95 protein-coding genes and 1 tRNA gene (1 of these 96 cut by a window edge) are annotated in these 115,343 nt (G+C 68.3%); 37 read left to right on the top strand and 59 right to left on the bottom strand.

The annotated features are described in order from the left end of the window. Window positions 1-60: 60 nt before the first annotated feature. Window positions 61-1,581 (bottom strand): NAD(P)H-hydrate dehydratase, encoded by a 1,521-nt coding sequence (locus tag HH212_RS22155; RefSeq protein ID WP_170204478.1) that lies wholly within the window; start codon window positions 1,579-1,581, stop codon window positions 61-63. Between the two features lie 62 nt (window positions 1,582-1,643). Between HH212_RS22155 and HH212_RS22150 the strand changes: the two genes are divergently transcribed. Beyond that, window positions 1,644-5,306, top strand: a complete 3,663-nt coding sequence (locus HH212_RS22150; RefSeq protein ID WP_170204477.1) for a hydantoinase B/oxoprolinase family protein — start codon at window positions 1,644-1,646, stop codon at window positions 5,304-5,306. A 251-nt stretch (window positions 5,307-5,557) separates the two neighbouring features. Here HH212_RS22150 and HH212_RS22145 read toward each other — a convergent pair whose 3' ends face one another. Next, entirely contained in the window at window positions 5,558-7,297 is a 1,740-nt protein-coding gene (locus HH212_RS22145) for a response regulator (RefSeq protein WP_170204476.1), read from the bottom strand. A gap of 188 nt (window positions 7,298-7,485) precedes the next feature. Here HH212_RS22145 and purL point away from each other — a divergent pair, with 188 nt between their 5' ends. After that, window positions 7,486-11,559 carry a phosphoribosylformylglycinamidine synthase gene (gene purL, locus HH212_RS22140; protein ID WP_170204475.1) on the top strand — a complete coding sequence of 1,358 codons (4,074 nt, stop codon included), beginning with the start codon at window positions 7,486-7,488 and terminating at the stop codon, window positions 11,557-11,559. 310 nt (window positions 11,560-11,869) lie between these two features. Here the strand turns inward: purL and HH212_RS22135 are convergent, their stop codons facing one another. The 8 genes from HH212_RS22135 to HH212_RS22100 all read right to left on the bottom strand — a co-directional run bounded on the left by HH212_RS22135 (window position 11,870) and on the right by HH212_RS22100 (window position 19,596). Then, window positions 11,870-12,769: a dioxygenase family protein gene (locus HH212_RS22135; protein WP_170204474.1), complete on the bottom strand. Its 900-nt coding sequence runs from the start codon at window positions 12,767-12,769 to the stop codon at window positions 11,870-11,872. A 595-nt stretch (window positions 12,770-13,364) separates the two neighbouring features. After that, window positions 13,365-14,534 carry a GDSL-type esterase/lipase family protein gene (locus HH212_RS22130; protein WP_229217407.1) on the bottom strand — a complete coding sequence of 390 codons (1,170 nt, stop codon included), beginning with the start codon at window positions 14,532-14,534 and terminating at the stop codon, window positions 13,365-13,367. Between the two features lie 283 nt (window positions 14,535-14,817). After that, on the bottom strand, window positions 14,818-15,600 hold the full coding sequence (locus HH212_RS22125; protein WP_170204473.1) for a peptidylprolyl isomerase: 783 nt from the start codon (window positions 15,598-15,600) through the stop codon (window positions 14,818-14,820). Between the two features lie 99 nt (window positions 15,601-15,699). Continuing rightward, window positions 15,700-16,479 (bottom strand): peptidylprolyl isomerase, encoded by a 780-nt coding sequence (locus HH212_RS22120; RefSeq protein ID WP_170204472.1) that lies wholly within the window; start codon window positions 16,477-16,479, stop codon window positions 15,700-15,702. 104 nt (window positions 16,480-16,583) lie between these two features. Next, complete coding sequence (locus tag HH212_RS22115; protein ID WP_170204471.1) at window positions 16,584-16,886, bottom strand: BolA family protein; 303 nt, start codon at window positions 16,884-16,886, stop codon at window positions 16,584-16,586. Next, window positions 16,883-17,512 (bottom strand): septation protein A, encoded by a 630-nt coding sequence (locus HH212_RS22110; RefSeq protein WP_170204470.1) that lies wholly within the window; start codon window positions 17,510-17,512, stop codon window positions 16,883-16,885. The genes HH212_RS22115 and HH212_RS22110 overlap by 4 nt, the downstream gene beginning before the upstream one ends. A gap of 36 nt (window positions 17,513-17,548) precedes the next feature. Continuing rightward, the gene (gene msrB, locus HH212_RS22105; RefSeq protein ID WP_170204469.1) at window positions 17,549-17,944 is read right to left on the bottom strand and encodes a peptide-methionine (R)-S-oxide reductase MsrB; all 396 of its coding nucleotides are present in this window, start codon (window positions 17,942-17,944) and stop codon (window positions 17,549-17,551) included. A 71-nt stretch (window positions 17,945-18,015) separates the two neighbouring features. After that, window positions 18,016-19,596: a protein adenylyltransferase SelO gene (locus HH212_RS22100; protein ID WP_170204468.1), complete on the bottom strand. Its 1,581-nt coding sequence runs from the start codon at window positions 19,594-19,596 to the stop codon at window positions 18,016-18,018. A gap of 70 nt (window positions 19,597-19,666) precedes the next feature. On the opposite strand from HH212_RS22100, the gene HH212_RS22095 reads away from it, so the two are divergent. Further along, entirely contained in the window at window positions 19,667-20,029 is a 363-nt protein-coding gene (locus tag HH212_RS22095) for a translation initiation factor Sui1 (RefSeq protein ID WP_170205616.1), read from the top strand. Window positions 20,030-20,080: 51 nt separating this feature from the next. On the opposite strand, the gene HH212_RS22090 is transcribed toward HH212_RS22095, so the two are convergent. The 4 genes from HH212_RS22090 to HH212_RS22075 are packed head-to-tail and all read right to left on the bottom strand — an operon-like array spanning window position 20,081 to window position 25,281. After that, window positions 20,081-21,316: an ABC transporter permease gene (locus tag HH212_RS22090; protein ID WP_170204467.1), complete on the bottom strand. Its 1,236-nt coding sequence runs from the start codon at window positions 21,314-21,316 to the stop codon at window positions 20,081-20,083. Further along, window positions 21,313-22,545, bottom strand: coding sequence for an efflux RND transporter periplasmic adaptor subunit (locus HH212_RS22085; protein ID WP_229217406.1), 1,233 nt, complete (start codon window positions 22,543-22,545; stop codon window positions 21,313-21,315). Before HH212_RS22085 ends, HH212_RS22090 begins: the two co-directional genes overlap by 4 nt. Window positions 22,546-22,564: 19 nt before the next feature. Then, window positions 22,565-24,613 carry an HlyD family secretion protein gene (locus HH212_RS22080; RefSeq protein WP_170204466.1) on the bottom strand — a complete coding sequence of 683 codons (2,049 nt, stop codon included), beginning with the start codon at window positions 24,611-24,613 and terminating at the stop codon, window positions 22,565-22,567. After that, window positions 24,610-25,281: an ABC transporter ATP-binding protein gene (locus HH212_RS22075; protein WP_170204465.1), complete on the bottom strand. Its 672-nt coding sequence runs from the start codon at window positions 25,279-25,281 to the stop codon at window positions 24,610-24,612. Before HH212_RS22075 ends, HH212_RS22080 begins: the two co-directional genes overlap by 4 nt. Before the next feature lie 157 nt (window positions 25,282-25,438). Between HH212_RS22075 and HH212_RS22070 the strand changes: the two genes are divergently transcribed. From HH212_RS22070 to HH212_RS22060, 3 genes are all read left to right on the top strand, one after another. Then, window positions 25,439-25,936 (top strand): hypothetical protein, encoded by a 498-nt coding sequence (locus tag HH212_RS22070; protein ID WP_170204464.1) that lies wholly within the window; start codon window positions 25,439-25,441, stop codon window positions 25,934-25,936. A gap of 51 nt (window positions 25,937-25,987) precedes the next feature. Continuing rightward, window positions 25,988-28,087 (top strand): 3-hydroxyacyl-CoA dehydrogenase NAD-binding domain-containing protein, encoded by a 2,100-nt coding sequence (locus HH212_RS22065; protein WP_170204463.1) that lies wholly within the window; start codon window positions 25,988-25,990, stop codon window positions 28,085-28,087. Between the two features lie 99 nt (window positions 28,088-28,186). Then, window positions 28,187-29,401 carry an MFS transporter gene (locus HH212_RS22060; protein WP_170204462.1) on the top strand — a complete coding sequence of 405 codons (1,215 nt, stop codon included), beginning with the start codon at window positions 28,187-28,189 and terminating at the stop codon, window positions 29,399-29,401. Between the two features lie 34 nt (window positions 29,402-29,435). Here the strand turns inward: HH212_RS22060 and HH212_RS22055 are convergent, their stop codons facing one another. The 3 genes from HH212_RS22055 to HH212_RS22045 all read right to left on the bottom strand — a co-directional run bounded on the left by HH212_RS22055 (window position 29,436) and on the right by HH212_RS22045 (window position 32,712). Beyond that, entirely contained in the window at window positions 29,436-31,133 is a 1,698-nt protein-coding gene (locus HH212_RS22055) for an MFS transporter (protein WP_170204461.1), read from the bottom strand. Between the two features lie 200 nt (window positions 31,134-31,333). Next, entirely contained in the window at window positions 31,334-31,534 is a 201-nt protein-coding gene (locus tag HH212_RS22050; RefSeq protein ID WP_170204460.1) for a hypothetical protein, read from the bottom strand. A gap of 68 nt (window positions 31,535-31,602) precedes the next feature. Further along, window positions 31,603-32,712, bottom strand: coding sequence for a tyrosine-type recombinase/integrase (locus tag HH212_RS22045; RefSeq protein ID WP_170204459.1), 1,110 nt, complete (start codon window positions 32,710-32,712; stop codon window positions 31,603-31,605). Window positions 32,713-33,013: 301 nt separating this feature from the next. Between HH212_RS22045 and HH212_RS22040 the strand changes: the two genes are divergently transcribed. From HH212_RS22040 to HH212_RS22025, 4 genes are all read left to right on the top strand, one after another. Next, the gene (locus HH212_RS22040; protein WP_170204458.1) at window positions 33,014-33,316 is read left to right on the top strand and encodes a Dabb family protein; all 303 of its coding nucleotides are present in this window, start codon (window positions 33,014-33,016) and stop codon (window positions 33,314-33,316) included. A gap of 21 nt (window positions 33,317-33,337) precedes the next feature. Further along, a complete protein-coding gene (locus HH212_RS22035) occupies window positions 33,338-34,144 on the top strand; it encodes an SDR family NAD(P)-dependent oxidoreductase (RefSeq protein ID WP_170204457.1) in 807 nt (268 codons plus the stop codon). Next, window positions 34,141-34,554, top strand: coding sequence for a secondary thiamine-phosphate synthase enzyme YjbQ (locus HH212_RS22030; protein ID WP_170204456.1), 414 nt, complete (start codon window positions 34,141-34,143; stop codon window positions 34,552-34,554). Before HH212_RS22035 ends, HH212_RS22030 begins: the two co-directional genes overlap by 4 nt. Before the next feature lie 176 nt (window positions 34,555-34,730). Next, a complete protein-coding gene (locus tag HH212_RS22025) occupies window positions 34,731-37,001 on the top strand; it encodes a TonB-dependent receptor plug domain-containing protein (RefSeq protein ID WP_170204455.1) in 2,271 nt (756 codons plus the stop codon). Between the two features lie 32 nt (window positions 37,002-37,033). On the opposite strand, the gene HH212_RS22020 is transcribed toward HH212_RS22025, so the two are convergent. From HH212_RS22020 to ygfZ, 4 genes are all read right to left on the bottom strand, one after another. Then, complete coding sequence (locus HH212_RS22020; protein ID WP_170204454.1) at window positions 37,034-39,424, bottom strand: sensor domain-containing protein; 2,391 nt, start codon at window positions 39,422-39,424, stop codon at window positions 37,034-37,036. Between the two features lie 603 nt (window positions 39,425-40,027). Next, window positions 40,028-40,789 carry an NRDE family protein gene (locus tag HH212_RS22015; RefSeq protein WP_170204453.1) on the bottom strand — a complete coding sequence of 254 codons (762 nt, stop codon included), beginning with the start codon at window positions 40,787-40,789 and terminating at the stop codon, window positions 40,028-40,030. Further along, entirely contained in the window at window positions 40,780-41,121 is a 342-nt protein-coding gene (locus HH212_RS22010) for a DUF4936 family protein (RefSeq protein ID WP_308633222.1), read from the bottom strand. The genes HH212_RS22015 and HH212_RS22010 overlap by 10 nt, the downstream gene beginning before the upstream one ends. Then, the gene (ygfZ, locus tag HH212_RS22005; protein WP_170204452.1) at window positions 41,122-42,195 is read right to left on the bottom strand and encodes a CAF17-like 4Fe-4S cluster assembly/insertion protein YgfZ; all 1,074 of its coding nucleotides are present in this window, start codon (window positions 42,193-42,195) and stop codon (window positions 41,122-41,124) included. Between the two features lie 215 nt (window positions 42,196-42,410). On the opposite strand from ygfZ, the gene mltG reads away from it, so the two are divergent. From mltG to lpxO, 11 genes are all read left to right on the top strand, one after another. Beyond that, window positions 42,411-43,415 (top strand): endolytic transglycosylase MltG, encoded by a 1,005-nt coding sequence (gene mltG / locus HH212_RS22000; protein ID WP_170204451.1) that lies wholly within the window; start codon window positions 42,411-42,413, stop codon window positions 43,413-43,415. Continuing rightward, the gene (gene tmk / locus HH212_RS21995; protein ID WP_170204450.1) at window positions 43,412-44,077 is read left to right on the top strand and encodes a dTMP kinase; all 666 of its coding nucleotides are present in this window, start codon (window positions 43,412-43,414) and stop codon (window positions 44,075-44,077) included. Before mltG ends, tmk begins: the two co-directional genes overlap by 4 nt. Then, window positions 44,074-45,120: a DNA polymerase III subunit delta' gene (locus tag HH212_RS21990; protein ID WP_170204449.1), complete on the top strand. Its 1,047-nt coding sequence runs from the start codon at window positions 44,074-44,076 to the stop codon at window positions 45,118-45,120. The genes tmk and HH212_RS21990 overlap by 4 nt, the downstream gene beginning before the upstream one ends. 30 nt (window positions 45,121-45,150) lie before the next feature. Then, on the top strand, window positions 45,151-45,528 hold the full coding sequence (locus tag HH212_RS21985; RefSeq protein WP_170204448.1) for a PilZ domain-containing protein: 378 nt from the start codon (window positions 45,151-45,153) through the stop codon (window positions 45,526-45,528). A gap of 64 nt (window positions 45,529-45,592) precedes the next feature. Then, window positions 45,593-46,111 carry a GNAT family N-acetyltransferase gene (locus HH212_RS21980; protein WP_170204447.1) on the top strand — a complete coding sequence of 173 codons (519 nt, stop codon included), beginning with the start codon at window positions 45,593-45,595 and terminating at the stop codon, window positions 46,109-46,111. A 57-nt stretch (window positions 46,112-46,168) separates the two neighbouring features. Further along, a complete protein-coding gene (locus tag HH212_RS21975; RefSeq protein ID WP_170204446.1) occupies window positions 46,169-46,951 on the top strand; it encodes a TatD family hydrolase in 783 nt (260 codons plus the stop codon). 30 nt (window positions 46,952-46,981) lie between these two features. After that, window positions 46,982-47,653, top strand: coding sequence for an ankyrin repeat domain-containing protein (locus HH212_RS21970; protein WP_229217405.1), 672 nt, complete (start codon window positions 46,982-46,984; stop codon window positions 47,651-47,653). Window positions 47,654-47,884: 231 nt separating this feature from the next. After that, window positions 47,885-48,826, top strand: a complete 942-nt coding sequence (locus HH212_RS21965; RefSeq protein ID WP_170204445.1) for a class I SAM-dependent methyltransferase — start codon at window positions 47,885-47,887, stop codon at window positions 48,824-48,826. A 164-nt stretch (window positions 48,827-48,990) separates the two neighbouring features. Next, entirely contained in the window at window positions 48,991-49,191 is a 201-nt protein-coding gene (locus tag HH212_RS21960; RefSeq protein WP_170204444.1) for a hypothetical protein, read from the top strand. A gap of 155 nt (window positions 49,192-49,346) precedes the next feature. Then, window positions 49,347-49,580: a DUF6139 family protein gene (locus HH212_RS21955; protein WP_170204443.1), complete on the top strand. Its 234-nt coding sequence runs from the start codon at window positions 49,347-49,349 to the stop codon at window positions 49,578-49,580. Between the two features lie 172 nt (window positions 49,581-49,752). Then, complete coding sequence (gene lpxO, locus HH212_RS21950; protein ID WP_170204442.1) at window positions 49,753-50,652, top strand: lipid A hydroxylase LpxO; 900 nt, start codon at window positions 49,753-49,755, stop codon at window positions 50,650-50,652. A gap of 159 nt (window positions 50,653-50,811) precedes the next feature. On the opposite strand, the gene HH212_RS21945 is transcribed toward lpxO, so the two are convergent. From HH212_RS21945 to HH212_RS21905, 9 genes are all read right to left on the bottom strand, one after another. Continuing rightward, complete coding sequence (locus tag HH212_RS21945; RefSeq protein WP_229217404.1) at window positions 50,812-52,224, bottom strand: acetate kinase; 1,413 nt, start codon at window positions 52,222-52,224, stop codon at window positions 50,812-50,814. A 22-nt stretch (window positions 52,225-52,246) separates the two neighbouring features. After that, window positions 52,247-52,762: a hypothetical protein gene (locus tag HH212_RS21940; protein WP_170204441.1), complete on the bottom strand. Its 516-nt coding sequence runs from the start codon at window positions 52,760-52,762 to the stop codon at window positions 52,247-52,249. 11 nt (window positions 52,763-52,773) lie between these two features. After that, a complete protein-coding gene (locus HH212_RS21935) occupies window positions 52,774-53,451 on the bottom strand; it encodes a C39 family peptidase (RefSeq protein ID WP_170204440.1) in 678 nt (225 codons plus the stop codon). Next, window positions 53,448-53,822 (bottom strand): hypothetical protein, encoded by a 375-nt coding sequence (locus HH212_RS21930; protein ID WP_169433517.1) that lies wholly within the window; start codon window positions 53,820-53,822, stop codon window positions 53,448-53,450. The genes HH212_RS21935 and HH212_RS21930 overlap by 4 nt, the downstream gene beginning before the upstream one ends. 114 nt (window positions 53,823-53,936) lie before the next feature. Beyond that, complete coding sequence (locus HH212_RS21925) at window positions 53,937-56,360, bottom strand: hypothetical protein (protein WP_170204439.1); 2,424 nt, start codon at window positions 56,358-56,360, stop codon at window positions 53,937-53,939. 543 nt (window positions 56,361-56,903) lie between these two features. After that, window positions 56,904-58,241, bottom strand: coding sequence for a sigma-54 dependent transcriptional regulator (locus HH212_RS21920; RefSeq protein ID WP_170204438.1), 1,338 nt, complete (start codon window positions 58,239-58,241; stop codon window positions 56,904-56,906). Window positions 58,242-58,717: 476 nt separating this feature from the next. Next, complete coding sequence (locus HH212_RS21915; RefSeq protein WP_170204437.1) at window positions 58,718-59,158, bottom strand: hypothetical protein; 441 nt, start codon at window positions 59,156-59,158, stop codon at window positions 58,718-58,720. An 86-nt stretch (window positions 59,159-59,244) separates the two neighbouring features. Further along, window positions 59,245-61,215: a peptidase U32 family protein gene (locus HH212_RS21910; protein ID WP_170204436.1), complete on the bottom strand. Its 1,971-nt coding sequence runs from the start codon at window positions 61,213-61,215 to the stop codon at window positions 59,245-59,247. Window positions 61,216-61,546: 331 nt separating this feature from the next. Next, window positions 61,547-63,856 carry an FdhF/YdeP family oxidoreductase gene (locus tag HH212_RS21905; RefSeq protein ID WP_170204435.1) on the bottom strand — a complete coding sequence of 770 codons (2,310 nt, stop codon included), beginning with the start codon at window positions 63,854-63,856 and terminating at the stop codon, window positions 61,547-61,549. A 200-nt stretch (window positions 63,857-64,056) separates the two neighbouring features. Here HH212_RS21905 and HH212_RS21900 point away from each other — a divergent pair, with 200 nt between their 5' ends. Both HH212_RS21900 and HH212_RS21895 read left to right on the top strand, forming a co-directional pair. Beyond that, window positions 64,057-65,166, top strand: coding sequence for a catalase family protein (locus HH212_RS21900; protein WP_170204434.1), 1,110 nt, complete (start codon window positions 64,057-64,059; stop codon window positions 65,164-65,166). Between the two features lie 121 nt (window positions 65,167-65,287). Then, entirely contained in the window at window positions 65,288-65,677 is a 390-nt protein-coding gene (locus HH212_RS21895) for a hypothetical protein (RefSeq protein ID WP_170204433.1), read from the top strand. Between the two features lie 245 nt (window positions 65,678-65,922). On the opposite strand, the gene HH212_RS21890 is transcribed toward HH212_RS21895, so the two are convergent. From HH212_RS21890 to fdnG, 7 genes are all read right to left on the bottom strand, one after another. After that, window positions 65,923-66,015 (bottom strand) — tRNA-Sec (locus HH212_RS21890). A 23-nt stretch (window positions 66,016-66,038) separates the two neighbouring features. After that, window positions 66,039-67,994, bottom strand: coding sequence for a selenocysteine-specific translation elongation factor (gene selB / locus HH212_RS21885; protein ID WP_170204432.1), 1,956 nt, complete (start codon window positions 67,992-67,994; stop codon window positions 66,039-66,041). Continuing rightward, entirely contained in the window at window positions 67,991-69,478 is a 1,488-nt protein-coding gene (gene selA, locus HH212_RS21880; RefSeq protein WP_170204431.1) for an L-seryl-tRNA(Sec) selenium transferase, read from the bottom strand. The genes selB and selA overlap by 4 nt, the downstream gene beginning before the upstream one ends. 13 nt (window positions 69,479-69,491) lie before the next feature. Beyond that, window positions 69,492-70,520 carry a formate dehydrogenase accessory protein FdhE gene (gene fdhE, locus HH212_RS21875; protein ID WP_170204430.1) on the bottom strand — a complete coding sequence of 343 codons (1,029 nt, stop codon included), beginning with the start codon at window positions 70,518-70,520 and terminating at the stop codon, window positions 69,492-69,494. 83 nt (window positions 70,521-70,603) lie between these two features. After that, window positions 70,604-71,260 (bottom strand): formate dehydrogenase subunit gamma, encoded by a 657-nt coding sequence (locus tag HH212_RS21870; RefSeq protein ID WP_170204429.1) that lies wholly within the window; start codon window positions 71,258-71,260, stop codon window positions 70,604-70,606. Then, window positions 71,247-72,170: a formate dehydrogenase subunit beta gene (gene fdxH, locus HH212_RS21865; RefSeq protein WP_170204428.1), complete on the bottom strand. Its 924-nt coding sequence runs from the start codon at window positions 72,168-72,170 to the stop codon at window positions 71,247-71,249. The genes HH212_RS21870 and fdxH overlap by 14 nt, the downstream gene beginning before the upstream one ends. A gap of 18 nt (window positions 72,171-72,188) precedes the next feature. Further along, entirely contained in the window at window positions 72,189-75,260 is a 3,072-nt protein-coding gene (gene fdnG / locus HH212_RS21860) for a formate dehydrogenase-N subunit alpha (RefSeq protein ID WP_170204427.1), read from the bottom strand. A 160-nt stretch (window positions 75,261-75,420) separates the two neighbouring features. Between fdnG and fdhD the strand changes: the two genes are divergently transcribed. Then, window positions 75,421-76,284, top strand: coding sequence for a formate dehydrogenase accessory sulfurtransferase FdhD (fdhD, locus tag HH212_RS21855; protein WP_308633221.1), 864 nt, complete (start codon window positions 75,421-75,423; stop codon window positions 76,282-76,284). A gap of 76 nt (window positions 76,285-76,360) precedes the next feature. Here the strand turns inward: fdhD and HH212_RS21850 are convergent, their stop codons facing one another. Beyond that, a complete protein-coding gene (locus HH212_RS21850) occupies window positions 76,361-77,500 on the bottom strand; it encodes a GGDEF domain-containing protein (RefSeq protein WP_170204426.1) in 1,140 nt (379 codons plus the stop codon). Window positions 77,501-77,858: 358 nt separating this feature from the next. After that, entirely contained in the window at window positions 77,859-78,209 is a 351-nt protein-coding gene (locus HH212_RS21845; RefSeq protein ID WP_170204425.1) for a hypothetical protein, read from the bottom strand. Between the two features lie 379 nt (window positions 78,210-78,588). On the opposite strand from HH212_RS21845, the gene HH212_RS21840 reads away from it, so the two are divergent. From HH212_RS21840 to HH212_RS21805, 8 genes are all read left to right on the top strand, one after another. Further along, a complete protein-coding gene (locus HH212_RS21840; protein WP_170204424.1) occupies window positions 78,589-80,400 on the top strand; it encodes a patatin-like phospholipase family protein in 1,812 nt (603 codons plus the stop codon). Further along, the gene (locus tag HH212_RS21835) at window positions 80,397-80,723 is read left to right on the top strand and encodes a hypothetical protein (RefSeq protein WP_170204423.1); all 327 of its coding nucleotides are present in this window, start codon (window positions 80,397-80,399) and stop codon (window positions 80,721-80,723) included. The genes HH212_RS21840 and HH212_RS21835 overlap by 4 nt, the downstream gene beginning before the upstream one ends. A gap of 75 nt (window positions 80,724-80,798) precedes the next feature. Continuing rightward, window positions 80,799-82,109, top strand: a complete 1,311-nt coding sequence (locus HH212_RS21830; protein WP_170205610.1) for a DUF3422 family protein — start codon at window positions 80,799-80,801, stop codon at window positions 82,107-82,109. A gap of 42 nt (window positions 82,110-82,151) precedes the next feature. Beyond that, the gene (locus tag HH212_RS21825; RefSeq protein WP_170204422.1) at window positions 82,152-82,556 is read left to right on the top strand and encodes a hypothetical protein; all 405 of its coding nucleotides are present in this window, start codon (window positions 82,152-82,154) and stop codon (window positions 82,554-82,556) included. A 123-nt stretch (window positions 82,557-82,679) separates the two neighbouring features. Next, complete coding sequence (locus HH212_RS21820; protein WP_170204421.1) at window positions 82,680-83,939, top strand: TolC family protein; 1,260 nt, start codon at window positions 82,680-82,682, stop codon at window positions 83,937-83,939. A 14-nt stretch (window positions 83,940-83,953) separates the two neighbouring features. Further along, a complete protein-coding gene (locus tag HH212_RS21815; protein WP_170204420.1) occupies window positions 83,954-85,195 on the top strand; it encodes an efflux RND transporter periplasmic adaptor subunit in 1,242 nt (413 codons plus the stop codon). A 13-nt stretch (window positions 85,196-85,208) separates the two neighbouring features. After that, window positions 85,209-88,412 carry an efflux RND transporter permease subunit gene (locus HH212_RS21810; protein WP_170205609.1) on the top strand — a complete coding sequence of 1,068 codons (3,204 nt, stop codon included), beginning with the start codon at window positions 85,209-85,211 and terminating at the stop codon, window positions 88,410-88,412. 88 nt (window positions 88,413-88,500) lie between these two features. After that, window positions 88,501-88,665, top strand: coding sequence for a hypothetical protein (locus tag HH212_RS21805; protein ID WP_170204419.1), 165 nt, complete (start codon window positions 88,501-88,503; stop codon window positions 88,663-88,665). Between the two features lie 63 nt (window positions 88,666-88,728). Here the strand turns inward: HH212_RS21805 and HH212_RS21800 are convergent, their stop codons facing one another. Beyond that, entirely contained in the window at window positions 88,729-89,796 is a 1,068-nt protein-coding gene (locus tag HH212_RS21800; protein WP_170204418.1) for a LacI family DNA-binding transcriptional regulator, read from the bottom strand. A gap of 322 nt (window positions 89,797-90,118) precedes the next feature. Between HH212_RS21800 and garD the strand changes: the two genes are divergently transcribed. The 4 genes from garD to HH212_RS21780 are packed head-to-tail and all read left to right on the top strand — an operon-like array spanning window position 90,119 to window position 95,310. Continuing rightward, window positions 90,119-91,660, top strand: coding sequence for a galactarate dehydratase (garD, locus tag HH212_RS21795; RefSeq protein ID WP_170204417.1), 1,542 nt, complete (start codon window positions 90,119-90,121; stop codon window positions 91,658-91,660). Between the two features lie 54 nt (window positions 91,661-91,714). Further along, window positions 91,715-92,782, top strand: coding sequence for a porin (locus tag HH212_RS21790; protein WP_170204416.1), 1,068 nt, complete (start codon window positions 91,715-91,717; stop codon window positions 92,780-92,782). Between the two features lie 18 nt (window positions 92,783-92,800). Further along, window positions 92,801-94,183, top strand: a complete 1,383-nt coding sequence (locus HH212_RS21785; protein ID WP_170204415.1) for an MFS transporter — start codon at window positions 92,801-92,803, stop codon at window positions 94,181-94,183. After that, window positions 94,180-95,310, top strand: coding sequence for an L-talarate/galactarate dehydratase (locus HH212_RS21780; RefSeq protein ID WP_170204414.1), 1,131 nt, complete (start codon window positions 94,180-94,182; stop codon window positions 95,308-95,310). Before HH212_RS21785 ends, HH212_RS21780 begins: the two co-directional genes overlap by 4 nt. Before the next feature lie 9 nt (window positions 95,311-95,319). Here HH212_RS21780 and HH212_RS21775 read toward each other — a convergent pair whose 3' ends face one another. From HH212_RS21775 to HH212_RS21690, 18 genes are all read right to left on the bottom strand, one after another. Beyond that, on the bottom strand, window positions 95,320-95,772 hold the full coding sequence (locus HH212_RS21775; RefSeq protein ID WP_229217403.1) for a type 2 periplasmic-binding domain-containing protein: 453 nt from the start codon (window positions 95,770-95,772) through the stop codon (window positions 95,320-95,322). 1 nt (window position 95,773) lies between these two features. Further along, window positions 95,774-97,045 (bottom strand): porin, encoded by a 1,272-nt coding sequence (locus HH212_RS21770; protein ID WP_170204413.1) that lies wholly within the window; start codon window positions 97,043-97,045, stop codon window positions 95,774-95,776. A 789-nt stretch (window positions 97,046-97,834) separates the two neighbouring features. Then, the gene (locus tag HH212_RS21765; protein ID WP_170204412.1) at window positions 97,835-98,083 is read right to left on the bottom strand and encodes a hypothetical protein; all 249 of its coding nucleotides are present in this window, start codon (window positions 98,081-98,083) and stop codon (window positions 97,835-97,837) included. Window positions 98,084-98,493: 410 nt separating this feature from the next. Continuing rightward, window positions 98,494-98,982, bottom strand: a complete 489-nt coding sequence (locus HH212_RS21760) for a hypothetical protein (protein WP_170204411.1) — start codon at window positions 98,980-98,982, stop codon at window positions 98,494-98,496. Window positions 98,983-99,045: 63 nt separating this feature from the next. Beyond that, on the bottom strand, window positions 99,046-103,731 hold the full coding sequence (locus HH212_RS21755; RefSeq protein WP_170204410.1) for an RHS repeat-associated core domain-containing protein: 4,686 nt from the start codon (window positions 103,729-103,731) through the stop codon (window positions 99,046-99,048). A gap of 90 nt (window positions 103,732-103,821) precedes the next feature. Beyond that, the gene (locus tag HH212_RS21750; protein WP_229217402.1) at window positions 103,822-104,718 is read right to left on the bottom strand and encodes a TadE family protein; all 897 of its coding nucleotides are present in this window, start codon (window positions 104,716-104,718) and stop codon (window positions 103,822-103,824) included. Further along, window positions 104,715-105,071 carry a DUF192 domain-containing protein gene (locus HH212_RS21745; RefSeq protein ID WP_170204409.1) on the bottom strand — a complete coding sequence of 119 codons (357 nt, stop codon included), beginning with the start codon at window positions 105,069-105,071 and terminating at the stop codon, window positions 104,715-104,717. Before HH212_RS21745 ends, HH212_RS21750 begins: the two co-directional genes overlap by 4 nt. A 10-nt stretch (window positions 105,072-105,081) precedes the next feature. Beyond that, window positions 105,082-105,969, bottom strand: coding sequence for a type II secretion system F family protein (locus HH212_RS21740; RefSeq protein WP_170204408.1), 888 nt, complete (start codon window positions 105,967-105,969; stop codon window positions 105,082-105,084). Window positions 105,970-105,976: 7 nt separating this feature from the next. After that, complete coding sequence (locus HH212_RS21735) at window positions 105,977-106,828, bottom strand: type II secretion system F family protein (RefSeq protein ID WP_170204407.1); 852 nt, start codon at window positions 106,826-106,828, stop codon at window positions 105,977-105,979. Further along, a complete protein-coding gene (locus tag HH212_RS21730) occupies window positions 106,807-108,507 on the bottom strand; it encodes a TadA family conjugal transfer-associated ATPase (protein ID WP_170204406.1) in 1,701 nt (566 codons plus the stop codon). The genes HH212_RS21735 and HH212_RS21730 overlap by 22 nt, the downstream gene beginning before the upstream one ends. 58 nt (window positions 108,508-108,565) lie before the next feature. Next, the gene (locus HH212_RS21725; RefSeq protein ID WP_170204405.1) at window positions 108,566-109,294 is read right to left on the bottom strand and encodes a secretin GspD/PilQ domain-containing protein; all 729 of its coding nucleotides are present in this window, start codon (window positions 109,292-109,294) and stop codon (window positions 108,566-108,568) included. After that, entirely contained in the window at window positions 109,282-109,980 is a 699-nt protein-coding gene (locus HH212_RS21720; RefSeq protein ID WP_170204404.1) for a pilus assembly protein N-terminal domain-containing protein, read from the bottom strand. The genes HH212_RS21725 and HH212_RS21720 overlap by 13 nt, the downstream gene beginning before the upstream one ends. A gap of 18 nt (window positions 109,981-109,998) precedes the next feature. After that, the gene (gene cpaB / locus HH212_RS21715; RefSeq protein ID WP_170204403.1) at window positions 109,999-110,964 is read right to left on the bottom strand and encodes a Flp pilus assembly protein CpaB; all 966 of its coding nucleotides are present in this window, start codon (window positions 110,962-110,964) and stop codon (window positions 109,999-110,001) included. 36 nt (window positions 110,965-111,000) lie between these two features. After that, window positions 111,001-111,180: a hypothetical protein gene (locus tag HH212_RS21710; RefSeq protein WP_170204402.1), complete on the bottom strand. Its 180-nt coding sequence runs from the start codon at window positions 111,178-111,180 to the stop codon at window positions 111,001-111,003. Then, window positions 111,177-111,929 carry a hypothetical protein gene (locus HH212_RS21705; protein WP_170204401.1) on the bottom strand — a complete coding sequence of 251 codons (753 nt, stop codon included), beginning with the start codon at window positions 111,927-111,929 and terminating at the stop codon, window positions 111,177-111,179. The genes HH212_RS21710 and HH212_RS21705 overlap by 4 nt, the downstream gene beginning before the upstream one ends. 25 nt (window positions 111,930-111,954) lie before the next feature. After that, entirely contained in the window at window positions 111,955-112,785 is an 831-nt protein-coding gene (locus HH212_RS21700; protein WP_170204400.1) for a hypothetical protein, read from the bottom strand. After that, window positions 112,782-114,278, bottom strand: a complete 1,497-nt coding sequence (locus HH212_RS21695) for a hypothetical protein (protein ID WP_170204399.1) — start codon at window positions 114,276-114,278, stop codon at window positions 112,782-112,784. Before HH212_RS21695 ends, HH212_RS21700 begins: the two co-directional genes overlap by 4 nt. A gap of 112 nt (window positions 114,279-114,390) precedes the next feature. Further along, entirely contained in the window at window positions 114,391-114,672 is a 282-nt protein-coding gene (locus HH212_RS21690) for a Flp family type IVb pilin (RefSeq protein ID WP_229217401.1), read from the bottom strand. Here HH212_RS21690 and HH212_RS21685 point away from each other — a divergent pair. Then, entirely contained in the window at window positions 114,671-114,994 is a 324-nt protein-coding gene (locus HH212_RS21685; protein WP_170204398.1) for a hypothetical protein, read from the top strand. The genes HH212_RS21690 and HH212_RS21685 overlap by 2 nt on opposite strands. Before the next feature lie 269 nt (window positions 114,995-115,263). On the opposite strand, the gene kdpE is transcribed toward HH212_RS21685, so the two are convergent. Then, window positions 115,264-115,343, bottom strand: partial view of a two-component system response regulator KdpE gene (kdpE, locus tag HH212_RS21680; RefSeq protein WP_170204397.1) — the final stretch only. The gene runs 616 nt beyond the window's last position; the window shows 80 of its 696 coding nt (coding positions 617-696); its start codon lies off the right edge, out of view; the stop codon is at window positions 115,264-115,266.

Raw genomic sequence — 115,343 nt, 5'->3', positions numbered from 1 at the left:
CCATCTTAGCGGCCCGGCGGCGCCGCAAATGCGCGCTTTGTCACCCCGCGCGCCGCCGACTCAGGACCGGCTCTGCGCCGCCAGCGCATTCAGTTCGGCGCGGATCGCGCGCGGCAGTTCGCCGGCGGTCAGGCCGATCGGGCCGCAGCCGCAGTTCACCAGGCGGTCGGCGGCGGCGCCGTGCAGCCACACCGCGCCCAGCGCCGCTTCCCACGCCGGCCAGCCCTGCGCCAGCAGGGCGCCGCCCAGGCCGGCCAGCACGTCGCCGCTGCCGCCGGTGGCAAGGCCCGGGTTGCCGCTGGTATTCACCGCCACCTCGCCGTCCGGCCGCGCGATCACGCTGCCGGCGCCCTTCAGCACCACCACCGCATTCAGGCGCTGGGCCAGTTCGCGCGCGCTTTCCAGGCGGTCGGCCTGCACCACCGGCGTGGTCACGCCGAGCAGGCGCGCCGCTTCCAGCGGATGCGGGGTCAGCACGGCCGGCCCGTCGTGGCGCGCCAGGCGCGCCTGCAGGTCGGGGCTGGCGGCGACCAGGTTGAGGGCGTCGGCATCCACCAGCAGCGGGCCGGACCCGTCCAGCACCTGGGCCAGCATGCGCGTGGCGCCGGCCGAATCGCCCATGCCGGGGCCGGCCACCACCGTGCGCCCGCCGAAGGCGAAGCCGGCGGCAGGGCGTATCATGATTTCCGGCTGGGTCGGGTCGAGTGCAATGCCGGCGCCGTCGTCGCCCACGGCGGCCACGAACACCCGCCCGGCGCCGGCGAACAGCGCGCCGCGCGCGGCCAGCAGCGCCGCCCCGGCCATGCCGGGCGCGCCGCCCAGCACCGCCACGTCGCCGTAGCTGCCCTTGTGCGAATTGCGCCGGCGCGGCGCCGCGCAGGCCGCGAACAGCGGCGGCAGGTTCAGGCGCGCACGCGCATGCTCGGCGTCCACGCCGGCGACCTGCAGTTCGTCGACGCCGAGCCGGTCGACGTGCACGCGCCCGGCGTGGTCGCAGCCGTCGCCGGTGTGCAGGCCCGGCTTGTTGCCGAGGAAGGTGATGGTGTAGGTGGCCGCCACCGCGATGCCGTGCGGGCCGACGACCGCGCCGGTATCGGCATCCAGGCCGCTGGGCACGTCGAGCGACAGCACCGGGCAGCGCTTACGGTTGACGGCCTCGACCAGTTCGCGCGCGCGTCCGGCCAGCGGACGTGCCGGGCCGATGCCGAACAGGCCGTCGATCACCAGGCAGTGCGACTCGCCGTCCGTCAGATCGTCGACGAAGCAGGCGCTGCCGGCATGCGCGCGCTCCAGCGCCGCCTGCGTTTCGGGCGAGGGCGCGCCGTCGCCGCCGAGCCAGGCCACCTTGACCTTGCAGCCGAGCGCCGCCAGGTTGGCGGCGACCTCGAGCGCGTCGCCGCCGTTGTTGCCCGGTCCGGCCAGCACCAGCACGACGTCGGTCGGGCGCCCCTTCAGCAGTTCGAGCGCGTAGGTGGTGGCCGCCTCGCCGGCGCGCCGCATCAGCGTGCCGGGCGGCAGCGCGCTCGTTGCCGCGCGTTCGATGGCGCGGATCTGGTCGACGCTGTAGAGCAGGGTATCCATGCCGGTTCCATTCGTTGGTTGTGCGGATAGAATAAGCTTTTTGATGCGAATGGGAGCACACGATGGACTGGCAGTTCTGGATCGACCGCGGCGGCACCTTCACCGACATCGTGGCGCGCCGTCCCGACGGCAGCCTGGTCACGCACAAGCTGCTGTCGGAACATCCGGAACGCTACCGCGACGCCGCCGTGGCCGGCATCTGCCACCTGCTCGGGCTGGCGCCGGGCGAAGCGGTCGCGCCCGGCAGCGTCGGCGCGGTCAAGATGGGCACCACCGTGGCCACCAACGCCCTGCTGGAACGCAAGGGCGAGCCGACCGTGCTGGCCATCACGCGCGGCTTCCGTGACGCGCTGCGCATCGCCTACCAGAACCGGCCGCGCCTGTTCGAGCGCCACATCGTGCTGCCGGAACTGCTGTACGGCCGCGTGATCGAGGTCGACGAGCGCGTCGGCGCCCACGGCGACGTCGTCACGCCGCTCGACGAGGATGCCGCCCGCCGCGCGCTGCAGGGGGCCTACGACGACGGCCTGCGCGCGCTGGCGGTCGTGTTCATGCACGGCTACCGTTTCACCCGGCACGAGGAACGGTTGGTGCAGATCGCGCGCGAGATCGGTTTTACCCAGATATCGGCGTCGCACGCCGTCAGCCCGCTGATGAAGCTGGTGGCGCGCGGCGACACCACGGTGGTGGATGCCTACCTGTCGCCGATCCTGCGCCGCTACGTCGACCAGGTGGCCGGCGATTTGCCCGGCGTGCGCCTGCAGTTCATGCAGTCGAGCGGGGCGCTTACCGATGCGCGCGCCTTCCAGGGCAAGGACAGCATCCTGTCCGGTCCGGCCGGCGGCATCGTCGGCATGGTGCGCGCCAGCCGCGCCGCCGGCTTCGAGCGCGTGATCGGCTTCGACATGGGCGGCACCTCGACCGACGTGTCGCACTTCGCCGGCGCCCACCTGGCCGACTTCGAGCGCGTGTTCGAGACCCAGGTGGCGGGTGTGCGCATGCGCGCGCCGATGATGAGCATCCACACCGTGGCGGCCGGCGGCGGCTCGATCCTGTACTTCGACGGCAGCCGCTACCGCGTGGGGCCGGACAGCGCCGGCGCCAACCCTGGCCCGGCCAGCTACCGGCGCGGCGGTCCGCTGGCGGTCACCGATTGCAACGTCATGCTCGGCAAGATCCAGCCGCGCCACTTCCCGCACCTGTTCGGGGCCGACGGCAGGCAGCCGCTCGATGCCGACGCGGTGAAGGCCGGCTTCGAGGACATGGCGGCGCGCATCGGCGCCGCCACCGGCGACACCCCGGCGCCGGAAGCGGTGGCCGAAGGCTTCATCCGCATCGCGGTCGGCAACATGGCCAACGCCATCAAGCAGATCTCGGTGCAGCGCGGCCACGACGTGACGGAATACGCATTGACCAGCTTCGGCGGCGCCGGCGGCCAGCACGCCTGCCTGGTGGCGGACGCGCTCGGCATGAAGACGGTGTTCATCCATGCGCTGGCCGGCGTGCTGTCGGCCTACGGCATGGGCCTGGCCGACCAGGGCGCCTTGCGCGAGCGCGCGGTCGAGCGGCGCCTGGACGACATGACCGGGGATGCGCTGGCGCGGGAGCTGGACGCGCTGGCGGAGGGCGCGCGCGCCGAGCTGCTGGCGCAGGGCGTCGAGGCGCAGCGCATCGACGTGCTGCGCCGCGTGCACCTGCGCTACGAGGGCACCGATTCGGCGATCGTGGTCGACCACGCGGATGGGGAAGCCATGCGCATCCGGTTCGAAACCGCCTACCGGCGCCGCTTTTCCTTTCTCATGCCGCACAAGGCGCTGGTGGTGGAAGCGGTGTCGGTGGAAGCGCTGGGACGCTCGGATGCGCCGCCGGAAGCGGCAGCCGCGCAGCCGGGCGATGGCGCGGGCAGCCCGCCGCGCGGCGCGCCGGCGGCGCACGAAACGGTGCGCATGTTCGGCGACGGCACCTGGCGCGATGCCGGCCTGTATCTGCGCCGCGACGTCCGCCCCGGCCACCGCGTCGACGGCCCCGCCATCATCGCCGAGGACAACGCCACCACGGTGGTGGAAGCCGGCTGGCGCGCCGAGGCCACGCAGCACGGCCACCTGGTGCTGCGCCGCGTGCGGGCGCTGCCGCCGCGGCGCGCGCTCGGCACCAGCGCCGACCCGGTGATGCTGGAGATCTTCAACAACCTGTTCATGTCGATCGCCGAGCAGATGGGCCTGCGCCTGCAGAACACCGCCCATTCCGTCAACATCAAGGAACGCCTCGACTTCAGTTGCGCCATCTTCGACGCCGCCGGCAACCTGGTCGCCAACGCGCCGCACATGCCGGTGCACCTCGGGTCGATGGGCGAGAGCATCAAGGCGGTGATGCGCAAGAACGCCGGCAGCATGAAGCCCGGGGACGTGTTCGCGCTGAACGACCCGTACAACGGCGGCACCCATTTGCCGGACGTGACGGTGATCTCGCCGGTGTTCGACGAAGCCGGAACCGACATCCTGTTCTACGTCGGCTCGCGCGGCCACCATGCCGATATCGGCGGCACCACGCCCGGCTCGATGCCGCCGGATTCCACCCATATCGAGGAAGAGGGCGTCCTGATCGACAATCTCAAGCTGGTCGACGGCGCCGACGGCATGCTGCGCGAGGCCGAGACGCGCGCGCTGCTGGCCGGTGCGCGCTGGCCGGCGCGCAATCCGGACCAGAACCTGGCCGACCTGCGCGCCCAGGTGGCGGCCAACCAAAAGGGCGTCGAGGAGCTGCACAAGATGGTGGGCTACTATGGCCTGGACGTGGTGCGCGCCTACATGGGCCATGTGCAGGACAATGCCGAAGAGGCGGTGCGGCGCGTGATCGGCGCGCTCCAGGACGGCCGGTTCGTCAATGAACTCGACAACGGCGCCCGCATCGCGGTGGCGGTGCGGGTCGACCGCGCCGGCCGCAGCGCCGAGATCGACTTCACGGGGACATCCGGGCAACTGCCCAACAACTTCAACGCGCCGTCGGCAGTGTGCATGGCGGCGGTGCTGTACGTGTTCCGCACGCTGGTGGACGACGCCATTCCGCTGAACGCCGGCTGTTTGAAACCGTTAAAAGTGATCATTCCGCCCGGCTCGATGCTCAATCCGCACTACCCGGCCTCGGTGGTGTCGGGCAACGTCGAGACCTCGACCTGCATCACCAATGCGCTGTACGGCGCGCTCGGCGTGATGGCGGCGGCCCAGGGCACGATGAACAATTTCACGTTCGGCAACGAGCGCCACCAGTACTACGAAACCATCGCCGGCGGTTCCGGCGCCGGCCCCGGCTTCGACGGCACCGACGTGGTCCAGACCAACATGACCAATTCGCGCCTGACCGATCCGGAAATCCTCGAATTCCGCTTCCCGGTGCGCCTGGAAAGCTATGCCATCCGCCCCGGCTCCGGCGGCGCCGGCCGCTGGCATGGCGGCAACGGTGGCGTGCGCACGATCCGCTTCCTGGAACCGATGACGGCCGCGATCCTGTCGAACAACCGCATCCACGCGCCGTTCGGCATGGCCGGCGGCGCCCCGGGACGGAAGGGGCGCAACCTGGTGCTGCGCGCGGATGGCGGCGTCGAGGAGTTGGGGCATATCGGCAAGGCGGCGATGGGGGCGGGAGACTGCTTCGTCATCGAGACGCCGGGTGGGGGTGGCTATGGGGAGCCGGATGGGGAGCGGCAAGAGAGAAGCGCCGATGCATGATCATCGCCGGCCGTAGCACGTCGTTCCCGCGCAGGCGGGGACCCATGCTTAGCAAGAGTAATCGATAAGGCAGAAGCGACGCGAATGCGTCCACAGTGCCAACTTCGGATAGTCTGCATGGGTTCCCGCCTACGCGGGAACGACGGGTTCTTTGCTATTGGGCATTATCTTGGACAGCACTGCGCCTGCGCGGACCGTCGTTGCCGGCAGTGCCGAGGGAGAAGCTGGACATCCTCCCTTCACCCGCCGCTTCACACCCCGATACCATACTTGCGCCGCGCCGCCGCCAGTTCCGCTTCCAGCGCCTGCAGGCGCGGATGCGTCGCGTCCAGCGCACGCAGCTGCGCCAGTTGCTCGGCCGCGAGCGCCGCCAGGGCGTCGTCCCAGCCCATCTCCATCACCTGGCGCAGGATGCCGCCGACCAGCGCCAGCGTCACCTGCAGGTCGGTGGGCGCCAGCCGCAGCGCCTCGAGCAGGGTCTGCACCGCGCCGCGCACGTCGCCCATGTTGCGCTTCTCGTCGGCCAGGCCGAGCAGGATGCGGGCCTGGGCGCGCAACTGCCGGTGCATGCCGTCGGCCAGGTCGGGCCGGCCGGCCTGCACGAACAGGTCTTCGGCCTGGCGCGCCGACAGCGCGGCCCGGTCGTCGTCGTCGTCGTCGTCGGCGGCATTGCCATGCAGCGCCGCCAGCATCAGCGCCGAGGCTTCCTCGTCCAGCTGCTGCGCCAGGCAGGCGCGCGCCAGGCCGACGCGCATGGCGCCCGACAGCTTGCCGCCGCCGCGCACCGCGTCCACCGCCTGGCGCAGCGCGGCGGCGGCGGCGGCGGTTTCTCCTGCGGCTTCGTGCAGCATGGCGCCGGCGATGGCGCGGCACGCCGTGGTCTCGGGCGAACCGCGCAGCGAGCGCTCCAGGTCGCGCACCACCGCGCCGGCGGCGGCCACGTCGCCCTTGCCGACCAGCGCCCGGACCAGGTCGACGTGGTCTTCCGGATTCCTGAATGTCGAATGGCGCGAGCGCGTCACCACCTGGCGGAACGCCTTTTCGGCGGCGGGCATGTCGCCGTCGTCGAGCGCCGCCCGGCCCAGCCTGCGCAAGCGGCGCACCATGTGCGGCGAGATCGCCACCGCCTCCTCGAGCGCCTTGCGCGCCTGCGCGTGCTCGCCGCGCGCGGCATGGCAGCGCGCCAGCAGGTCGTAGGCGGCCATCAGGCGCGGGTTGTCGGCCACCAGCGCGGTCAGCAGCGCCAGCGCGTCGTCGGCGCGCTGGCGGTCGAGCAGGGTGCGCGCCAGTCCCAGCCTGGCCCAGCCGAGCGGGCGCGCCGCCAGCACCTGGCGGTACACGGCCTCGGCGTGCGCGCTCTCCCCGAGCGCGAGGTGCAGCTCGGCGCGCAGGCGCGCGAAATCGACCGCGTAACGCGGCGCCGACTTGGCGGCGGCGATGCAGGTGGCGATGGCGGCGCGCGCATCGCCCTGCGCCGCCTGCTGCCACGCCGGCAGCAGGGCGGCGCGGCGCGCCAGCGCGCGTCCGATGCGCTCGTTCAGCACCTGGGGCGTGAACGGCTTGAGGATGTAGTCGGTCGGCGCCAGCTCGGCGGCGCCCAGCACGCGGTCGCGCGCGCCTTCGGCCGTGAGCATGATGAAGATGGTCCAGGGCGCGATCAGCTTGTGGTGGCGCAGGTCTTCCAGCAGCTGCTGGCCGTCCTGCCCCGCGCCGCCGCTGCTGTCGTTGCTGCTGCCCAGGCTGTATTCGCACAGGACGATGTCGTAGCCCTTGCGCGCCAGCGCCTTGACGGCGCCGCCGGCGTTGACGGCGAACTCGATCCGATGGATGCCCGACGCCGCCAGCATGTTCTGCAGGTTGGCGCGCATGCCGGGATTCGGGTCGACCACCAGTACCGTCAACTGGCTGCTTGGTTGGCTAGCCGATTGGCTACCCGATGGGCTGCCGGCCGGTCCGGTCGATGCGCTCTGCGTTGGGGTGGTGCCTGGCATGCTTCCTCGTCGTCGCCTGGTGGGAGTGGTGGCGCGCCGCTCGCCGCCGCGCGCCAGCGCAACGATAGCATGCCGGACCGGCGCGGGTGCGGCGGGGCGGGCGGCCGTCCCGTAGGGGCGCAGCGACGCTGTATAATAGCGGGCTATCTTCCACCCGCAGCCACGCTGCATCAACCGACTTTCCAGCCATGTTGATTCTGCCGGGTTCCAACGCCCTGTCCGCCTTCCGTAGCCAACGCCTCCTCACCCAGCTGCAAGCCGTCGCCCCGACGGTCGCGGCGGTGCAGGCGCGCTTCGTCCACTTCATCGATGCCGGCGCGCCGCTGGCGGCCTCGGATACCGAGCGGCTAGCCGCCATGCTCACCTACGGCGAGCCGGTCCCGGAGACGCAGTACGAGGGCGTGACCGAGGAATTCTTCGTGATCCCGCGCCTGGGCACGATTTCGCCGTGGGCGTCCAAGGCCACCGACATCGCCCACAATTGCGGCATGGCGCACATCCACCGCATCGAGCGCGGCGTGGCCTATACCGTGGTGCTGAAGAGCGGCCTGTTCGGCACCGCCCTGAAGGCGCCGAAGAAGCTGGCCGACGCCGAGCTCGCGGCGGTGGCGGGCCTGCTGCACGACCGCATGACGGAGACGGTGTTGCGCGGCGCCGACCAGGCGCAGGCGCTGTTCACCGACCTGGACAGCCGCGACCTGGAATCGATCGATATCCTGGGAAGTGGAGAACATTCGGGTCGCGCGGCGCTGGAACAGGCGAATACGGCCATGGGCCTGGCGCTGGCCGACGACGAGATCGACTACCTGTTCGATGCATTCACCAGGGCGCAGCGCAACCCGACCGATGTCGAGCTGATGATGTTCGCCCAGGCCAACAGCGAACACTGCCGCCACAAGATCTTCAACGCCGAGTGGACCATCGACGGCGTGAAGCAGGACAAGTCGCTGTTCCAGATGATCAAGAACACGCACCAGCTGCAGCCGAAGGGCACCGTGGTGGCCTACAGCGACAACTCGGCGATCATGGAAGGCGCCCAGGCGACACGCTTCTTCCCGCGCGTGGGCGCGGACGGCGCGCTCGAATACGCCGGCAGCACCCGGCTGACGCACACGCTGATGAAGGTCGAGACCCACAACCACCCGACCGCGATCTCCCCGTTCCCGGGCGCCTCCACCGGCGCCGGCGGCGAGATCCGCGACGAGGGCGCGACCGGCCGCGGCGCCAAGCCGAAGGCCGGCCTGGCCGGCTTCACGGTGTCGAACCTGGTGATTCCGGGCGCGGTCCAGCCTTGGGAAAATGCCGCCGACGTGAACGCGGCCGATGTAAACGCGACCGGCAAGGGCGACGCTGCTGCCTACGGCAAGCCGGAGCGCATCGCCTCGCCGCTGCAGATCATGGTCGACGGCCCGCTCGGCGGCGCCGCGTTTTCCAACGAATTCGGCCGGCCGGTCCTGGGCGGCTACTTCCGCACCTACGAGCAGAACGTCGGCGCCACCGCGCTCGGCGCGAACACGGTGTTCGGCTACCACAAGCCGATCATGATCGCCGGCGGCATCGGCAACATCGACGGCAGCCACACGCACAAGGACGCCATCCCGGTCGGCAGCCTGCTGATCCAGCTGGGCGGCCCCGGCATGCGCATCGGCATGGCCGGCGCCGCGGCGTCGTCGATGGCGACCGGCACCAACACCGCCGACCTCGACTTCGACTCGGTCCAGCGCGGCAATCCGGAGATGGAACGGCGCGCGCAGGAAGTCATCAACAGCTGCTGGCAGCTGGGCGACGCCAACCCGATCATCTCGATCCACGACGTCGGCGCCGGCGGCCTCTCCAACGCCTTCCCGGAAATCACCAACGACGCCGGGCGCGGCGCGATCTTCGACCTGCGCAAGGTGCCGCTGGAAGAAAGCGGCATGTCGCCGCGCGAAATCTGGAGCAACGAATCGCAGGAGCGCTACGTGCTGGCGATCGCACCGAGCGACCTGGCGCGCTTCGCCGCCATCTGCGAGCGCGAGCGTTGCCTGTTCGCCGCGGTCGGCGTCGCCACCGAGGAGCGCCAGTTGCGCCTGGTCGATCCGGTGACGAATACGAGCCCGGTCGACATGCCGATGGACGTCCTGCTCGGCAAGCCGCCGAAGATGCAGCGCGACGTCACCCACGTGCAGAACGACTTCAAGCCGGTCGACCTGACCGGCCTCGAACTGGAAGAGGTGGCGCGCCGCGTGCTGCTGCTGCCGACCGTGGCCGATAAATCCTTTTTGATCACCATCGGCGACCGCAGCGTCGGCGGCATGAGCGTGCGCGACCAGATGGTCGGCCCGTGGCAGGTGCCGGTGGCCGATTGCGCCGTCACCACGCTCAGCTACGAAGGTTACATCGGCGAGGCGATGGCGATGGGCGAGCGCACTCCGGCCGCCGTCATCGACGCGCCGGCCTCCGGCCGCATGGCGGTGGGCGAGGCGATCACCAACATCGCCGCCGCACCGATCGCGGATATCGCCGATATCAAGCTGTCGGCCAACTGGATGGCGGCTTGCGGCCAGCCCGGCCAGGACGCGGCGCTGTTCGACACGGTCCGCGCGGTCGGCATGGAGCTGTGCCCGGCGCTGGGCGTGTCGATCCCGGTCGGCAAGGACTCGCTGTCGATGCGCACCACCTGGAACGACGATGGCGTCGCCAAGGCGGTGATTTCGCCGGTGTCGCTGATCGTGTCGGCGTTCGCGCCGGTCCCGGACGTGCGCCGCACCCTGACGCCGCAACTGCGCCTCGATGCTGGCGAGACCGCGCTGGTGCTGGTCGACCTGGGCCGCGGCAAGAACCGCCTGGGCGCCTCGGCGCTGGCGCAGGTCACGCAGCAGCTGGGCGACGCCACCGCCGACCTCGACGACCCGCAAGACCTGAAAGCCTTCTTCGGCGCCATCCAGCAGCTGAACGCGGACGGCAAGCTGCTGGCCTACCACGACCGCTCGGACGGCGGCCTGTTCGCCACCCTGTGCGAGATGGCCTTCGCCGGCCGCGCCGGCGTGTCGGTGAATCTCGACATCCTGGCGATGGAAGGCGAGCACGCTTCCGACCACGGCGACGCCAAGAACTGGGCCGGCCAGGTGGCCGAGCGCCGCAACGAGATGACGCTGCGCGCCCTGTTCAGCGAAGAGCTGGGCGCGGTGGTGCAGGTGCGCGCCGAAGACAAGAGCGCGGTGATGAACGTGCTGCGCGGCGCCGGCCTGGGTGCCTGCAGCCACATCATCGGCAAGGTCAACGACCGCGGCGTGGTCGAGTTCACGCGCGACGCGAAAGTCATCTACCACCAGCGCCGCAGCGCGCTGCACCGCCTGTGGAGCGAAACCAGCTGGCGCATTGCGCGCCTGCGCGACAACCCGGCCTGCGTCGACCAGGAATACGAGCGCCTGCTGGACGAACAGGACCCGGGCTTTACGCCGAAGCTGGTGCACGACACCGAGGTCGACATCGCGGCGCCGTTCATCAATACCGGCGCGCGCCCGAGCGTGGCCATCCTGCGCGAGCAGGGCGTGAACTCGCACATCGAGACCGCCTGGGGCATGCACCAGGCGGGCTTCCGCGCGGTGGACGTGCACATGAGCGACCTGATCGCCGGCCGCGCGAAGCTCGACGACTTCAATGGCTTGATCGCGGTAGGCGGTTTCTCCTACGGCGACGTGCTCGGCGCCGGCGAAGGCTGGGCCAAGACCATCCTGTTCAATGCCCGGCTGAAGGAAGCGTTCGCCGAATTCTTCGCACGTGGCGACACGTTCGGCATGGGTGTCTGCAACGGCTGCCAGATGATGAGCAACCTGAAGGGCATCATTCCCGGCGCCGAGGCCTGGCCGAAGTTCACCCGCAACAAATCGGAACAGTTCGAGGCGCGCTTCGGCATGGTCGAGGTGCTGGATTCGCCGTCGATCTTCTTCCAGGACCTGGCCGGCACCCACGCGCCACTGGCGATCGCGCACGGCGAGGGCTATGCCGATTTCTCGCAGACCGGCGACCTGTCGCAGGTGATCCAGACGCTGCGCTACGTCGACAACCGCGGCGCCGCCACCGAAGCCTACCCGTTCAACCCGAACGGCTCGCCGGGCGGCCTGACCGCCGTCACTACCCCGGACGGCCGCTTCACGGTGATGATGCCGCACGCCGAGCGCGTGCAGCGCACGGTGACGATGTCGTGGCATCCGGATGGCTGGGGCGAACGTTCGCCGTGGGCGCGCATGTTCCAGAATGCGCGCAAGTGGGTGGGTTGAACGTCACTGCCCATCGTATGGCGATGTCTTGAACACGTCGTCCCCGCGCAGGGTAAAGAATGCCACTGGCATTCTTTACCCCATACGTAGCAACCGGATTCGATTACCTAGATACGCCGCGCATCTTCAAGAATGACGACTGCGGATGCTCGGCATGGGTCCCCGCCTGCGCGGGGACGACGGTATTTTGCCGTCGGCGATCGTTTCGCCTCCGATCGGCACGGCGACGACGCCAGGCGGATGGGTCACCGGAACATTCAAAAAGAAGCGCGCCTCCAGGGCGCGCTTTTTTGTGTGGCGTGCGCGTGGATTACAGCGACACGCCCACCGTCAGCGTCACCACGTAACCGTTGATCGGATCGCCGGTGACGGTCGCCAGCTGCAGCGAGTAGCCGTCGTTGAACACGTTGTCGGTGGCATAGCTGATGCTCGACAGGTTGCGCGCGCTGCTGGTGTAGCCGCTGGTGGCGTACACCTCGTTCAGCGTCGCCAGCGGGAAGGTGAATTGCGAGGTCTTGACGCGGTTGGCGGCGCTGGTGGCCTTGGCCAGGCTCGGATACACCTCGAAGTGCACGTGCGGCATGCGGCCCGAGTAGCAGCCGGGGAAGATGGTGGTGAAGGTGGCCGTGCCGGTGCTGTCGGTCTCCTGCACGCCGCGCAGGTAGTTTTCCTTGGTCAGGCCGGTCGCATACATCGAATAGTTGCCGTCGCGGTCGCAGTGCCAGATATAGACCGCGGCGCCGGACGCGCTGGCGCAGCTGGCGCCGACATTCACGATCTGCAGCTTGATGGTGGTCTTGATGCCGGCGGCGGTGGCGCTGCCCGGCGAGACGCTGGTGCGGATGTCGCTGCGCACGATGCCCGACAGGGTCAGCGCATTGGCGATGCCGCTGCCGTTGCTGTTGGTGCCGTCGCCCGGATACGGGCCGCCGGTCTCTTCCGGCACGACCGAGCAGGTGCCGCTGGTGGTGGTGCCGGTGCCCGTGCCGGTGGTGGTGCCGGTCGTGGTACCGGTGGTGGTGCCGCTGGTGCCGGACGTCGACGCCGTCGTCGAACTGGTGGTGCTGCTACTGTCGCTGCCGCCGCCGCAGCCGACCAATGGCAGCGAGGCCGCGCCGGCCAGCAGCCAGCGCAGGGATTGGCGGCGGTCGCTCTGGGTGCCGAGCATGCGGGCGAGGTCGTCGGCGAGACTGGGGTGCTTGTGTTCCATCTTTTTTCCATCGGCGTTTTGTGAAGGAGTGTCCGCTTTTGCTTATCGGCCGGGCGTCAAGCACGCATTGCTGCGCGCTTGCGTCCGGATCGGTGGGTCGGTGCGGTCTCCCCCGGATTCAGGGAAAGTTCAACGGAAGGGGGTGGGGGCGAAACCTTCGTACATATGCTTCCGTCGATCTGGGCTGGATTGTCGGACGGGATGGTGTTAAGCGCCGTCAACGGCTGTAAAACCGCGTAAAGACAGGGGTTGGGTCGGGCGTCGATTGCTTGTCGTGGCGCACTACTGTCCAAGATAGTATTGCTGGCCTAAAAACCGTCGTTCCAGGCACTGCCTGAAACGACTCCCCGCGAAGGCGGGGACCCATACTGAGAGTCAAAAGTTGGTATTTTTGAAGCATTCTGATTGCTTCCGGCTACCAAATTTTCTTGCTCAGTATGGAGGGGATAATGCCAGTGGCATTATCCCCGCCTTCGCGGGGAGTCGTTCTCGGCAGTGCCGGGAACGACGAGTTGTTGGCTAGGAGCGATTTTAAGGCAGAGATAAGGATTATCTTGGACAGTAGTGCACCTTCGCGGGAACGACGGAACGCGTTTCAACGCATCAGCTGGTCGAGCCGGGGTTGCATCGCCTGCGCCCAGATCCGGTAACCCTTGTCGTTCGGGTGCAGCAGGTCGGGCATGATCTCCTTGGACAGCGTGCCGTCCGCGCCCAGGAAGGACTGGTTGATGTTCAGGAAGAACACGTGGCGCTCGTCGGCCAGCTGCGGCAGCATGCGGTTGACCTGTTCGTTCACCTGGCGGTTGCCGTCGGCCGGCGACTCGCCGCGCGGGAAGATCGCCAGCAGCAGCAGCTTGGTGTCCGGCAGGCGCTTGCGCAGTTCCTGGATGTCGCGGCGGATGCCGGCCAGGGTACGCGCCGGGTCTTCGTGGCGCAGGCCGGTGTTGTTGGTGCCGAACATCAGCACCGCGACCTTGGGCGCGATGCCGTCGACTTCGCCGTGCTGCAGGCGCCACAGGATGTTTTCGGTGCGGTCGCCGCCGTAGCCCAGGTTGAGCGGGTGATAGCGTCCGTACAATTGCTCCCACAGCGGCTTGTTTTCCTTTTCCCAGTTGTGCGTGATCGAGTCGCCGATGAAGACCAGGTCGGTCGGCTCGCCCGCCGCCTTGCGGCGTGCGATCTCGGCCAGTTTTTCCTGGTGGCGCGGCATCCACCAGTCGAGCGACCAGGATTCGACCAGCGGTTCCGGCGTGACCGAGACGGTGCGGTAATCGGGGCAGGTCGCGTTCGGCTTGCCGCTGGCGTCGATGCGCAGGTTGGCGATCTCGACGTCGCCGCTGCCGGTGCCGTCCAGCGCGAACGGCCGCGTCACGGCGCGCAGGTCGTCGCCGTCGTGACGGAAACAGTCCAGGGCGTAGCGCAGGTGCTGCCAGCCCTTGCCCTGGGCGGCGCGCGCCGGCACCACGTAGGAGATGCGGCGCTCGCAATCCTTGCCGCAGTCGAGGCGGAACGCCAGCCCGCCCTGCGCCAGTTCGTTGACTTTCAGGTCGAACGACACCGTGCCGTGCGCCAGGTAGGGCCGCAGGTCGAGCGGGGCGGTCTCGATGCGCACCGTGGAAAACCAGGCATCCTTCCAGCGCAGCCTGAGCGCATCCGCTTCCTCCCTTGCTGCCGGGCCGGTGCTGCGTTGCAGTTCGACCACTGCGTTCGGCAGCTTGGGGTCGTCGTCCATGCGGCCGCTGGCGCCGGCGAGCGGCTTCTGCACGTCGAAGTCGCCGAACAGTACCTGCGCCCCGCGAGCGGTTTGCCCATGTACAGGGGCAGGGTGGATGGCGCGGCCGCTGCGGCCGTGGCGGCGCCGGCCATCAGGGCGGCGGCCAGCAGGAGCGGGGAAGAGCGTTGGGGCAGTAAGCGGTACGGAATCATGGTAGGACGGGTCTCGTGATTGTTTTTCGGTCGAACAAATTACATGGCAATGCCGGCGCATGCGGGCGCCGCAGGTACAAAAAAAGCGCTCCGAGGGAGCGCTTTCGTCATGCCGGTCCAGTTTACTGGATCTTGGCTTTCTTCATCAGCTCTTCGCGGAAGGCCGCCAGCTTGCGCTGTTGTACCGCTTCCGCGACTTGCTGCTTGACTTCGGCCAGCGGCGGGATCGTGACGGCGCGCGAATCTTCCAGCTTGATCACGTGGTAGCCGTACTGGGTCTTGACCGGCGCATCGGTCACCTGGCCTTTTTGCAGCGAGGTCATGGCTTTCGAAAACTCGGGCACGAAATTGTCCGGGCTCGCCCAGCCCAGGTCGCCGCCGTTCGCCGCCGAGCCCGGGTCCTTCGATTGCTTGGCCAGGTCTTCGAACTTGGCGCCGCCCTTCAGCTTGGCGATGATGCTCTTGGCATCGGCTTCGTTCTCGACCAGGATATGGCGGGCGTGGTATTCCTTGCCGCCCGATTGCGCCGCCTTGGCCTTGTCGTACTCGGCCTGGATGTCGGCATCCTTGACCGGGTTCTTCTTGACGAAGTCGGCCAGCATGGCGTTGATGATGATGCTCTGGCGGGCATTGTCGATCGCGTTCTTGACGTCCGGACGGGCGCCGACGCCTTGCTTGTCGGCTTCCTGGATCAGGACTTCGCGGTTGATCAGGTCCTTTTTGATCGCTTCGCGCAGTTGCGGGGAGTCGGTGCCCTTGCCCTGGGCAACGACCTGCTTGACCACCTGGTCGACCTTGGACGCCGGGATGGCTTTGCCATTCACGGTCGCCACGTTTTGCGCGAACGACGGCAGCGCGACCATCGCGATCATGGCTAACAAGAGGCGGGCTGGCTTCACAATCATTTATTCGATCCTATGAAAACACGAGAAATGCGACGATCAATACGAACAGTCGCACGAGCGACGAAAACCGGCGGTCGAGCCCGCCGGTAATGCGACATCTTACTGTACCTTGGCCTTCTTGACCATTTCATCCTGGTAGGCGGCCAGCTTCTGCTGCTGCAGCGCTTCCTGGATCTGCGGTTTGACCTCGTCGAGCGTCGGCAGTTTCGCCGGGCGCACGTCGTCCAGCTTGATCACGTGGTAGCCGACCTGCGTCTTGACCGGCTTGTCGGTGACTTGTCCCTTTTGCAGGCCGGTGAAGCCGGCGGCGAATTCCGGCGGGAACGACGACGGGTTGGCCCAGTCGAGGTCGCCGCCATTGCTGGCGGTGCCGGTGTCCTTCGATTGCTTGGCCAGGTCTTCGAACTTGGCGCCGCCCTTCAGCTTGGCGATGATGGCGTTGGCATCGGCTTCGTTTTCCACCAGGATGTGGCGCACGTGGTATTCCTTGTCGCCGCTCTGCTTGGTGAAACGGTCGTACTCGGCCTTGACTTCGGCGTCGGTCACCTGGTGCTTGTTGATGTAGTCGCGCGCCAGGGCGTTCACGACGATGGTCTGGCGGGCGTTTTCCAGCGCCAGCTTGACGTCGGCATTCTTGTCGTAACCTTGCTTGATGGCTTCCTGCATCATCACTTCACGCGCGATCAGGTCTTTCTTGATCGCATCGCGCAGTTGCGGGCCATCGGTGGCCTGGCCTTGTGCAACGACCTGCTTGACGACGGCATCGGCGCGCGACGACGGAATCGCCTTGCCGTTCACGACGGCGAGGTTCTGGGCGAATGCGGGGGCGGTGGCGATAGCGATCAAGGCTACCAGCAGCCGTGCTGGCTTAAAAGTCATGTTCATTCCTGTTGGGGTTGCTTGGACGAGGGATTGGATTAATTCTTGTAATACGCCGCAGATTCTGGAACAGATTACTTAAGGCTGCCTGAAAATCCGCACTGTCAGGACAGTTCGGACGGCGCCAGCGCGGTGATCGCCAGCGCATGGATGTCGGTATGCATCATACCTTGCACGGCATCATACACCAGCCGATGGCGCATGACGAGCCTGAGGCCCTGGAAGCGTTCCGAAACGATCCGCACCCGGTAATGCCCGCCGCCGGAAGCCGCGCCGGCATGGCCGGCGTGCAGGTGCGACTCGTCGTCGACCGCCAGTTCGGCCGGCGCCAGCGCCGCCTGCAGCAGGGCGCGGATGCGCTCGACGCGCGTACTTTTGTCCTGTGCTGCGGCAATTGCGGTATTCATGCGTCCTCCTGGATGTATTTCGACAGCAGCAGCGTCTGCGCCACCACGAAGCCGAAGAAGATGGCGGTGAACCCGAACAGCTTGAAGCTGACCCAGGCCCCGGTATTGCCCTTGAACACGACGAAGGCCATCAGCAGGTTGAGCAGGCCCATGGCGGTGAAGAACCCCATCCAGGCGAAGCCGACCCGCGCCCACAGCGCGTCGGGCAGCTTGATCTGCGCTTCCATCACCTTGCGCACCAGGTTGTTGCCGAACCCGACCTGGGCCACGAACAGCGCCAGCGCGAACGCCCAGTACAGCACGGTCGGCTTCCACTTGATGAAGCTTTCGTCGTGGAAGTAGATGGTGGCGCCGCCGGTGACCACCAGCACCCCCAGCGACAGCCACAGCATGCCGTCCACCTTGCGCCCGCGCGTGATCAGGTAGGCGATCTGGATCATCGTGGCGACGATGCCGACCGCGGTGGCCAGCATGATCGGCGCTTGCTCAAGCGTGACGTTGCCGCCCGAAATCAGGCCGCCCATGTGTTGCATGACCAGCGCGTGCGCGGCCTCCTGGTTGCCGGCGCCCACCTTGTAGACGATGAAGAACAGGATCAGCGGGACCAGGTCGAACAGAAATTTCATATCGGTACGGAATACGGGGTGGACGGACGGCGTGGATCAGGCCGGTTCGAAGCGCATGGACGCCGAGTTGATGCAGTAGCGCAGCCCCGTCGGCGGCGGGCCGTCCTCGAACACGTGGCCCAGGTGGGCGTCGCACACGGCGCAGATGATCTCGGTCCGCACCATGCCGTGCGTGCGGTCGACCTTTTCGATGACGTTGGCCGGATCGAGCGCGCGGAAATAGCTGGGCCAGCCGCAGCCGGACTCGAACTTGGCGTCCGATTCGAACAGCGGGGTGTCGCAGCAGACGCAGTGGTAGATGCCGTGCTCGTGGTGGTCCCAGTACTTGCCGGTGAAGGCGCGCTCGGTGGCGGCGTGGCGCGTCACCTGGTACTGCATCGGATCGAGCTGGGCGCGCCAGTCGGCGTCGCTCTTGGTGACTTTGTCGGTCATGATGGCTTTCGTAAATTGATCGTGGTTCTGAACATCAGGACGAGCGTGCGCTTATTCAAGGGGCGCCCCGTTCACGAGGAGCAACTGACCTCGAGCTGCGCCGCCCAGTCCGGCGGCAGCGCGGCATAGGCGTCGTTTTCCCGCTGATCGTCGAACGGGCGCTCGAGCACCGCCAGCAGGCGCTGGACTTCGCTGAAATCGCCGTCCTGCGCCTTTTCGATTGCGACCTGAGCCAGATAGTTGCGCAAGATGTACTTCGGATTGACGCGGTTCATGGCTGCGCGCCGGCTTGCATCGTCACTATTTTCTTGCAACAAGCGTTCGCGGTAGCGCCCGGCCCAGGCGTCGAAGGCCGGGCGATCGAGGAACAGGTCGCGCAGCGGCGCGTCCAGCGCTTCGCGCGCGGCCGCGTCCATCCCCAGCGCCGTCACGCGCAAGTCGCCCAGGCGGCGGAAGAACAGCGTGAAATCGACGCGGTTGGCCTGCATCAGCTTGAACATGTCGTCGAACAGGGCGCGGTCGTCCTCGGCCACGGTGCCCAGGCCGAGCTTGGCGTGCATCAGTGCGTCGAACTGCTCGCCGTAGGCGTCGACATAGACTTCCAGCGCCGCCTGCGCCGCCTCGACCTCGCCTATCAGCGGCAACAGCGCGTTGGCCAGCGCGTAGCAGTTCCAGTGCCCCACCGGCACCTGGTTGGCGTACGAATAGCGCCCGCCCTGGTCGGTGTGGTTGCAGATGTGGTCGACGTCGAAGGCTTCCATGAAGCCGAACGGGCCATAGTCGAGCGTCAGGCCGAGGATCGACATGTTGTCCGTGTTCATCACGCCGTGCATGAAGCCGACCGCCTGCCAGTGCGCCATCAGGCGCGCGGTGCGGCGCGTGACTTCGGCCAGCAGCGCCAGGTAAGGTTGTTCCTCGTTGCGCAGTTCAGGATAGAAATTGTCGATGACATAGTCCGCCAGGATGCGCAATTCCTCCGGCTTGTTGCGGTAGTGCCAGTGTTCGAACGAACCGAAGCGCACGAAGCTGGGCGCCATGCGCGTCACCACCGACGCCGTCTCCAGCGTCTCGCGCGCCACGCGCTGGTTCGAGCCGGTGATGACGAGGGCGCGCGTGGTCGGGATACCGAGCGCGGCCATGGCCTCCGAGCACAGGAATTCGCGGATCGACGAGCGCAGCACCGCGCGGCCGTCGCCCATGCGCGAATACGGCGTCATGCCGGCGCCCTTCAATTGCAGCTCCATCGGGCCGCCCGGCGTGCGCATCCCGCCCAGCAGGATGGCGCGGCCGTCGCCCAGTTGCCCGGCCCAGTGGCCGAACTGGTGGCCGGAATACACGGCGGACAAGGGTTTGGCGCGCGGCGGCACGTGGTTGCCGCTGAACACGGCGACCATGTCCTCATGCGCCAGGTCGGCCGGGTCGAGCCCGACCAGCGCCGCCGCCTTGCTGCTGGCGGCGACGAAATACGGCGCGGGCAGCGGCGTCGGCATCAGGCGCGTGTGGAAGGCGGGTGGCAATTCGGCAAAGGAATTGTCCAGTGGCAGGTCGTCGGCAGTGATGGCGGTTCCAGTGGCGTCAGGGTCGGAAAGATGACGCGATTCTACCGTACCCGGCGTTTTTTGCCTGCGGACGCGTGGCGCAGGGGAATGCATGTGCCTGCCGGCACCGGCGGGCAGGGCTGGTACACTTCCGGATCGTCACATGAAGGATGATCGAATCGAGATGAAGAACCGTTCGAATGGCGGCCTGGTGTATTCCACGGAAAGCGGCCGCATGTGCCCGGCGTGCGGCCAGCCGGCGGCGCAGTGCCTTTGCCGGGCCGCGGACCGGGCCGCGCCGGTGGGCGACGGCGTGGTGCGCGTGTCGCGCCAGAGCAAGGGGCGCGGCGGCAAGACCGTCACGCTGGTCAAGGGCGTGGCGCTGGATGCGATCGCGCTGGCCGCGCTCGGCAAGCAGCTGCGCACGGCCTGCGGGTCGGGCGGCACCGTCAAGGATGGGGTGATCGAGGTGCAGGGCGACCATTGTGATGTGGTCATGCAGACGCTCGGGAAACTCGGCCATGCCGCCAAGCGTGCCGGCGGCTGAAACGATGCGCGGCATCGCTCGGAAAAGGCATCCGCCGACACCTGCCGGGCGCTAGCCGTCGCTGCGCAGCGCCGCGATCGGGTCCAGCGCCGCCGCCTGGCGCGCCGGATAGACGCCGAACGCCAGCCCCACCGCCACGCACGACAGCACCGCGGCCAGCAGGCCGGGCAGCGACCATGCCACCGACCAGCCGGCCAGCGCGGCGATGCCGTAGGCGACGGCGGCGCCGAGCGCCACGCCCAGCAGCGCGCCGCTGACGGCGATTACCAGCGCCTCGGCCAGGAACTGCTGCACCACGTCGCGGCGGCGTGCGCCCAGCGCCCGTTTCAGGCCGATCTCGCGATGGCGCTCCAGCACGTTGGCCAGCATGATGTTCATGATGCCGATGCCGCCCACCAGCAGCGACACCCCCGCGATCGAACTCATGACGATGGTGAAGATGCGCTGGGTCTGCTGGTTCTGGCGGTACAGGCCCATCGGCACGATCAGGTTGGTGTCGTCGACGCCGCCGTGGCGCTGGGCGACGAGCGCCTGCAGCACGCGCGCGGCGCCGTCCGGCGCGGTGGCGCCGTCGAGCTGCACGCTGATGCCGTCGACCTCGTCCTCGATGCGCTTGAAGCCGAAGCGCGCGCGCGCGCTTTCCCAGGGCACGAACAGGCGCTCGTCGTCCTGCCCCAGCTTGACGCCCTCGAACTCGGCCTTGCTGGGCGTGCGCTCGGCCAGCACGCCGACCACCTGCAGCCACACGTGATTCAGCTTGACGCGCTGGCCCAGCGCCGGCGCCGCGCCGAACAGCGTGCGCGCCAGGCGCGCGCCCAGCACGCACACCGGCGCCAGCGTGGCGGCGTCGGCCGGGGCCAGCCAGCGGCCCGCCTTCAGCGCCAGGCTGCCGTGCGCGGCGTATGCCTGCGACACCGCGAACGCGCGCGCATCGACCACCCGTTCGCCGAAGGCCAGCTGGTCGACCTTGATTTCCTTTTTCAAGGCCACCGAGCGCGCGCCCGGCACCACCGCCAGCGCCGCCGCGCCGTCCGCGGCCGACAGGCCCAGCGAGCGCGTGCGCACTTCCTTGAGCCGCTCGGCGTCGATGTTCTTGCTTTCGACCAGCACGTTGTTCAGTCCCAGTTCCGCCACCAGGCGCAGCGCTTCGCGCCGGCTGCCTTCGCCGACCGCCAGCATGGCGACGATGGCGCCGACGCCGAAGATCATGCCCAGCAGCGTGAGGCCGGTACGCAATTTGCGCCGCCGCAGCTCGGCGACGGCTTCCAGCAGGAGCGCCCGGTTCATGCCTTGCCTTCCGCCGGCGGCACCAGCACCACGCGCGCGCCGGCGTGCAGGCCGTCCTTGATTTCGCTGCGCACCGGGCCGCGCTGGCCCAGGACGATCCGCTGCTTGCGCAAGTGTCCGCCATCGTCGGTGTACACGGCGTGGAAGGCGCCATCCTGCACCACGGCGATGTTCGGCACCGTCAGCGCCGCCGCGCGCGCCACCAGGCGCACCGCGCCGTGCAGCGCCTGGCCGGGCTTGAGTCCCAGGCGCCGCACCGTGTCGACATCGATGGCGGCGTCGAAATCGCTGTACTTGACCGGCGACTCGGGCGAGATGGCGCTGGCGCTGCTGCCAACCCGCGTCACCGTCAGGTCCAGTTCCATCCCGGTGCCGGCCAGGCGCACCCGCACCGGCAGGCCCGGCTTGAGGCCGTAGGCCTGGCCTTCGGCGACGTTGAAGTGGGCCACCATCCGTTCCAGGTCCGGCAACGCGCCGAATTCCTCGCCGGCCATCTGGTTGGCGCCCACCTGCGGCTTGCTGCCGTCCCAGCGCGCCGCCTGCAGGAACACGCCGTCGTGCGGCGCCACCAGTTCCAGCGACGCCAGGCTGTCGCGCTTCTGGGCGGCGCCCTGGGCCACGCTGTCGCGCTGCGAGTGCAGCACGGCTTCCTGGGCGGCATTGCGGGTCGTGGCCTGGCCGCCTTTCCACGCCAGGTAGCCGCGCTTCTCGGTCAGGAAGCCGACATCGGCCAGCGCATCCAGGATGGTGTTGCGCGCAAAGACGCTCAGGTCGACGTTGGCGTAGCGCCGGCTCAGGCCGAGATCGTCCTCGACTTTGGCACGCTCGCCCGCCAGCACGCCGCGCTCGACGGCGGCATTCTGGCGGCTGGCTTCCTCGGCCAGGGTCTTGCGCAGCAGTTCTTCTTCGGCCTGGGACAATTCCATGCGCGTCTGCGGCGCGTCGAAGCGTGCCACCACCTGGCCCTTGCGCACGCTGCTGCCGTCGGCCACCATCTCCACCAGCACGCGGCTGCTCCAGCCGTTGCCGGGCACCGCCAGCGGCGTGTTGGCGGCGGCCTTGATCTCGCCTTCGGCTTCCAGGGTTTCGTTCCAGGCGCGTGCGGCCAGGAGTTCGGCGGGGGCGGCGCCGGAGGGCGCGGCGTCGCAGGCGCATAGCAGCGCCGCCACGACGCCTGCCCGCAGCGCGGCGATCGCCATCGCGCGGGACGGCTCGGGAGTGAAAGGCATCGTTTCCTTCATGGTCGGATCAGGCGCGCACCAGTTCTACCTGGACGGCGGCGCCGGGTTTCAGGTCTTTCGGCGGCGTGTCGAATTCGAGCCGGATGTCGCGCACCACGGTCGATTGCGCCGCCGATTTGCCGTGGAAGGCATTGCCCAGGGTGCTGACCCGCGCCGGCAGCGACTGGCGCGTCCCGGGCACCGTCACGCGCGCCGCCTGGCCCGGCCTGAGCCCGGCGGCCTGCGCTTCCGGCACCTTGGCGTCGACGCACAACTGGTCGGTGTCGGCCAGGGTCGCGACCGACATGCCCATCCATACCTGGCTGCCGGTGGCGAATTTGCTGCCGTTGAAGTCGTTCCGGTACAGCACCAGGCCGCGCCGCGGCGCCTTTACCGTCAGCCCGGCCTGGCCCTTGAGCAGGCCGGCGATCTGGTGGCGCAGCTGCGTGACGTCGGCCTGCAGGGCGGCGCGCTCGGCCTGGCGCGTGCGCCGCTGCGCCTCGGCCTGGCGCTGCGCCAGCCTGGCCAGCTGCGTTTTCTCGGTGCGTTCGATCACCAGCTTGTCGTAGTCGACGCGGCGCACCAGTTCCTTCGGCTGGCTGGCCTTGCGCTCGGCCTTGTCGGCATTGCTGAGCGCCTCGGCCTGCGCCAGCACGCCGCTGCGGTCCGCTTCCGCCTGCTCCAGCAGCAGCTTTTCCAGCGCCCGCTCGCGTTCCTTGAGCGCGCCTTGCTGGGTGACCAGCTGGTTGCGCACTTCCTCGGCTTCGAACACGGCGATCGGCTGCCCCTGTTCCACCATCATGCCTTCGGGCGCGAGCGTGGCCAGCTTGTATTGCCAGACGTTGGGAATCGTCGGCGGCGCCACCGGCATGGTCCGGCGCGAGGCGATCTCGCCCTCGACGACCAGCGCGCCGGCGGCCGCAGCCGTGGCCGGCCGCCCGGTGTGCGCCGCCGCGTCCGGCGCTCCCGGCGCTCCCGGCACGATCAGCGCGCTCATGCCCGCCACCAGCGGCAAGCCGTGGCGTTCCGGCAGGGCGATCCGGACCCGGAAGTAGCGGCCCAGCCCCCAGCGCGGACGCGCTTCCGGCGCGCTGGTGATGCTGGCGACCCGGCCTTCCAGCACCGTGCCCGGCAAGGCGTCGAAGCGCACGCCGACCGCCTGGGCATCGCGCAGGTAGGGACGGTCCGCTTCCAGCACCCAGGCGGTCACGCCCATGCGGCCGTTGCCGACCACGGCGCCGGCGACATTGCCCGGCCAGACGGAGCTGCCTTCGTCGACCCGTTCGCCGTTGAAGGGACTGTAGCCATGCACCACCACGCCGTCGTGCGCGGCACGCACTTCCGCCTGCGCCAGCTGGGCGACCTGGAAGGCCTGGTTGATCTGCAGTTTCTTGACCTCGAGTTCGCCGTCCTGGCGGCGCCGCTCGACGGCCCGGCCGGCATTCTGCAAGCCATCCTGCTTGATGGCGAAATCGCGGGTGGCGCGGTCCAGCTCGGCCTGGTAGCGATCGTAATTCAACAGGCCGATCTGTTCCTTGGGCAGGGCCGCCTCGACCTTGGCCTTGTCCAGCGCGGCCCTGGCGCTGACCAGCGCCTTGTCGGCCTCGACCGCCGCCACTTCCAGCTTGGCGGTCTCGCTGGCGGCGTTGGCGCGGGTGCGCTCCAGCTCCGCCTTGAGACGGTCGGGGTCGGCGGCGCCACCGACTTCGATACGCAGCACCAGGTCGCCGGCCCTGGCGTGGCTGCCTTCGGCGAGGAAGTTGCGCAGCACCACCGGCGAATTGTTCGACGGCGGCACGAACACGGTCTGCGAATCCAGCGCGTCGACTTCGCCGGTAATCAGGACCGGGCGCGCATCGGGTGTGGCGGCCGGCGTTCCGGCGGCCGGCGATCCGGCGGCCGGCGATCCGGCGGCCGGCGATCCGGCGGCCGGCGACCCGGCGGCCGGCGACCCGGCGGCCGGGACGCTGGCGACGTTCGCTGCCGGCGTGCCGGCCGCGTTCCAGGCATAGGCGAGGGCGGCGGCGCCCGCCAGCGCCAGCGCCGCACCCGGCACGACCAGGCGGCGCAGCCTCATGCGCGGTCGGCCGCGATGCGGCCGTCGTGCAGGTGGATGGTGCGCTGCGCGCGCGCGGCGATCGCCGGATCGTGCGTGATCAGCACCATGGTCTGGCCGCCGGCGTGCAGCTCGCCCAGCAGGGCCATGACGTCGGCGGCGCTGGCGGAATCGAGGTTGCCGGTGGGCTCGTCGGCCAGCAGCAGGGCCGGCTGGTTCAGCAGCGCGCGCGCGATGGCGGCGCGCTGGAGCTGCCCGCCGGAGAGCTGGCCCGGCAGATGGTCGATGCGCCGGCCCAGGCCGATGCGCTCGAGCAGCGCGCGGGCGCGCGCGCCGGCCTGCGCATCCGGCTGGCGCGCATAGCGCTGCGGCAGCAGCACGTTTTCCAGCACCGTCAGGCGCGGCAGCAGGTGGAAGGATTGGAACACGAAGCCGATGCGGCGGTTGCGCACGTCGGATGCGGCGTCGTCGTCGAGCGCGCTGATCTCGTCCTGCGCCAGGCGGTAGCGGCCGCTGTCCGGACGGTCCAGGCCGCCCAGCACGTTCAGCAGCGTCGACTTGCCCGAGCCGGACGGTCCCATCACGGCGACGAACTGGCCCGGCGCCACGTGCAGGTCGATGCCGTTCAGCGCATGGATGTCGCTGCCGCCCTGGCGGTAGGTCTTGCGGACTTGATGGAGTTCGATCATGCGCAAAAGTATCCTGAGAGCATGGCTGTTTGTCAATTATTAAAAGCGACAGCCGGTATTTTTTCGCGCAGGGGGCAGTTTATGCCGGACGCGTGAATGTTGGTGAGTTTTGCGGACCCGGGAGCTGCTACAGTGGGCGTTTCGAGAGGGAGTACCGATGCGCCTGACCATTGCCGCCCTGGCGGCCTGCCTGGCCTGCGCCGCCGCCGGCGCCCAGGAACAACCGACGTACCGGCTGAAACGCGACACGCCGTCCGCCGGCACCCTGCTGCGCAGTACCGGCGCCACCTCGACCATGCCGTTCGACAAACCCTACGCCGCGCTGACGCCGGCGCAGCAAGCCAGCCTGAAGGCGCAATACGAATCGATGGGACCCGGCGACGAGCCGCCCTATCCGGCGCAAGGTACCCGGCATATCTGGCAAGCGCTGATCAAGGCGGGCGACCGCTATGACGAGCATGGCGTGGTCAGCATCGTGGTCGACGTCGATGCCACCGGGACGGCGACCAGGGCGACGGTGCTCAAGGCGCCCGGCAAGCAGCTGGCCACCTACATGTCGATGATCCTGCTGAAGGAGCGCTACAAGAGCGCATTGTGCGGCGGCGCGGCGTGCTCGCAGCAGTTCCGCTTCGATGCCGGGTGGGTGGACGGATAGGCGCAGGCGTATAGTGAACGGATTGCCACAACACCAAGAACAGGGAGACCCATGAGCGCCGATTACGCAGTGCGCGGCAACGTCGCCGTCATCACCTTGAACAACCCGCCGGTCAACGGCCTCGGCCTGGCCACGCGCGCCGCCGCCGTCGATGCGCTGCAGCGCGCCGCCGCGGACGACGCGGTCGAGGCCATCGTCCTGATGGGCGCCGGCAAGGCATTCTCGGGCGGAGCGGACATCCGCGAATTCAATTCGCCCAAGGCGCTCACCGAGCCGACCCTGCACACCCTGATCCGCACGGTGGAGGCGTCGCCGAAGCCGGTGGTGGCGGCGATCCACGCCGTGTGCATGGGCGGCGGGCTGGAACTGGCGCTGGGCGCGCACTACCGGGTAGCGCTGCCGGGCGCGCGCATCGCGCTGCCGGAGGTGAAACTCGGCCTGCTGCCGGGCGCCGGCGGTACCCAGCGCCTGCCGCGCGTGCTGGGCCTGGCGCCGGCGCTGGAGATGATCGTGTCCGGCAAGCCGGCCATGTCCGAGCAGCTGGCGGATACGCCGTTGTCCGCGGGGTTGTTTGATGAGCTGCTGGCGCCCGGCAGCGACCTGGCCGAGGGCGCCGTCGCGTTCGCGCGCCGCATCGCCGCCGTGCGCCCGCTGCCGCGGGTGCGCGATCGCCTGGTCGAACAGGCCGACCTGCCGGCGTTCCTGGTGGCGGCGCGCGCCAGGGTGACGGCCGCCGCCGGGCCGTTCCCGGCGCCGCTGGCCTGCCTGGAGGCGGTGGCGGCCTCCGCCACCATGCCGTTCGAGGAAGGCCTGGCGTTCGAGCGCGAGCGCTTTCTGGCGCTGACCCGCACGGTCGAATCGAAGGCGCTGCGCCACGCCTTTTTCGCCGAGCGCGCCGCCGCCAAGGTGCCCGACGTGCCTGCCGATACGCCGGCGCGGCCAGTCGAACGCGCCGCCGTGGTCGGCGCCGGCACCATGGGCGGCGGGATCGCGCTTGCCCTGGTCAACGCCGGCATCCCGGTGACCCTGCTGGAAACCCGCCAGGACGCGCTGGACAAGGGCGTGGCCGGCATCCGCAAGCAGCTCGAAACGGCCGCCGCCAAGGGCAGACTCAGCGCCGAGCAAGTGCAGCAGCGCCTGGCGCTGGTGATGCCGACGCTGGCGTACGAGGACATCGCCGCCTGCGACCTCGCGATCGAGGCCGTGTTCGAAGACCTCGGCGTCAAGGAAACCGTGTTCCGCCGCCTGGACGCCGTCATGAAGCCGGGCGCGATCCTGGCGTCGAACACCTCGACCCTGGACCTGGACCGCATCGCCGCCTTTACCCGGCGCCCGCAGGACGTGATCGGCCTGCATTTCTTCAGCCCGGCCAACGTGATGAAGCTGCTCGAGATCGTGCGTGGCCAGCACACCGGCAAGGACGTGCTGGCCACCGCGCTGGCGCTGGCCAAGCGGCTCGGCAAGACCGGCGTGGTGGCCGGCGTGTGCGATGGCTTCATCGGCAACCGCATGGTGGAACAGTACCTGCGCCAGGCCGGCTTCCTGCTCGACGAGGGCGCGCTGCCGCAGCAGGTCGACGCCGCCATCGAGCGCTTCGGCTTCGCCATGGGGCCATTCCGCATGAGCGACCTGGCCGGCAACGACATCGGCTGGGCGATCCGCAAGCGCCGCCGCCAAGAGATGCCGGACGTGCGCTACTCGCGCACGGCCGACCTGCTGTGCGAGGGAGGCCGCTTCGGCCAGAAGAGCGGCGCCGGCTGGTACGACTACCGGCCGGGCGAGCGTACCGCGCAGCCGTCGGCGGCGGTGGAACAGATGATCGTGCGCCATTCGGCCGAACTCGGCATCGAACGGCGCGCCATCGCGGACGAAGAGATCGTCGAGCGCCTGGTCTATGCGCTGGTGAACGAGGGCGCGCGCATCCTGGAGGAGGGCATCGCCCAGCGCGCGTCCGACATCGACATGGTGTATTTGTCCGGCTATGGCTTTCCGCTGCAGCGGGGCGGCCCGATGTTTTACGCGGACACGGTCGGCTTGCCGGCGGTGCTGGCGGCGGCCGAGCGTTTCGCCCAGGGATACCAGGGCGATGCGTGGCGGCCGGCGCCGCTGCTGGTGCGGTTGGTGGCGGAAGGTAAAAACTTCAACGGCTGACGCGCCGTCAGGGGCGGCATTCCCCGGATGCGCACAAGGTCACCCGCATGCTAGGCTCCGTGATACCTTGGTCAACAGAGCCGCCCCGCGGAACCGAATTTGAAGAATGCCCTCCTGATCGCCACCGCGTGCCTGCTGGCGCTGCTGTCCACCACCGGCGCCTCGCTGCCGTACCCGATCCTGCCGCCGCTGTTCGTGCACGGCGCGGCGGACGGCTTCACCAACTTCCTCGGCTTGCCGCCCAAGCTGCTGTTCGCGCTGGCGCTGATGGTCAATCCGGTCGGCCTGCTGATCGGCACTTCGGTGCTGGGTTCGTTGTCCGACCGCTTCGGCCGCCGCCCGCTGTTGCTGGGCACCACCGCGGGCGCCGCCATCGGCCACACGCTGACGGCATGGGCGCTGGCGCGTGGTTCCTATCCGCTGTTCCTGCTGGCGCGCTTCGGCACCGGCCTGCTCGAAGGGCAGAGCGCGATCGTGCGTGCCATGCTGGCCGAGCGCCTGCAGGGACCGATCCGCAACCACGCGCTGTCGTGGCTGAACGGCGCGCTGACGCTGGGCTGGCTGTTCGGGCCGCTGCTGGCGGGGTTCACGGTCGGTTTCGGCGTCACGGTGCCGTTCTATATCGCCGCCGCGGCGCTGGCGCTGGGCGCGCTGCTGGTACTGCTGGCGCTGGAGCGCCGGCCGCAGGCGGCCGGACCGTCCTGGTGGCGCGTGGCGCGCGAACGCCACGCCTTCAACCTGCTGCGCCATCCGGGCCTGCGCACGCTGTTCGGCGTGCAGCTGGCCTACACCTGCGGCGTCACCGCGTTCTACGAGTTCTATCCGCTGTGGCTGGTGGAGGTCGGCCACTACGGCGCCCGCTCGATCGCGCTGGTGAACGTCGCCATGTGCGCCCTGATGAGCTTTTCGGCGCTGTTCGCCGGGCGCCAGAGCAGCGCCGAGCCGCTCGGGCGCGCCGCTTGCCTGGCCGGCGGCGTGGCGCTGGCGATCGCCTCGCTCGGCGCCGGGCATTTGTGGATCGGCATCGCCGGCATCATGGCCTTCGGGCTGCCGCACGCGTTCTACAACGCGGTGGTGCAGGCCTGGGCGGCGGACCGCTTCGGCGCCGGCCATGGCCAGGGCGCGGTGATGGGGCTGCTGTCCACCACCTTTTGCCTGGCCAACATCCTGATGGCGGCGGCCGGCGCCGTGCTGACCCTGTTCGACACGCGCCTGGTGCTGGTGCTCGGCGCGCTGCTGACGGCGTGGGCGGCCACGCGCATGCGCGCGTGGAGCAGGGAATCACTGCCGGCCGCGGCGCCGCAGGCCGAGTAGCGCGGCCTCCCCACCTGTCAATCAGACAGACCCGTCAATCCGCCGCGTAGATATTGTTGTCCTTGGTCTCGCGCACGAACAGCGCCCCGATGACGACCGTCGCCAGCGCGATGACGATCGGGTACCACAGCCCGTAATAGATGTCGCCGTTGGACGCCACCAGCGCGAACGAGATGGTCGGCAGCAGGCCGCCGAACCAGCCGTTGCCGATATGGTAGGGCAGCGACATCGAGGTGTAGCGGATGCGGGTCGGGAACATCTCGACCAGCATCGCCGCGATCGGGCCGTACACCATGGTCACGTACAGCACCAGCACGAACAGCATCAGCACCAGCATCGGCTTGTTGATCTGGTCCGGGTCGGCCTTGGCCGGATAGCCGGCGGCCTTGATGGCGGCGCCCAGGTCTTTCTTCAGCGCGGCCTCCTTCGCCTTGCTGGCGGCGTCGAAGTTCAGGCCGTCCGCGGTCAGGGTCGCGTTGAACGACGGGTAGACGCGCTCGCCGACCTTGACGCTGGCGACGGTGCCGGCCGGCGCGTCCTGGTGGGTGTAGCTGACCGAGGCGGCGGTCAGCTGGCCGGTGGCGATGTCGCAGGAAGACGGGAACTTGATGGTGCCGGTGGGATTGAACTGGAAGTGGCAGGAAGCCGGGTCGGCCACCACCACCACCGGCGCGCTGTTCAGCGCGCTCTCCAGCGCCGGGTTGCCGTAGTGGGTGATCGCCTTGAAGATCGGGAAATAGGTCAGCGCCGCGACCAGGCAGCCGCCCAGGATGATCCACTTGCGCCCCAACCGGTCGGACAGCGTGCCGAACAGGATGAAGAAGGGCGTGCCGATGGCCAGCGCCACGGCCAGCATGATGTTGGCGCTGGCCGCCTCGATCTTCAGCGTCTGGGTCAGGAAGAACAGCGCGTAGAACTGGCCGGTGTACCAGACCACGGCCTGGCCCATCACCAGCCCGACCAGCGCCAGCAGGGCGATGCGGCCGTTCTTCCAGGTCAGGAAGGCTTCGCTCAGCGGCGCCTTGGAGGTCTTGCCTTCGGCTTTCATTCTGGCGAAGGCCGGCGACTCGCTCATCGACATGCGGATCCACACCGAGATGCCGAGCAACAGCACCGATACCAGGAAGGGGATGCGCCAGCCCCAGGTGTCGAAGTCGGCCGGGTCCATCGAACTGCGCACGCCCAGGATCACCAGCAGCGACAGGAACAGGCCGAGCGTGGCGGTCGTCTGGATCCACGCCGTGAAGGCGCCGCGCCGGCCCTGCGGCGCGTGCTCGGCCACGTAGGTGGCGGCGCCGCCGTACTCGCCGCCCAGCGCCAGGCCCTGCAGGATGCGCAGCAGCACCAGGATGATCGGCGCGGCGATGCCGATCGCGGCGTAGCCCGGCAGCAGGCCGACGATGAAGGTGGAGCCGCCCATGATCAGGATCGTCACCAGGAAGGTGTATTTGCGCCCGATCATGTCGCCCAGGCGGCCGAACACCAGCGCGCCGAACGGCCGCACCAGGAAGCCGGCGGCGAAGGTGAGCAGGGCGAAGATGAAGGACGTGGTCGGGTCGCCCAGGAAGAACTGCTTGCCGATGATGGCGGCGAGCGAGCCGTACAGGTAGAAATCGTACCACTCGAACACGGTGCCGAGCGAGGACGCGAAGATGACCTTGCGTTCCTCCTTGGTGATGCCGCTGGAAGGCGCTGCCTTGCCGCCAGCGGCCATGCCGGGGATGATGGCCATGATGGTCTCCGTTGATGTTGTCGTACACCGGCCGGGCTGCGGGCTCTGCGGCCGATGGTCTCCAGCTATGGAAGGCACTCTGCGCCGCGAAGCTTACGCGAGGCTGTCGCGAGACTTACACGGGGCTTACAATGCATCGTCAACGGAAAACGATTGCACGCGAGCGGGTCGCAATCACACCCGCAATCGCGTCGGGAGCGTTATTTCCAGCGTCCCGAAAGCCGGTCATGGCAGGCGATTTGCAGGATGCCCATGGTCGAGTTGACGAAAGCAAGGCCGACCACCAACAGGGCGCTTGCATGTGGTTCGCCCATGTAGTGGTTGCACAGGAACCCGGCTGCGCTCGCCGCCGAAAACAAACCGAGGTAATGCACCAGGAGTTTCTTGACGTGTCTGCTCATCGTTTGCCTTCCAGGCTGCAAGCCGAATAGCTTGCCGATGCTTGGACCGCCGAAACGGCGCGATGACTTCATCGCTGCGCACTGCCAGTATCGTCATCCTCTCCAGCATCAGCGTCTGGGGCGGAGCCGGCTGGTGCATCTGTCTCCACGGCGCCGGCGGGCGGGATATCCTCTGCATCGACGGTACCGTCCGGATTGGTCCGCGCATACTTGTAAGCCTCTGCCGAGCGCTCCAGCGCCAGCCCCAGCATCGTGGTCAGCTCGTCCTGCGGCGTTCCCTGCCGCCACTGCTGGGACGCGAAGGTATTGCGCAGCGTGCGCCCGCCGGCGCGTGATACCGCGATCCCGGCGCGCTCGAAGCTGGCTTTGACCTGGCGGTAGACGGTGGCCTTGTGCAACGGCTCGCCCTCGATGCTGGCCGGGAACGCCAGGTCGCCCGGAATCCCCAGTTCGGCGCGCTCCTTCATCCAGGCGTCCAGTTCCAGCACGCCCTCGCGCGGCAGCACGGCGGTGTGCTCGTAGCTGGTGCGGTGCTTGTATTCCGGCGTGATCTCGATGTCGAGACTGCCGTCGATGTTGGGCTGGCGGCCGACCTCGTCGACCAGCAGGCCGATGGTCTCGGCCACCTTGAGGCCGGCCAGCGCCATCACGACCTGCATGGCGCGGTCGCGCCGCCGCTTCCAGCCCGCGCCGGCCTTCTGGTCCTTGGCGCGCGCGGCCGGCAGGCTGGCCAGGAAGCGCTGCAGCTCGTCGGCGGTGAGCGCGGTCATCGGCTCGTCCTTGGCCAGATGGGCGCGGTCGGTGGCGGCGATGGCGTCGCGCGCCGGGTTGGGGGAGCGCTGCAGGAATTCGTAGCAGCGTTCCAGCAGGCGCAGGTAGCGGTAGGCGATCTTGCTGTTCAGGTCGCGCTTGCCGTTGGTGGTCTGGTGGATGAAGCGCTGAAGGGCGGCGGCGTCGACGGTCGACAGCTTGAGGCGTTCGGTCACCATCCACGCGGCGAATTTGCCGAACATGAATTTGTAGACGGCGGCCGATTCCTCGGAGATCGGCAGCGGGATCACGTCGCGCTGGCGGCTCGAGGTCTTCACGAATTCGGGCGTGACGACGAAGGCGGCGAAGGCGACGTTGGGGGCGCGGTCCCAGGCATCCCAGGCCAGGGTGTCGGTGGGGGAATCCATGGCGATATGTGTTCGATTGAGTGAAACGCTATTTAGCAACTAACCGACAAATACAGCAAGGACGATTTGCGTTTTGCGCCTACAACCCGCATTTTTCCTCCGATATGCAACTAACCGATTAGCGCTTTCTCGACACCGAAACCCAAGCAGGCAGCCGCTGGGCCGCCACGCACGACCCGGCTCGCCATCCGGACGGCCAGGCGTTATGCTGCTGGTTCGCGTGCAGCGGATCGGCACACCGATCACCTTTGCCCCGATCGTCCGCTGCGCCGTTCAACCACCGAACCGAACAAGGAAAACCATGCTGAAGCACATCGTCATGTGGAAACTGAAGGACCAGGCCGAAGGCGCCGACCGCGCCACCAACGCCATCGAAATGAAGCGCCGACTCGACGAGTGCGCCGCCATCGTGCCCGGCATCCTGAAATTCGAGGTCGTGATCGCCCAGCCTGGCTTCGAAACCACCTACGACATGGTGCTGTACTCGGAATTCACGGACAAGGCGGCGCTGGACGCGTACATCCAGCATCCGACGCACCAGGCGCTGCTGCCGTTCGTCGGCGCCGTGCGCGAGGGGCGCCAGTGCATGGACTACGAGGTGTGAGCGAGGTGTGAGGAAATGCCCATGAACGACTTTGCCGGCCGCGTCGCGATCGTCACCGGCGCCGCCGGCGCGCTCGGCTGCGAGTTCGCCCGGCAGGCGGCGGCGCTCGGGATGAAGCTGGTGCTGGCCGACCAGGATGCCGCCGCGCTCGAACGGCTCACCGATACGCTGCTGGCGAGCGGCGCCGAGGTGCTGGCGATGGTGTGCGACGTCGGCGTCTGCGCGCACGTCGAGGAATTGGCCGACGCCGCCATGATCCGCTTCCATGGCGTGCATCTGCTGTTCAACGATGGCAGCACCGGTGCGCATGCGGCGGCCGCCGGCGCCGCCTGGGATGCCAGCGAGGCCGTCTGGAAAAGCGCGCTGGACGCCGGCCTGTGGGGCGCCATCCACGCGGTGCGCATCTTCACGCCGCTGATGATCGAGTGCGCCAGGCGCGACGCCGGCTACCGCGGCCATATCGTCAACACCGCCTCGGTGGACGGGCTGGCCAATGCGCCGGCGCGCGCCATCGGCAACGTCTGCGGCCATGCGCTGCTGGCGCTGGCGGAAACCCTGCACCACGACCTGCGCCGGGCTGCTGCGCCGATCGGCGTGTCGGTGCTGTGCCTGCCGCCGGCGTCCACCGGCGGCGCCGACGCGCAGCGGCCGCCGGCAGCCGCGCTGGCCGGCCTGGCCTTCGACGCGGTGCGCAGCGGCGCCTTCTACGTGCCGCCGCAGCCGCAAGCGCTGGATGCGCTGGAAGGGCGCCTGCGCGCCATCGCCGATGGACGCGCGCCGTTCGATCCCGGCGCGGATGCCGCCGGCGGCGCGGGAGCGGCGCCATGACCCGCCAGGCCATCCTCGCGTTCCATACGCGCGGGCGTGGCACGCGCGACATCACGCCCGATGTCGCCCGGGTGGTGGCGGACAGCGGCGTGCGCTGCGGCCTGGCGCACGTGTTCGTGCAGCACACCAGCTGTTCGCTGACGATCACCGAGAATGCCGACCCCGACGTGCGGCGCGACCTGGAAACCATCGTGGCGCGCCTGGCGCCGGACGGCGACCCGGCCTACCTCCACGACAGCGAAGGGCCGGACGACATGTCGGCGCACGGGCGCACGATGCTGACCGATACCGCCGTCACGGTGCCGGTGGGCGACGGCCGCCTGCTGCTCGGCACCTGGCAGGGCATCTACCTGTGGGAGCACCGCAGCGCGCCGCACCGGCGCACGGTGGTGGTGACGGTGCTGGGCTAGGCCGCAAGCGCAGGACCAGGCAGCGGCCGGCGCCGTGCGGGCATGCATGTAAAAAAAAGCCGGCTGCCACGCACGAAAGTGACAATTGGTGACCTTCCGGCAGGGCGCAACTGCTATCGTGGCGGCCTGCCGCGTTCCCTTGCGCCACCGTGCATCCACCCACCCGATCGTCGTCGATGTCTCCGTACCCAGTCCGTTCTTCCCTCGCCATCGCACTGCTGCTGCCCGCCGCCGGCATGGCGCAGACCGCCGCCTCCACCGGCACCACGCAGTCCACTTCGGCTACGCCCGCCAGCACGGCCGCAGCCAAGCCCGCCGCCGCCAGCAAGGACCAGCCCGCCATTCAGACCGTCGAGGTGAAGGGCGCCGCCAGCAGCTACGACCCGCGCCGCGACGACACCGCCAGCAAGACCGTGATCAACGCCGAGGAGATCCGCAAGTACGGCGACGACAATATCTTCGACGTACTGAAACGCGCGCCCGGCGTCACCGTCACCGGCAAGACCATCCGCATGCGCGGCCTGGGCGCCGGCTATACCCAGATCCTGGTCAACGGCGACCGCCCGCCGCCCGGCTTTTCGCTGGATACGCTGACGCCGGACCAGATCGAGCGCATCGAGGTGGTGCGCGCCGCCAGCGCCGAGTTCTCGATGCAGTCGATCGCCGGCACCATCAACATCGTGCTGCGTAAGCTGGTCAGCAAGCCCCAGCACGACCTGCGCCTGGGCCTGATGCATTCGTCGCAACAAAACAACGGCAACGTCAACGGCACCTGGGCCGAGAAGGTCGGCAGTTTCTCGTACTTCCTCAACGGCTCGCTGTATGGCGGCAAGAACGCCGTCGCCTCCACGAGCACCGACCGCTTCACGCTGCCCTCGGGCCAGGTGTCCCAGGAACGCAACCAGGCCTTCGACGGCGGCGGCAGCTACCGCGGCATCGCCCTGTTCCCGCGCGTGGCGTGGAAGTTCGAGAACGGCGACGAACTGAACCTGTCCGCCGGCGGCTACGCCACCCGCTCCAACTGGGACAACGTGTCGCGCACCGACAACCTGGTCGGCACCTTCGCGACGCCGGATTATGTCGAGAACTTTTCCGGCTCGCCGGCCACCCAGCGCATGCTGCGCGGCGAGGTCAACTGGATCGCCAAGCTGGCCGGCGGCAAGCTGGACCTGACGCTGTCGCACGAGCGCACCCGCAACACCAACGGCGACGACGACACGTACTACACTGCCGGGCGCGCGCTGCGCCTGCTGCGCGACTGGGACAGCACCGTGCATGCGCGGCGCGAATCGCTGCGCGCCAAGTACACGCGCTCGCTGTTCGACGGCCATGCGCTGGCGGCGGGGATCGATACCAGCGTGCAGGAGAACGACGAGGTGCGCGTGCGCGACGAGCAGTTGGGCGCGGCGGCGCCGACCCGCGCCGTCGACCGCTTCGCGCCGCGCGTGACCCGCTTCGCCGCCTATGCGCAGGACGAATGGAGCATCGATAAGCAGCTGTCGCTGTACCTGGGCGCACGCTGGGAAGGTGTACATACCGACAGCAGTGCGGACAGCAGCGGCGACACGGTATCGGCCGGCAGCGTGGCCGGAAGCGCAGCCGACAGCGCGGCCGACGTCCACGCGCGCAACCACGTGCTCGGCCCGGTGCTGCAGGCCCTCTACAAATTCCCCGGCGCCAGCGGACGCCAGCTGCGCTTGGCCCTGACCCGCACCTACAAGGCGCCGACCATCGACCAGCTGACCGCGCGCCGCTACTACGCCGCGGTGAACACGCGCTTCAACGCCGATGCCGGCGGCAACCCGGACCTGCGCCCGGAACTGGCCAAGGGCATCGACGTGGCCTACGAACACTACCTGGCGCAGGGCGCGATGGTGTCGGTGAGCGTGTCGCGGCGCGCCATCACCGACACCATCCGCAGCCGCCTGGATCTCGATCCCGACGGCCGCTGGGTGGTGCGCCCGCTGAACGACGGCGATGCGCTGGTGCGCTCGCTGGAGACGGAATTCAAGACGCCGGGCAAGCTGCTGGGCGATGCGCTGGCCGCCTTCGACCTGCGCGCCAGCCTGGCGCGCAACTGGTCGCAGGTGTCCTCCGTGCCCGGGCCCGGCAACCGGCTGGATGCGCAGACGCCGCTGTCCGGCACCGTCGGCATCGACTACCGCAAGGGCGACCTGAGCCTGGGTTCCAGCTTCTCGTACCAGAAGGGCGCCTGGGTGCGAGTCTCGGAATTCCAGTCGCAGCGCCAGTTTATCCAGCGTAACCTCGATGCCTACGCGCTGTGGAAATTCAATCCGCGCTACCAGCTGCGGCTGTCGCTGTCGAACATCCTGCAGCAGGATACCCGCCAGGACCGCCTGTACCGGGACGCCGCCGGTACGTCGCGCGAACGCAGCTTCCAGCCGGGCGTGCGCCGGGCCGGCGTCAACCTCGAAATGAAGCTGTGAGGCTGACGCCGTGAGGCGGCGTCCCCGGACAGTCAGTCCGGCAGGCGCGTGTCGTCGCACACCATGCGCTGCAGCCCGTCCTCGGCCAGCGCCGGACTGAAATAGTAGCCCTGGATCTGGTCGCAGTCGTGGTCGCGCAGGAAGGCGAGCTGCTCGCGCGTCTCGACGCCTTCGGCGATCACCTTCAGTTTCAGGCTGTGGCCGAGGGCGATGATGGCGCGGGTGATCACGTCCTGGCTGTCGGCGCCGGCGCCGCCCAGGAAGGAGCGGTCGATCTTGATCACGTCCACCGGGAATTTCTGCAGGTGGCTCAGGCTCGAATAGCCGGTGCCGAAGTCGTCGATCGAGATGCGCACCCCGAGCGCCTTCAATTGCGTCAGCACCGCCGCCGCCTCCAGCGGCTGGTCCATCAGCTGGCTTTCGGTCACTTCCAGTTCGAGGGTGCGCGGATCGACTTCGTGGCGCGCCAGGGTCTCGGTCAGGCGCTGCGCAAAATGGCGCTGGCGCAGCTGGCGCGCCGACAGGTTCACCGAGATCACGAACTCGCGCGCGCCCAGCGCCGCCAGCGACCGGAGCGCGCGGCAGGCTTCCTCGATCACCCACTCGCCCAGCGGAACGATCAGGCCGCTTTCCTCGGCCACCGGGATGAAGCGGTCCGGTCCCATCAGCCCGTGCTCGGGATGGTGCCAGCGCAGCAGCGCCTCGGCGCCCACCACCTTGCCGCTGCGCAGGTCGACCTTCGGCTGGTAACCGAGCTGCATCTCGCGGTTGCCGAGCGCGCGTCCCAGGCTGGCTTCCAGCAGCAGGTGCTGGTGCATCGCCTGGTTCAGTTCCGTCGAATAGAACTGGCAATTGTTCTTGCCCAGCGCCTTGGCGTGGTACATGGCGGCGTCGGCGGCGCGCATGACGCGGTCGGCATCGGCGCCGTCGAGCGGAAACAGGCTGACGCCGATGCTCAGGCCCGGCACGATTTCCTGGCTGCCCGCCAGCACCGGCGCGCACGCGCTGCGGCGGATGCGCTCGACCAGCTCGGCCACCTCGGCGGCGCCGGGCTGGTCGCCGATCACCAGCACGAACTCGTCGCCGCCGACGCGCGCCACGGTGTCCTGTTCGCGCATATTGCGCAGCAGGCGCGCGCCGACCTCGCGCAGCACGGCGTCGCCGGCGTCGTGGCCGAAGCTGTCGTTGATGTACTTGAAGTTGTCGAGGTCGATGAAGGCCACTGCTCCCAGCGTGCCGCCGGCCAGGGAGGACTCGATGGCGCCCGCCAGGCGTTCCTGCAGCAGCGTGCGGTTGGCCAGGCCGGTGAGGGGATCGTGGTGCGCCAGGTGGTGCAGGCGGCGCTCGTAGAGCCGGGCTTCGGTGACGTCGTGCAGCACCGCGACGAAATGCGTGACCTCGCCGGCGGCGTTGAACACCGGGTCGATGCGCAGGTCGTTCCAGAACACCTCGCCGTTCTTGCGCACGTTGCGCAGCACCGAGCGCACCCCGGTGCGGCGCGCCAGCGCGTCGTGGATGCGCCGGTATTCGTCGACGTCGCAGCCCTCGGCGCGCATGAAGCGCGGATTGCGGCCCTTGACCTCGGCCAGCGTGTAGCCGGTCATCTGCTCGAAGGCCGGATTGGCGTACTCGATCAGGTTGTCCACGCCTTCGCAGCAGGTGATCAGGATCGCGTTCACGCTGGCGTACATGGCGCGCTCGCGCACCCGCATGCCGTGCTCGCTGCGCTTGCGCTCGGAAATGTCGAGGCCGGTGCCGGCGATGCAGGGCAGGCTGCCCAGGCTGGTGTGCGCGCAGCGGAACAGGAAGGCGGTGCGCTTGCCGTGCCGGCCCACCAGTTCCGCCTCGTGCGAAGAGGCGCCGTGCTCGAAGGCGTCCATGATCTTCTGGATGATGACCGGCCGCTCGTCCTCGTCGAAGAAGTACTGGACTTTGGTGCTCGGCAAGTCTTCGCTGGGCATTTCCAGCGCTTCTTCGAGCTGGCGGTTCCACAGCAGCAGGTGGCCGCTCTGGTCGATCACGTAGAACACGCAGGGCAGGGCGTCGATGATGTCGGCCACCGGCAGGTCGCGGATCAGCGCATGGCGCGGCGCCGGCATGTCCGCGCCCGGGATCACGATCACGCTGAAGTGGCGCGGCAGGTCGGGGTCGAGCGCCTGCGGCGCGATCGTCACGCGCACCGGCAGCAGGCCGCCATTGGCGCACACCATGTGGGCGGCGCAGTCGAAGTCGGCATGGGCGGTGAACGCGGCGTCGCGCGCCGCGGCGTCCGCCTCGTCGAATTCGAGCAGGCGCGCCAATGGCCGGCCGCGGATCTCGGCGGCGGCGTAGCCGGCCAGCTTTTCGCACGCCTTGTTCCAGCTGGTGACGATGCCGTCGGCGTCGACCACGAACACGGCCAAGGGCAAGGGAGAGATGTTCATCGCTGCCTCCTGCGCCGCGGTCCGGTGCCTATCGTGCCGGCTCCGGGCGCAGCGGCAGGCGGCATGCCGGTATCATAGCCTGCCCTGTCACCTCCGGGCGCCACGCTGGAAACATGGCGCAAGTTGATCCCGTCGTCCCCGCGCAGGCGGGGACCCATACTGAGCAACAGAATTCATTACCATTGAAGCAACTGGTATATTTTAGAAATAGCAACTGTGGATGCTCAGCATGGATCCCCACCTGCGCGCACTACTGTCCAAGATAGTATTGCTGGCCTAAAAACCGTCGTCCCCGCGAAGGCGGGGACCCATACTGAGTGTCAAAAGTTGGTATTTTTGAAGCATTCTGACTGCTTCCAGCTACCAAATTTTCTTGCTCAGTATGGAGGGGATAATGCCAGTGGCATTATCCCCGCCTTCGCGGGGACGACGAGTTATTGGCTAGGAATGATTTTTACGTTACTGCTAGCAACAAAAACTGCTTAAGGCAGAGACAACGATCGTCTTGGACAGCAGTGCGCCTGCGCGGGGAGTCGTTTCAGGCAGTGCATGGAACGACGGTCTTCAGGTCAACAGTATTATTTTCGGCAGTAGTGCGCCTGCTCAGGCAGCCTGGGCGCAGGGCTGCAGCACCCGTTCGTGCAGTTCCGGCTCGGCGCCGTCGACCAGCCTGACCACGGTGGACGTCCGGGTGCCGTAGCCCTGGCCCGGCATCTCGATGCACACCGCCGACAGGCTGCGTTCCAGGTCGAGCGGCACGCCGGTGTCCGGCAGGCGCAGGTCGGGCGCGCGCGTGGTGTCGGCCAGCATCTCGAAATAGGCATCCTCGGGCGCACCCTGCAGCAGCAGGCTGGCGAAGCTGGCCTTGGTGCGCAGCACCTTCGGCCAGGGCGCGTCCAGCAGGCCGTTGGAAACGCCGTAGATGCCCGGCGCCAGTGCCTGGCCGTTGCGCTGGTCGGCGCCGGCGCGGTTCGAGAACCAGTACAGCCCGGCGCGGTCGCCCAGCACCAGGTTGAAGCCGTTGTAGGCGGCGGCGTCCAGGGCGACGCGCTCCAGGTAGGCCGGCGCGTCCAGGTCGCCCGCGAGGAAATCGCTGACCAGCGCGCCGCGCGTGGGCGCGTCGGCGCGGAAGTCGCCGGGCGCACGCACGTTGGTGAGGGCGGCGAAGCGCGGTCCGTCGGGGCCGTTCCTGGTCACGCCCATCCAGCTGCCGCCGCCCTGCAGGTCGCGGCCGGCGATGATGTCGGGACGGTCGGGCCAGGGGCCGGCGGGCGTGGCCGGGCGGTCGTAGTATTCGTCGCGGTTGGCGCAGGCGATCAGCGGCACGCCGGGGATCACGCGCCAGGCGAAAACGATCAGGCACATTGGGTCGAATCCGTCGAAGGGAGGGCTGCCGAAGCGAAATCCGCCGCAGCCAGGTCGATGAAGACTTCGGCGCGGCGCGCGCCGGCGATCAAACAGTTCAGGCCGGCGCATGCGCGTTCCAGCTCGGCGCCGAAGGCCGCGTCGACGCCGGCATAGATTTCCATCCAGGTCTGCAAGCCGTCGCGCAGTTCGGGGCGGCGCTTCAGTTGCGGCGCGGCGGCGCAGCGCGCGGCCAGCGCGGCCTGGATGGCGCGCACGCGCGGCGCCAGCGCGGCGGCGTCGTGGGCGCGCACCTTGTAATAGACGTACAGGTCGATCATGAGGTCGCGCAATCAGGCATCGAGCGCATCGAGCGCATACGGCAGCGGCAGAAAGCGCAGGGGCGTGCCGCCGGCCGCGCCGTGGTGCACTTCCCGTTCCAGCGCCGCCAGCTTGATTTCCACCAGCACGTCGGCGCCGCCGGCGCCGTTCGGGGCGGCGTTGACCACCATGCCGGCCGGCTGGCCCGGGTCGTCGGCGGCGAACACCTCGTCACCGGCGCGCGCGGCGGCGTTGTCCAGCGTGGCCAGCGCCATGCGGCGCTTGAGCTTGCCCAGGTACTGGCTGCGGGCGACGATTTCCTGGCCCGGATAGCAGCCCTTGCGGAAGTTGACCCCGCCGATCAGCTCGTAGTTGATCATCTGCGGCACGAACTGTTCCTGGGTCGGCAAATCGATCTGCGGCACGCCGGCGTGGATCGCGGCCAGGCGCCAGGCGGCGTTGCCGCCCAGCGCCAGGGTCGCGCGCAGGCTCGCCAGGGCGGCGGCGCCGCGCTCGCTGGATGTCAGCCACAGGTAGCGCGGCTGGCCGAACGCGTCCGCCAGGCGGATCACGGTGCCGGCCTCGCCCTCGGTCTTGCCGTAGGCTTGCGCCGGCAGCGCCCCTGCCTGCGCGCGCAGCACCGCTTCGGCGCCGGCGCCGCCCAGCCCGAGCACGGCCTCGCGCGCCTCCTCCCCGGTGGCGTCGCGCAGCCTGGCCTTGGCCCGCAGCACGAACATCGACAGGCGCTTTTGCAGCGGCGCCTGGATCGCGCGCGGCAGCTGCAGGAAGATGTCGGCGCCGTCGCCGCCATCCACCCCGCGCCAGGCCAGGAAGGTGGCCTGCAGGCGGCCCTTCGGGGTGCAGTAGCCGGCCAGGCGCGCCGTGGCGCCGTCCAGGTGCTCGATGTCGTTGGTCAGCTGGTTGTGCAGGAAGCCGGCAGCGTCGGCGCCGCTCACGGCAATCAGCCCCAGGTCGGTGACCGGCGCCACGAAGCCGGCGGCCAGCGCGGGCGCATCCAGCACGTTGCCGAAATCCTCGACCTGCGCCGCGTCGTCGGGATGGAAGCGGGCGCCGAGCGTGGAGAGGTGTTCGATCCAGGAAGTCATCAATGGTCAGTCGTTTGTCGGTGGATGGGAGTGCCGCCTTGCGACGGCAAGTCGGCGGCCGAAAGTGAGCGGCGGTATGAATCGGCTGCCCCGGACATGGCGGCTTGCGAATTATTTCCGGTTATGCGTCAAGGGCTTTATCATTACGGCCTCGTTGCATTATAGAGTTGCCGACAAAATCGCGCCGGGCACGGCGTGAAATCCAATCATCCAGAATGGCATTACTAAAAAAACTCATCGTCACGGGCGTGATCGCCGCGGCCGCGGCCGTCACGGGCTTCCAGTGGTGGGCCGGCCACCCGATCACCGCCGCATCGGCGCCGGTCGTCCCGTTCGCGGTCGCTTCCGGCAGCGGCGTATCCGGCGCAGCGCAGCAGATGGTCACTGCCGGCGTGCCCATCAACCCGTATTTGTTCAATATCCTGGCGCGCACCACCGGCGCGGCCGGCCAGCTCAAGGCCGGCAGCTATGAATTGAAACCGGAGACCTCGCCAAGGCGCCTGCTCACCCAGCTGGTGCGCGGCGAGTTCGCGCAGCAATCGCTGACCGTGATCGAAGGCTGGACCTTCCGCCAGATGCGCCAGGTGGTCAACAGCGCGCCCGACCTGAAGCACGACAGCGCCAAGCTGTCCGACGCCGAACTGCTGGCCAAGGTGGCGCCGTCCTACAAGGCGGCCGAAGGCCTGTTCTTCCCGGACACCTACCTGTTCGCCAAGGGCACCAGCGACCTGCAGGTCTACAAGCAGGCGCACGAGGCGATGATGAAACGCCTCAAGGCGGCCTGGGACAAACGCGATCCGGACTTGCCGTACACCGAACCCTACCAGGCGCTGGTGATGGCCTCGCTGGTGGAAAAGGAAACCGGCCAGAAGGGCGAACGCGCCATGATCGCCGGCGTCTTCATCAACCGTCTCAAGACCGGCATGCTGCTGCAGACCGACCCCACCGTCATCTACGGCATGGGCGACAAGTACGAGGGCAAGATCCGCAAGAAGGACCTGGAGACCGACACCCCGTACAACACCTACACCCGCGCCGGCCTGCCGCCGACCCCGATCGCGCTGCCGGGCGTGCAATCGCTGGCGGCGGCGCTGGCGCCGGCGAGGACCGACGCCCTGTACTTCGTCTCGCGCGGCGACGGCACCAGCCAGTTCTCGACCAGCCTGAGCGACCACAACAAGGCCGTCGACCAGTACCAACGCCAGAAGGCCCCGCAATGAGCGCAGCATCCAGCCATCCGTCTCCCCGTCCCGCGCCGTTGCCATCCGCCGCGGCGCGCGGGCGTTTCATCACCTTCGAAGGCATCGACGGCGCCGGCAAGTCGACCCACATCGGCTTCGTCACCGACTGGCTGAAGGCGGCCGGCAAGACCGTGGTGTCGTCGCGCGAGCCGGGCGGCACGGCGCTGGGCGAAAAGCTGCGCGAACTGCTGCTGCACGAAACGATGGACCTGGACACCGAAGCCCTGCTGATGTTCGCCAGCCGGCGCGAGCACATCGCCCAGGTGATCGAACCCGGCCTGGCGCGCGGCGACTGGGTGCTGTCCGACCGTTTTACCGACGCCAGCTTCGCCTACCAGGGCGGCGGGCGCGGCATGGACCGCGCCAGGCTGGACGCGCTCGAGCAATGGGTGCACCCGCTGCTGCAGCCCGACCTGACCCTGCTGTTCGACGTGCCCTTGTCCGTGGCGCGCGCGCGCCTGGACGCCAGCCGCACGCTGGACCGCTTCGAGCAGGAACAGGCCGATTTCTTCGAGCGCTGCCGCGCCGAATACCTGCGCCGCGCCAGCCAGTTTCCCGAGCGCTTCGCGGTGATCGATTCGACCCGCTCGATCGACGAGGTGCGCACGGCCTTGCGCACGGCGCTGGAGAAGCTGGCATGAGCGCGGACGCCGGCGCGGCCATCTATCCCTGGCAGCACGACGCCTGGTCGCAGCTGCAGCAACTGCGCGCGCGCCTGCCGCACGCGATCCTGTTTTACGGTCCGGCCGGCAGCGGCAAGTCCGGCTTCCTGGAAGCCTTTGCCCAGTCCCTGCTGTGCGAAAACGTGCGCGCCGACGGCCATGCCTGCGGCGCCTGCGCCTCGTGCGGCTGGTTCGCGCAAGGCAACCATCCGGATTACCGCCGCGTGCGGCCGGAAGCGCTGGAGGACGAGGCCGCGCCGGGCGAGGGCGAGGAAGCCGCCGCCGACGACAAGAAAGCCAAGTCGGCCAAGACCGCCTCGAAGGATATCAAGATCGAGCAGGTGCGCGCGCTGGCCGACTTCATGAACATCTCGACCCACCGCCAGGGCTTGCGGGTGGTGGTGCTGTATCCGGCCGAGGCGCTGAACATGCCGGCCAGTAATGCATTGCTGAAGACGCTGGAAGAGCCGCCGCCGGGCACCGTGTTCCTGCTGGCGTCCAACGGACTCGACCGGCTGCTGCCGACGATCCTGTCGCGCTGCCGCAAGTTCGCGCTGCCGCTGCCCGACCATGCGCAGGCCCTGGCCTGGCTGCAGGGGCAGGGCGTGCAGGATGCCGATGGCTGGCTGCGCGAGCAGGGCGGCGCCCCGCTGGCGGCGCTGGCCCAGGCCGAGACCGGCAGCCGCGACGAGCTGGACGCGCTGCTGCAGGTGCTGGCGCGGCCGAGCGTGGACGCCGCGCTGCGCGCCGCCGACAAGCTGAGCAAGGCGCCGCTGGCTTCGTTGGTGTCCTGGCAGCAGCGCTGGCTGTACGACGTGTTTTCGTACAAGATGTCCGGCACGATCCGCTATTATCCGCGTTACCGGCGCGAACTGGCGGCGCTGGCCGGGCGGGTGCCGACGGCCGGCCTGATGCGGGCCATCAAGTCCGCCAACGAGCGCCGCGCAGTGGCCGATCACCCGTTGTCGGCTAAACTGTTCGTCGAAGACATGTTGCTGGATTACACAGCCTGTTGCGCCTGACGCCGCCAAACCGCCCTTGAAAGGAATCCGATGACCGGCACGCCCGTAGAACCGAACGCCGCGCAGACGCCGCGCCCGGCCGTGCTGTCGCTCGCCATCAAGGAAAAGGCAGCGCTGTACGCCGCCTACATGCCTTTCCTCAAGAACGGCGGCATGTTCGTGCCGACCAACAAACCGCACAAGCTCGGCGACGAGATCTACCTGATCCTGTCGCTGATGGACGATCCCAACAAATACCCGATCGCCGGCAAGGTGGTGTGGATCACGCCGCCGGGCGCCGCCAACAACAAGGCGCAGGGCATCGGCGTGCATTTCCCGGCCGACGAGACCGGGCAGCGCGCCAAGCTGCGCATCGAGGAAATCCTGGGCGCGGCGCTGCGCTCGTCGCGCGCCACCCATACGCTGTAATCCGTTCCGCTTCCATCCACCCTTTCGTCCCGCCATACCGCGCCTCACCGCGCCGCTCCTTGCCATGCCATCCTATCGTCACCGCCTCGCCCGCGTCGAAGACCTGCCCGTCATCGTCGACATCTACAATTCCACCATTGCCTCGCGCGAAGTCACCGCCGACACCGAACCGGTCACGGCCGCCTCGCGCGCAGCCTGGTTCGCCGACCACACGCCGGAGCGCCGCCCGCTGTGGGTAATCCACGACGCTACCGACACCGCCGACGACCCGCAAGTCATCGGCTGGCTGTCCTACTCGAATTTCTACGGCCGCCCGGCTTATTCCGGCACCGCGGAACTGTCGATCTACATCGCCGAGGCCTGGCGCGGCAAGGGCATCGGCCGCTATTGCCTGGAACAGGCGATGGCGTTCGCGCCCAACGTCCAGGTGCATACCTTGCTCGGCTTCATCTTCGGCCACAACGCCGCCAGCCTAGCGCTGTTCCGCAAGTACGGCTTCGATACCTGGGCGCATTTCCCGAAAGTGGCCAACCTGGACGGAATCGAGCGCGACCTGATCATCCTGGGCAAGCGCGTGGCTTGAATCGCATCCCGGCGCTGCCCTCGGGCGGCGCCATGCCGCCTCGCGTACAATGGCGGCATGTACATCGATTCCCATTGCCACATCAATTTCCCCGAGCTGGCTGCGCGCATGCCCGAGGTCCTGGCCAGGATGGCCGAGAACAAGGTCTCGCATGCGCTGTGCGTCTCGGTCGACCTGCCCGACTTCCCCGGCGTGCTCGCGCTGGCCGAGCAATATCCGCACATCTACGCATCGGTCGGCGTCCATCCGGATTACGAAGACACGCCCGAGCCGACCGTCGAGCAGCTGGTCGAGCTGGCCGATCACCCGAAGATCGTCGCCATCGGCGAGACCGGCCTGGACTACTACCGCCTGGAAGGCGACCTGGAGTGGCAGCGCGAGCGCTTCCGCACCCACATCCGCGCCTCGCGCGCGACGCGCAAGCCGCTGATCATCCACACCCGCGCCGCCAGCGAAGACACCATCCGCATCCTGCGCGAGGAAGGCGCCGGCACGGCCGACGGCGGCGTGGCCGGCGTGATGCATTGCTTTACCGAATCGCTGGAAGTGGCGCAGGCCGCGATCGAGATGGGTTTCTATATCTCGTTCTCCGGCATCGTCACCTTCAAGAGCGCCAGGGACCTGCAGGCGGTGGCCAGGGCCTTGCCGCTGGAGCGCATCCTGATCGAGACCGATTCGCCCTACCTGGCGCCGGTGCCGTACCGCGGCAAGATGAACGAGCCGGGCTACGTGGCGCACGTGGCCGAATACCTGGCCACGCTCAAGGACGTGCCGCTGCGCGAGATCGCCGACCGTACCACCGCCAATTTCTTCGACCTGTTCAAGGTGCCGGGGAACTGACCGGCCATCACCAGCGACAAGGAGCCCGCCATGATGCCGCGCCGCACTGCGCTTCGATTCATCCTGCTGGCGGCCTGCCTGGGCGCCGGCGCGAACCTTGCCGCCGCCCAGCCGGGTATGACGGCGCAGCCGGAACGGGCGCACGAACTGCAGCGCGCGGTACAGATGGACGACGTGCGCACGCTGAAATCGCTGCTGGACGCCGGCTTCGACGCCAACCGCCAGCTGCCCGTGGGCGAGCCGGCGCTGGTGGTGGCGGTGCGCGAAGGGTCGATGAAGGCGCTGCGCGTGCTGCTGGACGCGCCCGCCACCCGGGTCGACGCCCCCGCCGTGAACGGCAACACGGCGCTGATGATGGCCGCCCTCAAGCGCAACCGCCCGGCGGCCGAGGCGCTGCTGGCCAGGGGCGCGGCGGCCGACCGCCAGGGCTGGACCCCGCTGCACTACGCGGCGGCCGGCGGCGATGTCGATATCGCCGCGCTGTTGCTGCAACACGGCGCGCGCATCGATGCCGTTTCACCTACGGCCAGCGGCAGCTTCACCCCCTTGATGATGGCGGCCCGCGAAGGCCAGGAAGAGGCTGCGCTATTTCTCCTGACCCATGGCGCCAATGCGCGCCTGAAGAATGGCGAGGGCCTCACCGCGGCCCAGATCGCCGAACGCGCCGATCACAAGTCGATCGCGCGCGCACTGGCGCGTTAGCTTCTGGCGGCCCGGCCCGTGGCGCATCAGGCGCCGGCGCGTCAGGCGACCGCGCGCCCCCGCTGCTGCCCGGGCCGCCACTCGCGCGGCGGCGCGCCGGCTCGAAGCGCCGATTTGAACGAGAAAAACCCATTTCCTCGAGGCATTAATTCCTTCAGTCAATGTCGATAATGCAGTCATGCAATCAACCATGGCGCCGGCGGCATCGCGGGGCTGACAACGAGGAATACCATGCTGAACGAACGCGAAATCGAAAGCTGCTACCTGGGGCAATTTATCCCTGTCCATTATCACCACAACATGCTGATGGACCAGAACCGCATGCACAGTTTCAAGTCGGCGATCTTCCACGCGGTCAAGCCGGGCGCAAAGGTGCTGGAGCTGGGCGGCGGTACCGGTGTGCTGTCCTTCTTCGCGGCGCAGCAGGCCGACAAGGTGTATTGCGTCGAGTTCAACCCGGACATGGTGCGCGAGGCGCGCCGTTTCCTGGCGATGAACCCGAACGGCCACAAGGTCGAGGTGGTCCACGCCGACGCCTTCGACTACCTGCCGCCGGAGCCGGTCGATATCGTGATCTGCGAGATGATCCACGTCGGCATGCTGCGCGAAAAACAGGTTGCGGTGATCGAAGCCTTCAAGCAGCGCTACCTGGCGCGTTTCGGCGGCCCGCTGCCGCTGTTCATGCCGGAAGCGGTGATCATGGCGGTACAGCCGCTGCAGCAGGAATACGATTTCGAAGGCTTCCATGCGCCGATCGTGCAGTTCCAGCCGACCAACGTGATCGCGCCGGGCAGCGTCGAGCTGGCCCAGCCGGCCGTGTACAGCATCCTCGACTTCAGCGCGCCGGTCGACAGCCTGATCGCGTGGGAAGGCCAGTTCCTGATCGAGAAGGGCGGCTGCCTGAATGCGCTGCGCTTCATTACCAAGAACGTGCTGTCGATCATCGAGTCGCGCGGCACCACCATCGACTGGCTGAACCACTACATGATGCTGCCGCTGGCGCGTCCGCTCGAGGTGCAGGCCGGCGACGTGGTGCAGGTGAGCTTCGCCTACCGCGCCGGCGGCTCGATTCCGTCGCTGGAAGCGTCGATCCGCGCCGACCTGGCGGTGCCGGCGCAGGCGGCGCCGGTGTTGCAGGAACCGCTGCGCGTGCACGACGCCGCCTTCGCCTGAGCGCCGACATCTCGGCTGCCGCGCGCGCCGTTCGCGCCCGCCGTGGCCCCGTTCGTCCCGCCCGGGCGCCGTCCGTCGCACGCCGATTGCCGCCCGCACGGCGCCTCGCTAGAGTAACGCCGTGACGCCGATCCCCGGCGTCGGGCTTGCCGAAGGAGCGGACGATGCTGGGTTTCCTGTTCTGGTTGTTGCTGTTGTTCCTGTGCTGGCCGCTGGCCCTGCTGGCGCTGGTGCTGTATCCGCTGGCATGGCTGCTGTTGTTGCCGCTGCGCCTGCTCGGTATCGGCGTCGAGGCCGTGTTCGAACTGCTGCGCGCCATCGTGCTGCTGCCGGCACGTTTGCTGGGCGGCTCGCCCGGTCGCTGACGCCTCCCGGCCTGGCCGTGCGTCGTCCTCATGCAGCGCGTACATTGTTGCCGGTGCAGTGTGCGTCCATTAACAGACCACAGCCGGCCATTCGCCTATCGTGACCTTACCGATGGCTTTCATCCGATCGCCATGCTTTTAAAAGGAAAACGACTATGCGCTTGGACATTTACCGCAGGGCCGAACACGACGGCAAATTCTCTTACCTGGCAGTCCCCGAGACCAAGCCCATCCCCGAGGAAGCCACCAATACCGACTGGGAAATCGAAGCCCGCGCCGTCGAGGTCGATGACAATGCCGAGCAGCTGGACGACTACCAGATCGAGAAGCTGTCGAACCAGCTGTCGGAAAAAGGCTATGCCGTGACTTCCGCCAAGGCAGTGCAGTAAGCGCCCAGTAGCGATGCGGCGACGGATCCGTCGCCATCCCCGGTTCGAGCCCGCCATTCCTCGGTGAGGAAAGGCGGGCTCGAACCGTTCTTCTTTCCATATGCTATCCTTGCGCCTCGATTAATGTGACATCCTGCCGCCGGCCGCGGTCACGGATGGGTCTGGAGGCGCAATGAAGTGGGCAGTGGTCGGTTTTCTCATCCTTTCGATTCTGCACATCCATTTCCGCGGCAAGGTGAGGCTGCCGTTCGGCCGCCAGCTGTTCGACCATTCGTCGTTCATGGCGCCAATCAATATCTTCATGCATATGTTCTCGCGGGTGCCGAGCACGCCCTACATCGCGGTGCGCGAATTCCCGGAATTGTCGGTGCTGCAGGAAAACTGGCAAGTCATCCGCGAAGAAGCCGAGCACTTGCTGGCGCTGAAAAAGATCAAGGCAGCCGAGGAAAACAATGACGCCGGCTTCAATTCCTTCTTCAAGACCGGCTGGAAGCGCTTCTACCTGAAGTGGTACGACGCCAGCCACCCGTCGGCCGAGCGCCTGTGCCCGCGCACCCATGCGCTGCTGCAGGGCATCCCCTCGGTCAAGGCGGCGATGTTCGCCGAACTGCCGCCGGGCGCCAAGCTGAATCCGCACCGCGATCCGTTCGCCGGCTCGATGCGTTATCACCTGGGCCTGGCCACGCCGAACGACGACCGCTGCTTCATCGACGTCGACGGCCAGAAGTACAGCTGGCGCGACGGCGAAGGCGTGATCTTCGACGAAACCTATATCCACTGGGCCATCAACGGCAGCGACAGCGACCGCGTGATCCTCTTCTGCGACGTCGAGCGCCCGATGCGCTTCGGCTGGATGCAGGCCGTCAACCGCTGGCTGGGCCGCACGATGATGACCGCCGCCGCCTCGCCCAACGAGAGCGGCGACCAGACCGGCCTGGTCAGCAAGCTGTTCCGCGTGTCGCACGTGATGGGGCAATACCGCCGCCGCTACAAGGCGTGGAACAAGACCGCGTACAAGCTGACCAAGGTGGGCTTGATCGTCGGCCTGGCTGCGCTGATCTATTACATTTGATCGTAGGGTGGACGGGGGCGCCTAGCCGGGTTTCCCGTCCACGCGTTCAATCACCGCACGCACCGTTTGAACTGCGACGGCGCGAACGATGTTCGGACGCGTTGGATGCCAACAAAAAGGGCCACGAACGTGGCCCTTTTTATATCCATCGAAAATGCCTTACAGGTTGAACGGCATGCGCACCATCAGCGTCACGTCCGGCGTGTCGCGCGTCATGCCGGCGCCGACCGAGACGTTCAGGGTGCGCTGCGGCGTCAGGCGGTAGGAACCGCCCAGCAGCAGGGTGCCCAGCTGCATGCGCACCGAGCCCGGGATGATCTGGCCGTTCTGCTTCATGCGCGAGACCGAGTTGTGGTCGTAGCCGATACTGAACGAGGCCTTTTCGTTGAGCGCCAGGCCCATGCCCAGGTTGAAGCCGAACACGTCGCCCGGATTGATCTTGCCGAGCAGTTCGCGATTGCCGTCCAGCACGGTGCGGTAGACGTTGTCGCGCGCAAAATTGTGCGTGTAGCTGACGCTGCCGAAGAAGATCGCCGGATCGGACGGCAGCAGGAAGGTCAGGCTCGGCTGCATCGAGTAGAAGCCGGAACCGGTCGGCAGGTCCAGCGGCAGGCCGGTGCCGGTGACGTTCTCGCCCAGGCAGCGGGTCTGGCAATCGGTCACCACTTCGAACGGATCGCGGCCGGTGCGCGACTTCAGGCGCACGCCGGCGATGTAGTACGGCTTGTCGGCGCCGCCGTCGTTGAGCTGGTAGCGCGCGCCGAGTTCGACGTCGCCCACGTGCTTACCGCTGGTTTCAAAGGCGCGCTCGTTCGAGGTGCCGGTGAACAGTTCGCGGCTGACGGTGGAGTCGCTGCGGTACACGTACGGGATGCGCGCCTCGACTTCCAGGCGGTTGCTGAAGCCGTAACGGAAGGCGGCGCTGGCGGTGGTGGTGTTGCGCTTGACCTCGCGCACGTCCAGCAGGCCGATCAGCAGCGCCGGGATCACGGTGTAGCCGACCAGCGATACGCGGTTGCTCGACGAGTAGCCGTACTGGACCGACGGTTCGAACACCATGCGGCCGCGCGGCGTCAGCACGCCCGGGCTTTCGAAGATCGGCGCCACTTCGGGCGTGCGCGTGGTCTGTTCCGGAGCCTGGCCGACGGCGGCCGGCTGGTTGTTGGCGACCACCGGACGCGGCGCTTCCACCGACGGCGTGGCGCTGCCGGTGACCGGCGCCGGCAGGCCTTCCTGCGGTTCGCCGCTGCCGCCGGTGCCGCGCAGCACGTCGAGCGAGCCGGCATCGCTGGCGACCGCGGCCTGGGCAGGCGCGGCGGCATTCGGGCCGGTGCCGCGCAGGCGGTCGAGCTGGGAAGGGGCGATGGTGCCGGCGGCGCCCATCGGCTGGGCGGCGCCGTTGGCGCGCAGCTGCTGTTCGAGCGCATCGACGCGCGCGCGTTGTTGTTCCAGTTGTTGGCGCATGACCTTCAACTGTTCCAGCAGCTCGGGTCCGGTCTGGGCGCCGGCTGGGGTACAGGCGAGGGCGGCGGCAAGGCCGATCACGCTGTACAGCGCTGGAATTTTTTGCATCTGTGTTTCTCCGGTTGCGCCGCTATCTTCCGGTCGCGGCAGTATTCAAAGCGTTCGACAGGGTGGACTGGAAGTTCATCGACTGCAGCATCCCCCGGGCATTCACGCTGGCATTAATTATTGTAGCATTATTAATTAATTGATCGTTCAGGCTGTTCTGGATAATCGTGCCCCCCAGCAGCGAAGCACCGGCCTGGAGCGATTGCGCGGCGCCGTTCTGGATCAGCATCAGCTGGTTGGCGGCAGTACCGGACAGGGTGGTCTTGCCGCTGGTGAGGCTGCCGAGGTCGCCCAGTTCGATGCTGGTGCGGTCGGCAACGTTGCCGTTGATGGTGACGATGCGCTCCAGACCGAGCGAGACGGACAGGCCGGTGTCGGTGACGAAGCCGCCGCGGTAATCGTCGAGCGTGGCCGGATCGACCGCCTGCTGCGAAACGAACTGCGACCGGTCGAGCACGACTTGCGGCGAGGCTGCCAGGGCCTGGGCGGCGAGCGCCGCGCCGGCCAGGGTGAGAGCGATCTGGAGTGGTAAGCGCATGGAATTCCTGTTCAAAAATCGCCGGGACCGAATTTCGGCAGGCTGCTGAGGTCGAGGGCGGTGCGGCTGACGGCTTCGTCCACCGGCGCGTGCGGCGCGGCGCGCCAGTCGGCGGTCAGGTTGAATTGCGGCTTGGTCGGCGATTCGTGGATCACGAACAGCAGCTTGGTCGGCCAGATGGCCTCGAAGTCCTTCTGCTGCATGGCGCGGGTGCCGCTGGACGGGTCGCCCAGCAGGATGCGGCCGTCCTCGGCGCCCTTGACGACGACGAAGTGATTGTAGCCTTTTTCGGTGATCAGCACGATCGCCGGCAGTTTCGCTTCGAAGAGCTTGGCGAGCGGCTGGCGGAATCCGTCCGCCTTGAAGCCGATCGAGCCCAGGTAGCGCTGCATGTCGAGCAGCGAGAAGCCTTCGCGTTTGATCTTTTCCTGGTCGCCGTGGGCCCACATCGACTGGAAGGCATTGGTCTCGCTGATCGGGTAATCGTAATGGTGCGTCAGCAGGGTGGCCAGCGCGGCCGAGCCGCAGCTGAAGTCGTATTGCTGGCGCAGCGTGGAGGTGAAGCGTAGTTCCTTGAGGCTGTGCACCGGAACGTTGAAGCGGGCGCCGCTGGCGAGCGGCACGTCGGCCGCCCTGGCGCCGGCGGCGCCCAGTAATGCGCACAGAAGGGTCAGTGCGTGTCGTTTCATTTCAACTGCAGGTTGATGATGGTGGCGTTCTGGATCAGGACGTTGGCGCCGCTGTTCTGGATCACCACCGGGATACCGGACATGTTGGCGAAGGAACCGGCGCTGATGCTGTTCGAGCCGGTCACCACGTTGGTGGCGCTGTTGTTGCCCACCGAGCCATCCAGATGCATGGCGTTGTTGGTGGTCGTGGTATCCGTGCCGCCACGCTGCTGGTCGAGGTTCACGTCATTCGCCGCACCGGCATCCTGCGCGGCCGGTTCATGGGCGCTGATCGCGTGCTGGGCCGTGAACAGGGACCGGGCGGATGCCGTACCGGCGTCCACGGTCTCGTTCGGGGCGGCCCAGGCCGACGATGCCAGCGCCGCGAACATGGCAAGGCTGCATGCGCGGACGACGATTCTGTGAGTGACTTGATGCTGCATTCTCTACCCCCGTTTGCGACAAAAAACTGCCGTGCCCGAAGGCACGGCAGTTCGACCTGACGATTACTTCGGCGAACCTTGGCCCAGGGCCAGGTTGCTCTGCACGTTGACGCTCTGCTGGATCAGCGAGGAGAAGCCGTTGTTCTGGCTGACCACGGTGACGCCCGCTGCGCCGGTGCCGACGGTGTTCATGTTGTTCGACATGTTGAACGAACCTGCATTCACACTGTTGGTGCCGCCTGCGCCGCCGATGCCCATGCCGCCGTTGCCGCCGAAGCCGTTGCCGGTGGTGATGGCTGCCAGCGAACCGCCTGCGCCGCCGGTCGAGGAACCGCCGTTGCCGCCGTTGCCGCCGTTGCCTGCGGTTGCCGAACCGTTGGTGGCCGTGCCCGAGGTGGCCGAACCGGTGGTGGCTGCACCGCCGGTTGCGCCGGCGCCCGAGGTGTTCGAAGCGTAGCCGCTCGACGCGCCTGCGCCGCCTGCCGCGCCGCTACCGGCGGCACCCGAGGTGCCGGTGCCGGTGGCGCCCGCGCCGCCCGCGCCGCCCGCGCCGGCGGTGTTGCCTGCGCCTGCACCTGCGGTCGAGGTCAGGCTCGAACCTGCGCCGCCTGCTGCACCGTTGGCTGCGCCGCCTGCCGCGCCGCCGCCCGAGGTGTTGGATGCCATTGCGCCCGAACCGCCCGCGCCGCCGGCTGCACCGGCTGCACCGCTGCCGCCCATGCCGCCTGCCGCACCTGCGCCGCCGGCTGCGCCAGCGCCGCCGTTGGTGGTGCCGGCTTGTGCACCTGAACCGCCGGTGGTCACTGCGCCGCCGTTAGCGGTCGGTGCCGCTGCGGTTGCGGTGCCGCTACCGACGCCCATGCCGCTGCCGCTGTCCGACGGGGTCGACGACGACGGGGTGGTCGATGCCATGCCCGAGGTGGCGTAGCTGCCGCCCGCGCCGTTGCTTGCGCCTGCGCCGCCGGTCGACGCCGTTGCGCCTGCATTGCCGGCCGCGCCGCCTGCTGCGCCGTTGCCGCCCATGCCGCCCATGCCGCCTGCTGCGCCCGAGCCGCCTGCGCCGCCCAGGCCGCCTGCCGCACCGGCGCCGCCGGTTGCCGAACCGGTGGTGCCGCCGGCGCCGCCGGTACCTGCGTAGACGCTGCCCGATGCGCCGCCGTTGCCGCCGGTCAGGGCGCCGGTCGAGCCGCCGTTGCCGCCGGCAGCTGCGCCGCCCAGGCCGCCTGCTGCGCCGGCGCCGCCGGTTGCCGAAGCCGCACCGCTGGTGCCGCCGGCGCCACCGACGCCACCCGTGCCGCCTGCGCCGGTCGACGCGTAGCCGCCTGCGCCGCCCGCGCCGCCTGCACCGGCGGTTGCCGAACCGGCCGAGACGTTGCCCGAGGTGGCCGAGCCGTTGGTGGCGGTGCCGCCCATGGCGCCTGCTGCGCCGTTGGCGTTGCCCGAGGCTGCGCCTGCGCCGCCGGTGGCAGCGACGTTGCCGCTCGAACCGGCCGCGCCTGCTGCGCCGGTGCCTGCTGCGCCGTTGGCGTTGCCGGTGTTGGCGGCGGTGTTGCCGATGTTCGAGATCGAGTTACCCGAGACGTTGCCGGTCAGGTTGCTGGTCGAGTAGGCGTTCGAGGTGTTGAACGCGTTCGAGAACGACGAGCTGGCGGTGCCGCCGTTGTTGGCAGCGGTCGAGCCGATGGCCGACGCGGTCGAGGAGCCGCTGCTGCTGTTGCGGTCGCCGTTGTTCTGGTTCGAGTTGTTGGTCGACGTGTTGGTGGTCGCGGTACGCTGGCTGTTGTCGCTGTTGTCCGTGTTCGTCGTGGTGGTGGTGCGGGTGCTGCGGTCGCTGTTGTCGCTGTTGTCGGTGTTGAAGGTCTGGTTGTTGCTGCGGTTGCTGTTGTCGGTATTGGCGACGCGGTTGTCGGTCGACGTGTTGGTGGTGGTGTTACGAACGCTGCGATCGCTGCTGTCGGTCTGGGTGTTCGTGTTGGTATTGGTATTGGTGTTCGCAGTGCTGGTGTTGATGCTGCGGTTGCTGCTGTCGGCCTGGTTGTTGGTCGAGGTGTTGGTGGTGCGGGTGCTGCGGTCGCTGCTGTCGGTCTGGGTGTTGGTGTTCGCAGTGTTGGTGTTGATGCTGCGGTTGCTGTTGTCGGCCTGGTTGTTGGTCGAGGTGTTGGTGTTGGTGTTGACGCTGCGGTTGCTGCTGTCGGTCTGGGTGTTGGTGTTGCTGCGGTTGCTGCTGTCGGTCTGGGTGTTGCTACGGTTGCTGCTGTCCGTGTTGTAGGTCTGGTTGTTGTTGGCCAGCTGGCTGTTGTCCGTCTGGGTGTTCGTGTTGGTGCTGGTGTTGTAAGCCTGGTTGTTCGTGTTGCCGCTGTCGGTCGCAGTGTTGGTGGTGTTGCTGATGGTGGAGGTGCTGCCTTCACGTGCATCGATCGTGGTTTGCGCTTGTGCGCCCACCGAGAAAGCGAGCGAGATAGCGGTCACGAGCAAAGTCTTGTTCATTCTAAATTCCCCTCTGGGTATTGACGTATTTGGTTAGTGATGGATCGGCTGTTGCGCCGACGGTATCTCTATTGCATGTTCAGTGCCAGCTTTACTGTAGAGTTCCCTAACTCATTGTTTTGATTCAGGTTGTCGGGGCTGTCCTACGTCGGTATCAGAAAATTTCTGGCAAAATCTGGAGAATTTCACGAAGAAGTGTGCCACTTGCGTTACACCTGTGTATCACTGGGTTAGGTAACACACATTCAAGGTGGACAGGTCTGTACCAGAGTGTTTCAAAAACAAGTTTGTTGTCGAATATTTAATTCTTTGAAGAATTTTTTAACGTGCTCACGCGATCGGGCGAGCCGCGCCGTGACCGACGTTATCGATCACATCCATAGACAAGGGGATGGCGGCCGAAGACGTCAGGACCTGCCTGCGGCATGGCGCCGGCAGACGGTACGAAGGAAGGAAACGCGCAGGGAAGCAAGAGGCTGCGGAAGGCGCGGCAGCGGCGCCGGTGCGTCCCGTCCGCAAGGGGCGGGACGCGGCATGGCCGGATCAGGTACGCATGCCGTGCTTGCTGAGCAGGCGGTACATGGTGGTGCGCGACACGCCCAGGTCGCGCGCGGCGCGGCTGACGTTCTGGCCGCTGCGGTCGAGGCATTCGCGCAGGGCGCTGCGTTCGGTACGCATGCGCGCATCGTCCAGCGCCGCCGGGGCGGCCTGCGCGTGGCCGCCTCCCAGCCCCAGGTCTTCCGGCATGATCAGGCGGTTGTCCGACATCACCAGCGCGCGCCGCACGCGGTTGATCAGCTCGCGCACGTTGCCCGGCCAGTCGTGCTCCAGGATGGCCTCGATCGCACGGTTGGAAAATCCCTTCAGGCGCGGCGACTTTTCGTCGCCGTACAACTTGAAGAAGTGCTCGGCCAGCAGCGGCAGGTCGTCGCGCCGTTCGCGCAGCGGCGGCACGGTGACCGGCAGCACCGCCAGGCGGTAGTACAAGTCCTCGCGGAAGGCGCCGCTGGCGACCGCCTTCTGCAGCTGCACGTGCGACGCCGCCACCACGCGCACGTCGACCCGGATGCTGCGCGTGCTGCCCACGCGCGAAATGGTCTGCTCCTGCAGGAAGCGCAGCAGGTTCACCTGCATGTCCTTGGGCAGGTCGCCGATCTCGTCCAGGAACAGCGTGCCGCCGTTGGCCGATTCGATCAGGCCGGCCTTGCCCTTGGTGGCGCCGGTAAAGGCGCCGCGCTCGTAGCCGAACAGTTCCGAATGGATCAGGCTGGGCGAGATGGCGCCGCAGTTGATCGGCACGAAGGGACCGTCGGCGCGGTCCGATTGGGCGTGCACCGCCTGTGCGGTGAGTTCCTTGCCGCTGCCGCTCTCGCCCCAGATCAATACCGGCGCCGCCACCTTGGCGACGCGGTCGATCTGGGCGCGCAGGCGCACGATGGCGTCGCAGTTGCCCACCAGCGGCGATGCGCCGTCGGGCGCCGCCAGGCCGGCTTGCGGACGGCGGCGCAGCATGGCCCAGCCGTGCGCATGGCCGAGGGTGTGAGCCATCCGCACCGGATCGACCGGAAAGGTGTGGTAGTCGCACAGGTGTTCCACCACCAGGTCGCGGCAGGCGGCATTGTCGAGGTCGCGCGACCTGAAGGCGCCGACCCATTGCATCTGGCTGTGACGGCGCAGGAAGGCGTCGATCTCGCCGGGGCGTTGCAGTTCGCGGTCGTGCATCAGCAGGCCGACCACGTAACGGTGGTTGTCGCGCAGTTCGCGCCCGGCATCGGCCAGGCTCGACACACTGCGGATCTCCCAGTCATGCATTGCATCCGCCAGCAGGGCGGTGGCATTCAATTCATCAGGTGCAATGCACAGCAGGCGTTTTCGGGTCATCCATCCTCCATGAAGCAAATCGGCAGCCTGGTTGCGACGGGGATTGGGGGCGCCAGGCTGTACATATCGTGTCTCGAAGCGTAACCGGTGGTCAAAAATTGCTACTTTTTATATCTACGTGGCAATTTGTTTATGTCAGTTAAACTTTAATTAACATTATGCATTGTTTTGGGGCATTGTGGCGGACAATAGAATCGATTGATTTCTATATATTCATAGACGAAAACTGTAGCTGACGTCAAAGTGCTCCGAACTTTGGCAAATTTGATATAAAAATTTATTTAAAGAAATTGTGTAACGATCGCTGGACACAACGGGACACGCGGTGCACCGGGATAGTTACAGAAAAATAACCGAGAATTACATCTTTGAATGCGGCGATATGTGCGCCGGCCTAGCGACCGGGCATGGATGCCGGCGTGAGGGAAGCGCTGCAGGCCGGGTGCTGCGACGGCTGGATCCCGGCCATCCCGATATCACTGGATGCGGCGGACCTTGGGGGAATTGTTGGTGCCGTCGATTTCCAGGAACATCGTGCCGAACAGGTTGCGCACGATCCTGACTTTCGGATTGGCGGCGGCCGGCAGGTCGGCCGAGCTGCCGTCGGACACGCGCCAGACCTGGCCGTTGGCCAGCCTGAATTGCGTGTTCGGCCCCCAGCCGGCGAAGTTACCGTCGATGGTGCTGTCGATCGATGTCGGCGGTACGGCGCGTTTCGCTTCCATGCCGAAGGCTTGCTCTGCAGTGGCGGGCGCCGCCGCGCCGGCGCGTGCGTCCAGCGGAATCGCATCGTAGCAGGCCAGGCGCGCGGCGCCAGCGGGCAGGGCGCGGCAAGCCAGCATGGCGGCATCGTCGGCATGCGCGGCGGCGCCGGATAGGCACAACAGCAGGCCGAAGGGGAAAATGGCAATCTTCATCAGGCAGTGTCGCTCCAAGGTCATGGGGTTTTCAGCTGAGAAAGATTATAGCTGCCGGCTGCGGGGGCCGGCAGGTGCGCCGGGGATCAGGCGCGCGGACGCTGGCGGTGGAATACCAGCGGGCTGTACGGAATCGCCGACGGCGGCGCCGACTGCAGGATGCCCGGCTTCATGGCGCCGATCACGTGCATCTCGCACGGCTTGCAATCGAACTTCAGCGTGTAGCGCTCGTCGCCGCTGACCAGCGTCATCGGCTCGGCGCGCACCTGGCCCTGCACACCCTGCACGCCCTTGGCCTGCTTCGGGCACAGGTTGAAGGAAAAGCGCAGGCAGTGCTTGGTGATCATCAGCGAGACCTCGCCGGCTTCCTCGTGCGACTCGTAGGCGGCGTCGATCAGCTGCACGCCGTGCCTGTTGTAGAACGCGCGCGCCTTGTCGTTGTAGACGTTGGCCAGGTAGCTGAGCTGCATGTCCGGATAGCGCGGCGCCGGCTGTGCCGGTACGGCGCGCTGCGGACGGTCCCAGGCGGCCAGGCGCGCCGCCTCGTGCGCGGCGATGGCGTCGCGGCGCAGCGCATTGATGGCGCTGGCGGCCACGAACCACGGTTGGGACAGGGCGAGCGTCACGGCGCCGGCCTCGAACATGGTGTTGCCCAGCTTGCCCAGGCTGGCGCGCAGCGCGCCCTCGGCCTGGGCGCCATCGCGCGCCGGCTGCAGCGCCATGGCGGCGTCGGCGTGGCTCTCGATGCCGTCCTCGTCGCGCAGCGCCAGGCGCAGGCCGCCGTCGATTTCCGACAGCAGCAGCTCAAGGCGCACCTTGCGCTCGGACGATTTCTTGTTGAGCGTGGCTTCCCACTGGTGGTCGCGGTTGCGGTGGATGACGGCGCCGACCTTCAGGCCAGGCAGGCTCGACACCGGCTCGTTCGGGAACACGCGCCAGACCTGGCCGTCGGCGTCCTCGCCCAGCTTTTGCACGGTATTGGCCTGGATGCCGACCGTCTCGCGCTTGTGCATGTAGTTCAGGCCATCGCCGTTGGCCATCGGTTCACTGGTCACGAGGTCGAAGTTGTCGCCGCCGATGCGCGTCACGCTACCCAGTTCCACGCCCACGTACTTGGGCGAATCGAAGGCGCCGATGGTCTGCTGGCGGCCCTGGGCGAAATAATCGGTGTGGCCGCGGTGGAAGTTCTTGTCGACGTCGGGCGTGAACAGGATGCGCGTGCTGCCGCTGGCGGCGCGCGCCAGTTCCGGACGGCGCTCCAGGATGGCGTCCAGCAGCAGGCGGTAGTGGGCGGTGATGTTCTTCACGTAGCCCATGTCCTTGTAGCGCCCTTCGATCTTGAACGAGCGGATGCCGGCGTCGACCAGCGCTTCCAGGTTGCGGCTCTGGTCGTTGTCCTTCATCGACAGCAGGTGCTTTTCGTAGGCCACCACGCGGCCCTGCCCATCGGACAGCGTGTACGGCAGGCGGCAGGCCTGCGAGCAGTCGCCGCGGTTGGCGCTGCGGCCGGTATCCGCGTGCGAGATGTAGCACTGGCCGGAATAGGCCACGCACAGCGCGCCGTGGATGAAGTACTCCAGCGGCGTGTCGACCTCGGCGCGGATGGCGCGGATCTGCTCGATGGTCAGCTCGCGCGCCAGCACCAGCTGCGAAAAGCCGACCTGGCCCAGGAACTTCGCCTTTTCCACGGTGCGGATGTCGCACTGGGTACTGGCGTGCAGCTGGATCGGCGGCAGGTCCATTTCCAGCAGGCCCATGTCCTGGATGATGAGCGCGTCCACGCCGGCCTCGTACAGCTGCCAGATCTGCCTGCGCGCCGTTTCCAGCTCGGCGTCGTGCAGGATCGTGTTCATGGTGATGAAGATGCGCGAGCGATAGCGGTGCGCGAATTCCACCAGTGCCGCGATGTCTTCCAGCGTGTTGCTGGCGTTATGGCGCGCGCCGAAGGCCGGCCCGCCGATGTACACCGCATCCGCCCCGTGCAGGATGGCTTCGCGCCCGATCTCGGCGGTTTTCGCGGGGGACAGCAGTTCGAGCTGGTGGGGGAGGAGGGACATGGCGGGATTCCTGGCAGGCGAAGGCCGAAATTATAGCCATATCAAGGGTTTATGTCATTGGTGGAGTGATAACGCCTGCAGTGGCAGCGTCACCCGACGCGTCGTCCCCGCGCAGGCGGGGACCCATACCGAGCAAGAAAATTTGGTAGCCGGAAGCAATCAGAATGCTTCAAAAATACCAACTTTTGACACTCAGTATGGGTCCCCGCCTTCGCGGGGACGACGGTTTTTAGGCCAGCAATACTATCTTGGACAGTAGTGCGCCTACGCGGGGACGACGGGGTAGCGCATGGAAGATACTTTTCGCGATGCATCACGAAAATTCGACCGCTCAATGCGCAGCGCTCACCGCCGCATCCTGCCTACTGCGCACCAGCCGGATATCGATCGACTTCGCCGCCGGCACATAGCTTTCCTTGGCGTAGTGCGACAGCGGTATCAGCGGGTTGCATTCCGGGTAGTAGCCGGCCACGCAGCCCTGCGGGATCGGGTATTCGACCACTTGCAGGCCGTCGACCTTGCGCTCGACGCCATCCCTGGCCACCGCGCTGGCGCGCACGATGTCGCCGTCGGCCAGGCCCTGCGCATCCATGTCCTCGCGCGCCATGAACAGCACGTTGCGGGTCTTGACGCCGCGGAAGCGGTCTTCCTCGGTGTACACCGTGGTATTGAACTGGCCGTCGCTGCGCATGGTGAACAGGCGCAGGATGCCGGGGCCGCCGGGCATGTCCGGGTCCGCCACCAGGCCGTCCGTCACGGTGAAGTTGGCCTTGCCGGTGGGCGTGTTCCACTTGCGCTGCGCCGCCGCCACCGGCTTGCGGAAACCGCCCGGCGTCCACATGCGCTGGTTGAATTCGTGGAAGATTTCGGGGTAGGTGACGGCGATGGCGTCGCGGATCTTGCGGTAATCCATCACCCAGGCGTCCCAGTCGAGCTTTGGGTTCGGCGCCAGCGTCGCCTTGGCGATGCCGGCCACGATCGCCGGTTCCGACAGCAGCGTGGCGGCAGCCGGTTCGGCCTGGCCGCGCGAACCGTGCATGCAGCCGGTCGAGTCTTCCATCGACACCGCCTGCTCGACGCCGCCCTGGCGGTCGATCTCGATGCGGCCCAGGCAAGGCAGCAGGTAGGCGACCTTGCCGTGCACCAGGTGACTGCGGTTGAGCTTGGTAGAGATCTGCACCGTCAGCGGCAGCGCGCGCCAGCCGGCTTCCAGCACGCCGTGGTCGGGCACGGCGCGCACCAGGTTGCCGCCCAGGCTGACGACGGCGCTGACCTTGCCGTCGCGGATGCCTTCGCACATCTCGACCGTGTTCATGCCCTTGTCGCGCGGCGGGGTGAAGCCGTACTGCTCGGCCAGCTTGTCCAGCGGCGCCAGTTCCGGCTTTTCGGTGATGCCGACCGTGCGCTGGCCCTGCACGTTGGAGTGGCCGCGCACCGGGCAGATGCCGGCGCCCGGCTTGCCGATATTCCCGCGCAGCAGCAGCAAATTGACCAGCATCTGCACGTTCTCCACCCCGTTGCGGTGCTGGGTCAGGCCCATGCCGTAGATGCCCAGCACCGCCTTGGCGCGCATGTATTCGTGCGCGGCTTCCTCGATGGCGCTGCGCGGCAGGCCGCTCTCGCGCTCGATCTCGCTCCACGCCGTAGCCCGCACGCTGGCGGCGAAATCGTCGAAGCCATGGCAGTGCTCGGCGACGAAGGCATGGTCGATCACGCGTTCGCCGCCCGCGCCTCGTGCGGCATCGTCGGCCTCGACGATGACCTTGCACATGCCCATGATGGCGGCCATGTCGCCGCCGGCCTTGACCTGGTGGTACTGGGTGCTGATGCAGGTCTCGTGGCCGGTCAGCATCTCGACCGGCGATTGCGGATTGACGAAGCTGACCAGGCCGCGCTCGCGCAGCGGGTTGAAGGTGACGATCGGCACGCCGCGCTTCCTGGCTTCCTGCAACTGGTGCAGCATGCGCGGGCTGTTCACGCCGACGTTCTGGCCGAAAAAGAAGATGCAGTCGGTCTTCTCGAAGTCGTCCAGCACCACCGTGCCGATCGGCACGCCGATGGTCTTGGGCAGCGCCACCGAGGTGCTCTCGTGGCACATGTTGGAGCTGTCCGGCAGGTTGTTGTTGCCGTACATGCGCGCCAGCAGGCTGTACATGTACGAGGTTTCCAGCGCGGCGCGCCCGGAACTGTAGAACACGACCTTCTTCGGGTCCAGCGCGCGCAGTTGGGCGCCGATCTCGGCGAACGCGGTGTCCCAGGAAATTTCGACGTAGCGGTCGAGCGCGCCGTCCCAGCGCAGCGGCACCGTCAGGCGGCCGGCGGCTTCGAGCTCGTGATCGCTCCAGCTTTCCAGCCGGCGCAGTGTGTGGCGCGCGAAGAAGTCGGCGTCGACGCGCTTGTTGGTGATTTCCCAGGCCGTCGCCTTGGCGCCGTTCTCGCAGAACTCGGCCGGGTGCGGATTGGCCGGCTTGGCCCACGAGCAGCTGACGCAGGCAAAGCCGTCGGTCTTGTTCTGCTTGAGCAGGATCGCGGGCGTATTCAGCGGCACGCGTTCCTTCAACAGGATCTTGGTGACTTCCTTCATCGAACCCCAGCCGCCGGAAGGAATCTTGGGTTCGTTGGTATCGCTTGATGTGCTCATCGTCAGTTCTCGCAAAGTGGTTGCAGCACCTTACCGCAGCTTGGCGCATTGGCGGCGCACGCAATCCATGACCTGCTGGCACTCATCGATGCGGTTCGGTTCCACCGGGATTTGTCGAATTTGCGTGCGCCGCTGCACAGACCGGGCGCCGTCGGGCGCATGAAGATGTTGTTATTCATTCAAAAGGAGGAATAACGACCATGAATGCCCCCACCAGCATCGACCCGATTCCGTACCAGCCGTCGTTCGAGGTCCCGGAGGACGACGAGACCGAAACCACCTTCGACCTGAAGGACACGATGCGCGGCATCTCGGTCAAGACCTTCGAGGATTCCGGCACGGCGATCCGCAGCGTGCACGCCAAGTCGCACGGCCTGCTGCTGGGCCAGCTGACCGTGCTGGACAACCTGCCCCCGGTCTACGCCCAGGGCCTGTTCGCCCAGCCGGGCAGCTATCCGGTGGTGATGCGCCTGTCGACCACGCCGGGCGACATCCTCAGCGACGACGTCTCGACCCCGCGCGGCATGTCGCTCAAGGTGGTCGGCGTGCCGGGTGCGCGCGTCGAGGGCAGCGAGGGCGATACCACGCAGGACTTCGTGATGGTCAACGGCCCGGTCTTCAATTCCGCCACCGCCAAGAAATTCCTCGGCAACCTGAAACTGCTGGCCGCCACCACCGACAAGGCGCCCAATGTCAAGCGCGCCTTCTCGGCCGTGCTGCGCGGCGCGGAAAAGGCGCTGGAAGCGGTCGGCGGCGAAAGCGTCACGCTGAAGTCGATGGGCGGCCATCCGGAAACCAACCCGCTCGGCGAAACCTACTTTACCCAGGTGCCGATCCTGTTCGGCCAATACATGGCCAAGGTATCGCTGGCGCCGGTGGCCCCGTCGCTGACCGCGCTCACCGACGCCCCGGTCGACCTGAAGGACAAGCCGGACGGCCTGCGCGACGCCGTGGTCGATTATTTCGCCGCCCAGGGCGGAGAATGGGAACTGCGCGTGCAGCTGTGCACCGACATCGACAAGATGCCGATCGAGGATGCCTCGGTCGAGTGGAAGGAAGAAGAGAGCCCGTACGTGACGGTGGCGCGCCTGCGCGCCGAGCCGCAGCCAGCCTACAGCGACGAGCGCGCCAGGCGCATCGACCAGGGCATGCAATTCAGCCCGTGGCACGCGCTGGCGGCGCATCGCCCGCTCGGTTCGATCATGCGCGTGCGCAAGACGGTGTACGAGATGTCGCAGCGTTTCCGCGCCGAGCGCAACGGCGTGGCGGTCACGGAACCGACCGACGTCGACTTCCTGCGCAACGGTTGAGGACGGCCGGCCCGTGCCGGCCGATAGGAAGACGTGACAGACGTATCGCTTTGTAAAACCGCCCCCGCCGCGTGGCGTGCGGGGGCAACATGAATCACCAGACAGATCCCAAGGAGCAAGCATGTTGAAAAAATTGATTTCCAGTGCCGCCATCGCCGCAATCGCCTTCGGCGCGGCGCCGGCCTTTGCCCAGAGCCATTCGGTTGCCAACACGACCAATCCGCCCAACGAGAAGGCCGCCAGCGCGGCCGTGGTGGAAGCGACGCCGGGTGCCCATTCCACTGCCGAGAGCAATAGCGGGAAGGGCGCCAAGGGCACGAAGGATGCGCAGGCCAACAAGGGCAAGGCCAAGAGCAGCAAAGGCACGCGCGCCAAGATCAAGGTCGATCCGGACATTTCGAAGGGACATGCCGGCAATACGGCCAAGGAGACCATGCAGCGCGATCCTTCGGAAACGGTTCCCAACGAGGCTGCGGTACACGCGTTCGACACCAGCCCGGCCAAGAAGTAAGGTACGAACCGACCGGTCCTGAAGGATACGCCGCATGCGGTGGACCGGTCGGGCGGTGTGTGATCGTCACGAGCCGATCATCGAACGGGCCATGCCCGTGGAAGCAATGATGATCGGCTTATTATTTGGGAATATAGTGCAACTAACCGACATACAGCAAATTGTAAAACAACCCGTCAACAAGAAGAAGGGCGGGAAGCTGGCCCTGCATCTGAACGGGAAGCCAAGGAGGCGCAAGAGCAGGGCGGAAGGCAGAAAGAGTCGAACTTACAGGAGAGCGGCTGACGCCCCCCACCGGGTTTGAAGCCCGGCCCCATCACCGGATGAGAATGCCTTCCTTTACGCGATCCCGCGGGGGACCTCAGCTTGCGGGCGCCGATGCGGGCGCGGACGGTTCCGGCCAGCTGGCATGCGGCCGCAGCAGGTGGCTGTTGCGGACGCGGCGAGTATAGCCGACGCGGTCGAAAAACTCCAGAATCTGGATCGCGCGCTTGCGTCCCAATCCGGTCGCGTCACGGAAACTCGCGGCCTGGCCATCCGGCAGCCCGGCGACGATGCGCGCCAGTTTGGCCAGCGGGAGCGGGTGGTAGAACAGGTCGGGCACCACCTGGTTCAACTGGCCGGCGCGCGCCAGCTTGCGCAGCAACTGGCGCACCGCGTCTTCCGGCATGGCGAATGTGCGCGCCAGGTCGCGCACCCAGGGCGGATCGAAACGTCCCGCCTGCAGCGCCGCCAGCAGTTTCACGGCGGCGGCCCGGTCGGCGTCGCTCAAGGCGATGCTGTGGCCGGGCAGGTGCAGGTGATGGCCGGTCTTGCGGATGGTGCCGTCGTCCAGCATGCGCGCGGTGAGGCCGCTCCACAGCGTGTCCAGGGCGTCGGGGGCGACGATGCGCTTCAGGCGCCACAGTTCCGGGCCTGCTTCGTCCGGCTGGCGCGCGTGGAACTCGGCCAGCGCGTCCAGCACGCGCCGCTCGAGCGGCGCCAGCATGGCGGGCGCGATCAGCAGGGTGTCGCCGCCGGCCAGGGGCAGGCGCAGCGTGTCCGCGGGCAGGCCCAGCGCGTCGGCCGGCAATTGCACCAGGCGCACCAGGTCGGAAGCGGCGATGCCGGCCGGGCTGGCCGCGACCAATGCCGCCGGCCCGGCACGGCGCGTGTCCGCGGCGTCGCCCGCAGCCGCTTTGCCTTCGACGAATCCGGCCAGCGCATCCAGCCAGGCCAGGCGCGCCGGGCTCCTGCGCTTGCGCGCGGCGCCGAACGGATCGAGCACCACCCCGCCGCCCAGGGTCTGGGTGGCCTGCGCGTTGCGGATCACGAAGCGGTCGCCCGGCACCGTGTGCAGCGCCGTCTCGAACACCAGCTGCGCGCGGCCGGCGTGGCCGGGCTGCAGCTGGTCGCCGTCGAGCGGCACCACGTGGGCGGTGTGGTGGGCCGCGCCCAGGTGCACGTGCAGCGGCGTCCACGCCTTCAAGGGCATGCTGTCCGCCAGCAGCGATACATGCGCATCGAAGCGGGTGGAAGCGGTCGCCATCGGCGGCGCCACCAGCCAGTTGCCGCGCTCGATGTCCTCGCGCGCCGCGCCGGCCAGGTTCAGCGCCAGGCGCTGGCCGGCGTGGCCGCGCTCGCCGGCGCGGTTCTGGGCGTGGATGGCGCGCACCCGCACCGGCCGTTCGCCCGGCATCACGACCAGCGTGTCGCCGACCGCGACGCTGCCGGCCAGCGCGGTGCCGGTGACCACCGTGCCCTGGCCGGACAAGGTGAACACGCGGTCGACGCCGAGGCGGAACAGGCGCGCTTCGGCGCGCGCCGGCAGCGCCGCCGCCAATCCGGCCAGGTGCGCCAGCAGCGCCTGGGTTCCCGGGTCGCCCGGGACGGTGGCGGCGGTGGCGAACGCCGGCGCGCCGCCCAGCGGCGTGGCCGCCAGCAGCGCCTCGACCTCGTGGCGCACCTGCTGCACGCGCGCGGCGTCGACGCGATCAAGCTTGGTCAGCGCCACCACGCCGCGCCGCACCCCCAGCAGTTCCAGGATGGCCAGGTGCTCGCGCGTCTGCGGCATGACGCCGTCGTCGGCCGCCACCACCAGCAGCGCGACGTCGATGCCGGTGACGCCGGAGGCCATCGTGCGGATGAATTTCTCGTGCCCCGGCACGTCGATCACGCCGAGCGTGCCGCCATCCGGCAATGGCAGGTAGGCGTAGCCGAGCTCGATCGAGATGCCGCGCGCCTTTTCTTCCTTGAGGCGGTCGGTGTCGACCCCGGTCAGCGCGCGCGTGAGCGTGGTCTTGCCGTGGTCGATGTGTCCTGCGGTGCCGACGATCATGCTGCAGGGCGCTCCTGCAATTGCGGGGCTAGCTGCGCGAGCTGGGCCGCGAATTCGTCGCGCCGGTCCTGTTCCAGGCAGCGCAGGTCGAGCCACAGGGTATCGTCGGCGATGCGTCCGATCACCGGGCACGGCAGCGCGCGCAGGCGCCGTTCCAGCGCGCCCAGCGGATTACTGCCTTTATTGCCGGAAGCCTTGGCGCCGGCGGCGCGGATGGCCAGCCCGAAGCTCGGCAGACTCGCCACCGGCAGGGCGCCGCTGCCGATCTGGCTCAGCATCGGCGCCACCGTCACCGCATAGGAAGCGCCGAGCGCCGCCTGCAGCGGTTCGGCCAGCGAATCCGCCAGTGCCTGCATCGACGCGGCCGGCCGGGTCAGCAAACGCAGCGTGGTGAGACGTTCGGCCAGCAGGTCGGGCGCGCGGTACAAATTCAGTACCGGCTCCAGCGCCGCCAGCGTCAGCTTCGAGACGCGCAGCGCGCGCTTGAGCGGATTCTTCTTGATTTTCGCGATCAGGTCGGCGCGCCCGGCGATGATGCCGCACTGCGGTCCGCCCAGCAGCTTGTCGCCGCTGAAGGTGACCAGGTCGGCGCCGGCGGCGATGGTTTCGCGCACCGTGGTCTCGTGCGGCAAGCCCCAGCGTTCCAGGTCGACCAGCGTGCCGCTGCCCAGGTCTACCGCGACCGGGATGCCGCGCTCGCGCCCCAGCGGCGCCAGCTCGGCGGTCGTGACTTCCTTGGTGAAGCCGGTGATCGCGTAGTTGCTGGTGTGGACCTTCATCATCAGCGCGGTTTTTTCACCCGCGGCCTCGGCGTAATCCTTGAAGTGGGTGCGGTTGGTGGTGCCGACCTCGCGCAGCGTGGCGCCGGCGCGCGCCATGATGTCCGGGATGCGGAAGGCGCCGCCGATCTCGACCAGCTCCCCGCGCGAGACGATCACCTCGCCCCCGGACGCCAGCGCGTTGAGCATCAGCAGCACCGCGGCAGCGTTGTTGTTGACGATGGTGACGGCTTCCGCGCCGGTCAGCTCGCGCAGCTGCTGCTCGACCAGGTTGTCGCGGTCGCCGCGGGTGCCGGTCTCGATGTCCCATTCCAGGTTCATCGGCCAGCGCAGCGCTTCCACCACGGCATTGACCGCCTCGTCCGGCAGCAGGGCGCGCCCGAGATTCGTGTGCAGCACGGTGCCGGTCAGGTTGTAGACCGGACGCAGGCGCGACACGTTGGCGGCGCGCAGGCGTTCGCCGAGCAGGGCCAGCAGTCCGGCCGCCGTGGTGTCCGGCGGCGCCGCGTCCGCGACCGCGTCCGCCGCCGCATCCACGGCAGGCCCGGCCGCCGCCAGCAGGCGCGCGCGCACGTCGTTCAGCAGCGCGCGCAGCGCGTCGACGGTCTGCTCGCGCCCGTACTGCGCCAGCAGCGGCGCGCAGGCCGGATCGTCGAGCAGCGCGTGCACCGCCGGCAGGCGCAGGTTGGCGGCGGCCGCCTTCATGCGGTTTCCCTCGTCATGCGTTTTCCTTCAGCCACAGCAGCGGGTTGCCGCTGGCGCGCGCGTAGCCGGCTTCGGACACCAGTACGTCCAGCAGCATGCTGCCCAGGTCGTCGGCCAGCGGGTCGACGTCGTAGTCGTGTTCCTGGTTGAAGATCTTGCGGTAGGTGCCGCAGTCGTCGCAGGTTTCGGCGCGCGCCACCTTGTCCGGGTCGTTGGCCTTGTGGACGGTGCGGCCTTCCTTGGCGGCGGCGATGTTCTCGCCGACCGGATCGGCGTCCTGGCCGACCAGGCCCTGGTAGGCGATCTTGCCGTTGGCTTCGCAGCAAGAGCACTTCACGCGCACCATGTGCCATTCGGATTCGCACACGCTGCAGTGCAGGTAACGATACCCCTGCGACTGGCCGCCGATGCGCACCACGCTTGCCACCGGATGCGAGCCGCACACCGGGCACAGGGTACCGGTCATCAGCGGCTGGGCCCAGGCGGCGTCCAGCTGGGCCGCCATCAGGCTCCAGCTGGCCTGCAGCGCGGCCGCCACGAACGGCGCGCGCAGCGGGTCGGCGCCTTCGTCGAAGTTGCCGAGGATGGCGTCGGCGATGCCTTCCAGCTCGGCCTCGGGCATGGCGCGCAGGGTCGCGACGGCGGCGGCCAGCTGGGGCGGCGCATTCCCGGCGGCGGCCAGCGCCTCGACCAGGCGCGCGAACACGGTGCGCCAGGCGGCCGGGCGGGCGCCGGTGGCGGGCAGCGGCGGCATGTTGTGGTCGTGCGCCAGTTTCAGCGAGGCGTCGTCCGGCAGCGCCACGCCCTCGCGGCCCAGCGCGGCCACGGCGGCGTGCTGGGCGTCGGCGACATGCGCCATCAGGGACAGGTAACCGCGCAGCGCATCCTCGACCGGGATGCCGGGCACCTCGCCGGCGGCCAGCTGGCGCAGCCGCTTGGCGCGCGCGGAGAACAGGGTGGCGGGCTGCGGCAGCAGCAGGCGCGGGATGGCGTTGTGATCGAGGGCTTCGATCTCGCCGGGTTGCAGGAGACGTTGAACCAAAAGAATCTCTCGAAAAGGGGAAATAAAAAAGCCGGGTCGCTTTTGGCGACCCGGCTCATTCTAAATGAATACAGGAAACCGCGTCAGTCCTGGCCCTGGTTGGTCCGCTTGCTCATCAGCTCGTCGAACCAGCGCGGGTGGTGCTTGCGCGCCCAGCCGTAGGTGACGGTGCCGCGCATCATCGCGCCGATGGCGCCCTTGATCCAGATGCCGGCATAGATGTGCACGATGATCGCCACGATGATGACGAAAGCGAAGAACGCGTGCATCAGCGCCGAGAAGCGGATCAGGCCGATCGGGAAGAAGTGCGAGAACCACTGGCGCCAGATGACGATGCCGGTCAGGAACAGCGCGATCATGCACACCACCAGCGCGAAGAACAGGATCTTCTGGCCGGCGTTGTACTTGCCGATGCGCGGCAGCTTTTCCTCGCGGTTGGCCAGCACGTCGTTGATCTGACGCAGCCACTGCTTGTCGCCCGCCTCGAAGCGGTTATGGCTCCACATGCGCTTGGCCAGCAGCATGAAGGAGACGAACATCACCACACCGAAGAACGGGTGCAGGATGCGCGTCCACTGGCCGCCGCCGAACAGCAGCGCCAGCCAGGCCGTGGCCGGATGGAACATGGCCAGGCCGGACAGCGCCAGCAGGACGAAGGTGATCGCCGTGATCCAGTGATTGCTGCGCTCGTTGGCGTCGTAGCGCTTGATCAGCGGGTGGCCGTCCTTATCGTGCAGCATGGTCTTCCTCCTTCGCGTGACGCACCGCGTGCAGCGCCTCGGCTTCCTCTTCCTTGCTGACCTCGTTCGGGCCGACGCGGGTGTAGTGGAACCAGCCGGCGACTGCCGCCGCCGCCATGCCCATCAGGGCCAGCGGCTTGGTGACGCCTTTCCACAGGCCGACCATCGGGCTGATGGCCGGCGCATTGGCCAGGCCGCTGTACAGCGCCGGACGGTCCGCGTGGTGCAGCACGTACATCACGTGGGTGCCGCCCACGCCGGCTGGGTCGTACAGGCCGGCGTTCTCGAAGCCGCGCTCCTTCAGGTCTTCGACGCGCTCGGAAGCGTGCGCCTTCATGTCTTCCTTGGTGCCGAACATGATGGCGCCGGTCGGACAGGTCTTGACGCAGGCCGGTTCCTGGCCCACCGCCACCCGGTCGGAACACAGCGTGCACTTGTAGGCACGGTTGTCTTCCTTCGAGATGCGCGGAATGTTGAACGGGCAGCCGGTGACGCAGTAGCCGCAGCCGATGCAGTTTTCCTGGTGGAAGTCGACGATGCCGTTGTTGTACTGCACGATCGCGCCCGGCGACGGACAGGCCTTCAGGCAGCCCGGTTCCTCGCAGTGCATGCAGCCGTCCTTGCGGATCAGCCACTCGAGGTTGCCGTCGTTGTGCTCGTGCTCGGCGAACCGCATCACGGTCCACGACTTCGGCGTCAGGTCGATCGGGTTGTCGTACACCCCGACGTTGACGCCGACCTCGTCACGCAGGTCGTTCCACTCCATGCAGGCGGTCTGGCAGGCCTTGCAGCCGATGCACTTCGACACGTCGATCAGCTTGGCGACGGTGCCGGTGACCGGGCTGCGCGCGGTCGGCTGCTGCACCGTGGTCGCGGAGACCCGTTTGATATCCAAAGATTGTAATGCCATAGTAGTCTTCCGCGTTCCTTATGCCTTCTCGACCTTCACCATGAACGACTTGAACTCCGGCGTCTGCGAGTTGGCGTCGCCCACGACCGGCGTCAGGGTGTTGGTCAGGTAGCCCGGCTTGGTCAAGCCCTTGAAGCCGAAGTGCAGCGGGATACCCACGGTGTAGGTGTCCTTGCCGCCGATCTTCAGGGTCCGGATGCGCTTGGTGACGATGGCCTTGGCGATGATGTGGCCACGCTTCGAGCTGACCTTCACCGTGGCGCCGCTGGCCACGCCGATCTGCGCCGCCAATGCCTCGCCGATCTCCACGAACTGTTCCGGCTGCACGATCGCGTTCAGGCGGCAGTGCTTGGTCCAGAAGTGGAAGTGCTCGGTCAGGCGGTAGGTCGTCGCCACCACCGGGAACTCGGCCGCCGTACCCATCTGCGTGCGGTCGCCCGGGAACACGCGCGCGGCCGGGTTGCTGGTCGCGCGCGGGTTGTTCGGGTGCATCAGGTTCTTGCCCAGCGGGTTCTCGAACGGCTCGTAGTGTTCCGGGAACGGACCTTCGTTCATCATGCCGCGGGCGAAGAAACGCGCCACGCCTTCGGCATTCATGATGAACGGGTTCATGCCGCCCACCGGATCCTCGTCGATCTTGAAGTCGGGCACGTCGGCGCCGCTCCAGCTGGTACCGTTCCAGCCCACCAGCTTGCGGGTCGGGTCGAACGGCTTGCCCTTGGTGTCGCACGAAGCGCGGTTGTACAGCACGCGGCGGTTGGCCGGCCAGGCCCACGCCCACAGCAGGGTGTTGCCGATGCCGGTCGGGTCGCTGTTGTCGCGCCGGCCCATCTGGTTGCCGCCCTGGGTCCAGCAGCCGGTCCAGATCCAGTTGCCGGACGTGGTCGAACCGTCGTCGCGCAATTGCGAGAACGAGGCCAGCTGCTCGCCTTTCTTGGCCAGCACCTTGGTCGGGTCCTTCGGATCGAGCACGTCGGCCAGCGCCTTGCCGTTGAATTCCATGGCCAGCTCTTCCGGGGTCGGGCTGTGCGGCTTGGCATACGGCCAGGTCAGGTTCAGCATCGGGTCGGGGAACTTGCCGCCGTCCGTCTGGTACATCTTCTTCATGCGCAGGAACAGGTCCGCCATGATCTCGATGTCCGAACGCGCCTTGCCCGGCGGCTCGGCGCCTTGCCAGTGCCACTGCAGCACGCGCGAGGACGACACCAGCGAACCGCGCTCCTCGGCGAAGCAGGTGGTCGGCAGGCGGAACACCTCGGTCTGGATCTTGGCCGGGTCGACTTCGTGGAAGGCGCCATGCGGCTTCCAGAACTCGGCGGTCTCGGTTTCCAGCGGGTCCATGATGACCAGGTACTTCAGCTTCGACAGGCCGTCCAGCACCTTGGCCTTGTTCGGCGCCGAGGCCAGCACGTTGAAGCCCTGGCAGATGTAGCCGTTCATCTTGCCCTGGTGCATCAACTCGATCGCCTGCAGCAGGTCGTACGGCTTGTCCAGCTTGGGCAGGTAGTCGAAGGCGTAGTTGTTGTCCGCGTTGGCGGCGTCGCCCCACCACGACTTCATGAACGAGACGTGGAACTTCTTGTAGTTGCTCCAGTAGCTCAGCTGGTTCGGACGCAGGGCCTTGGAGGCGCGCGACTCGATGAACTTGTCGTAGTCCTGTTCGCCCTCGTACGGCAGCGTCATGTAGCCCGGCAGCAGGTTCGACATCAGGCCGAGGTCGGTCAGGCCCTGGATGTTCGAGTGGCCGCGCAGCGCGTTCATGCCGCCGCCGGCGATGCCGATGTTACCCAGCAGCAGCTGGACCATGGCGCCGAGGCGGATGGTCTGGGCGCCGGTGGAGTGGTGGGTCCAGCCCAGCGCGTACAGGATGGTGCCGGCGCGACCCGGCACGGCGGTCGAGGCCAGGGCTTCGGCGACCTTGCGGAACTGCTCGGGCGCGACGCCGCAGATCTGCTGCACCATCTCCGGCGTATACCGGGAATAGTGCGTCTTCATCAGCTGATAGACGCAGCGCGGGTGTTCCAGGGTCGGGTCGACCTTGGCGAAGCCGTCCTCGCCGATCTCGTAGTTCCAGCTGGTGCGGTCGGCGTACTTGCCGGCCTGTTCGTCGTAGCCGGAATAGATGCCGTCGTTGAACGCGAAGTCCTCGCGCACGATGAACGGCATGTCCGTGTAATTGCGGACGTACTCGTGCTGGATCTTGTCGTTCGTCAGCAGATAGTTGACGATCGCGCCCAGGAACACGATATCCGTGCCGGTACGCGTCGCAACGTAGTAGTCGGCGACGGACGCGGTACGGGTGAAGCGCGGATCGACCACGATCAGCTTCGCCTTGTTATGGGCCTTCGCTTCGGTGACCCATTTGAAACCACACGGGTGTGCTTCGGCGGCATTGCCGCCCATGACGAGGATGACATCGGCATTCTTGATGTCGACCCAGTGATTCGTCATCGCACCACGGCCAAACGTCGGGGCAAGACCTGCCACCGTCGGACCGTGTCAAACACGCGCCTGGTTATCGAATGTCAGCATACCCATCGACCGGATGGTCTTATGGGTGATGTATCCGGTTTCGTTGCTGCCGGCCGACGCGGCCAGCATGCCGGTGGTCAGCCATCGGTTGACCAGCTTGCCGTCGGCGGTCTTCTCGATGAAGTTGGCGTCGCGGTCGGCCTTCATCAGCTTGGCGATGCGGTCGAGCGCCTGGTCCCAGGAAATCTTGGTCCATTCGGTGCCGCCCGGGGCGCGGTATTCCGGCTCCAGCAGGCGGCTCGGGCTGTGGATGAAGTCCACCAGCGAAGCGCCTTTCGGGCACAGCGTGCCGCGGTTGACCGGATGGTCCGGGTCGCCTTCGATGTGGATGATGCTGGCGGCGACGTTCTTGGCATTGTCGCCCAGGCCATACATCAGGATGCCGCAACCGACGGAGCAGTACGGGCAGGTGTTACGGGTCTCGGTCGTGCGGGCCAGCTTGTACTGCCGGACTTCGGCCAAAGCCGTTGCCGGAGCAAAGCCAAGCACCGCCAGGCTCGAGCCTGCGATGGTAGCGCCAGTTACCCGAAGGAACTGACGCCTTGACATCTGGTTCATAAAAATCCTTGTGTTAAGGGAGCTTTTGTTTCCCGAGTTTATCACTTGGGCATAACGGGGCAGGTGCTAAAATGCCGCCGATGATCCATTTTGGGTCGAAAATACGTAATTTCCACAACAGGCAAGCTGCTTATCGGTGCGAAATGTGACGAAATTGATCATGGACCTCATGAATGACTTGCCTCTGAACGACGATTCCTTACCATCGTTGCCGCCCTCCGCAGTATCGCGCCAAGTCGTGCGAATGCGGGGCGGCACGTTGCAATCATTGCAAGACTCAATGGTAAACGAAGTGCCGATAGCGTTAGTATATAACGAGATATCGCACGCCGTGATGATGGCGACACCGGACGACCTGGAAGACTTCGCGTTGGGGTTTTCGCTGAGCGAAGGAATCATCGAAAAACCGGGCGAATGCTATGGCATCGACGTGGTCAACGGCGCCGATGGCGTCGAGGTACAGGTCGAGATCGCCAGCGGCGCCTTCATGCGCCTGAAGGAGCGGCGCCGTTCGCTGACCGGGCGCACCGGCTGCGGCCTGTGCGGCGTGGACAGCCTGCAGCAGGTGTGCCGGCCGCTTGCACCCTTGGCGCCGTCGCAGGGTTTCCATACGGCCGGCGTGCGCGCCGCGCTGGGCGCGATCGGCGCGCGCCAGCAACTGACGCGCCTGACCGGCGCCGCCCACGCCGCCGCCTGGTGCGGCATGGACGGCGATTTGCGCGTGGTGCGCGAGGACGTCGGCCGCCACAACGCACTGGACAAGGTGATCGGCGCCATGGCGCGCAGCGCCGCGAATCCGCGCGACGGCTTCCTGCTGATCACCAGCCGGGTCAGCTTCGAGATGGCGCAAAAGGCGATTTCCGCCGGCGTGGCGGCCCTGGTCGGCATGTCGGCGCCGACGCTGGCGGCGGTCGAGCTGGCGGATGCCGCCGGCATGACGCTGCTGGCGTTCGCGCGCGGCGCGGATTTCGTCTGCTATACCCATCCGCAGCATTTGCTCGGGCTGGAAAACGACGGCGCGTGATTGGTAGGGTGGACGTGGCCGGCGAGGCGGCTTCGCCGTCCACGCGTTCAAACGGTGCGTGCGTTGGTTGAACACGTCACCGCGCCAGCTGCAACGCCTCCACGCGATCGCGCCCGTTGCGCTTGGCCTGGTACATCAGCTTGTCCGCCGCCGAGATCAGGTCGCGCAGCGTGGTCGGCCCGGCGCCTTGCGGCAGGTCGGTCGCGGCCACGCCGAAGCTGGCGGTGGTGCGCAGCATCAGGGCGCCGTCGGCGGACGGCGTCTGCATGGCCGCGAAGGTGGCGCGCAGCTGCTCCGCCAGGCGCACGCCGCCGTCCAGGTCCATGCCCGGCAGCACCGCCAGGAATTCCTCGCCGCCGTAGCGGACGACGGTCGCTTCCGGCGAACGGATGCGCTCGCGCAGCAGCACGGCAAAGGCGCGCAGCACCGCATCGCCGTCGGCATGGCCGTAGGTGTCGTTGATCTGCTTGAAGTGGTCGATGTCGCACAGCAGCACCGCCAGCCGGTGCGCCCGGCCCGGCAGCGCTTCGCGCCCGGGTCCCATCAGGTGTTCGTGCAGGTAGCGCCGGTTGTGGCAGCCGGTCAGGTGGTCGCGCTCGGCCGCATGCTTGAACACCGTGTGGGCGCGGTATTCCTCGCGCGAGACGATGTTGAAGCGGCGCGCCGCCAGCGCCCCGAACACGTTGGCCAGCAACAGCAGCATGCTCATGGTCAGGCTGTCGGCCGGATGGATCTCGTAGAACTCGCGCGCCATGGCGGTGAACAGCGCGGTCGCACCCAGCGACAGCGCGACCGCGTAGGCCAGGCGGTTCGGAATGTACAGGTAGGCCGCGCTGAGCATCACCGACATCGACATCGCGTGCCAGTGGTATTCGTGCGGACGCAGCATGGAGACCAGCATGAAGCAGCCGAACACCACGACCTTGCTGATGCTGGCCAGCCAGCGCGTGGCCGCGACCTGCAGCGAACGCCGGTATGCCAGCCACGAGCACACGCCGGCGGTGAGCGCCGCCGTCAGGCGGCCGAAGAACAGCAGCGTCAGCGTCGGCCCCGAGTGCACCGAGGCCAGGTCGGTGGCGAAAAAGAACAGGAAGAACAGGCCGCACGACGCCAGGGTGAAGCCGAGCAGGGCGCGCGTCTGCGGCAGTTTGTACGCGAGGAAGGCAGCTTCGGTCGTGCGGTCGGCAAATTCGCCGGTAAATGCGTTGATCTCCATTGTTCGCTGTCTGGACGTGCCGGTTCGGTGCCGTGCTGGGTTTCGGTGGTCATGCCGCCAGGCAAGCGCAAGAGCGCGCAGCGCGTGCTCGGCCTCGTGTCGGCAGGCGATTCGGCGGATTCGGCGGGAGTGGGATCACGGGTGGGTGACGCGGGGCAGCAACAAATCCATCGTCGTGATTTTGACAGATTTGAGTACGAACATCCTCACCATTTATCACTTTCGCATAAATTTGTTGTCATTTGACGATAACGACGCGCATGCAGCATGCATAAGCGTCGAAGTCTTGTTCAATATCTCGCCTTTCCTTTGCTGAACCGCTGCGACCGCAGCGACGGTCGCGCACTGCGCCCCGATTTCAGCCGGACACCAGCGCCAGCAGCGCGCGCCGGTCGGCCTCGCGCTGGCACTGGGCGGTCATGCGGTCCCACAGCAGGAACATGCCGTAGGCCCACTGGCCGACCAGCTCCGCTTCCGCCGCCGGCTTGACGCCTGCGCCGTCCAGCAGGCGTTCGATCTCGGCGCGCGCCGTCGCCGTCACCTGCTCGTAGTTCCACGCGTCCCTGGGCAGCATCCTTTGGCGGGCGCGGTAGCGGCGCGCGCGCTCGGCGTCGCTCATGGCGTCTTCCTTCGGTGGCCGGCCGCGCTTGCGCGGCGCGGCGGGGTCGAGCGGCAGTTCGATGGTGCGGCGGTCGTCGGGCTGTTTCATGGGCTGGGTCGGGGATGATGTCGATGCCGTATTATTCCTTGTTAATCGTGATGCGTCACGAAAAATAAATAAACCGCCGCACAAGCCGGCTCACCCTGGAACGACCGCCGGCGCCATCTGCCTAATACGAACGGCAGCCGGCAGGAACGGCAGCGAACGGCGGGCGCAGGCCCAGGGAGAATCCGATGGCGATCACACAGGGCATCAACAAGGGCATCGCGATTGCCTGCCAGGGCGGCGGTAGTCATGCGGCGTGTAAGTACTCGCCCAGAAATAAATGTGTTTTTGGCTGCCATAACCGGCGCGTTGCTGCGTTGGCTCCTGCTAGCAGTGCTCGCACTGCGTTGCACTCGCCGCCTTGCAACGCATCCGGTTCTGTTTGCCAAAATTCACATTTATTTCTAGTCAAGTACTTGCCGGCGGCGTGCTGCCGGTGCTGCTGCGCGAATTCGATAATCTCGGCGCGGCGCGCGCCGGCTTCGACGCTCACCGCGAGGCCGGCACCGAAACGGCGCCCGATGCGCCGGTGCTGACCGCCATCAGCGGCAACTCCGGCGGCGCCATCAGCGCGCTGCTGGGCTGCTACGGTTTCGTCACCGGCGGCGCGGCGCAGGCGCAGCAGGGGCTGGACGATTTCTGGCACAAGAACGCGGCCATCGGCTGGAGCGAATGGGGCCTGAACCGGTTCTGGCGCGCGCTGGGCGACTCGGCCGGCCTGGCCGGCTGGGACATCAAGTCCAGCCCGTACGAATTCCCGCTGGCGTGCGCCACCTGGTTCAACCGCACCGCGTGGCCGCTGATCGCCAGCGGCCTCGGGCCGGCCAATCCGTGGATGCGGCCGGACTATTTTTCGCTGCCGCGGCTGCTGGCGCCGTGCGTCGACTGGCCGCTGGTGGCGGCGCTGGGCGAGTTCGCCGGCATCCCGCTGGAGATCGAACGCTGGGTGCGCAGCCACCTGGAAGCGGCGCTGTTCGCTCCCGATACCCCGTGCCGGCAACGCTACGCGGCCGACCGCCGCGCCATCGAGGAGCGCATCGGCGCCCGGCTGGGCGCGCTGGAGCGCCTGCGCGCGCGCATGGACGCGCTCGGCATCGGCGAAGGCACGCTGCTGCACGCCGCCGTGCAGCGTTGGCGAGCACCGCCGCCGGCGTTCCACGAGGGGCAGGGCATCGACGCCGACAGCCTGGCGCCGCCGGCGGCGCTGGCGGCGGCGGTGCAGTCCGTCACCCGCCACATTCCGCACCTGCTGCTGGGCGCGGTCGAGCTGCACGAGGGCGACTTCATGGCCTTCAGTTCGGAGCGCGCGCCGGACGACGGCGGCATCACGCTGGGCGCCGTGCTGGCTTCGGCCGCGGTGCCGTGGCTGTTCCAGGCGCAGGCCGTGGCCGGTACCGACCAGGACACCCTGGCGCCCAGGGGCTTGATGCTGTGGGACGGCCAGCTGTCGCAGAATCCGCCGATCCGCAACTTCCTGGCCGGCCTGCTGGACGACGCCAGGAAGCCGGACGAGATCTGGGTGGTGCAGCTGAACCCCTACCAGGCCAGGACCGAACCGGGGCCGCTGCCGCGCAGCGCGCGCCAGCTGGTGATGTCGGGCGGCGAGATCTGGGACCTGCGCAACGCGTTGTCGGGCAATCTCTCGCTGAACCAGGAAATCGGCTTCGTCGACGCCGTCAACCGCCGCATCGAGAAGGAACAGCGGGAAAAGCGCGAACTGCGGCGCGAACTGCGCGACGCATTGCGGCGCGAACGCGAACGGCGCGGGCTGGACGGCGCGGGCTGGACGGGGCGGCCGCCGGCGGCGCTGGCGGGAACGGTGCGGACGGCAGCGCGGGCGACGGCCGCGACGACGGCGCCGCAAACCTGCGCGGGCGCCGCCGCGACAAGCCGGTGCGGGTCGACCGCATCGTCATGGATTCCGACGGCCTGGAGGCGGCGACCGGGCTGCAGCTGGGCGCGACCTCCAAGCTCGACCGCGATCCGCATTTGCAACGCGTGCTGGGCGACCACGGGCGCAGCCAGGCGCGGCGCTACCTGGCCCTGCGGCGCCAGCTCGAGCCGCTGTGCGGCGCGCTGGACAGCACGCTGGCGGATGCCTGCGCCAGCGCCGCTGCAGGCCCGGGTGCGAGCGCGGACGACGCGGCTACCGGCGCCGCCTGCCGGACGGTGGGCGGGCGCGGGCGGCTGGTGATCGACGGCGCCGTCCTGTACGGCATGCGCCGCGGCGACCCGGCGGTGCCGCAGGCGCTGGTACGCTGGCGCACGGTCGATGCCGAGCTCGACAGCGGCGGCCGTACGCTGCCGGTGCACATCGAGGGCCGCAGCGAATTGGCCGACGATGCCGGGCGCGGGCAGCAAGCCGCGCACAGTCCCGGGCAGAAGGCCTGGCGCGTGAAGGACGTCAGGATCACGGCGATGAAGCCGGACGAGGCGGCCGCCCTGCGCTCGCCGGCCAGCCCGCAGCCGCAAGTGCAGGCACGGCCGCAGGAGGAGCAAACCCGTACCACGCACTGAGACCGGCGCAGGGGCGGCCGCACAGGTGGGCGGACAACCGCTACAATGGATGGGTCGACCGATCCGCCGCCCCCGATGACCACCGCCTACCAGAGCCTGAGCCACCCCCAGCGCATTCCGCTGGCCGCCGAAATCCACTCGCGTCCCTTCCTGCGCCTGGAAGCGCCGGAAGCGATCACGCACCTGGCGGTGTACCGGGACGGCGACGGCCCGCGCAGCGCCCACGCGTCCGGCCAGCACGCGCTGCTGGCCCAGCTGTGCACGCACTTCGGCGTGGCCGCGCCGCACGTGGCGGCCAACCACTTCTATCACGACTTCGGCCGCTTCCGCCTGAAGTGGGAATGCCACACCGAATTCGCCACCTACACCATCACCCACAAGGCCGCGCCCGATGCGGATGCCGGCGCGGCGTTCGCGCGCATGCCGCTGGCGCAGCTGCCGCAATCCTGGATCCTGGCGCTGCACGGGCGCCTGATCGCGGCCAGCCATGTGCTGCTGGCGCGCGGCGCCGCCGATCCGGCGCTGCTGCAGGCCGGCTTCGAGGGCGGCGGCCTGGTCGGGGCGCGCGTGATGCAGGGCGGCGAGCTGTGGACCGACTTCATCATCCATCCCGACGGCTTTTCGCGCTTCGTGCTGTGCGACGTGGACATGCGCGCCCAGCAGGCCGGGCGACTGGCGCAGCGCGTGCTGGAGATCGAGACTTACCGGATGATGGCCCTGCTCGGGCTGCCGGTGGCGCGCACCGTGGGCGCCGCGCTGGACGACATCGAAGCCGAGCTGGCGACGCTGGCGGCGCGCATGGTGGACGGCGCCGCGGCTGACGACCAGACGCTGCTGGGCCGGATCACGGCGCTGGCGGCGCGCCTGGAACGGCTGTCGCTGGAACACGGCTACCGTTTCTCGGCCTCCAAGGCGTACTACCGCCTGGTCAAGGCACGCATCGACGAACTGCGCGAGGTGCGTACCGAGGGCGTGCCGACGGTGGAGGAATTCATGGACCGCCGCCTGACGCCGGCGATGAACACCTGCGAGGCGGTGGCGGCGCGCCTGGACGCGCTGGGCCGGCGCATCGCCAACGTCAACGACCTGCTGCGCACCCGCGTGAGCATCGTGCAGGAAGACCAGAACCGGCGCATCCTGCAATCGATGGACCGGCGCGCCGCCCAGCAGCTGCGCCTGCAGCAGGCGGTCGAGGGCCTGTCGGTGGCGGCGATCTCGTATTACGTGGTCGGCCTGCTCGGCTATGCCGGCAAGGCGGCCAAGGCGCTCGGCGCGCACCTGAATCCCGAGGTGGCGACCGGCGCCCTGGTGCCGGTGGTGGCGGCCGTGGTGTGGCTGGGCTTGCGCAGGATGCACCGGCGCATGCACGAGCGCACGCACGGCTGACGCGCTTGCCTGCGGCGTCCGGGCCTGCTACATTCGGAATCGATGTCCACCCCTTTCCATTCCATGCGCCGCTGGATCCTGATCCTGCTGCTGGTCGTCTACCCGTTCCAGGTCGCCCTGGCGATGGCGGACGCCTGCTACGCATCGACGGCGTCCGGGGTGACGCACCATGCCGCCGAAGGGGCGCAGGCCTCGCCGCAGATCGCCGCGGCCAAGGTCGCGATGCTGCAGGCCGCCGTGCTGCAAGCCGCCGACGACGGCGCCGGCCCGGCCGATCCGCATTGTCCCGCCTGCATGTTCGGCCATATCCTGACCTTGCCTTCGGCATCCGTCGCCGTGGGCGTCGAGCGCCTTGCAGACGCGGCCAGCGCGCCGCCGGCCGCATTCCCGGCATCCAGGCCGGCGCCCCGGCCCGAACGGCCTCAATGGACCGCCGCCGCCCAGTAGCGCGCAGGCTGTCCGTCTTTTTCCTTCACTAGAACAGCGGCTCCGCAATCCGGCCACCGGGCCGGCATGCGTGCGCCTGCGCGCCTGATCCGACATCGCCATCCATCGACATCAGGAGCATCCATGCATGCATTGATCAAGCCGTCGGCCATGCTGGCCATGGCCATCGTTTCGGCGTGCGCCGCTGCGGCCGACCCGGCCGCATCCGCTTCGGCCGCCATCGACCTGCGCGCCGCCATCCGCCTCGCGCTGGAACAGCCCGGCGTGCGCGCCGCCATCCATGAAGCCGCCGCCGGCGACGCCGAGGCGGCGCAGGCCGGCCGCTATCCGAACCCGACGCTCTCCTTCCTGCGCGAAGGCCAGCGCGCCGGCAGCAGCACCTCCACCCTCCAGCTGGACCAGCCGATCGAACTGGGCGGCAAGCGCCGCGCCCGCATCATGCTGGCCGAAAGCGCGGCGGCGCTGGCCCACGGCGAACTGGCGGCGCTGCGGCGCACCGTGCGCGCCGACGTCGCCGCCGCCTTTCATGCGCTGCTGGCCGCACGGGACAGGCAAGCGCTGGCGAAGGCGCTGGCCGAGGTGGCGCGCCAGGGCGTTGACGTCGCCGCCAAACGCGTCGCCGCCGGCAAGGCGGCGCCGCTCGACGAGACCCGCGCGCGCCTGGCCGCGCTCGACGCCGCCGGCGCCGTCCGCCGCGCCGACGGCGAACTGGCCATCGCCCGCACCCGCCTGGGCGCGCTGATCGGCCGTCCGGCGGACGCCATCGAACCGGTGGCGCCGGCAGACGGCCTGCCGGCGCCGCCGCCCTTGTCCGTGCTGCTGGCGCGCGTCGAGGATGCCGCCCCGGTGCGGCGCGCGCGCGGCCGGCTCGCGCTGCAGGGCGCCCAGGCCGGCGTGGCGCGCGCCGCGCGCATTCCCGACCTGACGCTGTCGGTCGGCAGCCAGCGCGAGGACCAGGCCGGCGAATTCGATGGCCGCGTCGGCGCGCGCCGCCAGGCGGTGATCGGCCTGTCGGTGCCGCTGCCGCTGTTCGACCGCCGCAGCGACGCCCTGGCGGCCGCCCTGCGGCGCCAGGACCAGGCGCGCGACGAACTGGAGGCCGCGCGCGTCGAAGCGGGCGCTGCCCTGGCCGCCGCCCATGCCCGGATCGAACAGGCGCGCGCCGAAGCCGCGCTGCTGCGCGACGAGCTGGTACCCCAGGCGCGCGCCGCCTACGAACTCACGCTCAAGGGCTTCGAGTACGGCAAGTTTTCCTTCCTGGACGTGCTGGATGCCCAGCGCACCTGGCACCAGGCGCAGCTGCGCCGGTCGGACGCGGTGCTCGAGGCCTGGCGCGCCATGGCCGACATCGAACGCCTGGCCGGCGACGCCGACCCACAATGAACGAGACAACCAACATGAACAAACGACAGAAACTGGCGATCGCCGCGATGTGCGCGCTCGCCGCCGTACTGGCCGCCCTGATACTGTGGCGCCAGCCGGCGCCGCCGGCGCAGGACGGCCATGCGGCGCACCTGGATGCGCACGGCCACGACGACCGCTACGAACAGGCGGGCGAACCCGAAGGCGGCGCCGGCCACAAAGGCTACGATGGCCACGACGGCGGCGCCGGCGCCGTCGCCATGAGCGCCGCCCAGGTCAAGGCCAACGGCATCGCCGTCGACAGTGCCGGGCCGGCCTCGATCCGCGAACGGCTGCACCTGCCGGCGACCGTGCGCTTCGATGCCGAACGCACGGTGGCCGTGGCGGCGCCGGCGCCGGGCATCCTGGCGTCGGTGCCGGTGGCGCCTGGGGACAGCGTCGCCAAGGGCCAGGCGCTGGCGGTGTTGCGCAGCCCGGCCGCAGCCCAGTGGCGCGCCGAGCACGCGGCCGCGCTGCAGCGCCTGGCCCTGGCGCGCACCACCCTGCAGCGCGAACAGGCGCTGTGGGAGCAGGGCATCTCGGCGCGCCAGGACCTCGAGGCCGCGCGCGCGGCGCACGGCGAAGCGGCGATCGCCGTGCAGGCGGCGCGCCAGCGGCTGGCGGCGCTCGGCATCGCCGACAGCGGCGGCGCGGTCTCCAGCAGCGTGACCGTGCGCGCCCCCCTGGCGGGCGTGGTGGTCGACAAGCCGGCCGTGGCCGGCCAGGCGGTCGACGAGACCCGGCAACTGTTCACCGTGGCCGACCTGTCGCGGGTCTGGGTCGAGGCCGCGCTGCCCGGCGCCAGCCTGGGCCAGGTACGCAGCGGCATGCCGTTGCGGGTCAGCGCCGGCGCGCTCGCGCGCGATGTCGAAGGGGCGGTGGCCTACGTCGGTCCGGTGCTGGGGGAAGAAACGCGCATGGCCACCGTGCGCGCGGTGCTGCCGAACCCGGGCCTGCGCCTGCGACCCGGCATGCTGGCCACCATCGACCTGCTCGGGCCGGCGCACGCGGCACCGGTGACGGTGGCGAGCGAGGCGGTGCAGACCATCCACGAGCGCAGTGTGGTGTTCGTGCGCAGCGCCGCCGGTTTTACGGCGCGCGAGGTCAGGACCGGACGCAGCGACGGCAGGCGCACCGAGATCGTCGCGGGCCTGGCGGCCGGCACGCCGTATGCGGCGGCCGGTGCCTTTTTGCTCAAGGCGGACCTGGGCAAGGGGGAGGCCGGACATGAGGACTGAAGCGCAGGACAGCCTGTTCCGCAGGCTCATCGAACTGGCCATCGCGCGGCGCTGGCTGGTCCTGTTCGCGTTCGCCTGCCTGGCCGGCGCCGGCATCGTCCACTACGGGCGCCTGCCGATCGACGCCGTGCCCGACATCACCAACGTGCAGGTGCAGGTGAATACCGGCGCGCCGGGCTATTCGGCGCTGGAGGTCGAACAGCGCGTCACCTTCCCGATCGAGACCGCCATGAGCGGCCTGCCGCGCCTGGCGCAGACCCGTTCGCTGTCGAAGTACGGGCTGTCGCAGGTGACGGTCGTGTTCGAGGATGGCACCGACATCCACTTCGCGCGCCAGCTGGTGAACGAGCGCCTGCAGCAGGCCAGGAGCGGCCTGCCGGCGGGACTCGATGCGGCCATGGGGCCGATCGCCACCGGCCTGGGCGAGATCTTCTACTGGACCGTGGAAGCGCGCGAAGGCGCGCGCAAGGCCGACGGCAGCCCGTACACCCCGGCCGACCTGCGCGACATCCAGGACTGGATCGTGGCGCCGCAGCTGCGCGGCGTGCCCGGCGTGACCGAGGTGAACACCATCGGCGGCTACCGCAAGGAGGTCCAGGTGGCGCCGGACATGGCGAAGCTGGCGGCGCACGGCTTGTCGCTGGCCGTGCTGGTCGAGGCGATCGAGCGCAACAACGCGAATGCCGGCGCCGGCTACATCGAGCGCGGCGGCGAGCAGCTGGTGGTGCGCACGCCCGGCCAGGTGAAGTCGCTCGACGAGATCCGCAATATCGTGCTGGACGTGGTGCAGGGCGCGCCGGTGCGCGTGCGCGACGTGGCCGAGGTCGAGCCGGGGCGCGAACTGCGCACCGGCGCCGCCACCGAGAACGGCCGCGAAGTGGTGCTGGGCGCGGTGTTCATGCTGGTCGGCGAGAACAGTCGTGCGGTGGCGCAGGCGGCGCGCCTGCGCCTGCAGGCGGTCAACCGCTCGCTGCCGCCGGGCGTGCAGGCGCTGCCGGTGTACGACCGCTCGGTGCTGGTCAACAAGGCGATCGCCACCGTGCGCGCCAACCTGCTGGAAGGCGCGATCCTGGTGGTGGCGATCCTGTTCGCCTTCCTCGGCAACCTGCGCGCGGCGCTGGTGACGGCGCTGGTGATCCCGCTGACGATGCTGATGGTGTTCACGGGGATGGTGCAGGCGGGCGTCAGCGCCAACCTGATGAGTCTTGGCGCGCTCGACTTCGGCATCATCGTCGACGGCGCCGTGGTCATCGCCGAGAACTGCATCCGCCGCCTGGGGCTGGCGTCGCGCGGCGTTGGACGCGCTTTGACCCGCGAAGAACGGCTGGCGGTGGTGGCCGCGGCGGCGGTCGAAGTGCGCCGGCCGCTGCTGTTCGGGCAGCTGATCATCATGACGGTGTACCTGCCGATCTTCGCGCTGGACGGGGTCGAGGGCCGCATGTTCCATCCGATGGCGATCACGGTGGTGATGGCGCTGGCGGCGGCGATGCTGCTGTCGGTGACCTTCGTGCCGGCCGCGCTGGCGCTCTTCGTGCGAGAGTCGGTGCGGGAGGATGGACGCGCACCGGGAGAAGGACATGAAGATGGCCATGAAAACCGCCTAATGCGCCGTGCGCGCGCCTTGTACCGCCCGCTGCTGGAGGCAACGCTGCGCAACCGTCCGGTGGCGCTGACCTTCGCCGTGCTGGCGGTGCTGCTCTCCGGCCTGCTGGCGACCCGGCTCGGCACCGAATTCGCGCCCAACCTGGACGAGGGCGACCTGGCGGTGCTGACCATGCGCATCCCCGGCACCGGCCTGCAGCAATCGGTGGCGATGCAGCAGCGCCTGGAAGCGGCGCTGCTGCGCGAATTTCCCGAGATCGAGCGCATGTTCGCCCGCATCGGCACCGCCGAGGTGGCGACCGACCCGATGCCGCCCAACGCCGCCGACAGCTACATCATGCTCAAGCCGGTCGAGGACTGGCCGGCGCCGCGCCGCACCCACGCCGAACTGGTGGCGGCGATCGCCGCCGCGGCCGCGCGCATCCCCGGCAACAACTACGAGTTCTCGCAGCCGATCCAGCTGCGCTTCAACGAGCTGATCTCGGGCGTGCGCAGCGACGTGGCCGTCAAGGTGTTCGGCGACGACCAGGCCGCGATGGCGCAGGCGGCGCGCCAGGTGGCGCGCGTGCTGGAGCAGGTGCAGGGCGCGGCCGAGATCAAGGTCGAGCAGACCGAAGGCTTGCCGGCGCTGCTGCTCGACGTCGACCGCGAACGCGCCGCGCGCTACGGACTGAACGTGGCCGACGTCCAGGAAGCGTTCGGCACGCTGGTGGGCGGGCGCGCCATCGGCACCGTGTTCGAGGGCGACCGCCGCTTCGCCATCGCGGTGCGCCTGGGGGAGGGCGTGCGCAACGATGTCGACAGCCTGGCGCGGCTGCCGATCGCGCTGCCGGCGGGGCGCGGCGCGCGTGACGGCCACGCCGCCAGCATTCCGCTGTCCGAGATCGCGACCTTGCGCCTGGCGCCGGAAGCGGCGCAGGTCAGCCGCGAGAACGGCAAGCGCCGCGTGGTGGTGACGGCCAACGTGCGCGGGCGCGACCTGGGTTCCTTCGTGGGCGCGCTGCAAACGGCGCTGGCGCAGGAAACCCTGCCGGCCGGGACCTGGATCGCGCTGGGCGGCCAGTTCGAGAATTTGCAGGCGGCCAGCCGGCGCTTGCTGCTGGTGATCCCGGCGGCGCTGGCGCTGGTGTTCGCGCTGCTGTACCTGATGTTCAACAGCCTCAGGGAGGGGCTGCTGGTGTTCAGCGGGATTCCGTTCGCCATGAGCGGCGGCGTGCTGGCGCTGTGGCTGCGCGGCCTGCCGCTGTCGATCTCGGCGGCGGTCGGCTTCATCGCGCTGTCCGGCGTGGCGGTGCTGAACGGGCTGGTGATGATCGCCTTCGTGCGCGGCCTGCGTGACCAGGGCATGGCGGCCGAACCGGCGATGCGCCAGGGCGCCGAGGCGCGCCTGCGCGCGGTGCTGATGACGGCGCTGGTGGCCTCGCTCGGCTTCCTGCCGATGGCGCTGGCCGGCGGTACCGGTGCGGAGGTGCAGCGGCCGCTGGCGACGGTGGTCATCGGCGGCATCCTGTCGTCGACGCTGCTGACGCTGCTGATCCTGCCGGCGCTGTATATCACGGTCATTGGGCGCAGTGATGACGCAGCGGGCCGCGGCGGCGGTCATGCCCGCGGCTGATGGGGGGTATTGGAACCGGTGATTGGGAATATGCGGCGCATCTGTTTAGACTGGTCCACTGTCCAGCGTTTTTTGAAAGAGGTCGACCATGTCCAACCAGCACGCAGCAACCCTCGGCCGCGCCCCGATGACCCAGTCGGCGCGCAGCGCCGGCACCGCCCGCCCGTCGTTCCTGCACCGCGTGTTCCAGTCCTGGCTGCTCGCCTACGGCAACCGCGTCGACGCCGACGGCAACATCATGTGCGAGCACTGAGCTGCGGGCACTCAGCTGCCTGCACTGAGCCCTGCCTGACCCGCGCATCGGCGGCGCAACGCCTCAGCCGCCGATGCGCGTGGTATCCCGTTCCACCAGCTTGAAACCGACGTCGATCACCTGGTCGTCCAGGCGCCGGCCTTCGATCTTGGCGATCAGGCAGCGCGCCGCACGGGTGCCGACGCCGCGCTTGTCGACGTACACCGTCGAGATCGCCGGATGCGTATGCGCGGCGAAATCGAAATCGCCGAATCCCATGATCCCGAGCCGGTCCGGCACCGCGATGCCGCGCGCGCCGGCTTCGATCAGGGCGCCGTGGGCCAGCACGTCCGAGCTGCACACGACCACGTCGGGCCGGTGGCCGCCTTCCAGGATCGCGTATAAACCCTGGCGGCCCAGCGCCAGCGTGGTCGGCGGCGGCACCTCGTGGCTGGCGATCAGTTCGATGCCGTGGCGCCGCAGTTCCGCCTCCAGCGCGCGCCGCCGCAGCACCGCGCGCTCGTCGGTGCCGCACACCGAGGCGAAGCGCTTGAATCCCTTGTCCAGCAGGTAGCGGGCCACCGCTTCGCCGACCCGCTCGTGGTTGAAGCCGACCGCGATGTCGATCGGCGTGGGCGAGATGTCCCAGGCTTCCACCACCGGAATGCCCATCGCCAGCAGCTTCTTGCGCACGCCCGGATGGTGGTTGATCCCGGTGAGCACGACGCCGTCCGGCTGGCGGCTGAGGATGCCGGTCAACAGTTCTTCCTCGGTCGCGCGCGAGTAGGAGGACACGCTCAGCAGCAGCTGGTAGCCGTGCGCCGCCAGCTCGTCGTTCAAGCCCTGCACGGTTTCGGCGAACATCGAATTCGACAGCTGCGGTACGATCGACGCCACCAGCCGGCTGCGTTTCGTCGTCAGGCCGCCGGCCAGCAGGTTGGGGATGTAGCCGATGACGGCGGCGGCCTGCTTGACCTTCTCGATGGTCTCGGGCTTGACCATGCGCGGGTTGTGCAGCGCGCGCGACACGGTGATCGGCGACAGGCCGGCCAGGCGCGCGACGTCCTTGAGCGTGATGCTTTTCGGACGTTCGCCGGCGCCGGCGTCGTCCGCCGGCGCGGCGCTGGATTCGGGAAGGGAGAGGTCGTTCATGCGTGTCGATCTGTTCAGTAATGGCGCGGATGCAAGGCTGGCAAGGTCCGGACTTTCGCTTGCTTTCATAAATGATTACGGTATCATACCCAAGGTCAGGGGCGGGATGCCATGGCGGTATGATCACGGAAATCGCGCAGGGTGCCGGTGAAGGCATCTTTTTTTGATCCGGAATGATTGCGGTGTCATTTGCGTGTTCCGCCGATTTCCTGCCGTTGGACGGCTTGTATCCTGCTTTGTTACATTGAAATGATTGCGCAATCATATAAATAGACCGGCACCTCACGCCGGCCGGCGCCCGAGACGGCAATTGGAGAACAGCATGAACACACCCCGCATCATCCGCATGCACGACAACGACAACGTCGCCATCGTGGTCAATGCCGGCGGCCTGCCCGAAGGCACCGTCTTCCCCGATGGCTTGACCCTGCTGACGCGCGTGCCGGAAGGGCACAAGGTCGCGCTGCGCGACATCGCCCAGGGCGAAGCGATCCTGCGCTACAACGTCACCATCGGCTTCGCGCTGGTGCCGATCGCGCGCGGCACCTGGATCGAGGAATCGCTGGTCGGCATGCCGGCGGCGCGCGGCCTGGACGACCTGCCGCGCCCGGCCAGCAAGCCCGCACCGCTGCCGCCGCTGGAAGGCTACACCTTCGAGGGTTTCCGCAATCCCGACGGCTCGGTCGGCACCCGCAACCTGCTGGCCATCAGCCAGACCGTGCAGTGCGTGGCCGGCGTGGTGGATTACGCGGTCAAGCGCATCAAGGAAGAGCTGCTGCCGAAGTACCCTAACGTCGACGGCGTGGTGGCGCTGGAGCACATCTATGGCTGCGGCGTGGCGATCGACGCGCCCGGCGCCGACATTCCGATCCGCACGCTGCGCAACATCGCGCGCAACCCCAACTTCGGCGGGCGCGCGATGGTGGTCAGCCTGGGCTGCGAAAAGCTGCAGCCGGGGCGTTTGTTCCCGGCTGGGACGATCCCGATTCGCGGCGCCCAGGACGTCGACGTGGTGTGCTTGCAGGATGCCGCCCACGTCGGCTTCGGCAGCATGATCGATTCGATCGTGCGCACCGCCGAGACGCACCTGGCGGAGCTGAACCTGCGCCGCCGCGAGACCGTGCCGGCGTCGGAGCTGGTGGTGGGCGTGCAGTGTGGCGGCAGCGACGCCTTCTCCGGCGTGACGGCCAACCCGGCGGTGGGCTTCGCCAGCGACCTGCTGGTGCGCGCCGGCGCCGCCGTCATGTTTTCCGAGGTGACGGAAGTGCGCGACGGCATCGACCAGCTGACGGCACGCGCCGCCGACGAAGAGACCGCGCAGGCGATGATCCGCGAGATGGCCTGGTACGACGAGTACCTGGACAAGGGCGGCGTCGACCGCAGCGCCAACACCACGCCCGGCAACAAGAAGGGCGGCCTGGCCAACATCACCGAAAAGGCGATGGGCTCGATCATCAAGTCCGGCACCGCGCCGATCTCGGGGGTGCTGGCGCCCGGCGACAAGCTGCAGCAAAAGGGCCTGATCTACGCCGCCACCCCGGCCAGCGATTTCATTTGCGGCACCCTGCAGCTGGCCGCCGGCATGAACGTGCACGTGTTCACCACCGGACGCGGCACGCCCTACGGCCTGGCCGCGGTGCCGGTGGTGAAGGTCGCCACGCGCGACGACCTGGCGCGCCGCTGGCACGACCTCATGGACATCAACGCCGGCCGCATCGCCACCGGCGACGCCACCATCGCCGACGTCGGCTGGGAACTGTTCAACTTCATCCTCGACGTGGCCAGCGGCCGCAAGAAGACCTGGGCCGAGCACTGGAAGCTGCACAACGCGCTGGCCCTGTTCAATCCGGCGCCGGTGACCTGAAGCAGCGCCCGGCACCACCTGCAAATACAAAGATAAACACATAGGAGACATGGCATGAAAAAGGCAGCACTCATCGGGCTGGCCGGCATGACGCTGGCCGCCGCCGTCCAGGCGCAGACCAACGTGGCGATCTACGGCATCGTCGATGCCGCGCTCGTCGGCGAAAGCGGCGGCAGCGGCGGCCGCGCCACCAAGATCACCAGCGGCGCCGGCGCCGCCTCGCGCATCGGCTTTCGCGGCAGCGAAGAGCTGGGCGACGGCATGTCCGCCTTCTTCACGCTGGAGACCGGCGCCAAGATCGACAGCGGCGAACTGGACGCATCGAATACCATCTTCAACCGCCAGGCCTTCGTCGGCCTCAAGACCAGGGCCGGCTCGGTCGCCCTGGGCCGCCAGTACACCCCGTACCACCTGATGCTGGTGCAGATCGTCGACCCGTTCGGCACCGGCTATGCCGGCACCTCGAAGAACCTGTTGCCGGACAACGGCACCAACGTCCGCACCAGCAATACCATCACTTACCTGTCGCCGTCGCTGCGCGGCGTCAGCGTCAACCTGGCCTACAGCGCCGGCGAACAGACCACGCTGTCGGCCGGGCGCCAGTACGGCGGCAGCGTCGCCTACGAGAACGGCCCGCTGGCGCTGACCCTGGTCTACAACGCCAAGAACACCGACGTCGCCGCCACCGGCGTCAACCACGACATCGGCCGCAACCTCCTGGTGGGCGGTAACTACGACTTCAAGTTCGTGCGCGTGTACGCCGGCTACGAGATCGACAAGGGTTTTAACAGCGCCACGCTGGGCAATGCCAACAACCCGTACGGCGGCGTGCGGCCGACCGCATCCACCGACGGGCGCGACCTGATCCTCGGCCTGCGCGCGCCGGTCGGCCCGGGCACCCTGATGTTCTCCACCCAGCGCAAGGACGACCGTACCCGCTTGAACCAGGACGCCACCGAATGGGGCATCGGCTACCTGTATCCGCTGTCCAAGCGCACCGGCCTGTACGCCGCCTATGCGCGCATCCACAACAAGAACGGCGCCGGCTACACGGTCGCCAACAATACGGAATCGGGCACCGGCAACACCGGCTACAACCTGGGCATCCGCCATTCGTTCTGACCACCATCGGGAGACACCATGCAGAACACCACGACTACCGCCGCGCCGGCCGCCGCCGCCGCGGTCAAGCCGGCGACGCGCACGCGCTGGGCGATCCTCGCCATCCTCTTCATCGTCACCACCGTCAACTACGCCGACCGCGCCTCGATCTCGATCGCCGGGCCGGAAATCCGCAAGGTGTTCGGCCTGAGCGCGGTCGAGATGGGCTTCGTGTTTTCCGCCTTCAGCTGGTCGTATGTGCTGGCCCAGCTGCCGGGCGGCTGGCTGCTGGACCGCTTCGGCTCGAAGATCACCTATTTCTTCAGCATCTTCCTGTGGTCGCTGTTCACCATGCTGACCGGGACCGTCGGCTTCTTCACCGGCGGCGCCGCCGTGATGGCGATGTTCGTGCTGCGCCTGGTGGTCGGCGCGGCCGAAGCGCCTTCGTTCCCCGGCAACAGCCGCATCACCTCGGCCTGGTTCCCGACCCACGAGCGCGGCCTGGCCTCGGCGCTGTTCAACTCGGCGCAGTACTTCGCCACGGTGCTGTTCGCACCGATCATGGGCTGGCTGGTGCATTCGTTCGGCTGGCAGAGCGTGTTCTACGTGATGGGCGCGATCGGCATCGCGCTCTCCTTCGTCTGGCTCAAGACCATCTACGGGCCGAAGGACCATCCGTCGCTCAGCGCCGGCGAGCTGGCCTACATCGAACAGGGCGGCGGCCTGGTCGACCTCGACCGCGCCAAGGGCGCGGTGCGCGCCGCACCTGCGGTCGACACGGCGGCCTGCTTCAAGGAGCTGCTGTCGAACCGCATGCTGCTGGGCGTGTACATCGGCCAGTACTGCATCAACACGCTGACCTACTTCTTCCTGACCTGGTTCCCGGTGTACCTGGTGCAGGAGCGCCACATGACCATCCTGAAGGCGGGCTTCGTGGCCTCGCTGCCGGCCATCGCCGGCTTCCTCGGCGGCGTCACCGGCGGCTGGCTGTCGGACCGCCTGGCCAAGTCCGGCTATAGCCTGTCGGTGTCGCGCAAGGTGCCGATCGTGACCGGCATGCTGCTGTCGATGAGCATGATCGCCTGTAACTATATCCAGACCGACGCGCTGGTGGTGGCCGTGATGGCGCTGGCCTTCTTCGGCAAGGGCGTCGGCGCGCTGGGCTGGGCAGTGGTGTCGGACACGTCGCCGAAGGAAGCAGGGGGCTTGTCCGGTGCCCTGTTCAACATGTTCGGCAACGTCGCCGGCATCACCACGCCGATCGTCATCGGCTACATCCTGCAAGCCACCGGCTCGTTCGCCGGCGCGCTGGTGTTCGTCGGCGCCAACGCCGCGGTGACGATCTTTTGCTACGTGTTCATCGTCGGCGACATCAAGCGCGTGAAACTCGTGAAATCGCTGGCGCCGGCGCCCGTCAAATGAGCGCCGCCGACACCATCGCCTGGATGCGCATCTCGTCCTGCATCCTGCCGCTGGCCACGCCGATCAGCGACGCGAAAGTCCTGACCGGGCGCCAGAAGCCGATGACGGAAATCGCGATGCTGTTCGTCGAGATCGAGACCACGGACGGCCACCAGGGCCTGGGTTTCAGTTACGCCAAGCGCGCCGGCGGTCCCGGCCAGTTCGCGCACGCAGGCGAGATCGCGCCGGTGCTGCTGGGCGAAGACCCGAACGACATCGCGCGCCTGTGGGACAAGCTGTGCTGGGCCGGCGCCTCGGTCGGCCGCAGCGGCCTGGCGGTGCAGGCCATCGCCGCCTTCGACGTGGCGCTGTGGGACATGAAGGCCAGGCGCGCCGGCCTGTCGCTGGCCAAGCTGATCGGCGCGCAGCGCGACTCGGTCGCCTGCTACAACACCTCGGGCGGTTTCCTGCACACGCCGCTGGAGCAACTGCTGGAAAACGCCGGCGCCTCGCGCGCACGCGGCATCGGCGGCATCAAGTTGAAGGTCGGCCAGCCCGACTGCGCACTCGACATCGCGCGCGTGGAAGCGGTGCGCCGCCACCTGGGCGACTTCCCGCTGATGGTGGACGCCAACCAGCAATGGAACCGCCCGACCGCGCAGCGCATGTTCCGCAGGCTGGAGGATTTCGGCCTTGTGTGGATCGAGGAACCGCTCGATTGCCTGGATTACGAAGGCCACGCCGCGCTGGCGGCCCGGTTCGACACGCCGATCGCCACCGGCGAGATGCTGACCAGCGTGGCCGAGCACGCGGAACTGGTCCGCGCGCGCGGCGCCGATGTCCTGATGCCGGACGGGCCGCGCATCGGCGGCATCACGCCGTTCCTGAAGGTGGCAGGGATCGCCGCCAACGCCGGCGCGATGCTGGCGCCGCACTTCGCCATGGAACTGCACGTGCACCTGGCGGCGACCTATCCGAGCGAGCCGTGGGTCGAACACTTCGAGTGGCTGGAGCCCTTGTTCAACGAACGGCTGGAGGTCAGGGAAGGGCGCATGATCGTGCCGGCGCGGCCGGGGATCGGCGTCAGCCTGAGCGGGCAGGCGCGCGCGTGGACGCGGGCGCAGGTCGAGGTCGGCAAGCGCCCCTGACCTGCACCGTCACTGCACGACCAGGACCGCGCGCACGCTCGGGTCGAGCGCGCGGCGTTCGATGTAGCCGATGGCAGTCGGGTCGTCCGCCACCTTGCGCCGGATCGCGGCGCTGTCCGCCAGTTCGGCGGGAGGCTGGCCGCGGCCGGTGAACAGCATCTTCGACCAATAGGCCTTCATCAGCGCCGGCGTCTTGCTGGTGACGCGCGCATAGAATTCATTGCGCGCGGCCGAACCCAGGCACTGGTCCAGCGGCAGCGCTTCGGTGCCGCCCGGGAAGCGCACCGACTGGCCGAGGAAAATCGCGGCGGCCTGGTCGGCATTCAAACCGGCCAAGGGATTCTTGGCCGAGACGATCACGACGAGGTCGGAAGCGCCGGCGGCGCTGGCGCTGGCCAGGCCCGTCGCGCCGGCGGCAAGGAGAATCAGGCCGAGGCGGCGCAGGTGGTTGACGATCCGCATGCTAGTACACATAGTCGAGCGTGACGCTGGCCACGTGGAACGGGCGATCCGAACGAAAGTCCGGCGTCGGGTTCAGCAAGGTGCCGCGCGAGCCGTCGACCGGCTTCACACGGTCGTACTCGAACTTCAGCGCCATGTTGGCGCGCAGATCCCAACGCAGGCCGGCACTGGCGGAGGTCTGCTGGGGGATCGTGGACAGCAGGCCGTTCAGGGCGCCGTTCAGGTAGGCCGCCGGCACCGCGTAGGCAGGCGGCAAGCCATCCAGCGGCAAGCCACGCTCCGACGTGGCGCCGGCAGCGCGCACCCGCGAGTAGGTCGCGTACGGGGTGAGCGCGTGCCAGCGCCAGCCGGCGGACACGTAGGCGTTGCGCGTCCTGCCCAGGAACGACTGCGTCCTGGTGCCGCCCGCCTCGGCGGTCAGGAACCAGTTCCCCGGATCGTAGTTGACGCCGACGTTCGCCATCGAGACGATCTTGTGATCGGCGGCATAGCGCCGCGCGAGCGCCTGCCCGGCAGGCCCGAATGCGGCCAGCGCGTCGAACAATTCTTCCCCGACGTTCGTCGTCAGGTTGGCGCGGATATAGTTGATGCGCAGGTTGAAGGCGCCCCAGTCGCTGGTGTTCGACATGCCGAACAAGCTGCGTGCAACAGCGCGATAAGGCGCCACGAGCGGCGGCTTGTTGCGACCGAACAGCACTTGCGCGGCATTGTGCACGTCTCCCAGATTCCAACGCAGCGTGGCGTCGACGCCATCGCTGGCGAATACCGGCAGGGAGGAATAGCCCTCGACCGGCGGGCGTACCCACGGGTAGGCGTAGCCGACCTTGCGATAGTCCGCCGTCAGGAACATCGGCAACGCGATGCGGCCGAAGCGCAGCGCCAGCTCGGGCGTGGCCTGGTACTTGACGTTGGCCCATTCGACTTGCGGGCGGTAGCTGTTGTCCAGGCGCTGTTCGCTGACCAGTTGCACGACGGCCGACCAGCGACGGTCCAGGTTGACGTCCAGCTGCACGCCCGCGCGGGTATCGAAATCGGTACTCCAGGCGCGCGACACGCCGGTACCGTTGGGCTTCAGGATCGTGGTGGTGTAGTCGGCCTGGCGTTCGCTGGAACGGGCGGCGCCGAAGGTGCCGAAGCCGGAGATCGACCAGGTGCGTGGCGCGCCGTCCGGCATGGCGGCGGCGGTGGACATGTCCTGGGCATGCGCCGCGCCGGCGATGCCGAGCGCGAGAAAGGTACTGGCCGAACACCGGCCGAAAATGGTTTGCTGCATGTACGTGGTCAAAAGTGCCCTCTGCGAAGCAGCACGATGGGATGGTGCGGCGACAGTCAGACGGGATTCATACGGGCCTGCGGGGCCGAGGCTGGTCCGGTCGGGTCGATGTGCGGCCTGCGAATGTAGCGTAGCGCAGGTCCACCGACCAGATCTTTTCGCCGGGACGACGCCTAAAGGCTGTTGATGTTTCTATTATGCAACAAGAAATACTGGATTTCATTTATCCGCAGGTGGCATCGGGCAGCGGACCAGGCGCAAGACGTCGCTCGGCCTGGCTCGACTACGGCCGCCCGGCGGTCTGCCGTCTCGACCGGTGCGGCCGGTGCTTGCCGGTGGTTTGTATCGATGTCGGCGGTGCTGCCGTGCCGACGGCATGCACGGGATTAGCACCAGGTCGGATAGTCCCGGGGCCGCGTCGTATCGGGTGTTGTAATCGGCCACCATAGCCGCTTCCAGCACATCGGTCTGCACGTCGGTGGTCGTGCGTGGCGACGAGGCGCCAGCCATGTGTTCGTAATTGGAAGCGATGACCTTGACGTACACGGGCAGGAACAGTGCATGGCCGATCGGAACGGCGTGGGACCGGTTGATACGAAAAAACGTTCTATCGAACCAGGCGACACTAATTCGCATAATCTATATTATGTAAAATGCGATGTGCGTTTACGGTGGTATCCATGCGAAGCCGTCTGTTCCCTATCCCATAAGGGTTGCAAAGCACTTGACCCGAGCCCTCCAACGGCACGGTATGGCATTTACTGCTGGATTCGACCGCATCTGCTCCCATCAATCGGTGAATGCCGCTTGCGCGGATCGCAGTCCCAGCGATATCGCGAGGATGGCCACGCTTGCAATCGTCCAGCGTCGCTGTACGCGCTTGAATGCTTCGACGGTTTTCCAACCGCCGCGTTCCCAAGCCAGCGTCGTGCCTTTGCGCCCGAGCCAGGCCGCTATCGCCAGATGAAGGATATACACGCCCGCTGCCAGGGCTTGCCAAACAGATCGAGCAGCAACAATGGATATCCGATCCATCATGGATTCCCGATGGCCCAAAACCCGCCGAGTAAAAAATGCGCCCCAGGACCAGCATCCCAAGCGTTGGTTGATGTCGCCAGGCGATCCTGCCGAATCGGGTGGGCTTTGTGCGGATTGCGGAGGTATCGGCAGCCATCGGTCTGTTGGCGTTGATGTCAGAAGCTCGGGGTGGTGACCTGGCGGTGGAATTGAGGAACCGAACGGTTGAAAGCACCTGTCGCACATCATTCCCGTATAGGGACCATCTGAATCGCTCCTGCATTGTTCGCATGACATGCTTGGCCTCCAGATACCAATTATTTGCGCCAACCGGCATCGCCCTCGATGATGCCGTCATACCGCACCATTCAACTCGATAATACAGATAATAATGTCGAATGATTCGATGGCTTTTCGCATCGACATCGAACCTAAATACGCACCCGTCCAATCTCCGCATTGAGCGCACGAATATTGCTTTGATGACGGCGCATCGCTTCTTCCGAGAGCCGGCGCTCTTCCGGGCCGAGTTTCGCATTGACCGTCGCCTCGTGCAAAAGACGGCGTTTCGATTCGAAGGCCGCGGTTTCGGCTTTCAGTTCCTCCTGCAGGATCGCCAGCCGATCCTGGTCGCGTTCAGCTTGCTGTCTGGCCGAAACAAAAAGCCTGTCAGGGACTGCGGCCGATAATGCAGCCGGCCCGGGCATCTTCTTTGGGTCAGCCAGTTTCGATGCCCTCCTTTCGGGCATGCGTTCACCCGATCCGGAGGAAGCGCTGCCGCGCGACGCGATGATTTCGATTCCCTGCCGATTCACATAGCGTGCGGCTTCGCTCGATTGAGCGAAAGCACCGCCAAAAGACAGATTCGCCAGCATGGCACAGCCAATCGTCACTGCTCTTGTCTGAAATGGAGCCATCATCAACGGTTTCCTCATTGTCCCTGGCGCGATCATTCTCCATAAGCGCCCTGCCATCGGCTTTGGCTAAAGCCAGCTCTTGAACCATCTGACGACATGGTCGATTGCGCCCGAGCGGGCTTCCTCGCCCTTTTTCTCCAGTGCGGCTGCGTTATCGGCCGCCGAGCCGAGACCGAAGATGGCTGCGATGCCGGCGATAACGGAAACGCCTGCTCCGATGACCGCGGCGATCTGTGTCAACAGCCCGATCATCGCCATGCCTGCGAACATCGCCGCCGCGACGGCCATGAGGACCAGGCACAAGAAACCGGCGATCTGCCCAGCCGACCAGCCTCGCCGGCGACCGTCTTCCTCGACCGCACCCATCTGTAGTTCCAGCAGCGCACGTTCCGCTTCGCTCATGGACGGCGCGGGCGCCTGGGCGGGATCGGCTACCGTTTTCCTCTGGATTTCGGACTTTTCATAAAAAAGCAATCCCGAGCGGTCATCGGTCGTGTCGGGCACATAGGTGATGCGATAAAACCTCCCCTCGAACTCGATCTCATCCGTTCTCAGCCCGGCCGTGAGTATGCTGCTGGATCCGGCGACCCAACAGCCTTTCTTGGCCTGGGTCCGGTAATTGCTCAATTGGTCCTCTGCCTGCCGATACCTTGCCGCATCGTTCCCCTTGGTCCAGGAGACCGGCTTCAACTCCCATAGCGTGCCGGCGAATGCTTGCCCGAGGTGTTCGAGCTGCAGGTTGTGGTCGTCGACGTAATAGACATCCGGTCGCAGTCCGACCCAGGTCTGGCCGCGTCCGTCGTCCGCACCCCAGCCGACGCCTCGCGGCCTGATTTGTTCGTTGAACGATGTGTGAAGCAGGATCCCGAACAGCCAGGGCGCGAATTCGCATTTACCCGCCGCCAGGTCGTCGCAATCGACTTCCAGTCCTGACGGATCGCCGGCAAGCAAGGGCTTGCCATCGGTATAGGCGTAGGTGTTCAGCCCCCCGCCGATACCCAGCGGGTCGGGCTGCAGGTAACGGCCGCGCCGCGGGTCGTAATAGCGGTGCACGTTGTAATGCAGTCCGGTCTCCCGGTCGGCGTACTGGCCGGCCAGCCGCAGCGGCATGGCATCCGCGTGCCCGCGCACCATGCGCAGCCCGCCGTACGCGCCCAGCCGCGCGTTCCACACGGTCGCCCCATGCTCGTCGGTGACGGCTTCGACGGCGCCGCGCTGGTCGGCATGCAGGTACTCGATCACCGGTTTCGACAAGATCGGCGCGTCTTTCCCCGCCGCGGCCGCCGTGGCGACGTAGCGCAGGCGTGCGACCGGACGATGTTCCAGGTACACGTATTCGGCGACGATCCTGCCGCCGGCATCGGCCACCGCGACCAGCCGGCCATCCTCGTACAGGTAGTATTCGGCGCCGTCGCGGGTCTGCTTGGCGACCCTGATGCCGTCGGCATCGTAGCGATAACGGGCGATCGCCGCGCCGCCATCGCCGTCGCCGCCGACGCTGGCCAGTTCGCCGCCGGGGCCATAGGCCAGCGTGCGCCCGCCATGCCTGACCAGGTTGCCGGCCGCGTCGACGCGCTCGCCGTCGCCGGCTGCCGGATCGCCCGTGCGGTCGAAGCGGATGGCGGGATGCTCTGTGCCTGCTGTCCTTTCGGCGATGCGTTCGGCGTTCAGGCGGCCGTCGCGGTCGTGGCCGTATTCGGTGCGCTCGCCTATATCGATCTTGAGCGCAGCCTGCCGTGTGCCTGGAACGAGGCTCGCATGGCGCTCGATGGCGGCGACGGCGCCCGCGGCGTCGCGCTCGAACCGCGCCGTGCTCACGCCGGAATCGTGGCGCTGCAGCGTCCCGTGCCAGTCGCGCTCCGACCGGGTATGCAGTCCGTTACCGTAGTCGAAGCCATCGGGCCGGACGCCCTGCGCGGCGCGGCGCGCCTGCACCTTGCCGACCAGCGTCTTGTCGCCCAGGGCGATCCCGGTGACCCGGCCCGAGGGGTCGTACCCGTACCGCAGCCGTGCGCCGCTGGGGAGCGTCCTGCTCAGCACGCGTCCATCCGCGTCCCTGGTGCTGGCGACCGTCATGGCGACCACGGGGTCCGAGGACGTGGCGCCGGCCACCTGCAGCGTTTTTCCGCTGACGCGGCCCCAGACATCGGTCCGGAACCGCATCGTGTTGTCGCGCCGGCCGTCTTCCCAGCGCTCGGCAGCAAGCAGCACCATGCCCTCGTAACGGAATACCAGCGCGGCGTCGTGCCCGCCGCGATCGTCGCCGTAGTCGACCCTGCGCACCCTGCCGGCCGTGTCGGTGTCGATGCGCGTCACCACGCCGCGCGCGTCGCGCAGGGACAGCAGGCGATCGTCGGCCCGGTACGTCGCGGTGCGCAGGCCGGCATCGGGGCTGTGCACCGCGACCACCCGGCCGAAATCGTCGAACCAGCGCCGCACCACCGATCCGTCCGGTCGCGTCACCTGCTCGACCAGGCCTTCGGCGACGCTGCCGGCGCGGCCGCTCAGGTAGCGCGCGGATGCGGGGCCGCCGGCGCGTTCCTGTCCATCCTGCGGATGGCGATAGCCGGCATGGAACAGCAGCGCCTTGCCGCCGGGACCATACACGGTCTCTTCGGTCTTGCGGCCTTCGGTGTCGTAGCCGGTCACGGTCTGGCTGTCGTCCGCCGCGACGACATGCGTCGGGCGACCGGCATCGCGGTGCAGGTAGCGCGTGACGATGCCGGCGGCCGAGCGCTGGACGGCCAGGTTGCCGAGCGCGTCGTATGCGTAGCGTTCGCTGCGGGTGGCGCGGCTGCCGTCGACCACGCGGCCATCCTCCAGCAGCCACCCGCTCTCGACCAGGCCAACGAGCTTGCCGTCCGCAGCCAGCTCGGCATCCGACTGCGACACCCGCACGCCGTCGCTGCGGCGCCGCCGCGTCGGGCGCAAGGCGGCGTCTTCCCTGGAGAACGCCGTCACCACGTTGCCCGGTTCGGTGATCCCGACGATGCGCGTGCCGCCGGCGTCGTAGTCGATGCGGACCACGTCGGAATCGGCCGGCGAATCCGTTTTACCGTTCGGCAGCGGACCGTCGATCCGCACCAGCACGCTGTGGCCGTCGATCAGTGCATGGCCGTAGCCGACCGTGCGCGCGATCGGCACGGGTGCGCCGCCGGCCACGGGACTGGGCGCCCAGCCGCTCTCGGAGACGCGCGCGACCTGGCCGTACTCGTTGTAGGCAAGACGCCGGACCAGCGTCTTGCCGGCGACGACGCTGGGCCGTGTCACCATGCTCGGCTGAGTGGCGTCGCCCTCGTACGCCTGGCGCAGCAGCCAGCGCGCCGGGCCCGGCTTGCCCTGGCGGTAATGCACGACGTCGAGCCGGATTTCCCGCCCGGCGCCGTCGCGTTGCGTCTTGACGGTGCGGAGCGGCCGGCCCTGCGGGTCGAGGTCGGTGACATCGCGCAGGCTGCCGTTGCCGTCGTAGCCGTAACGCACGTCGGTCTTGCCGCAGCCGGCGCAACCGGGGCCGCGCACTTCCAGCAGCCGGCGGGCGCCGCCGATGACCGCATGGCGGTACACCGTCCTTTGCCCCAGGCTGTTGGCGATCGTGGTCTGCCCGCCGACGCTGCGATCGAAGGTGACCTGCTCGATGCCGGTGCCGGGCGCCAGGCGCGCCGGGACCAGCGGCTTGCCGCCGGGGCCGGCCTGCAGCCGGGCCGGCTCGCCCCTGACCGTCAGGATGCCCTTGCCGTCCGCGTCGTACAAATAGGTGCCGATGCGCCGGGTGGTCGGATGCGCGCCGCGCCCGTGGCTGGCGATGCTGATACCGGTCAGCAGGGTCGGATGGCGCGCATCCTCGTAGTGGTACAGGCGCGCAGCACCCGCACCCGCTGCGAACGAGGTGGACGGCGGCATGCCGACCTTTACCAGGCTGGCCGCCAGGTAGGCCGGCGCAATCGCGGCGCCGGCCGGCGCGGCGCTGCCGTACGCATAGTTGAAACGTCCCACCGGGCTATCGATGCCGTGCACGCCGCTGAACGTGCCCCCGCCTGCGGCCGGATAGTCGAGCGTCAGCACCCGGCCCTGCGGATCGGTCACCCGCGCCAGCAAGCCCCGGCGCGTATAGTCGAGCTTCACGGCTTCGCCGGTGCGCACCGCGATCCGCACCAGCCTGCCGCCGCGGTCGAACGACAGTTCGCGCCCATCGTTCCAGCGCCAGGTGTAGGCCGCGCCGCCCTGCCCGCGGCCGATCCGCACGATGCCGTTGGCCGGATCGGCGCCGGCGCAGCGGCTCGGGTCGTCCGGCGTGGCGCTGAAGACCAGGCGCGCGCCGTCCGCCTGCACGATCTGGATGCTGCGCCCGGTGTGATACAGCGCGGTTTCGTAGCTCAGCTTCCAGCCGCGCCCGAGGATGCCGTTGGCGTGCCGGGGGCTGGCGTACACGCTGTTGTAGTGGCGGACGATTTCCAGGCCGAGCACGCCCGGCAGCGCCGCCATGTCCGTCTCGCGCTGGTGCTTGTTGCCGGTGATGATGTCGATGGGGTTGCCGGCGCCGGCGTCGATGCCCGCGCCCTGTCCCTGCGATGCCGGTCCCGGCGCGGGACAGGTGTCGCCGCCGGGGCTGGGCTGGCACATGCCGCCGCCCGGCGGCGCGGCGGACGGCGCGCACGGCTGCACCCTGGGGTCGCACGAGGGCGGCATCGGCAAAGGCACCGTCTGCGCGCCGGCTGGCGGCGCACAGGCCGGCAGCGCCAGAGACAGTGCCAACGACAGCGCCAGCAAAAGCGTGTGCCGCTCACAGTAACGGCCCAGGGTTCGGTTCAGCATGTTCACGGCCTGCAGGATGGTGGTGGGAACTCAGGGGGTGGTGCATACCGGGCAGTCCGGCCCCGTGCAGGGTCCGCCGGGGTCGGCCGGGCCGCCGGGATATCCCGGCGCGTCGGGCTCCTCCCCGGGCGGCGATCCGCCGGGCGGCGATCCGCCAGGCGGCGCCGGCGTGCCGGGCGGGGTACTCTCACCCGGTGGCGCGCCGGTGCCCGGCCCCGCCAGGTTGGCCTGGTAGAACGGCGACTGCATGCGCACGATCGCTTCGCTGCGGATCGGGATGCGCCACGCGGCGCCGGAAGCGGCCGTGCACGGGACGCCGGCGACGGCCCGGATGCCGAACGGATCGCGTAGGCCAGGTGCCGCCGGGTTCGCGTCCGCGCCGTTCAGCATGGCATGCAGCATGCGGTCGACCAGCGGCACGATCAGGCGGAAGCAGTACGTGACGCGCACGTGCAGCAGGTTGGCGTCCTGGATCGAGATCCCGAATGCCGCGCCGGGAGCGGTGCTGCGGTAGTTCAGCGTGTCGTTGGGCAGTTCGCTGCCGCCCCCCTCTTCCCGTGCGCGTCCGAAGTCGCTGAACGCGGCCGGGGTCGGGTTCAGCACCTCGATCGTGGCCATCGCGCCGGCGGCCGTTTCCGCGCTCGCCTGCGCGTGCGCGGCTGCATAGCCCTGCGGCGTGGCCGCGCGCGCGAACAGCGGCAGCAGGCCGCGCGCCAGCGCCTCGCGCATCTCGTCCGGATCGCCGTTGTGAAGGGCGCCGGCGCGCGCTGCCAGCATGGCGGCGTGGTTGAGCATGGCGCGGCCCTGGTACAGCAGCGCCGCCTGGATCGTGCCGAACACCAGCATGACCAGCACCGGCAGCACGATCAGGAACTCGGTGGCCGACTGGCCGCCGGGCCGCCGGCATGCTGCACGGCGCCGCCTCATCGCAGCGCCCCGACCGGCAGCACCATGCCGGGCGCGATGCCGCAGCGCGCCGCTTCCCCGGCCGCCAGCTCGAGCACGCACCGTGCGCGCCAGTGGCCGCGCATGCGCCATGGCGCCACCTCGCGCGCAACGCGCAGCACCCATCCATCGCGCGCCAGGAATACCACGTCGATCGGATAGCGCATGCCCAGCGTATGGATCGTGCTGCATGGGCTGAGCAGCATGGCCTGTCCCGGCGCCAGGGGCGGCCGGCCCAGCAGGCCGCGCAGGCGCGCCGGCAGCGACGCCGCCACCAGCACCTCGAGCGTGCAGTGCTGCGCGGATGCAGGCCAGGCGAGCAGGGAGCGCCGCATCGTCGCCGCCTCAGAACCGGATGCCGGACTGCATGAACTTCACCGCGATAGGGAACATCAGCACCAGGAAGGTCACCGGAAAGATGAACACGACCAGAGGAAAGATCAGCTTCACCGGGGCTTCCATGGCCAGCTTCTCGGCGGCCTGGAAGCGCTCGGCGCGGCGCTGCCCGGCCTGGGCGCGCAAGGTCGGGCCGAGGCTGGCGCCCAGGCGCTCGGCGTGGATCACCGCGCCGATGAAGCTGGATACCTGTGCGATGCGTACGCGCTCGTCCATGCGCCGCAACGCTTCGGTGCGCGTCAGCCCGGCGCGCAGGTCGCGCAGCACCAGCGCGAATTCGTTCTTCAACGGCCCGGCCGGTCCCTTGGCCACGGCCTGGCCGATGGCGCCGGCCATGTTCAGGCCCGCCTCCACCGACATGGTCAGGTAGTCCAGGTAGGCCGGCAGCGCGCGGACGATCGCCTTGCGGCGCTTGTTCAGCGCATCCTTGAGCCAGGCGCGCGGCAGCAGATGGCCGAGGAAGGCGCCGGCCGCCACGCCCTGCCAGGCGAACAGCCCGGCCAGCGCCAGCAGCAGGGCCGCGACGGCGGCGCCTCCGCAGGTGAGCACGATGCCCAGCGCGACCAGCTGGCCCGGGCTGATCAGGTAGCCGAGGCCGGCCAGGCGCAGCGATTGCGCCGGCCCCTCCAGCAGGCGGTGCGGAATCCGCGCGCACAGGTGGTAATCCACCAGGCGGATCGATGGCCACAGCAGGCGCAGCGGCCCGGGCAGCGGGTCGAGGAAGGCGCGGTCCTCGCCCGGCATGGCGTGCTTCAGGCGCAGCGCCGCATGCAGCGCTGCGGCGGCGAACGCGGCGAATCCGACGCCGGCCAGGATGGCGATCGTCAGCTTGTCCATGGGTTCCTTACACGTCGATATCGGTGATCCTGCGGATGACGTGGTGGCCGACCAGGATCGTCAGCGCCATCACGCCCAGCGTCAGCCAGCCGTACCAGGCGTGGAACAGCGGCGCCATGGCCTCGGGCTCCATCAGGTCCAGCACGACGATCAGCAGCAGCGGCAGGCCCGCCATCACCACGCCCTGCATCTTCGCCTGTGCGGTCAGGCTGCGGATCTTGCCCTCCATCTGCAGCCTGGCGCGGATGGTTGCGGCGGTCGCTTCCAGCGTTTCCGCCAGGTTGGAGCCGACTTCGCGCGACAGCGCCATGCCGCCGGTGACCAGCGCCAGGTCGGCCAGCGGCACGCGCCGTTCCAGCGCGGCGAGCGCCGCGGCGAAATCGACGCCGAGGCGCAGCTCGCGCAGCAGCAGGTCGAATTCCTGCGAAAGCGGCGGCCTGGTCTCGCCGGCCACGCCTTCCAGCGCGATCGGCAGGCTGGCGCCGGCGCGCAGCGCGCCGGTCAGCATCATCAGCGCGTCCGGCAGCTGCTGCTCGAACAGCCGCAGGCGGCGCCGCGCGAGCCGGCGCACCATGTAGCGCGGCCCGAGCAGGGCCGGCGCCATGCCCATGCCGGCGACGGCCAGGCTGCCCGTCATGCACCATGCGGCCAGCGGCAGCAGCACCAGTACGGCCAGGTTGAGCGCCACGATCCGTCCGGCGTCGGTAAAGATGAACAGGTGTTCGAGGTCCAGCCTGGCCCATTGCGCCTGTCGGCGCTGGCGCTGCGAAAACCGGCGCACGCCGACATGCAGGCCGATCCAGATCAGCAGGAAGCCGGCCGCGAACACGCCGGCGATCACGAACGATTGGCTGCGCATGGCGATGGCTCCCGTCCGGGCGCGGCGGCGTTGCCGAAGATCGACAGGTCCACCTGGACGCCGCGCCGCAGCAGGTCCCGGTAAAAATCCGGCACGTGCCCGGTCGCCGCGAACCGGCCGCGCACCCTGTCGTCGTCGCCGAAGCCGTCCTGTTCGAAGCGGAAGATGTCCTGCATCTGGACCAGGTTGCCCTCGATGCCGGTCACTTCCGTGATATGGGTGACCTTGCGCGTGCCGCAGGAAAAGCGGGTCTGCTGCACGATGACGTCCACCGCCGAGGCGATCTGCTCGCGGATCGCCTGCACCGGCACCTCCAGCCCGCTCATCAGGGCCATGACTTCCAGGCGCGACAGGCAATCGCGCGGACTGTTGGCGTGGGCGGTGGTGAGCGAGCCGTCGTGGCCGGTGTTCATCGCCTGCAGCATGTCCAGGGCTTCGCCGCCGCGGCACTCGCCGACGATGATGCGGTCGGGCCGCATGCGCAGGCAGTTGCGCACCAGGTCGCGGATGGCGACGGCGCCGCGGCCTTCGATGTTGGCCGGGCGCGCCTCGAGCGCGACCAGGTTCGGCTGGTTCAGCTGCAGCTCGGCTGCATCCTCGACCGTCACGATGCGCTCGTCGTCGGGAATGAAGTTCGATAGCACGTTGAGCAGCGTGGTCTTGCCCGAGCCGGTACCGCCGGACACCACGATGTTGGCGCGCAGCCGCACCGCCACCCGCAGGAACGCGACCATCCCGCGGTCGAGGGCGCCGCAGCGCACCAGGTCGTGCTCGGTCAGCTTGTTGCGGGCGAACTTGCGGATCGTCAGGCATGGCCCCTTGATCGCCAGCGGCGGGATGATCGCGTTCACGCGCGAGCCATCCTTCAGGCGCGCGTCGACCATCGGCGAACTCTCGTCGATGCGGCGCCCCAGCGGCGAAACGATGCGCTCGATCGCCGCCAGCACGGCGGCATCGTCGGAAAACGAGATGTCGGCGCGGTGCAGCCGTCCGCCGCGCTCGACGAAGATGTCGCTATGGCGGTTGACCATGATCTCGGTGACGGCGTCGTCGGCGAGCAGCGCTTCCAGCGGACCCAGGCCGACGATCTCGTCGAGCACCACGTCGCGCAGGCCGGCGCGCAGCGGACGCATTGCGTCGAAGGCCGGGTCGGCGTCGATCAGTTCCTCGATCAGTCCGCGCACCGCGGCGCGCAGCTCGGGGTCGGCCATGCGCGCCACGTCCACCCGGCGCAGGTCCATCGCGGCGATCAGCTTGCGGTGCAGCTGGGCGCGCATCGCCATGCCCTCGGGGCTTTCCAGCGGGTTCGTGCGGCGCGCGACGGCGTCGGAGACAGGATCGGGTACAGGATCGGGCGCACCCAGGCTCGCGGTCTGCGCCGCTGGGCCGTCTTCCAGGCAGGCCTGCACCCGGTATTCTCCCAGTTCGATGCTGTCGCCGCCGGCCAGCGGTCCGTATTCGACGATCTCCTTGCCGTCGACCCTGACCGGCGCCATGCCGCCGCCGTCCCTCACGAACAAGCCCTGTTCGCCGCAGGAGAATTGCAGCTGGCGGCGGCCGATGCGCCAGCCCTGCAGCACGACCAGGCACTGCGGGTCCCTGCCGACGCAACAGGCCGGACCGGGGCTGGCCCGGTCGGCCACCAGTTCCCGTCCGCGGAAGACTTTTATGCGAATCATCTGTGGTCCCGAAGGTAGCGGCGACATGTCGGCGCAGGGTTGGCGCATCCGGCGCGCGTCACGGGCGGCGCAGCTTGTCTTCGAACGCCGCCTTGCCCGCCTCGCCGCGTTCGCGCAGCTGCATGGCCAGGCCCGCGCCCGGTGCGATGATCTCGGGTTCGAGCAGCACCACCAGTTCGGTCTTGTTGCTGCGGAAGTCGTCCGAGCGGAACAGCCGGCCGAGGATCGGGATCCTGCTCAGCACCGGCACCCGGTCCACGGCCGACGACATCTCGCTGTTGACCAGTCCCGAGAGCGCGACCGCTTCGCCCGACTTCAGGCTCACCTCGGTCGACGTGTTACGCGTCAGGAAGCCGGGCACGCTCGAGGTGCTGACCGAGGCGTCGATCTGCGACAGCTCCGACGAGATCCTGGCGGTGATGACGTCGTCGGCGTCGATCTGCGGTTCGATCTCGAGGATGATCCCGTACGGCTTGTAGCTGACGTTCACCGCGCCGAGCGCGCCGACCTGCTGGATCGGCACTTCGCCGCCCACCTGCAGGCGCGCCTTGCCGCCGCTCCTGGCGGTCAGCTCGGGCGAGGCCAGCACGCGCACGTCGCCGTCGTTGATGCCCAGCTTGATGCGCGAGCTCAGCGTCGCGGCCAGGCCGAGGAACACGCCGCCGGTGTTGGCGCCGCGGCGCACGAAGGGCGGCGCATCGGCAAGCAGGTTGTCGCCGGCCTCCTGGCGGCGCGGCACGTCCTGGTACACGCCCTGCTTCGAGGCCACGCCCATCACGCCGAACACCGGCCCGTTGGCGTCCCGGGCCAGTCGATGCCGATGGTTTCCAGCAGCGAGCGCTTGATCTCGATGAAGTGCAGCCGGAACAGGACCGAACGCGTGTAGGCGCTGCCCTGGTCTTCGCGGATGTTGAAGACCACGCCCGGCATGCCCTTCAGGCTGGCCGCGAGCCGTGCGTGGGTTTCCTTGTGCACCGCCCCGGACAACACGAGTTCGGCGCCCACCTGCTCCACCGTCACCCCGCCCAGCCCGCGCGTGAGCGCCTCGACCTTGGCGCGGATCGCCTGCAGGTCCTTCGGCACGATCGTCACCTGGTACGAATACATGCGCTCCCTGGTCCATACCAGCAGGCTGGTGCTGCCGACCTGCTCGGCGATCAGCAGCAGGTTGGCGTCGACGGTGGTGGTGCTGAGCAGGTTGCCGCTGCCGAGCGCCAGGCGCACGATCCTGCCCTGGATCGGCAGCATCATGATCTCGCCGGCGGTGATGGTCAGCGCCCTGGTCGGCAGGTAGTGCATGACCGGCGTGACCGGGGTGATCGAGCGCGGCTTGCGGGGTGCGGCGGCGGCAAGCGGCGGCTTCGGCCGGGAAACCGCGACTGGCGCTTCGGGCATGGCGCCGGCTGCCGCACTTGCGGCGCCCGCAACGCCGAGGGCGGCGGCGAGAACGAACAGGAGACGTCGGGTGGTCATGGCGCTTGGGTTCTTTCGTCAGTTGCTGGCAGGTGGCGTGGACGTTGCTGCAGGCGCCGGCGCAAGCTCGGGCAGCGGCAGGCGCGACACGACCTGGCCGCCAGGGCCGCGCCCGCCGGCGATGAATTCGATGCCGGCGTCGTGCGTGCGTCCATCCGGCGCCAGGTCCGACGACAGCAGCGGCTTCATCGCCAGCAGGTCGCCGTCGCGGGCGCCGCGCAGGGCCACGCGATAGGCGCCCATCTTCTGGCCGATCAGCAGCCTGGCCGCTTCCTGCGGCTTGACCAGCAGGGTGATCGAATCGAAGCCCTTGTCGCGCGCGCCGTCGACCGCGCCCGGGCGCGCCATCCCGGCGCTGCCGGCGCCCCGGGCTTGCGCATCGCGGAATTCCCGGCCGGTCGCCAGCACCAGCATGTTCTGCATGAACAGGCTGGCCTGCTCGCGCGGCCGTTCGCTGCCCGCGCCCGGCGCGGCGGGCGCGTTCGATAGCAGGAACAGGTCGACGCGGTGCAGCGGACGCAGGGTCTGGGCAATCGAGTTGAGGTTGTCGATGGCGATGGTCACGGCGCGCATCCCGGCCGGCACGATGGCGGCGACGTCGTCGACCTCCGGCTGCTGCAGGTCGCTCATGCGCACCGGCCGCCCGCCCAGGACCGGCCGCGCCAGCCGCAAGCCTTCCATCGACGCGAAATCCCTGGCGAGCAGCGTGTCCGGATAGACCAGGTCGGCATCCACCTTGCGCGATACGAACACGGTGGTGTTCAGCACCGTGTCCGGACCCACGTCGGTCTTCGGCACCACCACCGCCACCCGGGGCGTCTCCCGACCGCGCGCACTGGCGGCGATTTCCCGCTTCATGCTGTCCTCGCGCTGTTGCAGGTACAGGTAGGCCAGGCCGGCGACGCCGGCGGCGAGCGCCGTGGCGAACAGCAGCAAGGCGGCCGGGCTCGAGAGCGTGGCGCCGATGGTGCGCAGTTTGTTCATGGGCAGTCTGTTCATGGTAATGGGCGGACAACGGGTTCACACGCTGAACGAGATCGCATACGCGAACGCGGAAAACGCACCCTTGACGCCATCGATCAAGGCCCGGATCGGCGATGGCGTCAGCGAGGACAGGACCAGCACGATCACGCCGAATGCCAGCACGATCAGGTATTCGGTTTGCGCCTGGCCGGCGCCGGCGGTGCGGGCCGGCTTCATGGAGCCTCGGCGAGCGTCATGACGGCCTGGGTGTCGCGCTCGCGCCAGGCGACCAGCTCGAACTGCGCGCGCCGGCGCTGCGCGCTCAGGAACCACGCGGTGACGCCGGTGGCGGCATTCCTGACGGTGTGCGAACGCGGCGCCGGCCATTTTTCGCCGAGCAGCCGCGCGCCGATCTGCTGCCGCAGCCGCTCGGGCGAACCGGCCGCGGTCATCGAGATCACCACGCCACGGCGGCCGTCGTCGCTGCTGGACACGGTCGAGTCCACGCGCACGCCCGCCGGCAGCAGCGCCCGGGCCGCGGCCGCCATCGGGCTGGGCCCTGGATCCGGCCGGCTGCGCGCGAAGTAGCCGGACGCCCCACTTTGCCCGGCCAGCTGCAGCGTCGCCAGGCACTGCGGCCCGGCCACGCTCAGCACGCGCCAGCCGGACACCGTCCTGCGCCGCGCCGCAAAGCCGAGCGCCTGCCATTGCGTTTCCACCTTCGCCAGTACCTCCTCGGCCGGCGCCGCCGCCTGCACCCGCAGGATCGACATGCGCAAGCCGTCGATCGACACGTCCTGGCCGATCGCGGCGATGGACAGGTCCGGCGGCAAGCGCTCCGGGCAGGCCGCGGCGCCGGTGGCGGCGCACACGCCGAGCAGCGCGAGCGGTGCGAGCAGCGTGGCCGGCATGGCGCCCAGCCGGGCGCCGCGGCGCCGCGCCGCGCCATCGGGACGAGCGGGCCCTGCGACAGAAGTCTTCGACATGCGGTTCGACATGCGTTCCCTTTGTTTATTTCAGCCGGTCCGGCGGCACCACGTCGACGGCGATCTTGCCGGCTTCGATCCGGCCCGGCTGCACCGGGTCCCACGGCGCCAGTCCGGCGCGCGCGTCCTGCACGATCGCACCGAGTCCCTGCGCGGTCGGCACCGCGCGCGCCACCATCTGGCGCGTGCCGGCCTTGCCGTTCGCGCCCCAGGTATTCGACAGGATCGCGCCGTCGGCGTGGAAGTCCAGGCCGCGCCAGGCGGCGCTGCTGGACCACAGGCGCCGGTACACCGCGCTGTTCCCGGCCACGCCCTCGAGCGCGACGCGGACGGTGGCGAGGTTGTCCCCCGGTAGCGGCGGCGCGAAGCCGGCCGGGCCGGCGACCGCGACCGCGCCCAGCGCCGCCAGCGGTTCCTTGCCGACGTCTGTCGCGGGCGTCTCACGGCCGATCGTCGTCGCCAGGCCGCCGGCATCCTTCAGGTAGGCGACGCCGGCGCTGTCGCGCCACATCGGATCGATGCCGTTCACCAGCGCGGCGACGTGCCTGTCGCTGTCCCTGATGACGGCGCCGGCGCCGGCGGAGCGGTCGTTCAGCAGGCGCGCGGCGACTTCGTTGCCGATGGCGGCGTCCGACTTCCGGTTCGGTTCGTTGAGAACGGCGAAGTCGCCGCCGCCGTCGTACCAGACGGTGCGCTCCCAGGTGGCGTAGCGCGCCGCCATGTCCGTCGTGTGCCGGACATCGATGAGTTTGCCGACGGCCGCGATGCCGACGAACAGCGGGATCAGGATGAACAATGCCGCCACCAGCAGCTCCACCATGGCCTGGCCGCGTGCCCTCGTCACGGGGGTCTTCATTGCGCGCTCCACGACGTGGTCCGCTCCTGCGGCGTGCGGTCCACCAGCCGCGACTGCCAGTACGGGTTGAACAGGTTGGCCAGTTCGGTCTTGCCGTCGGCGCGCGCCCAGCCCACGCGCGTGAAGCCGGCATCGGTGTTCGACCGGTAGAAATAGGCATGGGCCGAAGACAGGGCGCGCATCGTGCCGCCCTTCAGCGTCGGATCCAGCCGCAGGCTGCCGGCACTGGCCATGAACTTGTCCGCCGTGCGGATGCCGGCGCCCGTGCGCTCGACTTCGATGGTGACGGCGACGGCGCCGCCGTTCTGCTGCGCGCCCTGGCCGGATCGCATGGCGGACGTGGGATCGGCCACGTCGCGGTACCAATCCTGCAGGCCGCCGCCGGCATCCAGCGTCGCGCCGGGTCCGGTGCCGTGGTAGCGCACCTGGGCGGGCAGCAAGGTCAGCGGATTGGACAGCGCGGCGCCGTAGCCGGCCGTCGACGCCGGGTTGTTCCTGTAGCCGGTCCGGCCGTCGTAGCCGCCGTTCCTGCCGACGACGGCGCCGCCGGAGTCGCCGCGCCCGAAATTGCCGTCCACCAGCGGCGTGACATCGGTCCACGGGCACAGCCCGGCCGGCAAGCACGGCACCAGGAAGGTACACGATTGCACGCCCGTCCCCCAGGTCGCGTCCAGGGCCAGCCAGCGCTTCTTGTCCTGGGCCAGGATGCTGCCGCCGGCATGGGTGAACCCGAACACGGTCCACGAGGACAGGTAGTTCGGCAGCGCCCTGCACGCCTTGACCGACGTCGCCGGCCCCCAGCCCGGCAGCGGCGCCGACAGCCGGTTGCGCGTAAAGGGATCGGTCGAGTCTTCGCTGACCACCACGTCCGCGAAGCGGTCGGCTTCGGGCGAATCGTCGTTGGCGCGGTGGGCCGTGGTGGATGCCGACCAGCGCTCGACCTCGAAGGCGGTGGTGCCGAGCGAAAAGGCGCTGCCGGTGAGCCGGGCGCTTGGATCGTTGCGCCTGACGACTTCGTCGGCCAGCACGGTCATGTCGAGCGCCGTGGCCACGTGATGCGCATCCTGGGCCGCCTCGAACGCCCGGACCAGGCGGTCGAGGCCCTCCACCGCGGGGCCGGCCGCATCGGCGTAGGCAGCCGCTACCGATTCGATGGGCAGCCCGTGCGCCGTCTCCCACAGCGGCTTGTCGGCCGGGATCGTCGAGGATTCCAGCGACAGTGCGGTTTCGCCCATGCGCCGGTGGGTATGCGCCGCATCCTCGAGATAGGATTTCAGGCTGGCCAGCTGGACCACCGCCACCTGGTTGGCGACCGTTGCGCGGTTCAGGTAAGCGGAGAAATTGTGGTCGCGCGCCTGCAGCACCGCGGCGCTGTAGGCGCCGGCATCGCCCGCATTCTGCAGGCGCGTCTTCGCATTCGCCAGCATGCCGCTGTTGAACAGCACCAGCCCGACCAGCGCGCAAGCGGCGGCGAACAGCAGCGTGAAGACCATCGCCTGGCCCGATCGCGCGGGCCCGCGAACGACAGGCTGCAGGAAGCATGTTCTGCGCGAGTGCATGGTTGGCGCTTTCCGGATTTTCGCTCGAAATGACTTGCCGGCGCCCTCACTGGCCGGCGTCGTTTTCCCGGTTGTACTCGGACATGCCCTTGGTCGTGTCGCCGCGCGTGGCCGCGCTTTGCGCGGCGGCGCCGGCTTTGGTGATCATGTCCTGCGATGGCTTGCCGGCGACTTCATTCGCCAGGCCGGCCGTCTGGTTGCGCACGGTCTTGCCGAACATGGCATACACGCCGATCGCCGAAACGGCAATCAGGGCGACGATGATGATGTATTCCATCATTCCCTGGCCGCGTTGTGCATTGGCCGAAAGCTTGCTATTCATTTTCATGAACACTCCTGAAGTTGGTCTTTTGAATAAGCAATACCAGGCCATCGGTATTGCCGAATATTGCCGCATGAATTATTTCGGATTGAATGGCGATGCATTCCGCGACAAGCAACTCATTGCCTGGTCTTTTTATTTTTCAATCGGAAAAATGGAAAGCCGTTTGCGGATATCCTTTCGCCGGAGAAAGGCAAAAGAAAAAGCAGGCGGCAATGCAGAACCAGACGTGGACGATGCATGCCGGGACGGAATTCGCTTTCACTGTTTCTCCAAAAATCATTTTCGATCAAGCCGATGGCCGGTTCCGGAATCAGGATCGAATTGATTCCGGGAATGGCGCCGACGGCAAGCGAGAATGATAAAGAAACAGGCTCGGCAACTCGTTGTGCCGAGTCAAATTACAGCCTGACACGAATAGATTGGAATACTGCGCTATTATCGTGCAATATAGAAAGAGCTTTTTAGAAAGATATTTTATTGCCGCATGCGGCATCGCGCATGAATGCCGATACCGAATGCACGGCCATGCAATATCGAATGCAATCGTGGATCGTTTTCACGCATTCGATGTTGCCGACCGAATACCGCCGCTGCCTATGGCAATTGCAAGCGATACCCGACACCGGTTTCCGTGATCAGCCAACGCGGCTGGGCCGGATCGTCTTCCAGCTTGT

The organism is Massilia forsythiae (genome assembly GCF_012849555.1).
Classification (GTDB): Bacteria; Pseudomonadota; Gammaproteobacteria; order Burkholderiales; family Burkholderiaceae_D; genus Telluria; species Telluria forsythiae.
The sequence above is the reverse complement of the archived record's forward strand: the minus strand, read 5'-3'. Positions and strand labels throughout refer to the sequence as shown.

Bases quoted from the DNA above. Each gene is read 5' to 3' on its own strand.
- HH212_RS22155 (WP_170204478.1), bottom strand. From the start codon at position 1,581: ATGGATACCCTGCTCTACAGCGTCGACCAGATCCGCGCCATCGAACGC.
- HH212_RS22150 (WP_170204477.1), top strand. From the start codon at position 1,644: ATGGACTGGCAGTTCTGGATCGACCGCGGCGGCACCTTCACCGACATC.
- HH212_RS22145 (WP_170204476.1), bottom strand. From the start codon at position 7,297: ATGCCAGGCACCACCCCAACGCAGAGCGCATCGACCGGACCGGCCGGC.
- purL (WP_170204475.1), top strand. From the start codon at position 7,486: ATGTTGATTCTGCCGGGTTCCAACGCCCTGTCCGCCTTCCGTAGCCAA.
- HH212_RS22135 (WP_170204474.1), bottom strand. From the start codon at position 12,769: ATGGAACACAAGCACCCCAGTCTCGCCGACGACCTCGCCCGCATGCTC.
- HH212_RS22125 (WP_170204473.1), bottom strand. From the start codon at position 15,600: ATGATTGTGAAGCCAGCCCGCCTCTTGTTAGCCATGATCGCGATGGTC.
- HH212_RS22120 (WP_170204472.1), bottom strand. From the start codon at position 16,479: ATGACTTTTAAGCCAGCACGGCTGCTGGTAGCCTTGATCGCTATCGCC.
- HH212_RS22115 (WP_170204471.1), bottom strand. From the start codon at position 16,886: ATGAATACCGCAATTGCCGCAGCACAGGACAAAAGTACGCGCGTCGAG.
- HH212_RS22110 (WP_170204470.1), bottom strand. From the start codon at position 17,512: ATGAAATTTCTGTTCGACCTGGTCCCGCTGATCCTGTTCTTCATCGTC.
- msrB (WP_170204469.1), bottom strand. From the start codon at position 17,944: ATGACCGACAAAGTCACCAAGAGCGACGCCGACTGGCGCGCCCAGCTC.
- HH212_RS22100 (WP_170204468.1), bottom strand. From the start codon at position 19,596: ATGCATTCCCCTGCGCCACGCGTCCGCAGGCAAAAAACGCCGGGTACG.
- HH212_RS22095 (WP_170205616.1), top strand. From the start codon at position 19,667: ATGAAGAACCGTTCGAATGGCGGCCTGGTGTATTCCACGGAAAGCGGC.
- HH212_RS22090 (WP_170204467.1), bottom strand. From the start codon at position 21,316: ATGAACCGGGCGCTCCTGCTGGAAGCCGTCGCCGAGCTGCGGCGGCGC.
- HH212_RS22085 (WP_229217406.1), bottom strand. From the start codon at position 22,545: ATGCCTTTCACTCCCGAGCCGTCCCGCGCGATGGCGATCGCCGCGCTG.
- HH212_RS22080 (WP_170204466.1), bottom strand. From the start codon at position 24,613: ATGAGGCTGCGCCGCCTGGTCGTGCCGGGTGCGGCGCTGGCGCTGGCG.
- HH212_RS22075 (WP_170204465.1), bottom strand. From the start codon at position 25,281: ATGATCGAACTCCATCAAGTCCGCAAGACCTACCGCCAGGGCGGCAGC.
- HH212_RS22070 (WP_170204464.1), top strand. From the start codon at position 25,439: ATGCGCCTGACCATTGCCGCCCTGGCGGCCTGCCTGGCCTGCGCCGCC.
- HH212_RS22065 (WP_170204463.1), top strand. From the start codon at position 25,988: ATGAGCGCCGATTACGCAGTGCGCGGCAACGTCGCCGTCATCACCTTG.
- HH212_RS22055 (WP_170204461.1), bottom strand. From the start codon at position 31,133: ATGGCCATCATCCCCGGCATGGCCGCTGGCGGCAAGGCAGCGCCTTCC.
- HH212_RS22050 (WP_170204460.1), bottom strand. From the start codon at position 31,534: ATGAGCAGACACGTCAAGAAACTCCTGGTGCATTACCTCGGTTTGTTT.
- HH212_RS22045 (WP_170204459.1), bottom strand. From the start codon at position 32,712: ATGGATTCCCCCACCGACACCCTGGCCTGGGATGCCTGGGACCGCGCC.
- HH212_RS22040 (WP_170204458.1), top strand. From the start codon at position 33,014: ATGCTGAAGCACATCGTCATGTGGAAACTGAAGGACCAGGCCGAAGGC.
- HH212_RS22035 (WP_170204457.1), top strand. From the start codon at position 33,338: ATGAACGACTTTGCCGGCCGCGTCGCGATCGTCACCGGCGCCGCCGGC.
- HH212_RS22030 (WP_170204456.1), top strand. From the start codon at position 34,141: ATGACCCGCCAGGCCATCCTCGCGTTCCATACGCGCGGGCGTGGCACG.
- HH212_RS22025 (WP_170204455.1), top strand. From the start codon at position 34,731: ATGTCTCCGTACCCAGTCCGTTCTTCCCTCGCCATCGCACTGCTGCTG.
- HH212_RS22020 (WP_170204454.1), bottom strand. From the start codon at position 39,424: ATGAACATCTCTCCCTTGCCCTTGGCCGTGTTCGTGGTCGACGCCGAC.
- HH212_RS22015 (WP_170204453.1), bottom strand. From the start codon at position 40,789: ATGTGCCTGATCGTTTTCGCCTGGCGCGTGATCCCCGGCGTGCCGCTG.
- ygfZ (WP_170204452.1), bottom strand. From the start codon at position 42,195: ATGACTTCCTGGATCGAACACCTCTCCACGCTCGGCGCCCGCTTCCAT.
- mltG (WP_170204451.1), top strand. From the start codon at position 42,411: ATGGCATTACTAAAAAAACTCATCGTCACGGGCGTGATCGCCGCGGCC.
- tmk (WP_170204450.1), top strand. From the start codon at position 43,412: ATGAGCGCAGCATCCAGCCATCCGTCTCCCCGTCCCGCGCCGTTGCCA.
- HH212_RS21990 (WP_170204449.1), top strand. From the start codon at position 44,074: ATGAGCGCGGACGCCGGCGCGGCCATCTATCCCTGGCAGCACGACGCC.
- HH212_RS21985 (WP_170204448.1), top strand. From the start codon at position 45,151: ATGACCGGCACGCCCGTAGAACCGAACGCCGCGCAGACGCCGCGCCCG.
- HH212_RS21980 (WP_170204447.1), top strand. From the start codon at position 45,593: ATGCCATCCTATCGTCACCGCCTCGCCCGCGTCGAAGACCTGCCCGTC.
- HH212_RS21975 (WP_170204446.1), top strand. From the start codon at position 46,169: ATGTACATCGATTCCCATTGCCACATCAATTTCCCCGAGCTGGCTGCG.
- HH212_RS21970 (WP_229217405.1), top strand. From the start codon at position 46,982: ATGATGCCGCGCCGCACTGCGCTTCGATTCATCCTGCTGGCGGCCTGC.
- HH212_RS21965 (WP_170204445.1), top strand. From the start codon at position 47,885: ATGCTGAACGAACGCGAAATCGAAAGCTGCTACCTGGGGCAATTTATC.
- HH212_RS21960 (WP_170204444.1), top strand. From the start codon at position 48,991: ATGCTGGGTTTCCTGTTCTGGTTGTTGCTGTTGTTCCTGTGCTGGCCG.
- HH212_RS21955 (WP_170204443.1), top strand. From the start codon at position 49,347: ATGCGCTTGGACATTTACCGCAGGGCCGAACACGACGGCAAATTCTCT.
- lpxO (WP_170204442.1), top strand. From the start codon at position 49,753: ATGAAGTGGGCAGTGGTCGGTTTTCTCATCCTTTCGATTCTGCACATC.
- HH212_RS21945 (WP_229217404.1), bottom strand. From the start codon at position 52,224: ATGCAAAAAATTCCAGCGCTGTACAGCGTGATCGGCCTTGCCGCCGCC.
- HH212_RS21940 (WP_170204441.1), bottom strand. From the start codon at position 52,762: ATGCGCTTACCACTCCAGATCGCTCTCACCCTGGCCGGCGCGGCGCTC.
- HH212_RS21935 (WP_170204440.1), bottom strand. From the start codon at position 53,451: ATGAAACGACACGCACTGACCCTTCTGTGCGCATTACTGGGCGCCGCC.
- HH212_RS21930 (WP_169433517.1), bottom strand. From the start codon at position 53,822: ATGTTCGCGGCGCTGGCATCGTCGGCCTGGGCCGCCCCGAACGAGACC.
- HH212_RS21925 (WP_170204439.1), bottom strand. From the start codon at position 56,360: ATGAACAAGACTTTGCTCGTGACCGCTATCTCGCTCGCTTTCTCGGTG.
- HH212_RS21920 (WP_170204438.1), bottom strand. From the start codon at position 58,241: ATGACCCGAAAACGCCTGCTGTGCATTGCACCTGATGAATTGAATGCC.
- HH212_RS21915 (WP_170204437.1), bottom strand. From the start codon at position 59,158: ATGAAGATTGCCATTTTCCCCTTCGGCCTGCTGTTGTGCCTATCCGGC.
- HH212_RS21910 (WP_170204436.1), bottom strand. From the start codon at position 61,215: ATGTCCCTCCTCCCCCACCAGCTCGAACTGCTGTCCCCCGCGAAAACC.
- HH212_RS21905 (WP_170204435.1), bottom strand. From the start codon at position 63,856: ATGAGCACATCAAGCGATACCAACGAACCCAAGATTCCTTCCGGCGGC.
- HH212_RS21900 (WP_170204434.1), top strand. From the start codon at position 64,057: ATGAATGCCCCCACCAGCATCGACCCGATTCCGTACCAGCCGTCGTTC.
- HH212_RS21895 (WP_170204433.1), top strand. From the start codon at position 65,288: ATGTTGAAAAAATTGATTTCCAGTGCCGCCATCGCCGCAATCGCCTTC.
- selB (WP_170204432.1), bottom strand. From the start codon at position 67,994: ATGATCGTCGGCACCGCAGGACACATCGACCACGGCAAGACCACGCTC.
- selA (WP_170204431.1), bottom strand. From the start codon at position 69,478: ATGAAGGCGGCCGCCGCCAACCTGCGCCTGCCGGCGGTGCACGCGCTG.
- HH212_RS21870 (WP_170204429.1), bottom strand. From the start codon at position 71,260: ATGCTGCACGATAAGGACGGCCACCCGCTGATCAAGCGCTACGACGCC.
- fdxH (WP_170204428.1), bottom strand. From the start codon at position 72,170: ATGGCATTACAATCTTTGGATATCAAACGGGTCTCCGCGACCACGGTG.
- fdhD (WP_308633221.1), top strand. From the start codon at position 75,421: ATGGACCTCATGAATGACTTGCCTCTGAACGACGATTCCTTACCATCG.
- HH212_RS21850 (WP_170204426.1), bottom strand. From the start codon at position 77,500: ATGGAGATCAACGCATTTACCGGCGAATTTGCCGACCGCACGACCGAA.
- HH212_RS21845 (WP_170204425.1), bottom strand. From the start codon at position 78,209: ATGAAACAGCCCGACGACCGCCGCACCATCGAACTGCCGCTCGACCCC.
- HH212_RS21830 (WP_170205610.1), top strand. From the start codon at position 80,799: ATGACCACCGCCTACCAGAGCCTGAGCCACCCCCAGCGCATTCCGCTG.
- HH212_RS21825 (WP_170204422.1), top strand. From the start codon at position 82,152: ATGTCCACCCCTTTCCATTCCATGCGCCGCTGGATCCTGATCCTGCTG.
- HH212_RS21820 (WP_170204421.1), top strand. From the start codon at position 82,680: ATGCATGCATTGATCAAGCCGTCGGCCATGCTGGCCATGGCCATCGTT.
- HH212_RS21815 (WP_170204420.1), top strand. From the start codon at position 83,954: ATGAACAAACGACAGAAACTGGCGATCGCCGCGATGTGCGCGCTCGCC.
- HH212_RS21805 (WP_170204419.1), top strand. From the start codon at position 88,501: ATGTCCAACCAGCACGCAGCAACCCTCGGCCGCGCCCCGATGACCCAG.
- HH212_RS21800 (WP_170204418.1), bottom strand. From the start codon at position 89,796: ATGAACGACCTCTCCCTTCCCGAATCCAGCGCCGCGCCGGCGGACGAC.
- garD (WP_170204417.1), top strand. From the start codon at position 90,119: ATGAACACACCCCGCATCATCCGCATGCACGACAACGACAACGTCGCC.
- HH212_RS21790 (WP_170204416.1), top strand. From the start codon at position 91,715: ATGAAAAAGGCAGCACTCATCGGGCTGGCCGGCATGACGCTGGCCGCC.
- HH212_RS21785 (WP_170204415.1), top strand. From the start codon at position 92,801: ATGCAGAACACCACGACTACCGCCGCGCCGGCCGCCGCCGCCGCGGTC.
- HH212_RS21780 (WP_170204414.1), top strand. From the start codon at position 94,180: ATGAGCGCCGCCGACACCATCGCCTGGATGCGCATCTCGTCCTGCATC.
- HH212_RS21775 (WP_229217403.1), bottom strand. From the start codon at position 95,772: ATGCGGATCGTCAACCACCTGCGCCGCCTCGGCCTGATTCTCCTTGCC.
- HH212_RS21770 (WP_170204413.1), bottom strand. From the start codon at position 97,045: ATGCAGCAAACCATTTTCGGCCGGTGTTCGGCCAGTACCTTTCTCGCG.
- HH212_RS21765 (WP_170204412.1), bottom strand. From the start codon at position 98,083: ATGATGGATCGGATATCCATTGTTGCTGCTCGATCTGTTTGGCAAGCC.
- HH212_RS21760 (WP_170204411.1), bottom strand. From the start codon at position 98,982: ATGATGGCTCCATTTCAGACAAGAGCAGTGACGATTGGCTGTGCCATG.
- HH212_RS21750 (WP_229217402.1), bottom strand. From the start codon at position 104,718: ATGAGGCGGCGCCGTGCAGCATGCCGGCGGCCCGGCGGCCAGTCGGCC.
- HH212_RS21745 (WP_170204409.1), bottom strand. From the start codon at position 105,071: ATGCGGCGCTCCCTGCTCGCCTGGCCTGCATCCGCGCAGCACTGCACG.
- HH212_RS21740 (WP_170204408.1), bottom strand. From the start codon at position 105,969: ATGGACAAGCTGACGATCGCCATCCTGGCCGGCGTCGGATTCGCCGCG.
- HH212_RS21735 (WP_170204407.1), bottom strand. From the start codon at position 106,828: ATGCGCAGCCAATCGTTCGTGATCGCCGGCGTGTTCGCGGCCGGCTTC.
- HH212_RS21730 (WP_170204406.1), bottom strand. From the start codon at position 108,507: ATGATTCGCATAAAAGTCTTCCGCGGACGGGAACTGGTGGCCGACCGG.
- HH212_RS21720 (WP_170204404.1), bottom strand. From the start codon at position 109,980: ATGACCACCCGACGTCTCCTGTTCGTTCTCGCCGCCGCCCTCGGCGTT.
- cpaB (WP_170204403.1), bottom strand. From the start codon at position 110,964: ATGAACAAACTGCGCACCATCGGCGCCACGCTCTCGAGCCCGGCCGCC.
- HH212_RS21710 (WP_170204402.1), bottom strand. From the start codon at position 111,180: ATGAAGCCGGCCCGCACCGCCGGCGCCGGCCAGGCGCAAACCGAATAC.
- HH212_RS21705 (WP_170204401.1), bottom strand. From the start codon at position 111,929: ATGTCGAAGACTTCTGTCGCAGGGCCCGCTCGTCCCGATGGCGCGGCG.
- HH212_RS21700 (WP_170204400.1), bottom strand. From the start codon at position 112,785: ATGAAGACCCCCGTGACGAGGGCACGCGGCCAGGCCATGGTGGAGCTG.
- HH212_RS21695 (WP_170204399.1), bottom strand. From the start codon at position 114,278: ATGGTCTTCACGCTGCTGTTCGCCGCCGCTTGCGCGCTGGTCGGGCTG.
- HH212_RS21685 (WP_170204398.1), top strand. From the start codon at position 114,671: ATGAACACTCCTGAAGTTGGTCTTTTGAATAAGCAATACCAGGCCATC.
- HH212_RS21690 (WP_229217401.1), bottom strand. From the start codon at position 114,672: ATGAAAATGAATAGCAAGCTTTCGGCCAATGCACAACGCGGCCAGGGA.